This window comes from Microtetraspora niveoalba, from assembly GCF_001570405.1.
Taxonomy (GTDB): Bacteria; Actinomycetota; Actinomycetes; order Streptosporangiales; family Streptosporangiaceae; genus Microtetraspora; species Microtetraspora niveoalba.
In genome coordinates, this window is record NZ_BBYM01000007.1 from 168,855 (window position 1) to 258,317 (window position 89,463).

74 protein-coding genes and 1 rRNA gene (1 of these 75 cut by a window edge) are annotated in these 89,463 nt (G+C 71.8%); 61 read left to right on the forward strand and 14 right to left on the reverse strand.

Annotated elements, in window-relative coordinates:
- Positions 1 to 583, reverse strand: partial view of a response regulator gene (locus AWQ70_RS07565; RefSeq protein ID WP_067172091.1) — the 5' portion only. 59 nt of this gene lie to the left of the window's left edge; the window shows 583 of its 642 coding nt (coding positions 1–583); it begins with the start codon at positions 581 to 583; its stop codon lies off the left edge, out of view.
- Between the two features lie 182 nt (positions 584 to 765).
- Between AWQ70_RS07565 and AWQ70_RS07570 the strand changes: the two genes are divergently transcribed.
- From AWQ70_RS07570 to AWQ70_RS07585, 4 genes are all read left to right on the forward strand, one after another.
- Entirely contained in the window at positions 766 to 1,647 is an 882-nt protein-coding gene (locus tag AWQ70_RS07570; RefSeq protein WP_067172094.1) for a universal stress protein, read from the forward strand.
- Between the two features lie 55 nt (positions 1,648 to 1,702).
- Entirely contained in the window at positions 1,703 to 2,188 is a 486-nt protein-coding gene (locus AWQ70_RS07575) for a CBS domain-containing protein (protein WP_067172096.1), read from the forward strand.
- A gap of 166 nt (positions 2,189 to 2,354) precedes the next feature.
- Positions 2,355 to 3,329 carry a non-homologous end-joining DNA ligase gene (ligD, locus tag AWQ70_RS07580; RefSeq protein ID WP_067172098.1) on the forward strand — a complete coding sequence of 325 codons (975 nt, stop codon included), beginning with the start codon at positions 2,355 to 2,357 and terminating at the stop codon, positions 3,327 to 3,329.
- Between the two features lie 105 nt (positions 3,330 to 3,434).
- Positions 3,435 to 5,768 carry an ATP-binding protein gene (locus tag AWQ70_RS07585; protein ID WP_245646820.1) on the forward strand — a complete coding sequence of 778 codons (2,334 nt, stop codon included), beginning with the start codon at positions 3,435 to 3,437 and terminating at the stop codon, positions 5,766 to 5,768.
- A gap of 148 nt (positions 5,769 to 5,916) precedes the next feature.
- On the opposite strand, the gene AWQ70_RS07590 is transcribed toward AWQ70_RS07585, so the two are convergent.
- The 3 genes from AWQ70_RS07590 to AWQ70_RS38670 form a co-directional block, all read right to left on the reverse strand.
- Positions 5,917 to 6,588, reverse strand: a complete 672-nt coding sequence (locus AWQ70_RS07590) for a response regulator (protein WP_067172102.1) — start codon at positions 6,586 to 6,588, stop codon at positions 5,917 to 5,919.
- Positions 6,585 to 7,721: a sensor histidine kinase gene (locus AWQ70_RS07595; protein WP_067172104.1), complete on the reverse strand. Its 1,137-nt coding sequence runs from the start codon at positions 7,719 to 7,721 to the stop codon at positions 6,585 to 6,587. Before AWQ70_RS07595 ends, AWQ70_RS07590 begins: the two co-directional genes overlap by 4 nt.
- Before the next feature lie 189 nt (positions 7,722 to 7,910).
- Positions 7,911 to 8,438 (reverse strand): ATP-binding protein, encoded by a 528-nt coding sequence (locus AWQ70_RS38670; RefSeq protein WP_157529934.1) that lies wholly within the window; start codon positions 8,436 to 8,438, stop codon positions 7,911 to 7,913.
- Between the two features lie 42 nt (positions 8,439 to 8,480).
- Here AWQ70_RS38670 and AWQ70_RS38675 point away from each other — a divergent pair, with 42 nt between their 5' ends.
- The 5 genes from AWQ70_RS38675 to thrS all read left to right on the forward strand — a co-directional run bounded on the left by AWQ70_RS38675 (position 8,481) and on the right by thrS (position 13,780).
- Positions 8,481 to 8,687 (forward strand): hypothetical protein, encoded by a 207-nt coding sequence (locus AWQ70_RS38675; RefSeq protein ID WP_067172107.1) that lies wholly within the window; start codon positions 8,481 to 8,483, stop codon positions 8,685 to 8,687.
- Positions 8,688 to 8,921: 234 nt separating this feature from the next.
- Complete coding sequence (locus AWQ70_RS07610; protein WP_067172109.1) at positions 8,922 to 9,812, forward strand: sulfotransferase family protein; 891 nt, start codon at positions 8,922 to 8,924, stop codon at positions 9,810 to 9,812.
- Positions 9,809 to 10,381, forward strand: a complete 573-nt coding sequence (locus AWQ70_RS07615) for a hypothetical protein (protein ID WP_067172111.1) — start codon at positions 9,809 to 9,811, stop codon at positions 10,379 to 10,381. Before AWQ70_RS07610 ends, AWQ70_RS07615 begins: the two co-directional genes overlap by 4 nt.
- Positions 10,378 to 11,673, forward strand: a complete 1,296-nt coding sequence (locus tag AWQ70_RS07620; protein ID WP_084516648.1) for a glycosyltransferase family 4 protein — start codon at positions 10,378 to 10,380, stop codon at positions 11,671 to 11,673. The genes AWQ70_RS07615 and AWQ70_RS07620 overlap by 4 nt, the downstream gene beginning before the upstream one ends.
- A 136-nt stretch (positions 11,674 to 11,809) precedes the next feature.
- Entirely contained in the window at positions 11,810 to 13,780 is a 1,971-nt protein-coding gene (gene thrS, locus AWQ70_RS07625; protein ID WP_067172115.1) for a threonine--tRNA ligase, read from the forward strand.
- 88 nt (positions 13,781 to 13,868) lie between these two features.
- On the opposite strand, the gene AWQ70_RS07630 is transcribed toward thrS, so the two are convergent.
- Positions 13,869 to 14,441, reverse strand: coding sequence for an Asp23/Gls24 family envelope stress response protein (locus tag AWQ70_RS07630; protein WP_067172118.1), 573 nt, complete (start codon positions 14,439 to 14,441; stop codon positions 13,869 to 13,871).
- Between the two features lie 143 nt (positions 14,442 to 14,584).
- On the opposite strand from AWQ70_RS07630, the gene AWQ70_RS07635 reads away from it, so the two are divergent.
- The gene (locus AWQ70_RS07635; RefSeq protein WP_218004455.1) at positions 14,585 to 15,133 is read left to right on the forward strand and encodes an HIT family protein; all 549 of its coding nucleotides are present in this window, start codon (positions 14,585 to 14,587) and stop codon (positions 15,131 to 15,133) included.
- 106 nt (positions 15,134 to 15,239) lie between these two features.
- Here the strand turns inward: AWQ70_RS07635 and AWQ70_RS07640 are convergent, their stop codons facing one another.
- The gene (locus AWQ70_RS07640; RefSeq protein WP_245646822.1) at positions 15,240 to 16,892 is read right to left on the reverse strand and encodes a glycoside hydrolase family 10-like protein; all 1,653 of its coding nucleotides are present in this window, start codon (positions 16,890 to 16,892) and stop codon (positions 15,240 to 15,242) included.
- A 131-nt stretch (positions 16,893 to 17,023) separates the two neighbouring features.
- Entirely contained in the window at positions 17,024 to 19,156 is a 2,133-nt protein-coding gene (locus tag AWQ70_RS07645) for an elongation factor G-like protein EF-G2 (RefSeq protein WP_067172123.1), read from the reverse strand.
- Positions 19,157 to 19,419: 263 nt separating this feature from the next.
- On the opposite strand from AWQ70_RS07645, the gene pgsA reads away from it, so the two are divergent.
- The 19 genes from pgsA to AWQ70_RS07740 all read left to right on the forward strand — a co-directional run bounded on the left by pgsA (position 19,420) and on the right by AWQ70_RS07740 (position 38,602).
- On the forward strand, positions 19,420 to 20,028 hold the full coding sequence (gene pgsA, locus AWQ70_RS07650) for a phosphatidylinositol phosphate synthase (protein WP_067172125.1): 609 nt from the start codon (positions 19,420 to 19,422) through the stop codon (positions 20,026 to 20,028).
- Positions 20,025 to 20,969, forward strand: a complete 945-nt coding sequence (locus AWQ70_RS07655; RefSeq protein ID WP_084516625.1) for a phosphatidylinositol mannoside acyltransferase — start codon at positions 20,025 to 20,027, stop codon at positions 20,967 to 20,969. Before pgsA ends, AWQ70_RS07655 begins: the two co-directional genes overlap by 4 nt.
- Before the next feature lie 13 nt (positions 20,970 to 20,982).
- On the forward strand, positions 20,983 to 22,116 hold the full coding sequence (locus tag AWQ70_RS07660) for a glycosyltransferase family 4 protein (protein ID WP_067172127.1): 1,134 nt from the start codon (positions 20,983 to 20,985) through the stop codon (positions 22,114 to 22,116).
- Positions 22,113 to 22,655 carry a hypothetical protein gene (locus AWQ70_RS07665; protein ID WP_067172129.1) on the forward strand — a complete coding sequence of 181 codons (543 nt, stop codon included), beginning with the start codon at positions 22,113 to 22,115 and terminating at the stop codon, positions 22,653 to 22,655. The genes AWQ70_RS07660 and AWQ70_RS07665 overlap by 4 nt, the downstream gene beginning before the upstream one ends.
- A 131-nt stretch (positions 22,656 to 22,786) precedes the next feature.
- A complete protein-coding gene (locus AWQ70_RS07670) occupies positions 22,787 to 23,794 on the forward strand; it encodes a DUF3048 domain-containing protein (RefSeq protein WP_067172131.1) in 1,008 nt (335 codons plus the stop codon).
- Between the two features lie 142 nt (positions 23,795 to 23,936).
- Positions 23,937 to 24,848 carry a pyridoxal 5'-phosphate synthase lyase subunit PdxS gene (gene pdxS / locus AWQ70_RS07675; RefSeq protein WP_084516626.1) on the forward strand — a complete coding sequence of 304 codons (912 nt, stop codon included), beginning with the start codon at positions 23,937 to 23,939 and terminating at the stop codon, positions 24,846 to 24,848.
- Between the two features lie 278 nt (positions 24,849 to 25,126).
- Positions 25,127 to 25,552, forward strand: a complete 426-nt coding sequence (locus tag AWQ70_RS07680; RefSeq protein ID WP_067172133.1) for a MarR family winged helix-turn-helix transcriptional regulator — start codon at positions 25,127 to 25,129, stop codon at positions 25,550 to 25,552.
- 12 nt (positions 25,553 to 25,564) lie between these two features.
- A complete protein-coding gene (locus AWQ70_RS07685; RefSeq protein WP_084516627.1) occupies positions 25,565 to 26,773 on the forward strand; it encodes an MFS transporter in 1,209 nt (402 codons plus the stop codon).
- A gap of 68 nt (positions 26,774 to 26,841) precedes the next feature.
- Complete coding sequence (pdxT, locus tag AWQ70_RS07690; protein WP_067172136.1) at positions 26,842 to 27,432, forward strand: pyridoxal 5'-phosphate synthase glutaminase subunit PdxT; 591 nt, start codon at positions 26,842 to 26,844, stop codon at positions 27,430 to 27,432.
- A gap of 3 nt (positions 27,433 to 27,435) precedes the next feature.
- Positions 27,436 to 28,191, forward strand: a complete 756-nt coding sequence (locus AWQ70_RS07695; RefSeq protein WP_067172138.1) for a YebC/PmpR family DNA-binding transcriptional regulator — start codon at positions 27,436 to 27,438, stop codon at positions 28,189 to 28,191.
- Positions 28,192 to 28,292: 101 nt separating this feature from the next.
- Entirely contained in the window at positions 28,293 to 29,477 is a 1,185-nt protein-coding gene (locus tag AWQ70_RS07700; protein WP_067172140.1) for a GNAT family N-acetyltransferase, read from the forward strand.
- A gap of 107 nt (positions 29,478 to 29,584) precedes the next feature.
- Positions 29,585 to 30,154, forward strand: a complete 570-nt coding sequence (gene ruvC / locus AWQ70_RS07705; protein WP_067172298.1) for a crossover junction endodeoxyribonuclease RuvC — start codon at positions 29,585 to 29,587, stop codon at positions 30,152 to 30,154.
- A 94-nt stretch (positions 30,155 to 30,248) separates the two neighbouring features.
- Positions 30,249 to 30,869: a Holliday junction branch migration protein RuvA gene (ruvA, locus tag AWQ70_RS07710; RefSeq protein ID WP_067172142.1), complete on the forward strand. Its 621-nt coding sequence runs from the start codon at positions 30,249 to 30,251 to the stop codon at positions 30,867 to 30,869.
- A 52-nt stretch (positions 30,870 to 30,921) separates the two neighbouring features.
- Complete coding sequence (gene ruvB, locus AWQ70_RS07715; RefSeq protein ID WP_067172144.1) at positions 30,922 to 31,992, forward strand: Holliday junction branch migration DNA helicase RuvB; 1,071 nt, start codon at positions 30,922 to 30,924, stop codon at positions 31,990 to 31,992.
- A gap of 301 nt (positions 31,993 to 32,293) precedes the next feature.
- Positions 32,294 to 32,719, forward strand: a complete 426-nt coding sequence (gene yajC, locus AWQ70_RS07720) for a preprotein translocase subunit YajC (protein ID WP_084516628.1) — start codon at positions 32,294 to 32,296, stop codon at positions 32,717 to 32,719.
- A gap of 42 nt (positions 32,720 to 32,761) precedes the next feature.
- Complete coding sequence (secD, locus tag AWQ70_RS07725; RefSeq protein WP_306303394.1) at positions 32,762 to 34,492, forward strand: protein translocase subunit SecD; 1,731 nt, start codon at positions 32,762 to 32,764, stop codon at positions 34,490 to 34,492.
- On the forward strand, positions 34,492 to 35,553 hold the full coding sequence (gene secF / locus AWQ70_RS07730; RefSeq protein ID WP_067172146.1) for a protein translocase subunit SecF: 1,062 nt from the start codon (positions 34,492 to 34,494) through the stop codon (positions 35,551 to 35,553). Before secD ends, secF begins: the two co-directional genes overlap by 1 nt.
- 108 nt (positions 35,554 to 35,661) lie before the next feature.
- Positions 35,662 to 36,168, forward strand: a complete 507-nt coding sequence (locus AWQ70_RS07735; RefSeq protein ID WP_067172148.1) for an adenine phosphoribosyltransferase — start codon at positions 35,662 to 35,664, stop codon at positions 36,166 to 36,168.
- A gap of 244 nt (positions 36,169 to 36,412) precedes the next feature.
- A complete protein-coding gene (locus AWQ70_RS07740) occupies positions 36,413 to 38,602 on the forward strand; it encodes a RelA/SpoT family protein (protein ID WP_157529936.1) in 2,190 nt (729 codons plus the stop codon).
- A gap of 213 nt (positions 38,603 to 38,815) precedes the next feature.
- On the opposite strand, the gene AWQ70_RS07745 is transcribed toward AWQ70_RS07740, so the two are convergent.
- A complete protein-coding gene (locus AWQ70_RS07745; protein ID WP_067172304.1) occupies positions 38,816 to 40,045 on the reverse strand; it encodes a DUF349 domain-containing protein in 1,230 nt (409 codons plus the stop codon).
- Between the two features lie 60 nt (positions 40,046 to 40,105).
- Positions 40,106 to 40,963 carry a peptidylprolyl isomerase gene (locus AWQ70_RS07750; protein WP_245646824.1) on the reverse strand — a complete coding sequence of 286 codons (858 nt, stop codon included), beginning with the start codon at positions 40,961 to 40,963 and terminating at the stop codon, positions 40,106 to 40,108.
- A 136-nt stretch (positions 40,964 to 41,099) separates the two neighbouring features.
- Here AWQ70_RS07750 and AWQ70_RS07755 point away from each other — a divergent pair, with 136 nt between their 5' ends.
- The 3 genes from AWQ70_RS07755 to aspS are packed head-to-tail and all read left to right on the forward strand — an operon-like array spanning position 41,100 to position 44,817.
- Positions 41,100 to 41,804, forward strand: coding sequence for an MBL fold metallo-hydrolase (locus tag AWQ70_RS07755; protein WP_067172152.1), 705 nt, complete (start codon positions 41,100 to 41,102; stop codon positions 41,802 to 41,804).
- Positions 41,804 to 43,060: a histidine--tRNA ligase gene (gene hisS / locus AWQ70_RS07760; RefSeq protein ID WP_174552367.1), complete on the forward strand. Its 1,257-nt coding sequence runs from the start codon at positions 41,804 to 41,806 to the stop codon at positions 43,058 to 43,060. The genes AWQ70_RS07755 and hisS overlap by 1 nt, the downstream gene beginning before the upstream one ends.
- The gene (gene aspS, locus AWQ70_RS07765; RefSeq protein WP_067172156.1) at positions 43,057 to 44,817 is read left to right on the forward strand and encodes an aspartate--tRNA ligase; all 1,761 of its coding nucleotides are present in this window, start codon (positions 43,057 to 43,059) and stop codon (positions 44,815 to 44,817) included. Before hisS ends, aspS begins: the two co-directional genes overlap by 4 nt.
- Positions 44,818 to 44,912: 95 nt before the next feature.
- On the opposite strand, the gene AWQ70_RS07770 is transcribed toward aspS, so the two are convergent.
- A complete protein-coding gene (locus AWQ70_RS07770) occupies positions 44,913 to 45,773 on the reverse strand; it encodes a peptidylprolyl isomerase (RefSeq protein WP_084516630.1) in 861 nt (286 codons plus the stop codon).
- A gap of 152 nt (positions 45,774 to 45,925) precedes the next feature.
- Between AWQ70_RS07770 and AWQ70_RS07775 the strand changes: the two genes are divergently transcribed.
- From AWQ70_RS07775 to AWQ70_RS07860, 18 genes are all read left to right on the forward strand, one after another.
- Positions 45,926 to 49,141: a S41 family peptidase gene (locus AWQ70_RS07775; RefSeq protein ID WP_067172160.1), complete on the forward strand. Its 3,216-nt coding sequence runs from the start codon at positions 45,926 to 45,928 to the stop codon at positions 49,139 to 49,141.
- 236 nt (positions 49,142 to 49,377) lie between these two features.
- Entirely contained in the window at positions 49,378 to 49,824 is a 447-nt protein-coding gene (locus tag AWQ70_RS07780) for a DUF2231 domain-containing protein (protein ID WP_067172162.1), read from the forward strand.
- A gap of 360 nt (positions 49,825 to 50,184) precedes the next feature.
- On the forward strand, positions 50,185 to 51,501 hold the full coding sequence (locus AWQ70_RS07785; RefSeq protein WP_067172164.1) for a replication-associated recombination protein A: 1,317 nt from the start codon (positions 50,185 to 50,187) through the stop codon (positions 51,499 to 51,501).
- A 246-nt stretch (positions 51,502 to 51,747) separates the two neighbouring features.
- Positions 51,748 to 52,149 (forward strand): DUF948 domain-containing protein, encoded by a 402-nt coding sequence (locus tag AWQ70_RS07790; protein ID WP_067172166.1) that lies wholly within the window; start codon positions 51,748 to 51,750, stop codon positions 52,147 to 52,149.
- Positions 52,146 to 52,400: a hypothetical protein gene (locus tag AWQ70_RS07795; protein WP_067172168.1), complete on the forward strand. Its 255-nt coding sequence runs from the start codon at positions 52,146 to 52,148 to the stop codon at positions 52,398 to 52,400. Before AWQ70_RS07790 ends, AWQ70_RS07795 begins: the two co-directional genes overlap by 4 nt.
- Before the next feature lies 1 nt (position 52,401).
- Positions 52,402 to 55,074, forward strand: coding sequence for an alanine--tRNA ligase (gene alaS, locus AWQ70_RS07800; RefSeq protein ID WP_067172171.1), 2,673 nt, complete (start codon positions 52,402 to 52,404; stop codon positions 55,072 to 55,074).
- 29 nt (positions 55,075 to 55,103) lie between these two features.
- Entirely contained in the window at positions 55,104 to 55,598 is a 495-nt protein-coding gene (gene ruvX, locus AWQ70_RS07805) for a Holliday junction resolvase RuvX (RefSeq protein WP_084516631.1), read from the forward strand.
- 774 nt (positions 55,599 to 56,372) lie between these two features.
- Positions 56,373 to 57,512, forward strand: a complete 1,140-nt coding sequence (gene mltG / locus AWQ70_RS07810) for an endolytic transglycosylase MltG (RefSeq protein ID WP_245646826.1) — start codon at positions 56,373 to 56,375, stop codon at positions 57,510 to 57,512.
- Positions 57,509 to 58,354: a shikimate dehydrogenase gene (locus AWQ70_RS07815; protein WP_067172177.1), complete on the forward strand. Its 846-nt coding sequence runs from the start codon at positions 57,509 to 57,511 to the stop codon at positions 58,352 to 58,354. Before mltG ends, AWQ70_RS07815 begins: the two co-directional genes overlap by 4 nt.
- A 297-nt stretch (positions 58,355 to 58,651) precedes the next feature.
- A complete protein-coding gene (gene infC / locus AWQ70_RS07820; RefSeq protein WP_281196848.1) occupies positions 58,652 to 59,230 on the forward strand; it encodes a translation initiation factor IF-3 in 579 nt (192 codons plus the stop codon).
- Between the two features lie 131 nt (positions 59,231 to 59,361).
- Complete coding sequence (gene rpmI, locus AWQ70_RS07825; RefSeq protein WP_067172183.1) at positions 59,362 to 59,556, forward strand: 50S ribosomal protein L35; 195 nt, start codon at positions 59,362 to 59,364, stop codon at positions 59,554 to 59,556.
- A 24-nt stretch (positions 59,557 to 59,580) separates the two neighbouring features.
- Entirely contained in the window at positions 59,581 to 59,961 is a 381-nt protein-coding gene (rplT, locus tag AWQ70_RS07830) for a 50S ribosomal protein L20 (RefSeq protein ID WP_067172185.1), read from the forward strand.
- Positions 59,962 to 60,030: 69 nt separating this feature from the next.
- Positions 60,031 to 60,870: a TrmH family RNA methyltransferase gene (locus AWQ70_RS07835; protein ID WP_067172188.1), complete on the forward strand. Its 840-nt coding sequence runs from the start codon at positions 60,031 to 60,033 to the stop codon at positions 60,868 to 60,870.
- A gap of 97 nt (positions 60,871 to 60,967) precedes the next feature.
- Positions 60,968 to 62,062, forward strand: coding sequence for a sensor histidine kinase (locus AWQ70_RS07840; protein ID WP_067172190.1), 1,095 nt, complete (start codon positions 60,968 to 60,970; stop codon positions 62,060 to 62,062).
- Between the two features lie 185 nt (positions 62,063 to 62,247).
- Positions 62,248 to 63,348, forward strand: coding sequence for a phenylalanine--tRNA ligase subunit alpha (pheS, locus tag AWQ70_RS07845; protein ID WP_067172194.1), 1,101 nt, complete (start codon positions 62,248 to 62,250; stop codon positions 63,346 to 63,348).
- Positions 63,348 to 65,921, forward strand: a complete 2,574-nt coding sequence (locus AWQ70_RS07850) for a phenylalanine--tRNA ligase subunit beta (protein WP_067172195.1) — start codon at positions 63,348 to 63,350, stop codon at positions 65,919 to 65,921. The genes pheS and AWQ70_RS07850 overlap by 1 nt, the downstream gene beginning before the upstream one ends.
- A 201-nt stretch (positions 65,922 to 66,122) precedes the next feature.
- A complete protein-coding gene (locus AWQ70_RS07855) occupies positions 66,123 to 69,350 on the forward strand; it encodes a penicillin acylase family protein (protein ID WP_084516633.1) in 3,228 nt (1,075 codons plus the stop codon).
- A 304-nt stretch (positions 69,351 to 69,654) separates the two neighbouring features.
- Positions 69,655 to 71,169 carry a DUF2079 domain-containing protein gene (locus AWQ70_RS07860; RefSeq protein ID WP_084516634.1) on the forward strand — a complete coding sequence of 505 codons (1,515 nt, stop codon included), beginning with the start codon at positions 69,655 to 69,657 and terminating at the stop codon, positions 71,167 to 71,169.
- A gap of 48 nt (positions 71,170 to 71,217) precedes the next feature.
- Here the strand turns inward: AWQ70_RS07860 and AWQ70_RS07865 are convergent, their stop codons facing one another.
- The 3 genes from AWQ70_RS07865 to AWQ70_RS07875 all read right to left on the reverse strand — a co-directional run bounded on the left by AWQ70_RS07865 (position 71,218) and on the right by AWQ70_RS07875 (position 74,996).
- Positions 71,218 to 71,799, reverse strand: a complete 582-nt coding sequence (locus AWQ70_RS07865) for a Uma2 family endonuclease (RefSeq protein ID WP_067172200.1) — start codon at positions 71,797 to 71,799, stop codon at positions 71,218 to 71,220.
- A gap of 146 nt (positions 71,800 to 71,945) precedes the next feature.
- Positions 71,946 to 73,253 carry an MFS transporter gene (locus AWQ70_RS07870; RefSeq protein ID WP_245646827.1) on the reverse strand — a complete coding sequence of 436 codons (1,308 nt, stop codon included), beginning with the start codon at positions 73,251 to 73,253 and terminating at the stop codon, positions 71,946 to 71,948.
- 78 nt (positions 73,254 to 73,331) lie between these two features.
- Positions 73,332 to 74,996: a class I adenylate-forming enzyme family protein gene (locus AWQ70_RS07875; protein ID WP_067172204.1), complete on the reverse strand. Its 1,665-nt coding sequence runs from the start codon at positions 74,994 to 74,996 to the stop codon at positions 73,332 to 73,334.
- Between the two features lie 193 nt (positions 74,997 to 75,189).
- Between AWQ70_RS07875 and argC the strand changes: the two genes are divergently transcribed.
- The 9 genes from argC (at position 75,190) to AWQ70_RS41070 (ending at position 85,018) form a co-directional block, all read left to right on the forward strand.
- The gene (gene argC / locus AWQ70_RS07880; protein ID WP_067172206.1) at positions 75,190 to 76,212 is read left to right on the forward strand and encodes an N-acetyl-gamma-glutamyl-phosphate reductase; all 1,023 of its coding nucleotides are present in this window, start codon (positions 75,190 to 75,192) and stop codon (positions 76,210 to 76,212) included.
- A 94-nt stretch (positions 76,213 to 76,306) separates the two neighbouring features.
- Entirely contained in the window at positions 76,307 to 77,461 is a 1,155-nt protein-coding gene (argJ, locus tag AWQ70_RS07885; protein WP_067172208.1) for a bifunctional glutamate N-acetyltransferase/amino-acid acetyltransferase ArgJ, read from the forward strand.
- Positions 77,458 to 78,423 (forward strand): acetylglutamate kinase, encoded by a 966-nt coding sequence (gene argB / locus AWQ70_RS07890; RefSeq protein WP_067172210.1) that lies wholly within the window; start codon positions 77,458 to 77,460, stop codon positions 78,421 to 78,423. Before argJ ends, argB begins: the two co-directional genes overlap by 4 nt.
- Positions 78,424 to 78,491: 68 nt before the next feature.
- Positions 78,492 to 79,637: an acetylornithine transaminase gene (locus AWQ70_RS07895; protein ID WP_067172308.1), complete on the forward strand. Its 1,146-nt coding sequence runs from the start codon at positions 78,492 to 78,494 to the stop codon at positions 79,635 to 79,637.
- Positions 79,630 to 80,634: an ornithine carbamoyltransferase gene (argF, locus tag AWQ70_RS07900; protein WP_067172212.1), complete on the forward strand. Its 1,005-nt coding sequence runs from the start codon at positions 79,630 to 79,632 to the stop codon at positions 80,632 to 80,634. Before AWQ70_RS07895 ends, argF begins: the two co-directional genes overlap by 8 nt.
- Entirely contained in the window at positions 80,631 to 81,137 is a 507-nt protein-coding gene (locus AWQ70_RS07905; RefSeq protein ID WP_067172214.1) for an arginine repressor, read from the forward strand. Before argF ends, AWQ70_RS07905 begins: the two co-directional genes overlap by 4 nt.
- 190 nt (positions 81,138 to 81,327) lie before the next feature.
- The gene (locus tag AWQ70_RS07910; RefSeq protein ID WP_067172216.1) at positions 81,328 to 82,527 is read left to right on the forward strand and encodes an argininosuccinate synthase; all 1,200 of its coding nucleotides are present in this window, start codon (positions 81,328 to 81,330) and stop codon (positions 82,525 to 82,527) included.
- An 86-nt stretch (positions 82,528 to 82,613) separates the two neighbouring features.
- Positions 82,614 to 84,029: an argininosuccinate lyase gene (gene argH, locus AWQ70_RS07915; protein ID WP_245646829.1), complete on the forward strand. Its 1,416-nt coding sequence runs from the start codon at positions 82,614 to 82,616 to the stop codon at positions 84,027 to 84,029.
- Positions 84,011 to 85,018, forward strand: a complete 1,008-nt coding sequence (locus tag AWQ70_RS41070; protein ID WP_306303396.1) for a DNA-3-methyladenine glycosylase — start codon at positions 84,011 to 84,013, stop codon at positions 85,016 to 85,018. Before argH ends, AWQ70_RS41070 begins: the two co-directional genes overlap by 19 nt.
- 59 nt (positions 85,019 to 85,077) lie before the next feature.
- Here AWQ70_RS41070 and AWQ70_RS07925 read toward each other — a convergent pair whose 3' ends face one another.
- Positions 85,078 to 85,455 carry an arsenate reductase family protein gene (locus AWQ70_RS07925; RefSeq protein ID WP_067172220.1) on the reverse strand — a complete coding sequence of 126 codons (378 nt, stop codon included), beginning with the start codon at positions 85,453 to 85,455 and terminating at the stop codon, positions 85,078 to 85,080.
- A gap of 306 nt (positions 85,456 to 85,761) precedes the next feature.
- Here AWQ70_RS07925 and tyrS point away from each other — a divergent pair, with 306 nt between their 5' ends.
- Both tyrS and AWQ70_RS07935 read left to right on the forward strand, forming a co-directional pair.
- Entirely contained in the window at positions 85,762 to 87,027 is a 1,266-nt protein-coding gene (gene tyrS, locus AWQ70_RS07930) for a tyrosine--tRNA ligase (RefSeq protein WP_067172222.1), read from the forward strand.
- Positions 87,028 to 88,486: 1,459 nt separating this feature from the next.
- A 16S ribosomal RNA gene (locus AWQ70_RS07935) occupies positions 88,487 to 89,463 on the forward strand; the annotation flags it as partial.

The window sequence follows — 89,463 nt, forward strand, 5'->3', positions numbered from 1 at the left end:
GCATGTTGAGCTTGCTCAGCAGGTTGGACACGTAGTTCTTGACGGTCTTCTCGGCCAGGTAGAGCCGCTCGCCGATCTGCCGGTTGGTCAGCCCCTCGCCGATCAGCTCCAGGATGTGCCGCTCCTGCTCCGACAACGCGGCGAGCGGGTCGCGCCTTTCGGCCTGCTCGCGCAGGCGCTGCAGCATGGTCGCCGTGGTCTGCGGGTCGAGCAGCGACTGGCCCGAGGCCACCGTGCGCACCGCCCCGACGAGGTCGGATCCGTGGATCTGCTTGAGCACGTACCCGGCGGCACCGGCCATCACGGCGTCGAAGAGCGCCTCGTCGTCGGCGAAGGACGTCAGCATGAGGCAGGCCAGCTCGGGCATCCGGGAGCGCACCTCCCGGCAGACGTCGACGCCGCTGCCGTCCGGGAGCCGCACGTCGAGGACGGCGACGTCCGGCTTGAGCGCCGGGATGCGGGCGATCGCGGACTCGGCGGTGCCGGCCTCGCCGACGACCTCGATGTCGTCCTCGGCTTCGAGCAGGGCGGCCACGCCGCGCCGCACGACCTCGTGGTCGTCCAGGAGGAATACGCGAATCATGACATGCACGCTAGCGTCCCATCCGTCTGGATGGGTAGGCGGCCGGAACGGGGCCCCGCCCGCGCGACCGGTGGGAGACGGAGGTCCCCGAGCAGTGGGACGTTCGGCAGGTGCGCGCCCGCGCGCCTGACGGTGGAATGGTGGCATCGGCCCCCGAGTCGACCCCGAGAAGGAGACGCGCCATGACCGCACCGATCGTCGTCGGAGTCGACGGCTCCCCGCAGTCCACCGCGGCGGTGGACTGGGCAGCCGACGACGCGGCACGCCGCGGCGTCCCGCTGAAGATCGTGCACGTCCGCGAGCCGTGGGCGCACCAGTACCCCTTCCACGCGGTCGAGGGGTTCGACCAGTCGCTGTCCGAGTACTGCGAGGGCGTGATCAGCGCCGCCGCCGAGCGGGCGAGGGGACGCGTCCCCGGGCTCGCCGTCACCGCGGAGCTGTCCGCCGGAACGGTCCTCGAGAAGCTGAAGGCCGAGTCCCGCCACGCCGTCGCCATGGTGGTCGGCAGCAGGGGCCTCGGCGGCTTCGCGGGGCTCGTGCTCGGCTCGGTCGGGCTGGGCCTCGCCGGCCACGCCGCCTGCCCCGTCGTGATCGTACGCGGGCCCGCCAGGGACGCGCGCGGGCAGGGAGAGGACGGCCCTCGGGAGATCGTCGTCGGCTTCGACGGCTCCGAGCACTCCGAGGCCGCCGTGCGGTACGCGTTCGAGGAGGCCGGGCTGCGCGGCGCCGCCGTACGCGTCGTCCACGTGTGGCAGATGCCCGCGTTCACGCCGTTCGCGGTCGGCTACACCCGTGTGCTCGACGAGGTCTTCGAGCAGAGCGGGGAGACGGCGCGCCGGCAACTCGCGCCGTGGCGGGAGAAGTACCCGGACGTGCCGGTGGAGCAGTCCGTCGTCTGCGGGCACCCCATCGCCGTCCTGTCGGACTTCTCGCGCCGGGCCGACCTGCTCGTGGTGGGGTCGCGCGGGCTCGGCGGGTTCGGCTTGGCCGTGCTGGGATCGGTCAGCCACGGCGTCCTGCATCGGGCCCACTGCGCGGTCGCCGTCGTGGGCCGGGGAGAGTGAACAGGGGACGGTGAGCCCGGGAGTCCGGGCCGGTGAGCCGGGGAGAGGAGGAGCGATGAGCGTGGAAACGCTGACCGCGGAGCAGGTCATGACCCGCGTGCTCGTCACGGTCACCGCGGAGGAGTCGCCGCTGATGGCATGGGAGCTGATGCGCCGCGCCGACGTCCACCACCTGCCGGTCGTGGACGACTCCTGCCACGTGCTCGGCATCCTGACCAGGGAGGACGTCGCCGCCACCTGGTGCGGCGGCGGCCCGGACGAGCACTCCTGCCGCCGGGTGGGCAGCCTTCTGAGCCGGCGCAGGCTCCCGAAGGTGGGGCCGGGGCACACGCTGGCGCGGATCACCGCCGTCATGCTCGACGTCGGCTGCGACGCCGTGCCCGTCGTCTCGGGGCCCGGCGTCCTGGTCGGCCTGGTGACCGTCAGCGACGTCCTGCGGGCCGTGGCGGGGCGCGCCGGCCGGAGCGGCGAGGGCCGGGAGGGCTCCGCCGAGGTGCGGACCGGGCTGTTCCACCTCAGCCCCGTGCTCCCGCCCGACTGACCGGCCGCCCACCGGGCGCGGGGCCGACGCCACCCTTCCCGCGTCCTCGACGGCCAGGACGATGGCGGGGACTTCCGCGAGCGCGCCCCGGTCACGGCGTGGGCGAAGGCGGGTCGCGCGCGAGCCGGGGTGACGAAGCGGCCGCCCGCCGGGTAGGAGCCCCCGCATGGGGCACCTGCCGCCGTACGCGCCGATGACGGCCCGGCTCGGCCCGCTGCCGCCCCGGTCGCGGGACGAGCTGTACGGCTACGAGATGAAGTGGGACGGCGTGCGCGCGCTCGGCTACGTCGAGGGCGGGCGGCTGCGCCTGGTCTCGCGCAACGGGCTGGACGTCACGGTCGCCTACCCCGAGCTCGGCCCCCTCGCGGACGCCGTCGCGGGCGCGGCCGTGCTCGACGGGGAGATCGTGGCGTTCGGGCCGCGCGGCCACCCCAGCTTCGCCGCGCTGCAGCCCCGGATGCACCAGCGCGACCCGGCCAAGATCAGGATGCTGGCCCGGACCACCCCCGTCACGTACCTGATCTTCGACATCCTCCACCGAGGGGACGCCACCGCGATCCGCCTGCCGTACGTCGAGCGGCGCGACCTGCTCGACCGCACCATCTCGGCGGGGGAGCGCTGGGACGTGCCGCCGTACTCTCCCGGAGGCGGGGCGGCCGCCTTCCGGACCAGCCACGAGCTGCGTCTGGAGGGCGTGGTCGCCAAGCGGCTGACCTCGGCGTACCAGCCGGGACGGCGCAGCGGCGACTGGGTGAAGGTCAAGCACTTCCGCACCCAGGAGGTCGTCGTCGGCGGATGGAAGCCGGGCGAGGGCAGGCGCGCCCGGGGCATCGGCTCGCTGCTGCTCGGCGTGCGCGACCCGGCGGGCCGCCTGGTCTACGCCGGGCACGTGGGGACCGGGTTCACCGAGGCGGCGCTCGCCGACCTGGGGGCCCGGCTCGCGCCGCTCGCCCGCGCGACCAGCCCGTTCGCGGACGAGGTGCCGCGCGAGCACGCCCGGCACGCGCACTGGACCGAGCCCGTCCTCGTCGGCGAGGTGCGGTACGCCGAGTGGACCGGGGACGGCCGGCTCCGCCACCCGAGCTGGCGCGGCCTGCGGCCGGACCGGCGGGCGGAGGACGTGGTGAGGGAACCGGGCTGACCGGCGACCCGACCCGCGCGCGATCTTACGGCTGCGGCATAACCTGGATTCTGTCGAGTCCGGTTTCGTGCGGCGGTCCGCGAGCAGAGGCGTTTGATGGCGGCGATGACATCCCAGACCTCGAAGCGATCCCACAACAGGCTGCCCATCGAGGTGACGAGCTTCGTCGGCCGCCGGCACGAGGTGGCCGAGGCCAAGCGGATGCTGTCCCAGTCCCGCATCGTGACGTTCACCGGCCCCGGCGGCGTCGGCAAGACGCGGCTCGCCCTCCGGGTCGCCGCCGACGTGCACCGGGCCTTCCCCGACGGCGTCTGGCTGGTCGAGCTGGCCGCGCTGGACGACCCCACCATGTTGTGCCAGACCGTGGCCGAGGCGCTGGAGATCCGCAACCAGTCGCCGCGCCGGTGCGTCGACGTGCTCGCCGACCACCTCAGGGAACGGCAGGCGCTGCTGGTCCTGGACAACTGCGAGCACCTCCTGCAGGACTGCGCCGTACTCGCGGAGACCCTCGCGCGGGCCACCACCGACCTGCGGATCCTCGTCACCAGCCGGCAGGCCCTGGGCGTCGCGGGCGAGCAGACGCTGGCCGTGCCCGCGATGTCGCTGCCGGACGTGGACGGGGCGACCCTGCCGCTGGAGACGCTCACCCAGTTCGACGCCGTACGCCTGTTCAGCGAGCGGGCCTCCGCCGTGGTGCCCGGATTCGCCGTCACCGAGGCGAACCACGAGACGGTGGAGCGGATCTGCCGCCGGCTGGACGGGATCCCGCTCGCCCTCGAACTGGCCGCGGTGCGGCTGCGGGCGCTGTCCCTCGACCAGTTGCTCGACCGCCTGGACGACCGGTTCCGGCTGCTCACCGCGGGGTCGCGCGCCGTGCTGCCGCGCCACAGGACGCTGCGCGCCCTGATCGACTGGAGCTACGGCCTCTGCACGGAGCAGGAGCGGCTGCTGTGGGCGCGGGTGTCGGTCTTCGCCGGAAGCCTCGACCTGGAGGCGGCCGAGGAGGTCTGCTCCGGCGACGGGATCGCCAGGGATGACGTGCTCAACCTGGTGATCGGCCTGGTCGACAAGTCCATCCTGATCCCGGACGAGCAGTCTCCCGCGATGCGGTACCGGCTCCTCGACACGATCCGCCAGTATGGCAGGGAGCGGCTGGAGGAGGCCGGCCAGGACGCCGCGGTGCGGCGGCGGCACCGGGACTACTACCGGTGCCTGGCGTCCGACGCCGACCGGCTGCTGTTCGGCCCGGACCAGGTCGCCTGGTTCACCCGCCTCCAGCGGGAGAACGCCAACCTGCGCACGGCCCTGGAGTACTGCTTCGCGCAGGGGGAGACCCGCACCGGCCTGGAGATGGCGACCGACCTCGTCTACCACTGGACCACCGGCTACTACCTGGGCGAGGGCCGCGGCTGGTTCGACAAGGGCCTCGCCGCGGAGACCGAGCCGACCGCGACGCGGGCCAGGGCCCTGTGGTGCGCCTCCTGGCTGGCGATCATCCAGGCCGAGATCGCCTCGGCCGAGGAGATGCTGGCGGAGGCCCGGGGCCTCGGCGAGCGGTTCGGCCTGGAGCAGGTCCTCGCGTACGTCGCGATCTTCTCCGGCCAGATCGCGATCTACCGGGGGGCGGCCGACGAGTCGATCACGCTGTACGAGGAGGCGGTGCGCCGTGCCCGCGCCATCGGCGACCCGGTGGCGGAGGCGCTCGCCCACGTCCGGCTCATCCTCGTGCGCTCCGTCCTCGGCGACTCGGCGGAGGCGATGGCCGAGGGGGAGCGGTGTCTCGCGGTGTGCGACGCCTACGGCGAGCAGTGGCACCGCGCGTACTGCCTGGTGGCGATGGCGATCGACGTCTGGCGGCAGGGCGACTCCGCCCGCGCGGCCGACCTGGCGAAGGAGAGCCTGCGGTTCAACCGGTCGCTCGACGACATGCTGGGCGCCGGACTGGCCGTCGAGACGCTCTCCTGGATCGCCGCGAGCGAGCGGCGGTACGAGCGGGCCGCGCGGCTGCACGGCGAACTGGAGATCATCTGGAGGTCGATGGGCACCGTCCTGTCGAGCTACGCCTACCTGATGCCCTACCGGGAGGAGTGCGAGGCCCGGACCCGCCAGGCGCTCGGGGAGTCCGGGTTCCGCGCCGCGGCCCGGCGCGGAGCCAGGCTCCCGTACGACGACGCCGTCGCGTACGCCCTGGAGGAGGAGGCTTCCGAGGAGGAGCGGGCCGAACCCTCCGCCGAGCCCTCGCCGCTGACTCCCCGGGAGACGGAGATCGCCCGGCTCGTCGCCGAGGGCATGAGCAACAAGGAGATCGCCGCCACTCTGGTGATCGCGCAGCGCACGGCCGAGGGGCACATCGAGCACATCCTGAGCAAGCTCGGGTTCAGCTCGCGCGCCCAGATCGCGGTCTGGGTCCGCGAACGCGACCACGCGGCCGGGGAATGAGCGGCCGGGGAACGACACGAACGAGGGGGATGAGGGCGTGGGCGCGGCTCTTCCCCAGGGGCCCGGTCGATCAGCGGTGAGGTCGCGCTCGGCCGCCCACGTGGGCGGGGTGGACGCCCGGGCGTCCACCCCGTGTCTCCACCCCGTGTCATCTCCCGGGACGCCCGCCGTCCGGGCCGACCAGACCGGACTGGTAGGCGAAGACGACGAGCTGGGCGCGGTCGCGGGCGTGCAGCTTGGTCATGGCGCGGCTGACGTGGGTCTTGGCCGTGGCCGGGCTGATGACCAGGTGGGCGGCGATCTCGTCGTTGGACAGCCCCTGGGCGGCCAGGGCGGTCACCTCGCGCTCGCGTTCGGTGAGCCGGCCCACCCCGGCCGCCGCCGGTCGCGGACGGCGGGAGACGAACTCGGCGATGAGACGGCGGGTGACGGCCGGTGACAGCAGCGCCTCCCCGCGGGCGGCCACGTGGATCCCGTGCAGGAGGTCGTCCGGCTCCGTGTCCTTGATCAGGAACCCGGTGGCGCCCGCGCACAGCGCCTCGTAGACGTACTCGTCGAAGCCGTAGTTGGTCAGGATGACCACATGTACGCCCGACAGGCGGGGGTCGGCGGCGATCCGCCTGGTGGCCTCGATGCCGTCCATGCCCGGCATCTGCACGTCGAACAGGGCGACGTCGGGCAGCAGTTCGCGGGCCAGGGCGAGGCCTCCGGCGCCGTCGCCGGCCTCGCCGACCACCTCGAGATCGTCTTCGGCCTCCAGGAGCGCGCGGAAACCGGCGCGGATGAGGGGCTGGTCGTCGACGAGAAGGATGCGGATCACGTCAGGTCCTCGGTGGGGAGTTCGGCGCGTACGGTGAAGCCGCCCTGGGGGCGGGGCCGGGCGTGCAGGCGGCCGCCGAGCGCGGCGACGCGCTCGCGCATGCCGGACAGGCCGTTGCCGGGCGTGGGCCGGTGATCGGGGGAGGCGAGGCCGTCGTCGTCGATCCGGACCGTCAGATCACGCTCCCCGTAGTCGAGGGTCACCGTCGCGGCGGCGGGTCCGGCGTGGCGGGAGACGTTGGTGAGCGCCTCCTGCACGATGCGGTAGGCGGCACGGTCGACGGCCGCGGGAAGCGGCCGTGGGCGGCCGGTCACCGTGACGGTCGTCGGCAGTCCCGACGAGATGACCCGTCCGACCAGGTCGTCCAGCCGGTCCAGGCCGCTGCCGGACGGTTCACCGGTGTCGTGCAGCACGTCCAGGGTGGCCCGCAGCTCGCGCATGGCGTCGGCGCCCGCCTCCTGGATGGCCAGCAGCGCGGGGGGCACCTCTTCGCCGCGTTTGCGCGCCAGGTGGATGGCGACCCCGACCTGCACCTTGATGACCGAGATGCTGTGGGTGAGGGAGTCGTGCAGCTCGCGGGCGATGCGCAGCCGCTCCTCTCCGGCGCGGCGCCGGGCGGTCTCCTCGCGGGTGCGCTCGGCCTCGGCGGCTCGCCGCTCGGCCTGCTCCAGGTAGGCCTCCCGGTGCCGGCTCACGACTCCGCCGATCCAGGCCGCCAGGAACCAGCCCAGCAGCAGGATCGTCCGTTCGACGAGCGACCGGACGGGCCGGGTCCCGTCGGCGGTCAGCCAGGCGGTCAGCGATCCGGCGAGGAACACGGCGCCCGCGATCGCGGCGGGCAGGCGGCGACCGTCCTTGACGACGGTGTAGACGGCGACCAGGACGGGGAAGGCCGCCGGCTGGGTGGGGTCGGCTCCCGCCGCGTAGGCGAGCATGCATCCCGTGGTGAGGACGAGCACCGGGATCGGCGCACGGCGGCGGACGGCCAGCGCCAGACAGCCGGTGGCGATCGCCGCGTAGCCCAGCGGACCGATGCCGGGCTCGGTCGTGGCGCCGGCACTGAGCACGACCGCCAGCGCGACGGCGAGGACGGCGTCGGGCACACGCGCGTGCCCTCTCGGATCGAACCGCACCCCCGCACCCTACGAGCGAACCGGAATCTCCTCATCCCCGCCGTGTCGTATCTCCCGGATACTCCGCACGGCGTAGATCGGCGGGGAGCCGGTCCGCAGCCGGTCCCGGCGGATCACTTCGCCGGTGAATGGACCGGGAGCCGGAGGGCGGGCGTCGGGGCGCCGGATCCGGCGTCGCCCCGGCGGGGGTCAGACGTGTCTCATGTCGTGGACGCCGCGGCGGAGACCCGAGGGCGGGAGCTCGGCCCAGACGGTGTCGCCGGTGGCCGTACGGAAACGTCCCCAGCAGCAGGCGAGCCGGTCGAGCCGTTGCCGCCCGGCGCCGTCGCTCCCGGGAGCCGGGGCGGCGAGCCTGTCCCCGGCCCCCTCCTCACCCGAGCCGGGGCAGGTCCTCGCGACCGGATCCGGGTACACGTTCTCGACCTCGACCTCGCAGCGGAGCGTGCCGTCGATGAGATACAGGCTGAGCCGCATCGGGCCGCCCCACTGGCGCAGAGCTCCGGTGAGCAGCTCGGTCACCAGCGGTTCGGCGGCGCATCGCCGGTCGCGCAGCCCCCACGCGGCGAGCTGGGCGCGGACCAGCCGCCGTGCCAGGCGCGCGCAGGACGGATGCCCGGTGAGGGACCAGGACGCCACGTCCGGATCGCCCTCCCCGGCCCGGTGAGCGTCGGGCGGCAGGGAGAACAGCTTGTGGAGACAGTCGGACGCGGCCGACACGAAGGCGGGTCCGAAAGCGCGCTCGAGGATGTGCCGAGGCCCGTGCCCGTGCCCGTGCCCGTGCCCGTGCCCGTGCCCGTGCCCGTGATCGTGGCCCGTGTCGTCACCGGGCCCGCGAGCGGTGTCGTGACCGCGGCCGTGATCGACACCGGTGTCGTGCCGGCGACCGTGGCCGATGTCGTGACCGCCCCCGTGGCGGGCGCCCTGACCGCCTTCCCGGTCGAGAGTGTCCGCCGGCGCGGACGGTGACGCGTTCTCGCCCATGCTTCTCCCTACCCCCTGGTCCTCGTCCGCGTGGACCATCCCCGGAGTCACCTTCTCCCCGAGCCCACCCGTAGGGGACGGGATAAATCCCCATATAAGTACCTATCTCGTACTAAACCCGGGCGATCTGGTGGGTGTCGCAAGAACCACAGGAGATCCCGAGATGCGAGGCCCGCACACTGAGGAGGCTTTCAGGAAGCGCTGTTAGCTTCCGCTTACATGAGCTGGAAACGCAAGGTCAACGCCGCGGTCGGCGGGATCACCGGCTACCACCTCACCCCCGTGGACAGGCCTCCTGGAACGTCGAAGGAGCAGGCGAAGGGGCAGGACGCTCCGCGGAAGGAGCAGGAGGCGGCCGCCGCGCCGTCGTACCACCCGACGGCGGAGGACGACCGGCTGGTGCGCGCGCCGGTCTTCCTGCTCTCCCCGGTGAGATCCGGGTCCACGCTGCTGCGGTCGATGCTGAACAGCCACTCCATGATCCACGCCCCGCACGAGCTGCACGTACGACGCCTCACCGTGGGCTACGGGAACTCCCTGGTCGGCACGGCGATGGAGGCCCTCGGGCACAGCAGAGGCGACCTGGAGCACCTCCTGTGGGACCGGGTGCTCCACCGGGAGCTGGTTCGCAGCGGCAAGCGGATCATCGTCGAGAAGACCCCGGCCAACGCGTTCGCGGCGGAGCGGATCGCCGCCTGCTGGCCGGACGCGCGGTTCGTCTTCCTGCTGCGCCACCCCCTCTCCATCGCCCGCTCCTGGCACGAGGCCGGGGCAGGCAAGAGGGACATGGACGAGGCGGCCAGGGACGCCCTGCGCTACATGAAGGCGGTCGAGCGGGCGCGCCGCTCCCTGTCGGGCCTCACCGTCCGCTACGAGGACCTGACCGACGACCCCGTGGGGACGACCCGCCTCATCTGCGACTTCGTCGAGGTCCCGTGGGAGGAGGCCATGCTCACCTGGCAGGGCGAGGCGTCGTACCGCAAAGGGCTCGGAGACTGGAAGGAGAAGATCAGAACAGGGGCCGTGCAGCCGGGCCGGCCGCTCCCCACCGCCGACGAGATCCCCGCCGTGCTCCAGAAGCAGTGCCACACGTGGGGATACCTGCGGTGAAGGCGCACGCCGAGGTGGAGCAGATCTGGCCCAGGGACGGCCGGATCCGGATCATCGGCCGCGTTCACAACCTCACGCCGGACCCGGACCCCGGCCCGGACGCCTGCCGGCTCGTCCTGGTCCTCAGGCAACGCGAAGATCCCGTCCGTACGGGAGCGGGCCGCGCGGACCGGGCGAAGGGCCCGGCCGGCCCCCGGACCGGGCCGCACGCGGGAGCCCCCGAGGAGTCCCGCACGACGGACGGCCGCAAGGAGGAGGCCCGGGCCCAGGAGGTCCACGCCGGGGCGGCGCTCGACGGGCACGCCTTCGACGCGAGTGTCCCCATCGGCGACCTGGTGCCCGCTCACGGCTCCCTCACCGGCGTCTGGGACGCCTATCTGGTCGTACGCGCGGGCGGCCGGGAACGCCGGCTGCGGATGGGCCGGGTGCTCGACGACATCCCGGACAAGACCAAAGTCATGATATTTCCGGCGCAGGCGGTGCCGGCGGACGACCGCCTCCTGCTCGTACGGCCGCGCTACACCATCCGGAACAACCTCTCGGTCGACGTCGAATGGGGCGCGCGATGAGGATCCGGTACATGCTGCTGCACGCCTACGGCATGGGCGGCACCATCCGCACGGTGATCAACCAGGCGAACGCCATGGCCGCGCGGGGGCACGACGTGGAGCTCGTCAGCGCGGTGCGGCGCAGGGACGAGCCGCAGTTCCCGATCGACCCCCGGGTGCGGCTGGTGCCGCTGACCGACCAGCGCGAGCAGGCCTCCGGCTACCGCGCCCGGCTCGCCGCCCGCCGCGGCAGGGTCGTGCCCCCGGGGGAGTACAAGTCCGACTGGTTCACCAGGGGCGTCGAGCGCGCGGTGGCCGACTATCTGGCCGGCGTCTGGGACGGCGTCCTGGTCACCACCCGCCCCGGGCTCAACCTGCTCGCCGCGCGGTACGCGCCCGACGGCGCGATCCGGGTCGCCCAGGAGCACATGAACATGGCCAGCCACCGGCCGGACGTGCGCGCCGAGATCGTCCGCACCTACCGGACGTTCGACGCCGTCGTCGTCCTCACCCACGGCGACCGGCTCGAATACGAGCGGGCCGTCCCCGGCGCCCGCGTGCTGCGCATCCCCAACGCCGTCCACGAGCACGGCGGCGTACGGCCGGGCCCGCGCGGGAAGGTCGTCCTCGCCGCCGGGCGGCTGACCGAGCAGAAGGGCTTCGACCTGCTCGTCCCCGCGTTCGCCCGCGTGGTCGCCGAGCATCCGGACTGGCAGCTGCGGATCTTCGGGACCGGCCCCGGCGAGGCCGGGCTGCGGGCGCTCATCGAGGAGCTGCACCTCTACAACCACGTCTTCCTCATGGGACGTACGGACCGGCTCGACGACGAGCTGGCCAAGGCGTCGGCCTTCGTGCTCAGCTCGCGTTTCGAGGGGCTGCCCATGGTGATGATCGAGGCGATGTCGCACGGCACGCCGATCGTGAGCTTCGACTGCCCGACCGGCCCGGCCGACGTGCTGACCGACGGCGTGGACGGCCTGCTCGTGCCGCCCGGCGACGTGCCCGCCCTCGCGGACGCGCTCGCCCGGGTCATCGGCGACCGCGCGCTGCGCGAGCGGCTCGGTTCGGCCGCGCTCGCCGGCGCCGCGCCGTACACGAGAGAGGCCGTGACGCCGCAGTGGGAGGCGCTCTTCGAGGACCTCGCCCGGCGGCGGCGCGGCGCGGCGGGGGTGAGCCGGGCGGCGCGCCCCGGCGACCCGCCCGCGCCCGGGTTCCGCCGCCCACGACGCGTCGACCGTGCCGCAGCCGGCGGCGGCCGGGCCCCGGTTCCCGCCGCCCGGAGAGCGAATCGTGATCCACGGCATGGGGGATAAGCGCGCGAATTCGCCCCGACGGCACCGGTAGCATCGGTAGGTAACCATCGGAAGGTGGGGTGCCGCGAGCGCGTCGCACTCCGGCGCGGGCATCCATCGGCCGTCTCAGCCATCGGGAATCGAGCAAGGAGCTACCGTGTCTGCCGCCCTCGAAATACGCATCACCCTCGCCGGAGCCGAGCGCGTGGTGGCGGCGGGCACGACGGCCGGGGAGGCGCTCGACGCCGACGGCCGGTCGGTCATCGCCGCCAGGGTCAACGGCGAGTTGCGTGACCTGGCCGCCGAGGTGGCCGACGGCGACGTCGTCGAGCCGGTCGCCATCGACAGCGCCGACGGCCGGGCGATCCTGCGCCACTCCACCGCCCACGTGATGGCCCAGGCCGTCCAGGAGATCTTCCCCGAGGCGAAGCTCGGCATCGGCCCGCCCGTGGAGAACGGCTTCTACTACGACTTCGACGTCAAGGAGCCCTTCACCCCCGACGACCTCAAGCGCGTCGAGAAGCGCATGCGCGAGATCGTCAAGCAGGGCCAGACCTTCCAGCGGCGTCCCGTCAGCGACGAGGACGCCCGCGAGGAGCTCGCCGCCGAGCCGTACAAGCTGGAGCTGATCGGGCTCAAGGGCGGCGCCGCCGACGAGGAGAGCGTCGAGGTGGGCGCCGGGCAGCTCACCATCTACGACAACCTCGACCCGAAGTCCGGCGAGCTGTGCTGGAAGGACCTGTGCCGCGGCCCGCACCTGCCGACCACCCGGGTCATCCCGGCGTTCAAGCTGATGCGCAGCGGCGGGGCCTACTGGCGGGGCAGCGAGAAGAACCCGCAGCTCCAGCGCATCTACGGCACCGCCTGGGAGTCGCGCGAGAAGCAGGACGACTACCTGCGCATGCTCGAAGAGGCCGAGAAGCGCGACCACCGCAAGCTCGGCGCGGAGCTCGACCTGTTCAGCTTCCCGCCGGAGCTGGGCAGCGGCCTCCCGCTCTTCCATCCCAAGGGCGGGATCATCCGCAAGGAGATGGAAGACTACATGCGCCGGCGGCAGGCGGAGGCGGGGTACGAGTTCGTCAACACCCCGCACATCACCAAGTCGTCGCTCTTCGAGACCTCGGGCCACCTTCCCTGGTACGCCGACGACATGTTCCCGGCCTTCGAGCTGGAGGGCATCGAGTACCGCGTCAAGCCGATGAACTGCCCCATGCACAACCTGATCTTCCGGGCGCGGGGGCGTTCCTACCGTGAGCTGCCGCTGCGGCTGTGCGAGTTCGGCTCGGTCTACCGGTACGAGAAGTCGGGTGTGGTGCACGGGCTGACCCGGGTGCGCGGCATGACGCAGGACGACGCGCACATCTACACCACCAGGGAGCAGATGGCCGACGAGATCAAGTCGCTGCTGAGGTTCGTGCTCAGCGTGCTGCGCGATTTCGGGCTGTCGGACTTCTACCTGGAGCTGTCCACCCGCGACGACTCCGAGAAGTTCATCGGCGACCCCGCCGAGTGGGACGAGGCGACCGAGGCGCTGCGCCAGGTGGCCACCGAGTCGGGGCTGGAGCTGGTGGACGACCCGGGCGGCGCGGCCTTCTACGGGCCGAAGATCTCCGTTCAGGCCAAGGACGCGATCGGCCGCACCTGGCAGTTGTCCACCATCCAGCTCGACCTGAACCAGCCCAAGCGGTTCGGCCTGGAGTACCAGGCGGCGGACGGCAGCAGGCAGACCCCGGTCATGATCCACCGGGCGCTGTTCGGCTCCGTCGAGCGTTTCCTGGGCGTGCTCACCGAGCACTACGCGGGCGCGTTCCCTCCCTGGCTGGCCCCGGTCCAGGTCGTCGGCATCCCGATCGCCGACGCGCACGCCCCCTACCTGCAGGATGTCGCCAAGCGGCTGCGGGAGCAGGGTGTCCGGGTCGAGATCGACACGGCCGACGACCGGATGCAGAAGAAGATCCGCAACGCGCAGAAGGCCAAGGTGCCGTTCATGCTGCTCGCCGGTGACGACGACATCGCCGGCGGCGCCGTCTCCTTCCGCTACCGGAACGGCGAGCAGAAGAACGGCGTCCCGATCGACGAGGCGATCGCCGAGATCGTCGACGCGATCGACCGCCGGATCCAGGTCTGATCACGCCCGATCATCCGTCGCGAGCCCCCGCCGCCCATCACGGGCGGCGGGGGCTCCCGCGTCCCGGAGGGGACGCGCCCGGCGGCGCTCAGGCCCGGTCGTCGTCCTCGGCGGGGTGGCCGCCGCGCCCCTCGCCCGGCAGGCGCACGTCGTCCACGGTCACGTTGACCTCGACGACCCGCATCCCCAGCATCCGGCTCACCGACCTGGCCACGTTGACCTTGACCTCGGCGGCGACGTCCATGACCACGTGCCCGTACACGATGACGATGGTCACGTCCACCGCCACCTGCTGGTTCTCGATCTGGGCGCGCACCCCCTGGGTCGCCCGCTTGGAGCCGACGCCGATGCGGTCCCGGACCGCCTCGAAGGCGCGCTCGAAGTCGCCGCCCAGGTCGGCGACGCCGGGGATCTCCAGCGCGGCGAGCGCGGCGACCTTCTCGACCACCTCGTCGGCCACCTTGATGCGGCCCTTCACGACGGACGCGCCGAGCAGACCGGACCCGCCGTCGTCCGCCTCGCCGAGACCCGCGTGATCGCCCGGATCGCTCGGATCGGCCGGGCCGCCGGGCGGCTCCTCGATCCGCTCCTCGGTCCGCTCCTCGACCGGTGCCCCGGCCGACTCCTCGACCGGTCCCTCGACGGTGGCGACATCGGGCATGTGAACACTCCTCGGAGAATCGACGATCCGTGGGCTCGCTCAGGACGTGATTCTGCCGGAACATGGTGTGATTTATCCGGCATCTGAGGATGTCGATGGAGCCGTTCGCGACCGCCGCCATGGGCCGCAATATGCTGGCCCGCATGACGAACGAGCCGGAGCTGCAGCCGGGAGCGGGAGTGCCTGACGCGTTTGGGAGGCTCTGGACTCCGCACCGCATGGCCTACATCAAGGGCGAGAACAAGCCCAGCGGGTCGGGCCCCGGGGACGGCTGCCCCTTCTGCGAGATCCCCGCGATGAGCGACGAGGACGGCCTCATCGTGGCCCGGGGCTCCGCCGTGTTCGCCGTGCTCAACCTCTATCCGTACAACTCGGGCCACCTGATGGTGTGCCCGTACCGGCACGTCGCGGACTACGCCGACCTGGACGAGGCCGAGACCGCCGAGCTGGCCGACTTCACCAAGCGGTCGCTGCAGGCGCTCCGCAAGGCGAGCGGCGCCCAGGGGTTCAACGTCGGCATGAACCTGGGCCAGGTCGCGGGCGCGGGCATCGCCGCCCACCTGCACCAGCACGTGGTACCCCGATGGGGCGGCGACACGAACTTCATGCCGGTCGTCGGGCAGACCAAGGTGCTGCCGCAGCTCCTGCGCGACACGCGCGACCTGCTCGCCGACGCCTGGCCCGCCGCCTGAGAACCGCCGCGCCGCCGAGCATGCCGCGTCCCCGCGGCCCGCTCGCGGGCGCCCGGCCCCGCGCGTCCGAGAACCCCGCCCCCGGGACGTCGGGGGCGGGTCACGCTCAGGGGAGCGTGACCGCGAGGTGGGCGGCGGGACTCTCGTTGTTCAGCCGGTCGAGGGCGGTGACGTAGTAGTCGCCGCTCTCGCCGGCCGCGTACGCCGGGCTGCCGTCGGCGGGGACGACCGCCACCAGGTGCCGCGCGTCCACGGTCGCGCAGCCGGCGCTCCCGCCGCCCGCGTCCTTCTTGCCGCCCTTCCCGGCGCCGATCCGGTACACGGCGTACGCCCGGGCGCCGGGCGCCGCGGCCCAGGTCAGGGTCCCCGAGGAGGCCTTCAGGTTCGCCGGGGCGGCGGGGGGCCCGGACGGCAGCCCCTTGATCAGCGGAAGCAGCGCGGGCTGGGCGTAGTGGTTCTTGACGATCCGGTCCAGCACGCCCAGCGGGTTCGCGGCCAGCCCCGCCGCGCTGAAGTACACGTCGCCCTTCACCTCGGGGTACCGCCGGTTCACGGTCAGATGGGAGGGCATCTCCGCCGGCTTCGTCCAGGCGGGGGTGTCCTTCGTGCCGACGCGGTAGAGCGCCTGGCCGATGTAGAGGTCGACGTCGGTGCCGCGCACCGCCTCGGCCCACCAGGGCACCAGCGCGTCGTAGTCCGCCGCGGCGAACCCGCGCGGCCAGTAGAGCTGCGGGATCAGGTAGTCCACCGACCCGGCCTTGATCCACGCCTTCGCGTCGGCGTAGATCGCGTCGTAGGCCGACATGCCGTTCGTGGCCGAGCCCTTGGGATCGTCCGACTTGTTACGCCAGATGCCGAACGGGCTGATGCCGAACTTCACGTACGCCTTCGTCCCGTGCACCGCGCGGGACACCTGCGCGACGAGCTCGTTGACGTTGTCCCGGCGCCAGTCGGCCAGCTTGACGCCCTTGCCGTACTTCGCGTGGGTCGCGGCGTCGGCGAACCGCGTGCCGTTGCCCGGATACGGATAGAAGTAGTCGTCGAAGTGGACCCCGTCCACGTCGTAGCGGCGCACCACGTCGGTGACGACCTTGGTCACCCAGTCGCGCACCTGCGGCAGGCCCGGGTTGTAGTAGAGCCGCCCCTCGTGCTTGACCGTCCAGTCGGGGTGGACCCGCGCCGGGTGCCGGGCCGGCAGCGCCGACACGTCCGTCTCGTACGCCGCCCGGTACGGGTTGAACCAGGCGTGGAACTCCAGGCCGCGCTTGTGCGCCTCGGAGATCAGGAACGGCAGCGGGTCCCAGCCCGGATCCCTGCCCGCGCTGCCGGTGAGGTACTTCGACCACGGTTCGAGCGAGGAGCGGTAGAGCGCGTCGGACTCCGGGCGGACCTGGACGAACACCGCGTTGAGCCGGCGCTTCACCGCGTTGTCGAGGATCGTGACGTACTCGGCCCGCTGCCTGGCGGGGGTGAGGCCGGGCTTGGACGGCCAGTCGGAGTTGTGCACGGTCGCGATCCACACGCCGCGGAGCTGCCGCTTGGGGCGGGTGCCGCTCGCCGTGCAGGTCTCCGCGGCCGCGGCCGCCCGCACCGTCGTGGTCTTCTTGGGGGCGGGCTCGGGGCCGAAGGCGTAGGCCGCCCCGGCGCTCGCCGTGGCGACGACCAGGCTCGCCAGCAGCGGGCCACGTATCGAGCGCGGCCGTTCCGGCGCGCGTTCCTCACTGCTCGCCCGCATGCGGCGGCCCTCCCGATTCGCCATGGGACATCAGTGTGGCATCGACCGGAGGATGGTTCGGCCCGATGAGGAAACCCGATGGGGAAAACGCGGGGAATCGTCCCGTACCGGCGGCCGGGCGGCGGAGGACCGCCGCCCGGCCGCCGGGTGAGGGATCAGTGCTCGGCGGACGCGGCGACCTTGTCCGCGAGGTGGGCCGGGAGCGGCTCGTAGCGCAGGAAGTCCCGGTGGAACGTCCCCGTCCCGTGGGACATCGAGCGCAGGTCCACCGCGTACCGGGTGATCTCCAGCTCGGGGACCTCGGCCCTGACGAGGGTGCGTCCCGCTCCGGCCGGCTCGCTGCCGAGCACCCGGCCGCGACGCGCGGACAGGTCGGACATGACGGCGCCCACGAACTCGTCGGACACCAGGACGGAGACCTCGTCCACGGGTTCGAGCAGCAGCGTCGGCACCTTGCCCGCCGCCTCCTTCAGCGCGAGCTGCCCGGCGATCTGGAAGGCCATGTCCGAGGAGTCGACGGAGTGGGCCTTGCCGTCGTAGAGGGTGACCCGGATGTCCACCACCGGATATCCGGCCAGCACCCCCCGCTCCATCTGCGCCCGCACGCCCTTCTCCACGGACGGGATGAACTGGCGGGGCACGACGCCGCCGACGATCTTGTCGACGAACTCCAGCCCGCCGCCGGAGGGCAGCGGCTCGACCTCGATGTGGCAGATGGCGTACTGCCCGTGGCCGCCGGTCTGCTTGACGTTGCGTCCCATGCCCTGGGCCCGGCCGCCGAACGTCTCGCGGAGCGGCACCCGGAGCGGCACCCGCTCCACCTCGACACCGTACCGCCGGGACATCCGGTCGAGCAGGACGTCGGCGTGCGCCTCTCCCATGCACCAGAGCACGAGCTGGCGGGTCTCGGGGTTGTTCTCCAGCCGGAGCGTCGGGTCCTCGGCCACGAGCCGGGCCAGCGCCTGGCTGAGCTTGTCCTCGTCCGCCTTGGACCGGGCGCGGATCGCGACCGGCAGCAGCGGGTCGGGCATGTCCCAGGACCTCATCAGCAGCGGACGCTCCCGGTCCGAGAGGGTGTCGCCGGTCTCGGCCCTGGACAACTTCGCGATGGCGCAGATGTCGCCGGCCACGCACTTGGGCACCGGGCGCTGCGTCTTGCCCAGCGGCGAGCTGAGCCCGCCGATGCGCTCGTCCACGTCGTGGTCCTCGTGCCCGCGGTCGGCGAGGCCGTGCCCCGACACGTGGACGGCCATGTCCGGGCGCAGCGTCCCGGAGAACACCCGGACCAGGCTGATCCGGCCGACGTACGGGTCGCTCGTGGTCTTGACGACCTCGGCCACCAGCGGCCCGTCGGGGTCGCCGGTGACATCCGTCACGGCCTTGCCGTCGATCGTGGTGATCTCGGGCAGCGGGTGCTCGAGCGGTGAGGGGAAACCCTGCGTGATGATCTCGAGAAGCTCGATCATGCCCGTCCCCGGGGCGGTGGCCAGCACGGGATGGAAGCTGGCCCGCGCGACCGCCTTCTCGAGGTCGTCGATCAGGATCTTGGTGTCGATGGACTCGCCCGAGAGGTAGCGGTCCATCAGGGTCTCGTCCTCGCTCTCCTGGATGATCCCCTCGATCAGGTCGCCGCGGTACTGCTCGATCAGGGCGAGCTGCTCCTGGTCGGGCTCCCGCTCGGTGCGGGCGCCGCCGGAGTAGTCGAGGAACCGCTGGGACAGCAGCCCGAGCAGCCCCCTGCCGTCGACCGGCAGGTACAGCGGGGCGACGCCGTCGCCGAACGCGTCCTGACAGCTCGCGAGCACCTCGTCGAAGTCGGCGCGATGGTGGTCGATCTTGGTGATGACCACCGCGCGCGGCATCCCGACCAGGCCGCACTCCTCCCAGAGCATCCGCGTGAGCCCGTCCACGCCGTCGACGGCGGAGACGACGAAGAGCGCCGCGTCCGCCGCCCGGAGCCCGGCGCGCAGGTCGCCGACGAAGTCCGCGTACCCGGGCGTGTCCAGGAGATTGATCTTGATGCCGTTGTGGACGGCGGGGGCGAGGGAGAGGTTGACCGAGCGCTGCTGGCGCACCTCCACCTCGTCGAAGTCGCTGACCGTGGTGCCCTCCTCGACGCGGCCGGGGCGCGGGACGGTGCCCGTGGCCGCCAGCAGCGCCTCGACCAGCGTGGTCTTGCCGGCTCCGGAATGGCCGACCAGCACGACATTGCGCACCATGTCCGGCCGATCGGCCGAGGGTGCCCTGCCCGCGGCCCCTGCTGGGCCGACGTTCGCCTTCTCCGCCACTTCGCCTCCCGGATCTGCGAGCGGCCGGGGGCGCCGGCCGCTCTGCCGTCGCTGCGCGCGCCCCGGACGCCGGGGGCACTTCGCCCCGGGTCGTGCCCGGCGGCGGAACCACCGGGAGGGGCCGGACCGGCCGGCCGTCCTCCCGCCGGGAATCCCAGGCGCGTGTTCTCACCATTTACCCATGTGGCGCAGATCACAAGACCTTTCGGCGGAATGGCCTTGCTCGCCTCACCAGGCGTTCCATGGCCTACGATCGGAGCGCGATGCTGAACGTCCTGCGCCCCGCCGTCACCCGAGTGCTGACCCCCCTGGGGCGGGTGCTCGCCCGCCACGGGATATCCCCCGACGTCGTCACCGCGGTCGGCACGCTGGGCGTGGTGGCCGCGGCACTGACCCTTTTCCCCATGGGCCACCTCTTCTGGGGGGCGGCCGCGATCACCGTCTTCGTCCTCGCCGACCTGCTCGACGGCGTGCTCGCCCGGATGAGCGGCGGCACGGGCAGCAGGTGGGGCGCCTTCCTGGACTCGACGCTCGACCGGCTCGGCGACGCCGCCATCTTCTCCGGGCTCATCCTCCACTTCATCCTTGAGGACGAGCAGGAGATCGTCCTCGCGGGCCTGGCGCTCTTCTGCCTCGTCGCGGGAGCATTGGTGTCATACGCGAAGGCCCGCGCGGAAGGGCTCGGGATGACCGCCAACGTCGGCATCGCCGAGCGCGGCGAACGGCTCGTCGTCATCCTCGTCGCGACCGGACTCTCGGGCCTGGGCGTGCCGTACATCCTGGCGGCCGGGCTGTGGCTGCTCGCGGCGGCGAGCGCGGTCACGGTCGTCCAGCGCATGGTCCACGTCTACCGACAGGCGGTGGTCAGGTGAAGGCCCCCGGCGGGCGTCTCCCCGTAGCCGACCGGATCGTCGCGGCGAGCTACGCCGCGGGCTGGGCGGTGGTCCGGCGCCTCCCCGAGCGCCTGGCCGGATGGATCTTCCAGGTCATCGCCGACGTGATGTGGCGCAGGCGCGGCAAGGCCGTGCGCCGGCTGGAGTCCAACCTGTCCCGCGTCACCGGAGCCGACGCCTCGGCCGCCTCGGTGCGCGAGCTGAGCAGGGCGGGCCTGCGCTCCTACTTCCGTTACTGGGTCGAGGCGTTCCGCCTCCCCTCGATGAGCCGCGAGCGGATCCTCACCGGCACCCGCGCCACCGGCGAGCAGGCGATCTTCGACAACCTCGCCAGGGGCCGCGGCGTGGTGCTCGCCCTGCCGCACATGGGCAACTGGGACGTCGCCGGGGCCTGGCTGGTGCACAAGGGCCACCCCTTCACCACGGTGGCCGAGCGCCTCAAGCCCGAGTCCCTGTTCGAGCGCTTCCTCGCCTACCGCCAGAGCCTGGGCATGGAGGTGCTGCCGCTCACCGGCAAGGACGGCGGCAGCGGCATGGCGTTCGGCACGCTCGCCCAGCGGCTGCGGGCGGGCCGCGCGGTCTGCCTGCCCGCCGACCGCGACCTGACCGCCTCGGGCGTGGAGGTCGACTTCTTCGGCGCGCGCACCCGCATGGTCCCCGGGCCCGCGCTGCTCGCCGTCCAGACCGGTGCGGCCCTGCTGCCCGCCATCCTGTGGTTCGAGGAGTCGGGGTGGGGGCTGCGGGTCCACGAGGAGATCCCGGTCCCCGAGGAGGGCACGCGCCGGGACAAGGTCGCCGCCATGACCCAGAGCATGGCGTCCGTCTTCGAGAAGGGCATCGCCGAGCACCCGGAGGACTGGCACATGCTCCAGCGGTTGTGGCTCGACGACCTGGAGCCCCGACCCGCGGACGCGGCATGAGGGCCGGCGCGGCATGAGGATCGGCATCGTCTGCCCGTACACCTGGGAGGTCCCCGGCGGTGTGCAGGCCCATGTGCGCGACCTCGCCGAGGCGCTCATCGCCGACGGACACTTCGTCTCGGTGATCGCCCCGGCGGGGGACGACGCCCCGCTCGAACCGTACGTCGTCTCGGCCGGCCGGGCCGTGCCGGTGCCGTACAACGGGTCGGTGGCGCGGCTGGCGTTCGGCTTCCTGTCGGCCGGCCGGGTGCGCAAGTGGATCCGCGAGGGCCGGTTCGACGTGCTGCACGTCCACGAGCCCGCCGTGCCGTCCCTCGGCCTGCTCGCCTGCTGGGTGGCGCGCGGGCCGATCGTGGCGACGTTCCACGCCTCCTACGAGCGGTCCCGCGCCATGTCGGTGGCCGCGCCGATGCTGCAGAGCGCGCTCGAGAAGATCACCGGGAGGATCGCGGTCTCCGACGCGGCGCGCAAGACGCTGGTCGAGCACCTCGGCGGCGACGCCGTGCTGATCCCCAACGGCGTCACCGTCGGCCGGTACGCCGACGCCGAGCCGCTGCCCGGCTGGGGGCCGGACGGCGGCGTCATCGGCTTCCTCGGCCGGATGGACGAGCCGCGCAAGGGGCTGCCGGTCCTGCTGTCGGCCTTCGCGTCCCTCGCCGACGAGCGGCCGGGCGTCCGCCTGCTGATCGCGGGCCCCGGCGACGCGGACGACGTGCTCGGCCGCCTGCCCGAGCGGCTGCACGACCGGGTCGGGCTGCTCGGCATGGTCAGCGAGGCCGACAAGGTGCGCGCCTACCACTCGGTGGACGTCTTCTGCGCGCCCAACCTGGGCGGCGAGAGCTTCGGCATCGTGCTCACCGAGGCGATGTCGGCCGGGGCGCCCATCCTGGCCAGCGACATCCCGGCCTTCCGCCGCGTGCTCGGGGACGGCCAGGCCGGAGCCCTGTTCGCCACCGGCGACCCGGACGCCCTGGCGAAGGAGGCGGCCCGGCTCCTCGACGACCCCGGGCGGCGCGCCAAGCTGTCCGACGAGGCGCGGCAGGCGGTCCGCAAGTACGACTGGTCCACCGTCGCCCGCGACGTGTCCCGCGTCTACGAGACCGTGACCGACGCGGCCGCCGGAGTGGTGGAGGACGACGCGCAGTGACGACCACCGTCCTGATCCTCGTGGTGGGCGTGCTCGTCGTGCTCACCGCCGTGTACATCTCCTGGCGGGCCGGCCGGCTCGACCGGCTGCACATCCGGCTGGAGACCGCGCAGGCGGCGCTGGACGCGTCCCTCCTGATGCGGGCCGCCGTCTGCCTGGAGCTCGCCGGGTCGCGCATCCTCGACCCCGCGACCTCGCTCGTGCTCGCCGCCTCCGCCCATGAGGCCCGTACGGCGGGGCCGGACGAGCGCGAGCACGCCGAGAGCGACCTGTCCAGGGCGCTGCGCGCGGTCGTCGGCCAGGACCGGTTCCGGGAGAGGCTGGCCGAGCACCCGGCGGGGCCCGAGCTGCTCGACGAGCTGGACGCGGCGGTCGCGAAGGTCGTCTACTCCCGGCGCTTCTACAACAACGCGGTCGACGTCACCCGTACGGCGCAACGCCGATGGCTCGCGCGCACCCTCAGGCTGGCCGGTCACACGGAATATCCTCGGTTCTTCGAGATCGACGACGCGCCTCCGGCGGCACTTGCCGCGGAATAGTGGGTTTTGACCGTTCCAAGCGGGATCTACTATCCGACGCCGGTAAGCTCGTTGCCATTTCGGCGGCGTGAGCCGGTGCGGAGGCGGCGTTCCCCGTCGGTCCGGCCGGTTCTCCAAGTGAGGAGCTGAGGGTGCGGGCGCAACGGGTGATCGGTGTCACGCTTGGTCTTGGGGCGGTTCTCGCCGGCGCAGCGTGCTCCTCCGACAGCGACGCGCCGCCCGTCGCGGAGCCGCAGGCGGCGACCGCCTCCCCGTCGCCCACGCCGCCGCCCGAGCACCCCTTCACGGGCCGCCCGGTCGCCCAGCGCCGGCCCGTGCTCGCCGTGAAGATCGAGAACACCTCCGCCGGCAAGCCGCAGATGGGCGTGCGCAGCGCCGACATCGTCTACGTCGAGCAGGTCGAGGGCGGCCTCACCCGCCTCATGGCGATCTTCTCGTCGAAGCTGCCCGCCGAGGTGGGGCCGGTGCGCAGCGCCCGGATCTCCGACCTGCACATCCTGCCGCAGTTCGGCAAACCCGCGCTGTCCTACTCCGGCGTGCAGACCAAGATGATCCCGTACGTGCAGAAGGCGTCGCTGTTCGACGTGTCCGACAGCAGCGCGCCCGGCGCCTACTTCCGGGCGCAGGGCCGGTACGCGCCGTACAACCTGTTCGGGACGCCGAAGAAGCTGCTCGCGAAGGCGTCGCAGGCGAGCAAGGCGGGCGACATCGGCTTCGTGTTCTCCGACGAGCCGCCGGCCGGGGGAGTGGCGCAGAAGAAGGTGCGTGTCCGCTACCCCGCGGCGAACTTCGAGTTCGCCTGGTCCGAGGCGCAGAAGCGCTGGCTGGTCAGCCAGGACGGCAAGAAGGACATGGCGGCCGAGGGCGGCCAGCAGGGCGCGCCGACGATCGTGGTGCAGTGGGTCAAGACCGAGAGGTCGGAGTTCCACGACTTCACCGGCAGCTACACGCCCCTGGTCCACAGCGTGGGCAAGGGCACCGGAGTCGTGCTGCGGGACGGCATGGCGTACAAGGTCAGGTGGGAGCGCCCGTCCGAGGAGGAGGGCACCACCTACACCATGGCCGACGGGTCGCCGATGCCGTTCGCGCGCGGCCAGGTCTGGGTCGTGCTCGCCTCGCGCAAGCCCATCGCCCCCTGATGCCTCGCGGCCCGGTCCGGCGGGGGTGGGCAGAGCGTATAAAAAGCGGGATCAACCCGTACAGGATGGTGCGTCAAGCCAAGCTTCGGTCAGGACCTAACATGGAGGGGATTCCATTGGTCAGCCGTCGTGAGGTAGCAACGTGTCCAGCAGCACGCCCGAAGTCAACGAGACCGCCGTCGGCACGTCCCGCGTGAAGCGCGGCATGGCCGAGATGCTCAAGGGCGGCGTCATCATGGACGTCGTCACTCCCGAGCAGGCCAAGATCGCCGAGGACGCGGGAGCGGTCGCGGTCATGGCGCTGGAGCGGGTGCCCGCCGACATCCGCGCCCAGGGCGGGGTGTCCCGGATGAGTGACCCCGACATGATCGAGGGCATCGTCGCCGCGGTGTCGATCCCGGTCATGGCCAAGGCCCGCATCGGCCACTTCGTCGAGGCCCAGGTGCTGCAGGCGCTCGGCGTCGACTACATCGACGAGTCCGAGGTGCTCACCCCGGCCGACTACGCCAACCACATCGACAAGTGGCGTTTCACCGTTCCGTTCGTGTGCGGGGCCACCAACCTGGGCGAGGCGCTGCGCCGCATCACCGAGGGCGCCGCGATGATCCGGTCCAAGGGCGAGGCCGGCACCGGCGACGTCTCCAACGCCGTCACCCACATGCGCACCATCCGCGCCGAGATCCGGCGGCTCACCTCGCTGGCCGAGGACGAGCTGTACGTCGCGGCCAAGGAGCTGCAGGCGCCGTACGAGCTGGTCGCGGAGGTGGCCAAGACCGGCAAGCTGCCGGTCGTGCTGTTCACCGCGGGCGGCATCGCCACGCCGGCCGACGCCGCGATGATGATGCAGCTCGGCGCCGAGGGCGTCTTCGTCGGCTCCGGCATCTTCAAGTCGGGCGACCCGGCCAAGCGCGCCGCCGCCATCGTCAAGGCCACCACGTTCTACGACGACCCGGACGTGGTCGCGAAGGTGTCGCGCGGTCTGGGCGAGGCGATGGTCGGCATCAACGTCGACGAGATCCCGGTGCCGCACCGGCTGGCCGAGCGCGGCTGGTGACCGCTTCGGCCCCGCGGCCGAGCCTGGCGTGAAACGGCGGCCCCCGTCATGGGGGCCGCCGTTTCGGCTTTGCGCGCCCCGGATCCACGCGTCGGCGGACGACGCCGGCGATGACGGGCACGGCCGCCGGCTCTCCCGGCGAGCACCCGCGCCCGTGGGCGTGGAGGCCGGCGCGCGGGTCGCGCGGCGGCACGACCCGATTCCGCCACCTGATCCGGGGGACGTTCCGGTACCCCTGCCTCCAAATAGTTAGACAGACTAAGTTAGTATGACTAACTATGACGACGGATGACACGGGGGCGCTCGCCGAGCGCCTGTCCCGCGAGCTGCGCCACCTGGTGCTGCTGCTGCGCCGCACCACCGCGGGCCAGCCGATCACCACCCAGCAGTACTCCGTGCTCGGCTCCCTGGAGGGCGGCGGGCGGCGGATGACCGAGCTGGCCGAGGAGCACGCGGTGCAGCTCCCCACGATGACGGTGCAGATCAACCGGCTGGAGGACGCCGGGCTCGTGGCGCGCGCCGCCGACCCGTCCGACGCCCGCGTGCGCACCGTCGAGCTCACCGGCGAGGGCCGCGCCCGCCTGCACGCCGTACGGGAGGCCAGGATCGGCTATCTCAGCCGCCAGCTCGGCTCCCTCACCCCCGAGGAGCGCGCCGCGATCGACGTCGCCCTCCCCGCCCTCGCCAAGCTCGGCCGAAGCTGAAGGAGCACCACCTTGTCGCAGCAATCCGGCGGCATCCTCCGCCAGCCCCTCTCCGTATGGGCCACCGCGTTCGCCGCCGTGGTGGCCTTCATGGGGATCGGGCTCGTCGACCCCATCCTCCCGTCGATCGCGCAGGGCCTGCACGCCACGCCCAGCCAGGTGTCACTGCTGTTCACCAGCTACTTCCTGGTCACCGCGATCGCGATGCTGGTCACCGGCTGGTTCTCCAGCCGGATCGGCGGCAAGCGCACCCTGCTGCTCGGCCTCGCGCTCGTGGTCGTCTTCGCCGCGCTGGCCGGCACCTCCGGCACGGTCGAGCAGCTCGTCGGCTTCCGCGCCGGATGGGGCCTCGGCAACGCGCTGTTCGTGGCCACGGCGCTCGCGGTGATCGTGGGCGCGGCCACCGGAGGCGCGGAGAAGGCCATCATCCTCTACGAGGCCGCCCTCGGCCTCGGCATCTCCCTCGGCCCGCTGGTCGGGGCGCTGCTCGGCGACTGGAACTGGCGCGCGCCCTTCTTCGGCACCTCGACGCTGATGGCCGCCGGGTTCGTCCTGATCGTGACCATGCTCAAGGCGACGCCGAAGCCGGCCGTGCGCACCCGGCTGAGCGACCCGATCCGCGCGCTGGCCCACGGGGGCCTGTCCACCACCGCGTTCACCGCGCTCTTCTACAACTTCGCGTTCTTCACCGTGCTGGCGTTCACGCCGTTCATCCTCGGCATGTCGGCGTACGGCATCGGCGCGGTGTTCTTCGGGTGGGGCGTCTGCGTCGCGCTGGCGTCCGTCTTCGGCGCGCCGTGGCTGCAGCGCCGCCTCGGATCGGTCCGCGTGCTGCTGCTGTCCCTCGCGCTGCTGGCCGTCCTCCAGGTGGGCATCGCCCTCTCCGGGCAGGCCGGGACCGTGGTCTTCGTCATCCTGTGCGGCATCCCGATCGGGTTCAACAACACCATCTTCACCGAGGCCGCGATGGAGGTGTCGGACGCGCCCCGTCCGGTCGCCTCGGCCGGCTACAACTTCGTCCGCTGGATGGGCGGGGCGCTCGCGCCGTACATCGTGACGAAGCTGGGCGAGGAACTCGGCGAGGCGGTGCCGTACTACCTGGGAGCGGCCTGCTGCGTGGTCGGCATCGTGATCCTGTTCGCCCGGCGGCGTCACCTGGCCGCGCTCGACCACGTGGACATCGACCACACATTCCGCGACGCGTCGCCCGCCCAGGCATAAATCGTGCGGTTTGGGACGTTCTGCGCCTTGGTTCTACGCTTGAACCACCGCCGGACGAAAGGACGATCGTGACGACTGCGCCGCTGATCGGCGTGCTCGCCCTGCAGGGCGACGTACGCGAGCACGCCCGCGCCCTCGAGGACGCGGGCGCGAGGGCGATGGCCGTACGCCGCAGGAGCGAACTGGACGCGGTCGACGCGCTGGTCATCCCCGGCGGGGAGTCCACCGCGATGTGGAAGCTCGCGACCGCGTTCGACCTGCTCGAACCGCTCAAGCTGCGGATCAAGGAAGGTCTGCCCGCGTACGGCTCGTGCGCCGGGATGATCATGCTGGCCGACCGCATCGAGGGCGGCGTCGAGGGCCAGGAGACGCTGGGCGGCATCGACATGGTCGTGCGCCGCAACGCCTTCGGCCGCCAGGTCGACTCCTTCGAGGCCGACCTCGACTTCGCCGGTAGCGGCCCCGTCCGGGCGGTCTTCATCCGCGCGCCCTGGGTCGAGTCCGTCGGAGCCGACGTGGAGGTGCTGGGCAGGGCCGAGCCCGGGGGTAGGATCGTCGCGGTCCGACAGGGGCCTCTGCTCGCGACGTCCTTCCACCCGGAACTGACGGGTGACGCGCGGGTCCACTCGTATTTTGTCGAAATGGTGAGGGAGTTCTAGGCGATGTCCGGCCACTCCAAATGGGCGACGACGAAGCACAAGAAGGCCGCGCTCGACTCCAAGCGCGGCAAGCTGTTCGCCAAGCTCATCAAGAACATCGAGGTCGCGGCCCGGACCGGCGGCCCCGACCCGGACGGCAACCCGACTCTGTACGACGCCATCACGAAGGCGCGCAAGAACTCCGTCCCCATCGACAACATCGAGCGGGCGCGCAAGCGCGGCGGCGGCCTCGAGGCCGGCGGCGCCGACTGGCAGACCATCATGTACGAGGGCTACGCCCCGGGCGGCGTCGCCGTGCTGATCGAGTGCCTCACCGACAACCGCAACCGGGCGGCGTCCGAGGTCCGCGTCGCGCTGACCCGCAACGGCGGCTCGCTGGCCGACCCCGGCTCCGTGGCGTACATGTTCAACCGCAAGGGTGTCGTCCTCGTGCCGAAGGCCGGCGACCTCTCCGAGGACGACGTGCTGATGGCCGTCCTCGACGCGGGGGCCGAGGAGGTCAACGACCTCGGCGAGTCCTTCGAGGTGGTGTCCGAGGCCACGAACCTGGTCGAGGTCCGCTCCGCCCTCCAGGACGCCGGCATCGAGTACGAGTCGGCCGAGCAGAGCTTCCTGCCGAGCATGAACATCCCGCTCGACGAGGAGGGCGCGCGCAAGGTCTTCCGCCTCATCGACGCCCTCGAGGACAGCGACGACGTGCAGAACGTCTGGGCCAACTTCGACGTCTCCGACGAGATCATGGAGAAGCTGGAGGCGTAGGCCCTCCTTGCGACCCCGCGGCCCGGCGGCGTCCGGGACGCGCGGGGCCGGGTGGAAATACGGTTGGCGACGGACCGGCGAACCGCATAGTTTGTGCCATCGTGGACATCCGTGATCTCACCGCCGACGATCTCGACGCGGTGCTCGACAACCGTAAGCGGGCCTTCGGACCCCTGTCCGGCTCCGACGCCGAGACATGGCGTCAGGTGGTGCTGCCCGTGCTTCCGACCGGGCGGTACATCGGCGCCTTCGACGGTCCCCGTCTGGTCGCGACCGCCCGGATCAACGCGTTCACCCAGTGGTGGCACGGCCGCCCGATGCCGATGGGCGGCGTGGCGGGCGTCACCGTCGCGCCGGAGGACCGCGGCCGCGGCGTGGGGCGGGCGCTCATGCAGGCCGTCATCGAGCGCGCGGCCGATCTCGGCGACGCCGTCTCCGCGCTCTACCCGGCCACCACGCCGCTCTACCGCGGCATGGGCTGGGAGCACGTGGGCGGCCTGACCCGGGTCACCCTTCCCACCGAGGCGCTGCGCGCGCTCGGCGCGGGCGCCCCCGGCGTCAAGCTGCGCCGGATGGGCCCGGACGACGCGCCGGAGCTGATCGCGACCATCGGCCGGATCAACGCCGCGACCCGCGCCTCGGGCCCGGTCTGCTACGACGAGCGCCTCTGGCGGCTGTGGCTGGCCGAGGACGACGACTTCTGCTACATCGCCGACGACGGCTTCGTGATCTACCGGTGGAGCGGCGGCGACATCGAGGTCGACAGCTGCCTGGCCGAGTCGGAGACCACCGCGCGGGCCCTCTGGTCGCTGGTCGGCTCCGCCTCGTCGATCGCCAAGTCGGTCACGGCGGTCGTCGAGCCGGACGACCCGGTGCTCTGGCTGGTCCGCGAGCGGTCGAAGGACGAGATCCGCCAGACGCGCTGGATGTTCCGCGTGATCGACCTTCCCGCCGCCGTCGCCCGGCGCGGCTTCCCCTCCGGGGTCTCGCTGGACACGCCGATCCGCGTCGAGGATCCGCAGCGTCCGGCGAACAGCGGATCCTGGCGGCTGGAGGTCTCCTCGGGAGAGGGGGCCGTCACCCCCATCACCGGCACCCCCACCACGGGAACGCCGGCCGCGGAGGCCGGACCCGCCTTCGGCATCGGCGGCCTGTCCGCGCTGTTCGCGGGCGTCTCCATGGCGACGCTGCGGCGCACCGGCCTCGTGTCGGGCGGTACGGCGGAGGACGACGAGGCGCTCGACGCGGCGTTCCGATGCACCGCGTACATGCTCGACTACTTCTGATCCGCGCTTACCCGTGATCTCACGCCTCCGCCGGGAGTAGAGTTCTGCGCCGAACACGTGTTCGCGAAGAACCGACCCGGGGAGGCGTTCCGGTGCGATTGCCCGAGCTGAGGGTGATGGGGGTCGATCCGGGGCTGACCCGGTGCGGCCTCGGGGCGGTCGAGGGCCGTCCCGGGGCGCAACTGCGGATGCTGGCCGTCGGCGTCGTGCGCACGCCCGCCGAGGACGACATCGGCGCGCGGCTGGTCGCCATCGAAGCCGAGATCGAGCGCTGGCTGGACGAGATCCGGCCCGACGCGGTGGCCGTGGAGCGCGTCTTCGCCCAGCACAACGTGCGCACCGTCATGGGCACCGCGCAGGCGTCGGCGGTCGCCATCACCTGCGCCGCGCGCCGCGGCCTGCCGGTCGCCCTGCACACCCCGAGCGAGGTCAAGGCGGCCGTCACCGGGAACGGCAACGCCGACAAGAAGCAGGTCGGCGCGATGGTGACCCGGGTGCTCAGGCTCGACGCGATGCCCAAGCCGGCCGACGCCGCCGACGCCCTGGCCCTCGCCATCTGCCACGTCTGGCGCGGCGGCGTGCAGAACCGGCTGGCCCAGGCCCTCGCGGCCAAGGGGAGGCCCGGCGCCGCAGTCGCGCTCCCACCCGGCTACCGCCACCCCGGGGCCGGGCGGTGACCGCCGTACGGTCGCCGGACGGCGGGATGTCGGCCGCTTCTGGTAGGACTGTGGTCCGCGAGGCCGGGCGGGCCGTTGGGGGAGGGAGCGCGCAGTGATCGCATCCGTGGCGGGCCGGGTGACCGGGATCGGGCCTGAGGCCGCCGTGATCGAGGTCGGCGGCGTCGGCGTGCTGGTGCACTGCACGCCCGGCACGCTGGCCGGCCTGCGCGTGGGCGAGCCCGGCAGGCTCGCCACCTCGCTCGTCGTCCGCGAGGAGTCGCTCACGCTGTACGGCTTCGCCTCCGACGACGAGCGGGCCGTGTTCGAGATGGTGCAGACGGCGAGCGGCGTCGGGCCCCGCATCGCGCTCGCCATGCTGGCGGTGCACACGCCCGCCGCGCTGCGCACCGCCGTCGCGACCGCCGACATCAAGGCGCTCACCATGGTCCCCGGCATCGGGCAGAAGGGCGCCCAGCGCATCGTCCTGGAGCTCAAGGGCAAGCTGGGCACGCCGGACGAGGCGGTCAACGCCGCGCTGGGCGGCGCCGCCGCGGCCCCTCCCTGGCGGGACCAGGTCCACTCCGGCCTGGTCGGCCTCGGATACTCCGCCAGGGACGCCGACGAGGCCGTCGCCGCGGTGGCGCCCGAGGCCGACGCCGAGGTGGCCGCCGGGCGGTCCCCCCAGGTGGCCGTGCTGCTCAAGTCGGCCCTGCGCGCGCTGAGCGTACGGTGACCGGCCGGATGACCGTTCCAACGCGCCGCGGGCGCGCCCGGGGGAGGCAGTGGTGAGCATCGAGCGCGACCTGGTGTCGCCCGACGCCGAAGGGGACGAGCACGCCATCGAGGCGGCGCTGCGCCCCCGCAGGCTGGAGGAGTTCATCGGTCAGGGGCGGGTGCGGGAGCAGCTCTCGCTGGTGCTGGAGAGCGCCCTGCGCCGCAACCGGCCGCCGGACCACGTGCTGATGAGCGGCGGTCCCGGCCTGGGCAAGACCACCCTCGCCATGATCATCGCGGCCGAGCTGGGCGCGCCGCTGCGGATGACCTCGGGCCCGGCTCTGGAACGCGCCGGAGACCTGGCGGCGATCCTCTCGACGTTGTCGGAGGGCGAGGTCCTCTTCATCGACGAGATCCACCGCATGGCCCGCCCGGCCGAGGAGATGTTGTACCTCGCGATGGAGGATTTCCGGGTCGACATCGTCGTCGGCAAGGGGCCGGGGGCCACCTCCATCCCGCTCGACATCGCGCCGTTCACCCTGGTCGGGGCGACCACGCGGGCGGGACTGCTCCCCGCGCCGCTGCGCGACCGCTTCGGGTTCACCGCCCACATGGACTTCTACGACGTGGCCGAGCTGGAGCAGGTGCTGAGCAGGTCGGCGCGGCTGCTGTCCGTCGAGCTGCCCCCCGAGGGCGCGCACGAGATCGCGCGCCGGTCGCGCGGCACCCCCCGCATCGCGAACCGCCTGCTGCGCCGGGTCCGCGACTTCTCCGAGGTGCGCGCCGAGGGCGTGATCACCCGTGAGATCGCCGCCGCCGCGCTCAACCTGTACGAGGTGGACGGCGAGGGCCTGGACCGGCTCGACCGCGCCGTGCTGGGGGCGCTGCTGCGCAAGTTCGGCGGCGGGCCGGTGGGGCTGTCCACGCTCGCGGTGGCGGTGGGGGAGGAGCCGGAGACCGTGGAGGTGGTGGCCGAGCCGTTCCTCGTACGGCAGGGCCTGCTCGCCCGCACTCCCCGGGGCCGCGTGGCGACGGCGGCGGCCTGGACGCACCTCGGCCTGGTCCCGCCGCCCGACGCCTTCGGCGCCGCGCCGGTCCCTCCGGTCCCCCTGGATGACGAGCGGAACGCGCCGGAGCGGTGAATGGCCGGCGAGGAAAGCCGTATTTCTTGAATGAGCGAGAAATATCGGGGCGTCGGGAAGTCAGGCACGAAGGACGCATCACCCCCGCTTGGTCACAGATCGGTTGCAAAGACGCTGAAATGGGCACTTTCCCGCGTGCCATATCGTGGGTTCGTTGCCGCTCTTCGAGCGGCTCGCCTACACTGCGTGGCTTGACCGGCCGCTTACGCTGACACTTCTCGGCGACGCGGCCTCCGCGCTCAAAGGCGTAACTGGACCTCCGGCGTCAAGCCGGTTCATCACGTAATGGAAGGTGGCCCCCGTGGGCAACAACCCGCTTGGGACGTTTCTGCCACTGATCTTGCTGGTAGTGGTGTTCTACTTCCTGTTGATCCGCCCGCAGCGCAAGCGGCAGCAGGAGCAGCTGCAGATGCAGAACTCGCTCACGCCGGGCGCGCGTGTCATGACCACCACCGGTCTGTTCGGCACCGTGGTGGGCCTCCAGGACGAGGACGTCATCCTGGAGATCGCGCCGGGCGTGGAGACCCGCTGGGTCAAGGCGGCGATCGGCCGCGTTGTGACGCCCGTCGACGGTCCGGCCGACGACGAGGCGGATTCTTCCCAGTCCGTGGCGGAAGAGGGTGTTCGCGAGGACGCCCATGAGGACATTCAGAAGGACAAGGGCGAGCCGGTGGTCGAGACCCCCGAAAACGGGGGAGCCAAGGATTCGAGCACCAAGCAGTCCTGAGTACGCTCACTCAAGATCCCTTGACGAAAGAATCGACCACCAGTGGCCCCACCGACCAGTAGCCAGATCAAGCCGGGACGCACGCTCCTGGCACTTCTGGTGATCATCCTCGCCATGGGGGCGACGGTCGTCTTCCAGAAGGCGTTCGTCCCCAAGTTCGGTCTCGACCTCGCGGGCGGCACGACGGTGACGCTGTCGCCCGTGACGTCCGACGGCAAGGCGCCTCCGCAGGAGAGCCTCGACCGCGCCGTCAGCATCATCCGGGACCGCGTGAACGGCACCGGCATCTCGGACGCCGAGGTCGCCAGATCCGGTGACAACATCGTCATCTCGGTTCCCGGCGCCGGCCGTGACGAGGCGATCAAGCTGGTCGCCACCACCGCGGAGATGCGCTTCCGCCAGGTGCTCGCGGTGGCCGCGGCCTCGACGCCGCCGGCCACCCTGCCCACGACCGCCGCCACGCCGAACTCGCCGGCGGTCACCCCGTCCGCCGGCGCCTCGCCGGCGGGGCGCGCGGTCTCCAAGGCGCTCGCCGAGCCCACTCCGACGCCCACGGTGACGAGGCGGGCGAGGTCGCATACCGCGACCGGCGAGAAGTCGGAGGCGGGGACACGGGGCAAGGCGGCCCCGTCGCCGACACCGACGCCCTCGGCCCCCGCGGGTGAGGAGGACCCGCTCGCCGGGCAGGACCTCACCGGCATCGACCCGGCCACGCTGCAGCGGTTCCGCACCATCGACTGCTCGGCGAAGAACCGCGGCCAGGGCGCCCAGGACGACCCGAACAAGCAGATCGTCGCCTGCAGCCAGGACGGCACCGCGAGGTACATCCTCGACAAGGCCGCCGTGCAGGGCTCCCAGATCACCACCGCGTCCGCCGGCGTACGCCAGGACACGGGCGAGTGGGTGGTCAACCTCGACTTCAAGAGCCAGGGCGCGTCGCAGTGGAGCGACCTCACCGCCAAGGCCTTCGGCGCCCAGCCGCCGCGCAACCAGATCGGCGTCGTCCTCGACGGCCTCGTGATCACCGCCCCCGCCTCGAACGGCCGGATCCCCGGCGGCAAGACCGAGATCTCGGGCGGCTTCACCCAGCAGACCGCGACCGAGCTCGCCGACCAGCTCAAGTACGGCGCCCTGCCGCTCAAGTTCGTGCAGAGCTCCGTCGTCTCCGTCTCCTCGACCCTCGGCCAGGACCAGCTCCGCGGCGGCCTCATCTCCGGCGCGATCGGCCTGCTGATCGTCATGGTCTACCTGCTGCTCTACTACCGGGGCCTCGGCGCGATCGGCATCGCCAGCCTCGGGGTCGCGACGATCGTCACCTATCTGTCGGTGGCCGTCCTCAGCGCGAACGTCGGTTTCCGATGGTCGCTGCCGCACATCATCGGCCTCGTGGTCTCGATCGGCATCACCGCGGACTCGTTCATCGTCTACTTCGAACGCATCCGCGACGAGATCAAGGAAGGCAGGCGCACCCTCCGCGCCGCCGTCGAGGTCGCCTGGCGGAGGGCGAAGCGCACGATCCTGGTCGCGGACGCGGTCATGTTCATCGCCGCGGTGGTGCTCTACTTCCTCGCCGTCGGCGGCGTCGCCGGGTTCGCGTTCGCGATGGGCCTGACCACGCTCATCGACATCGTGGTGGTCTTCCTCTTCACCAAGCCGCTCATGTCGCTGGCCGCGCGGCTGAGGTTCTTCTCCAAGGGCCACAAGCTGTCCGGGCTCGACGCCGAGCGCATGGGCCGTACCAGCGGCACCGAGCAGACCCTGCAGGAGGCGTGATGCCGGGCATTATCAGCCGCCTGTACCGCGGCGACATCGACATCGACTTCGTCGGCAAGCGGAAGCTCTGGTACGGCCTGTCGGCCCTGCTGATGGCGGTCTCCATCCTGGGCATGGTCATCCACGGCCTGAACCTCGGCGTCGAGTTCCGGGGCGGCTCGGTCTTCGAGTTCCCGCGCGCGGCGAGCTCCAGCGTCGAGGAGGTCAGGGAGACCATCCACGAGGAGGGCGTGCACCAGGTCATCGTCCAGCAGGCCGGGCCGAACTGGCGTGTCACCACCGAGAGCCTGGACACCAACGAGGTCCCCAAGGTCCAGCAGGCGGTCGCGAAGAAGTACCACGTCGACGTGGACGAGGTCAGCACCCAGGTCATCGGCGCGACCTGGGGCGGCGAGGTCGCCAAGAAGGCGTGGATCGGCCTGGCGGTCTTCATGCTCGCGATCATGCTGTACCTCAGCCTCGCGTTCGAGTGGCGGATGGCGCTCGCCGCCATCGTGGCCCTCGTCCACGACCTCGTGATCACCGCGGGCATCTACGCCTGGTCCGGCTTCGAGGTCACCCCGGCCACCATGCTGGGCTTCCTCACGATCCTCGGCTACTCGCTGTACGACGCGGTCGTCGTCTTCGACATGATCAAGGAAGTGACGGGCAAGCTCGGCACAAGCGCGAAGATGACCTACACGCAGGCCGCGAACAACGCGCTCAGCCACACGCTGATCCGCTCGCTGAACACCTCGCTGGTCGCGATCCTGCCGGTCGCGGCGATCCTGTTCATCGGGACCACGCTGCTCGGCGCGGGCACGCTGAAGGACCTGTCCCTGGCGCTGTTCGTCGGCATGGTCGTCGGCACCTACTCCTCGCTGTGCGTGGCCACGCCGATCCTGGTCACGCTCAAGGAGCGCGAGCCGCAGTGGCAGGCCCTGGCCAAGCGGGTGGCCCAGCGCGAGGCCTCCGCCGCCAAGGCGGCCGCCGCCGACGCGCGCGGGTCCAAGCAGACGGTGGGCGCGAGCTCGCAGAACGGCGCCGCGGCGTCGGAGGACGACAAACGCAAGAAGCGCTGACCGGTACGGTTGACGCGTAAAGACGGCGACGGCGCTCCTGTGCCGCTCCCGCGATGCCCGGCATCGCGGGCGGACGCGGGGGCGCCGTCCTCATGAAGTGAGCGGAAAATGACTGAGTGGGTCTCCCTGATCAGGGACGTTCCGGACTACCCGAAGCCGGGCGTCGTGTTCAAGGACATCACCCCGCTGCTGGCCGACCACAGCGCGTTCACCCAGGTCGTGGACGAGCTGGGCGCCGGCCTGACGTTCGACAAGGTGGTCGGCATCGAGGCGCGCGGGTTCATCCTCGCGGCCCCGGTGGCGTACCGGGCGGGGGCCGGGTTCGTCCCCGTACGCAAGAAGGGCAAACTGCCTGCCCAGACGTTCGAGGCGAACTATGATCTGGAGTACGGCTCCGCGACGGTGGAGGTGCACTCCGACGCCTTCGTCCCGGGCGAGCGGGTGTTGATCGTGGACGACGTGCTCGCCACGGGCGGCACCGCGAACGCGACCGTGGAGCTGGTCAGGAGAGCGGGCGCCCAGGTGGTGGCGGTGTCCGTCCTGATGGAGCTGTCCTTCCTCTCCGGCCGCGACCGGCTGCCGGGCCTGGAGATCCGCTCTCTGGTGGTCGTCTGATCCGCCGAATCCAGGCGAAAAGCGGGCAGACGGCGCGGATACACTGGGGAGCCTGGACTCGACGTGAGGAGTCTGTGTGCCCCGTGATGTGGTCGTGCCCGACGGCGTGCGGGCCCGGAGTGAACCCCGGCCCGCCGAGGCCGTGGAGGCTGTGCCCGCGCGCGACGCATCGGAGGCAGGGGAAGAAAGACCCGCGCCTGCCCAGCGACGTCGGCGGGCGCGGTTCGGGGGGCAGTGGGGTGCTATGAATCCGGTGTTGGAACCGCTCTTCAAGACGGTTCGCGCGACCCATCCCAAGGCGGATCTGCGCCTGATCGAGCGCGCCTACGATGTCGCCGCCCACCATCACCGCGACCAGAAGCGCAAGAGCGGCGACCCGTACATCACGCACCCGCTGGCCGTGGCGACGATCCTGGCCGAGCTCGGCACCGACGACGAGACGCTCTGCGCCGCGCTCCTGCACGACACGGTCGAGGACACCGCCTACAGCCTGGAGGAGCTGCGCGCCGACTTCGGCGAGAACATCGCCCTGCTCGTCGACGGCGTCACCAAGCTGGACAAGGTCAAGTTCGGCGACGCGGCGCAGGCCGAGACCGTCAGGAAGATGGTCGTCGCCATGGCGCGCGACATCCGGGTGCTGGTCATCAAGCTGGCCGACCGGCTGCACAACATGCGCACGATGCGCTACCTCCCCGAGCACAAGCGGCAGCAGAAGTCGCGCGAGACGCTGGAGATCTTCGCGCCGCTCGCACACCGGCTCGGCATGAACACCATCAAGTGGGAGCTGGAGGACCTCGCGTTCGCCATGCTCTACCCCAAGCGGTACGACGAGATCGCGCGCATGGTGTCCGAGCGCGCGCCGCGCCGCGACCTGTTCCTCCAGGACGTGATCGAGAAGGTCTCCGCCGACCTGCGCGAGGCCAAGATCCGGGCGACCGTCAAGGGCCGTCCGAAGCACTACTACTCGATCTACCAGAAGATGATCGCCAAGGGCGTGGCGTTCGACGACATCTACGACCTGGTGGGCATCCGCGTGCTGGTGGACACGGTGCGTGACTGCTACGCCGCGCTCGGAACGATCCACGCGCAGTGGCGGCCGGTGCCCGGCCGGTTCAAGGACTACATCGCGATGCCCAAGTTCAACATGTACCAGTCGTTGCACACGACGGTCATGGGGCCCGAGGGCAAGACGATCGAGTTGCAGATCCGCACCCGCGCCATGCACCACCGCGCCGAGTACGGCGTGGCCGCGCACTGGAAGTACAAGGAGGAGATGAACGGCGCCCCCGGCACCGCGGCCAAGGGGAAGCAGGTCAACGACATGGCCTGGCTGCGCCAGCTCCTCGACTGGCAGAAGGAGACCTCCGACCCGGGCGAGTTCCTGGAGTCGCTGCGCTTCGACCTGTCGGTGTCGGAGGTGTTCGTCTTCACGCCGCGCGGCCAGGTGATCGCGCTGCCCGAGGGCGCCACCCCCGTCGACTTCGCGTACGCCGTGCACACCGAGGTGGGGCACCGGTGCATCGGCGCGCGGGTGAACGGCCGCCTGGTGCCGCTGGAGTCGCGGCTCGGCAACGGCGACACGGTGGAGATCTTCACCTCCAAGTCGCCGGACGCCGGCCCGTCGCGTGACTGGCTGAAGTTCGTCAAGAGCGGCCGGGCCCGCAACAAGATCCGGCAGTGGTTCTCCAAGGAGCGCAGGGAGACCGCGATCGAGGCCGGCAAGGAGGCCATCGGGCGGGCCATGCGCAAGCAGGGGCTGCCGCTGCAGCGCCTGATGTCCGGGGAGGCGCTCCTCGCGCTCGCGCGCGACCTCAGGTACCCCGACGTGTCCGCCCTCTACGCGGCGGTCGGCGAGGGCCACACCGGCGCCCAGGCGGTCGTCCAGAAGCTCGTACAGTCCCTCGGAGGCGTCGAGGGGGCGGAGGAGGACATCGCCGAGGCGGCGGTCCCCACGAAGCTCAGAGGGCGTCCCAGGGGCGGTTCTTCCAACGCGGGCGTCATCGTGGCGGGCGATCCGGACGTGTGGGTGCGGCTGTCGCGCTGCTGCACGCCGGTGCCCGGCGACGAGATCGTGGGGTTCGTCACACGCGGGCACGGGGTCTCGGTCCACCAGACCAACTGTCCCAACGTGGAGCAGCTCAACACGCAGCCCGACCGGCTGGTGCAGGTGTCGTGGTCGCCCGGCGGGGACTCCGTCTTCCTGGTGGCGATCCAGGTCGAGGCGCTGGACCGGCCGCGGCTGCTGTCGGACGTCACCCGTACGCTGTCCGACCAGCATGTGAACATCCTGTCCGCGACCGTGGCGACCAGCCGCGACCGGGTCGCGGTGAGCAGGTTCACCTTCGAGATGGGCGATCCCAAGCACCTCGGCCACGTGCTCAAGGCGGTGCGCAACATCCAGGGCGTCTACGACGTCTACCGCGTGACGAACTGACCCCGCCCGCCGGGCCGTCCATACGTGTCCTGGGCCGTCCATACGCGTTCCGGGCTGTCCATACGCGTCCTGCTATACGCGTCCTGGACCGCGTCCTGCGTTCTCTATACGCGTCCTGGACTGCGTCCTGGGTTGTCTAAACGCGTCGTCCCCCGTCGCGGGTCGCGACGGGGGACGACGTGGTCACGGGCGGGCCTCACCCGCCGGAGGGCGTCAGGAGAACTCGGCGAGCGTGCGCTCGGCCTCCTCCAGCCAGGAGCGCCGGGCGGTCAGCGACTCCTCGGTCTCCTTGACCTCCTTGTCCCGGCCCGCGGCCTGGGCCTTGGACAGCCGGGCCTCGAGCTGCTCGATGGACCTGCGGAGCTGGTTGACCGTGTCCTGGGCGCGCGCCCTGGCCTCGGGGTTCGAGCGGCGCCACTCGTTCTCCTCGGCCTTGCGGACGGCGTCGTCGATCTTGCGCAGGCCGCCCTCAAGCCGGTCGCGCTGGTCGCGCGGCACCGGACCTGCCGCCTCCCAGCGCTCCAGGATGCCGCGCAGTGCGGCGCGGGCGCTCCTGGCGTCCGTGACCGGCAGCAGCTTGCCGGCCTCCGCGAGCAGCGCCTCCTTGATCTCGGCATTCGCCGCGAAGGAGGCGTCCCGCTCGGCGAAGACGGCGGCCCGGGCGTGGAAGAACTGGTCCTGCGCGGCCTTGAACCGGCCCCACAGCTCGTCCTCGACGTCCCGCGAGGCGCGGCCGGCGGCCTTCCACTCGCGCATCAGCTCGCGGTAGGCCGCGGCGGTCGCGTTCCAGTCGGTGGACGCCGCGAGCGCCTCCGCCTCGGAGACGATCCGCTCCTTGGCGCCGCGCACCGCGTCGCGCTGCTCGTCCAGCGAGGAGAAGTACGCCTTGCGCCGCTTGGCGAACGCCGTGCGGGCGGCGGACAGCCGCTTCCACAGGCCCGCCTCGGTGGCGCGGTCGATGCGCTCGGCGGCCTTCCACTCCTCGACGAGCTGACGCAGGCGCTCGCCGCCGGACTTCCAGTGGGTGGCGTCCTCGGCGATCCGCTCCGCCTCGGAGACGATCCGCTCCTTGACCTCGCGCGCCTGGGTCCGGGCCTTGTCGCGCGCGGCCTTCACCTCTTCCCTGCGCCTGCCGACGATCTCGGTCAGGGCGCCGAGGCGGTCCTGGAGCGCGCCCAGGTCGCCCACGGCGTGCGCTTCGGCGACCGCCTCGCGGAGCTTGAGGATGCTCGCCTCCGCCTGCGCGGGCGGCAGGTCGGTGCCCCTCACACGCTGTTCGAGAAGCTGGACCTGGCCGGCCAGTTCCTCGTACTTGCGGTGGTAGTAGGCGAGAGCCTCCTCCGGCTCACCGGCCTGCCAGGACCCGACGGCTCGTTCGCCCTCGGCCGTACGCACGTAGACGGTGCCGTCGTCGTCTACCCGGCCCCACGGGTCGGTGGTCACGGTGTCCTCCCGCACTCGAATCAGCCTCCGGGGCCTCTGTGTGCCCTTGGTTGTATTACGTCAGCTCTTGCTGGTTATTGTCACGTCTTTGATTTCGACGGGACGCTTGGGTGCGCCCGTGCCGTCGTTAAGGGCCCCGGGGATCACACCCCGCTTGGCCACTTTGTCCAGGATTTCCAGCCCCTTCGTCACCGTACCGAAAGGCGTGTAGTCCGCGCTCAGGCCGGTGTCGCCGTAGACGATGAAGAACTGGCTGCCGTTGGTCGCGGGGCCGCTGTTGGCCATCGCGAGCACGCCGCGCGTGTACTTGGCGCCCGCGAGGTTCTCGTCGACGAACCGGTAGCCGGGGCCGCCCTGGCCGTCCGTGGCGTTCTTGCCGTCGGCCTTCGCGAGCGGGTCGCCGCACTGCAGGATCGGGAACGTCGTCCCCATGCGGTGGCACCTGCTGTTGTCGAAGTAGTCCTTCGACGCGAGGTACTTGAACGAGTTGACCGTGCAGGGGGCGTTGACCGAGTCGAGGTTCGCGACGATGTCCCCGTAGTTGGTCTTGATCGTCATGACCGCGGGGGCGGTGCTCACCTTCTCCGACGGCATGCCGACGTCCTTGACCGGCCCGCCGTCGGCGGCCTTCACGTACGAGCAGGTGCCGGTCGACGGGTCGTACCCCTTCGGCTCCTCGCCCGCGGCGACGCTCGGCTTTGCCGTCGCGGTGGCGTCGTCGTCGCCGCCCATGAAGACGACCGCCCCGACGATCGCCCCCACCGCCACAACGGCGACGGTGGTCGTCCCGATGACGGCGGTGCGCCGCGCCTTGCGCTCCCGCTCAAGTCTCGCCTGCGTCTGCCGCTGGTAATGCTCCCGGGCCAGCTGCTTCTGGCGGTCCTTGCCGGTGACCACTTCGTCCTCCCGACTGTCCAAGAATGACTATTGAGGTGGGCGAATCGTATCGGCACATGGGTATGCGTTCGCAGCCTGCCGACCCGCACCGGTACCCTTCGGTTACATTCGCTCGCGCATTCCTTGATACATCTTCTGAGACGAAGAGGCCGATTCCGTGCTCGTCGCCGGGTTTCCCGCAGGGTCGTTCCAGACCAACTGCTACGTCGTCGCTCCCGCCGCAGGCGAGGAGTGCGTCGTCATCGACCCAGGTCAGGACGCTGTCGAGGGCCTCGACGAGATCGTGCGCGAGTACGGGCTCAAGCCGGTCGCGGTGCTGCTGACCCACGGCCACATCGACCACATGTGGTCGGTCGTGCCCGTCTGCGGCGCGCGCGACGTCCCCGCGTGGATCCACCCCGAGGACCGCGAGCTGCTGTCGGATCCCGCCAAGGGATTGTCCCTGCAGACGAAGCAGATGTTGTTCGGCGGGCTGGAGTTCACCGAGCCCGACGACGTCCGCGAGCTGAGCGACGGCGCCGTGCTGAAGCTCGCGGGCATGGAGATCACGGTCGACCACGCGCCCGGCCATACCAGGGGGTCGGTGACGTTCCGGGTCCCTGAGATCATGTTCTCGGGCGACCTGCTGTTCGCCGGCTCCATCGGCCGTACCGACCTTCCGGGCGGGGACTACGAGACGATCCTGCGCAGCCTGGCCGGCGTGTGCCTGCCGCTGCCGGACGAGACGACGGTCCTGCCCGGCCATGGACCGCAGACGACCATTGGCCGCGAGCGCGCGACCAACCCCTACCTCCGCGGGCTGCTCGAACGGCAGGCCCCGGGCGGGGACGCGCCGCCCGCCGGCCCGACCAGGGGACTGTGATGAGCTTTCAAGCGCCGAAGGGCACCTTCGACTGGATGCCGCCGCGCTCGGAGTGGGCGCTCGCCGTGCGCGACGCGCTGTCCGCGCCGGCGCGCGCGGCCGGTTACGGGTACATCGAGACGCCGGCCTTCGAGGACACCCGGCTGTTCTCGCGCGGTGTCGGCGAGTCGACCGACATCGTGACCAAGGAGATGTACACGTTCGAGGACAAGGGCGGGCGGTCGATCACGTTGCGCCCCGAGGGCACCGCGTCCGTGGTGCGCGCGGTGATCGAGCACGGCCTGCCGGGCGGCCCGCTGCCGGTCAAGCTGTGGTACTCCGGCAGCTACTACCGCTACGAGCGGGCCCAGAAGGGCAGGTACCGGCACTTCTCCCAGGTGGGGGCCGAGGCCCTCGGCGCGGAGGACCCGGCGCTCGACGCCGAGCTGATCACGCTCGCGGTGGACGGCTACGCCCGGCTCGGCCTGCGGAACGTGCGGCTGCTGCTCAACTCGCTGGGCTGCCGCGAGTGCCGCCCCGCGTACCGGGCCGCGCTGCAGGAGTTCCTGCGCGCGCTCGACCTGGACGAGCCGACCCGCCAGCGCATCGAGATCAACCCGCTGCGGGTGCTCGACGACAAGCGGCCCGAGGTCCGCTCCCAGCTCGCGGACGCGCCGCTGGTGACCGACCACCTGTGCGGCGCCTGCAAGGCGTACCACGAGGAGGTGCGCGGCCTGCTCGGGGAGGTGGGCGTCTCCTTCACCGACGATCCCCGGCTGGTGCGCGGCCTCGACTACTACACCAGGACGACCTTCGAGTTCCTGCACGACGGCCTCGGCGCCCAGTCGGCCGTGGGCGGCGGAGGCCGCTACGACGGGCTGAGCGAGATGATCGGGGGCCCGGCGCTGCCCAGCGTCGGCTGGGCGCTCGGCGTCGACCGCACCGTCCTCGCGATGGAGGCCGAAGGACTGCTCACCGAGCGGCCGGGCACGATGGACGTGTTCGCCGTGCCCCTCGGCGAGGAGGCGCGGCGGCGGGTCTTCGCGCTGGTCGCCGAGCTGCGCCGGGCGGGCCTGTCGGTCGACATGGCCTTCGGCGGGCGCGGCGTCAAGGGCGCGATGAAGGCCGCCGACCGCAGCGGCGCCCGGTACGCCCTGATCCTCGGCGACCGGGATCTGGAGGCGGGCGCCGCCCAACTCAAGGACATGACCACAGCCGAGCAGACCGCGGTGCCGATCGCCGAGGTCGTCGACATCCTGAAGGGGAAATTCTCGTGATCCGCAGTCACGAAGCAGGGACGCTTCGTAGGGAGCATGCAGGCCAGCGGGTGACGCTGGCGGGCTGGGTGGCCCGCCGCCGGGACCACGGCGGTGTCGTCTTCATCGACCTGCGCGACGCCTCCGGCTCCGCCCAGGTGGTCTTCCGTGAGGAGGACCACGCCCACGACCTGCGCTCGGAGTACTGCGTCAAGGTGACGGGCGAGGTACGCGTGCGCCCGGAGGGCAACGAGAACCCCGACCTGCCGACCGGCGCCGTCGAGGTCGTCGCGTCCGAGGTGGAGGTGCTGAGCGAGGCCGCTCCGCTGCCGTTCCCGATCGAGGGCAGCACCGGGGTGTCGGAGGAGGCGCGGCTGAAGTACCGCTACCTCGACATCCGCCGGGCGCAGATCGCCGACGCGCTGCGCGTGCGCTCCCGGGCGACCTACCTCGCCAACGAGGTCATGAAGGAGCGCGGCTTCGTCTACGTCGAGACGCCGACCCTCACCCGCTCCACCCCCGAGGGCGCCCGCGACTTCCTGGTGCCGGTGCGGCTCCAGCCGGGCAACTGGTACGCGCTGCCGCAGTCGCCGCAGCTCTTCAAGCAGCTCCTCATGGTCTCCGGCCTGGAGCGCTACTACCAGCTCGCCCGCTGCTTCCGCGACGAGGACCTGCGCGCCGACCGGCAGCCGGAGTTCACCCAGATCGACATCGAGATGTCGTTCGTCGACCAGGACGACGTCATCGAGCTCGGCGAGGCCCTGATCGGCCGCATCTGGAAGGAGATCCTCGGCTACGAGCTGCCCACGCCGCTGCCGCGGATGCCGTACGCCGAGGCGATGGCCCGGTACGGCTCCGACAAGCCCGACCTGCGGTTCGGCGTCGAGCTGACCGACCTGACCGAATACTTCGCGAACACCTCCTTCCGGGTGTTCCAGGCGCCGTACGTCGGCGCCGTGGTCATGCCGGGCGGCGCCGGGCAGACCCGCAAGGAGCTGGACGGCTGGCAGGAGTGGGCCAAGTCGCGCGGCGCCCGCGGCCTCGCGTACGTGCTGGTCCAGGAGGACGGCCTCGGCGGCCCGGTCGCCAAGAACCTGTCCGAGACGGAGCTCGCCGGCCTGACCAAGGCCACGGGCGCGCAGCCCGGAGACGCGATCTTCTTCGCCGCGGGCCTGCCCGGCCCGTCCCGCGAGCTGCTCGGCGCGGCCCGGCTGGAGATCGGCCGCCGCTGCGACCTGATCGACGAGTCCCAGTGGTCGTTCCTGTGGGTCGTGGACGCCCCGATGTTCGAGCCGGTGGTCGACGAGGTCGGCCGGCAGACGGGCTGGACGGCCGTCCACCACCCGTTCACCGGGCCGAAGCCCGAGTACGCCGACACCTTCCAGGACAGCCCCGGCGAGGCCCTGGCGTACGCGTACGACATGGTCTGCAACGGCATGGAGATCGGCGGCGGCTCGATCCGTATCCACCGGGCCGAGATGCAGCAGCGGGTCTTCGACGTGCTCGGCATCTCCAAGGAGGAGGCGGAGAGCAAGTTCGGCTTCCTGCTCGAGGCGTTCAAGTACGGCCCGCCGCCGCACGGCGGCATCGCCTACGGCTGGGACCGCGTCTGCATGCTGCTCTCGGGCGGCGAGTCGATCCGCGACGTGATCGCGTTCCCGAAGACCGCCTCCGGGTTCGACCCGCTGACCGCCGCTCCCACGCCGATCACGACCGAGCAGCGCAAGGAGGCCGGTGTGGACGCCAAGCCCAAGGGCGAGGCGGCCCAGCGGTCCTGATCGGGCGCAGGCGCCCGGAGTGACGACGGCCCCCGGGCCCGGTGGTGAACCGGGCCCGGGGGCCGTCCGCCGTCTCCGCCCGCGCGGGCCGCGGGTCAGGAGATCGTGATCGTCTTGATCAGCACCTTCGTCTTCGGCGCGTTCGAGCCGCCCTCGTCGCTGGTGATGTCGACGCCGTCCTTGGCGGTGTTGACGCCGCCCTTGACGATCTTGTCGACGATCTCCATGCCGGACCGCACGATGCCGAACGGCGTGTACGCCTGGGGAAGCTGCGCGTTCTCGTCCGTGTACGAGATCACGAACTGGCTGCCGTTGGAGTTGGAGGCGTCGCCGGCCTGGGCCATGAAGACCACGCCGCGGGCGTACTGCGGGCCGAGGTTCTCGTCCGCGAACAGGTACCCGGGGCCGCCGGTGCCGTCGGTCGGGTTCTCGCCGTCGCCCTTGGCCTGCGGGTCGCCGCACTGCAGCAGGCCGAGGCCGTTGGTCTCGACCGTGGTGAGCCGGTGGCAGACCGTGTTGTCGAAGTACTTCTTGCTCGTCAGGAACGCGAACGAGTTGATCGTGCAGGGCGTGTCGCCGGGGGCGATGTCGAGCACGATGTTGCCGAGGTTGGTGCGGACCGTCATCGTCTTGGCGTTGATCACCGACCTGGGGAGCCGCTTCGGCGGGAAGCCGACGAACTTCGCGGGGCTGCCCGTGTCGTCCTTGCGGTACTCGCAGGTCACCTTCCGCAGGTCGGTGGGCCGCATGCTGGGCGTCGGTGCCGCGATCTCGGAGGGGATGGCGGAAGGCACCTCGGAGGGAGTGGGCGTCGGCTCGCCCTCGGCGGAGTTCTTCGCCTCGCTGCACGCCGCGAGGCTCCCTACGAGCGCGAGCACACCGAGGCCGACGCCGAGCGCGCGCCTGGCCTTGCTCCCGCGCCGAGCCGGGTGCTGTTGCCGATCCGTGTCGGTCACCGTTATGCCTTCCCTTTTACCTGTTTTGGCCATTTCGATGCGTCACTTTATCGGCGTTCTTGTCGGCTACGCGTAAGCAGGAGACTCACAGGTATCTCAAGTAGCAAAAATCACGATCTTGCGGTAAAGGGGGATCCCGTTACGATTACGTGGTGACGAGTGGGTCTTACCTCCGATTTCCCCACGTTCACCGGCGATCCCTGACGTTCGTCGCGGAGGACGACGTCTGGATCGCTCCACTCGACGGAGGCAGGGCCTGGCGGCTCACCGTCGACCACGCCGGAGCCGGCCACCCGAGGTTCTCCCCGGACGGCGCCAGGATCGCCTGGACCGCCCACCGCGACGGCGACCCCGAGATCCATCTGGCCGAGATCGGCGGCGGCCCGGCCACCCGGCTCACCTGCTGGGGCGACCCGCGCACCGAGGCCAGGGGCTGGCTCGACGACCGCACCGTCGCCGCCGTCAGCGCACGGGAGCAGCCCTTCACGTTCTGGACCTGGGCGTACGCGGTCCCCGACGACGGGCGGCCGGCCACGCGGCAGCCGTACGGGCCGGTGGCGGACCTGCACGTGTCGGGCGGGGACACGCTGCTGCTCACCGGGACGGCCGGGCACGACCCGGCGCACTGGAAGCGCTATCGGGGAGGCGGGACGGGCCGGCTCTGGTTCAACGGGCGGCGGCTGCTCGACGGGCACGAGGGCCAGATCGCCTCGCCCATGATCGTCGAAGGCCGGATCGCCTTCCTGTCCGACCACGAGGGCGTCGGCAACGTCTACTCGTGCGCCCCCGACGGCTCCGACCTGAGGCGGCACACCTGGTACGAGGACTTCTACGCCCGCCAGGCGAGCACCGACGGGCGGCGGATCGTCTACAGCCGCGCGGGGGAGCTGTGGCTCCTGCCCGGCCTGGACGCCCGCCCGGAACGCCTGGAGGTGACGCTGGGCGGCGCGGGAACGGGACGGCGGCCCTACCCCGCGCCGCCGTCCGTCGACGGCCTCGCCTGTGACGCCACCGGGCGGGCCAGCGCCGTCGAGGTCGCGGGAGCGGTGTTGTGGCTCACCCACGAGGACGGCCCGGCGCGCTGCCTGGACGCCCGCCCCGGGGTCCGGGCCCGGCTCCCCATCGTGCTCGGCGCCGTATACGCCGCGGAGGGCGAGGAGGCGGCGCGGCGCGGCAACGGGCCGGTCGCGTGGGTGAGCGACGCGGGCGGCGAGGACGGCATCGAGCTCGCGGAGCCGGGAGACGCCGTGCGCGGCCTCGCCCGCGGCCTCCTCGGACGCGTGCTGGAGTTGTCCGGCTCCCCGGACGGCACCGCGATCGCGGTCGTCACCCACGACGGCAGGCTCCTCCTCGTCGACGTGACGCGCGGCGCGGCGGCCGGCGGCGCGGGGGCCGCGGTCACGGAGCTGGCGCGGTCGGAGAGCGGCCCGCCCAGCGGGCCCAGGTTCTCGCCCGACTCGGCCTGGCTGGCGTGGTCGCACCCCGGCGTGGGCTCGCTGCGGGCGATCCGCATGGCCCGGATGCCCTCCCGTACGCCCCATCCGGATGCGGCGGCCCCCGCGGAACGCCCGGAACCGCTCGTCGTCGAGGTCACCGACGGCAGGTTCACCGACACCGAGCCGGTCTTCACCCCCGACGGGAGATATCTGGCGTTCCTGTCCAGGCGGGGATTCGACCCGATCTTCGACGTGCACAGCTTCGACCTGGCCTTCCCCGCCGGCTCGCGCCCCTTCCTGCTGCCGCTCGCGCGCAGCACGCCCTCGCCGTTCGCGCCCTCGGTTGACGGCCGCCCGGCGGAGCCGGAGGAGGCCGGCGGCGGGGACGTCGTGGTGGACACCGAGGGGATGGCGGGCCGGGTGATCGGCCTCCCGGTGCCCGAAGGGCGGTACACGAGCCTCCAGGCGGTCAAGGACGGGCTCGCCTGGCTCCGCCACCCGCTGCGCGGCTCCCTGGGCGGGGGAGAGGCCGCGCCGCCTCCCCCGCCGGTCCTGGAGCGGTTCGACCTCGGCAAGCGCTCCTGCGAGGAGGTCGCGGCCGCCGACGCGTTCTCCGCGAGCGGCGACGGCACCCGCATCGCGTACGTCGAGGGGCGGACGATGAGGGTCACCGGCGGGAGCGGCGACCCGGTCGAGGTGGACCTGCGCAGGATCCGGGTCGAGGTCGACCCGCCGCGCCGCTGGCGCCAGGCGTACGCGGAGGCCGGGCGGCTGGTGCGCGACCACTTCTGGGTGGCCGACCTCGCCGGGGTCGACTGGCCGTCCGCGCTCGCCGCGTACCGTCCGTGGCTGGACCGGATCTCGGGCGCCGACGACTTCGCCGACGTGCTCGGCGAGGTCCTGGGCGAGCTGGCGTCCTCCCACGCGTACGTGCGGCCCGGCGCCGGCCCGTCCGGGAGGTCGTACCGGTTCGTCGGGATGCTGGGCGCCGACCTCGCGCCCGACACCGACGGGCTGTGGCGGGTCCGGCGCGTCCTGCCGGCCGAGTCCTCCGACCCGCACGCCAGGTCCCCGCTCGCCGGGTCCGGCGTACGGCCCGGCGACGCCGTACTGGCCGTGGACGGCAGGCCGGTGGACCCGCGCACCGGGCCCGCGCCGCTGCTCGTGGACACGGCCGGGCGGCCGGTGGAGCTCACCGTCGAGTCCGGCGACCGGGTGTTCCGGGTGGCGGTGGTGCCGCTGTGGGACGACCGCACGTTGCGCTACCACGCCTGGGTCGCGGAACGCAGGCAGCGGGTGCGGCGGCTGAGCGGCGGCCGGGCGGGCTACCTGCACGTCCCCGACATGGACGCCTCCGGCTGGGCGCAGCTCCACCGGGACCTCGGCCGGGAGCTGGCGCGGGAGGCGCTCGTCGTGGACGTCAGGGGCAACCGCGGCGGGTTCACCTCGCAGCTCGTCCTGGAGAAGTTGTCGCGGCGGATCGTCGGCTGGGACGTGAGCCGCCACCACGAGCCGGCGAGCTATCCCGCGCAGGCCCCCCGCGGGCCGGTCGTCGTGGTGTGCGACGAGGCCACGTGCTCCGACGGGGACGTGATCACCGGTGCGGCGCAGGCCCTCGGCCTGGGCCCGGTGGTGGGCGCCAGGACGTGGGGCGGGGTCATCGGGTACGACGAGTGGCACCGGCTCGGCGACGGCACGTCCCTGACCGTCCCCGGGTACGCCTACTGGCTCCGCGGCTACGGCTGGGACCTGGAGAACCGGGGGGCCGTCCCCGACGTGGAGGTGCTGATCACGCCCGCCGACTGGGCGGTGGGCGCCGACCCGCAGCTCGACACGGCGGTGCGGCTGGCGATGGAGCGGCTCGCGGCCGCTCCGGCCGCCGCACCGCCCGACCCCGCCACCCGCCCCACCCGGGGCAGGACCGCTCCCTGATCGCCCGGGGGTCCGGTATTGGTAACGAGGCCCGGCGGGGCACGGCGGACCGGGAGCCGGCCTGGGGGGTGAGCAGTGGCGAGGAGGCCGGGCGGGGCACGGCGGGTCGTTTACGCGGGGCGGACGCCCGGTGCGCTCATATTGTTCTCACATCTCTCTGAAAGCCTCGCCGTGATCACGTCCGCATCAGGGTGAGGGAACACCCTGCCACGATCACGAAGCCAGGAGCGACGCCCATGTTCGACGAGATCCTCGGCCTGCCCGTCCACCCCCTGCTCGTCCACGCGGCCGTGGTGCTCACGCCGTTGCTCGCCCTCCTCTCCGTCGGCTACGCCGTGCTGCCGAGGTTCCGCGCGAAGCTCGACTGGATCCTGGTCCTGGCGGCCGTCGGCGCCCCCGTCGCCGTGTACGTGGCGAAGGAGAGCGGCGAGTCCTTCGAACGGAACCTCTTCGCCGGGCACCCGTCGCCCGCCGTCTCCGCGCACGAGGGCTTCGCGAACCCGCTGCTGTTCAGCACCGCCGCGCTCGGCGTGGTCGCCCTGCTGCTCGTCTTCGCCGCGAGGAGGTGGCCGAAGGCCGCCGGGGCCGCCCTGTCCGCCGCCTCCGTCGTCCTCGCCGTGGTGGCGTGCTACTACGTCGTACGCGCCGGGCACAGCGGCGCGACCGCGGTCTGGGGCGGCTGACTGCGTTTGATTGCCTCGCTCCGCTCGGCGGGCTCGGGGCGCCCGAAGTCGGCTCGTGCCCTCCTCGCTCGGAGTCGCTCGTTCCTCGCTCCCCGCTCGCTCGTTCCTCGCTCCCCGCTCGCTCGTTCCTCGCTCCCCGCTCGCTCGTCGGTTACTTCACCGCCGCGCCCCTCTGTGTTTGATTGCCTCGCTGCGCTCGGCGGGCTCGGGGCGCTTTCAGGCGATGTCTTCCCTCGTCACTCGGGACTCGTTCCTCGCCCGCTCGTTCCTCAGTCCAGACACCGCCGCGCCCCTCTCGTTTGTTTGCCTCGCTTCGCTCGGCGGCGGGACGCATCGGCCGGAACGGCTAGAGTCGGGCTTGTGGACAGTCTGTTCGATTCGGTGGCCGAGGAGGCCCACAGGAGCCACGAGCCGCTGGCCGTCCGGATGCGCCCGCGCGGGCTGGACGAGGTGATCGGACAGCGCCACCTGCTCGGCGCCGGCACGCCGCTGCGCCGGCTGGTCGAGAGCGAGGCCCCCATGTCCCTGTTCCTGTGGGGGCCGCCGGGCACCGGGAAGACCACGCTGGCCTACGTCGTCGCGGGCGCGACCAAGCGCAGGTTCGTGGAGATCTCCGCCGTCTCCGCCGGCGTCAAGGACGTGCGCGCGGCTATCGACCAGGCCCGCCGCGAGCTGGGCATGAGCGGCAGGCAGACGGTGCTGTTCGTGGACGAGGTGCACCGGTTCAACAAGGCCCAGCAGGACGCGCTGCTCCCCGCGGTCGAGAACCGCTGGGTCACCTTCATCGGCGCCACCACCGAGAACCCGTTCTTCTCCGTCATCTCGCCGCTGCTTTCGCGGTCGCTGCTGCTCACCCTGGAGTCGCTGGCGGAGGACGACGTGCGCTCCGTCCTGGAGCGGGCGGTCCGCGACCCGCGCGGCCTCGACGGGCGCGCCACGCTGCACCCCGACGCGCTCGACCAGCTCGTACGGCTCGCCGGCGGCGACGCGCGCCGGTCGCTGACCTACCTGGAGGCGGCGGCGCTGCTGTCCGACGAGATCACGATCGAGGTGGTGGAGCGCGCGGTCGACAAGGCGGCGGTCCGCTACGACCGGCAGGGCGACCAGCACTACGACGTGGTCAGCGCGTTCATCAAGAGCATGCGCGGCTCCGACGCGGACGCCGCGCTGCACTACCTGGCCCGAATGGTCGAGGCGGGGGAGGACCCCCGCTTCATCGCCCGCCGGATTGTGATCTTCGCCTCAGAGGACGTGGGCATGGCGGATCCCACCTGCCTCCAGGTGGCCGTGGCCGCCGCGCAGGCGGTCGAGTTCATCGGGTTGCCCGAGGGGCGCATCAACCTCGCCCAGGCGGTGATCCACTGTGCGCTCGCGCCCAAGTCCAACGCGGTGGTGTCGGCCATCGGCTCCGCCTCCGACGACGTACGGCGCGGCATGGTCGGGCAGATCCCCTCGCACCTGCGCGACGCCCACTATCCGGGGGCGAGCAAGCTCGGCCACGGCAAGGGCTACCAGTACCCCCACGACTTCGAGCACGGCCTGGTCCGGCAGGACTATGCCCCGGAGGAGCTCAGGGACCGCCGCTACTATCGGCCGACCAAGCACGGCGCGGAGGCCAGGTTCGCCGAGCGCTGGGCGCGGATCCGCGGCTTCCTGCGGGGCGAGGGCGGCGCCTGACCGGGCGCGGCGAGCGGCCGGGAGACGTACGGGAGGAGCCCGGGCGGGAGAAGCGCCTCGCGGGACGGCCGGAGAGCGCCCGCCGGGGGGCGGGGAGAGCCCGGTGAAGGCGTGGTTGGCCTCGGCGTGTCCGGCGTTCGCGGTAGGGTCTTGCCATTCCAGCCGAATCCGCCGCGCCTCCAGGCGAGTGGCGCGGGTTCGAGCGAAGCCACGCGCCTGCCACCTACCGAGGGGACGGATTCGCAAATGCTTGCCGCGGGAGAGGTCACCGGTCTGACCGCGGGAGAGGTCGCCGGTCTGATCGTCGCCATGTTCTGGGCGATCCTGGTGTGCTTCATGGCCGTCGTGCTCGTCAGGCTGGCCCGCCTGCTCACCGAGACCACCAAGACGGTGTCCGAGCTGAGCGACCGGGTGGTGCCGCTCCTGGAGGACGTCGGCCACACGGTCAACGAGACGAACCGCCAGCTCGTCGCGGTCGAGGCGATCACGGAGAACGTCAGGGACGTCAGCGGCAACATGGTGAAGATCACCGGTGTCGCCGCCATGCTGTTCGCCGGGCCGATGATCAAGCTGTCCGCCCTGAGCTACGGCGTACGCGAGGCGCTGGCCCGGCGGGACCGGCGCGCGATCGGAGGGCGCCGCCCGTGATCCGCCGGTTCTTCTACATCTCCGTCGGCGCGTTCCTCGCCGTCTGGGCGATGCGTAAGCTTCAGGCGATGCGGCCGGAGAGCGTCGCCAGACGCGCGGCCGGCCGGGCCGCCGGGCTCGCCGGCGAGCTCGTGGAGTTCGCCGGGGACGTCCGCGCCATCGCACGGGAGCGGGAAACCGAGTTGCGCTCCCGCATGGGACTCGAAAGTGTTGACAGAAACCACGACCACGACGTAAAGGATGGCCGCTGAAATGGAGTCGGCAGAGATCGCCCGCCGCTTCCTGCGCTTCTTCGAAGAGCGCGGGCACACCGTCGTGCCCTCGGCCAGCCTCGTCGCCGAGGACCCGACGCTGCTCCTCGTCCCCGCCGGAATGGTGCCCTTCAAGCCCTACTTCCTGGGCCAGCGCACCCCGCCCGCGTCGAGGCTGGTGAGCGTCCAGAAGTGCATCCGCACGCCGGACATCGACGAGGTCGGCAAGACGACCCGGCACGCCACGTTCTTCCAGATGCTGGGCAACTTCTCCTTCGGCGACTACTTCAAGGAGAACGCGATCCCGTTCGCCTGGGAGTTGCTGACCAGGTCCGAGTCCGACGGCGGCTTCGGCTTCCCCGAGGAGCGGCTCTGGGTCACCGTCTACGAGGACGACGACGAGGCGGCCGACATCTGGCACAACAGGGTCGGCGTCCCGCTCGACCGCATCCAGCGCCGCGGCCTCGCCGACAACTACTGGCACATGGGCGTGCCGGGCCCCGGCGGCCCCTGCTCGGAGATCTACTACGACCGCGGCCCCGAGTACGGCCGCGAGGGCGGTCCGGTCGCCGACGAGAACCGGTACCTCGAAGTCTGGAACAACGTCTTCATGCAGTTCCAGCTCAGCGCGGTCCGCAGCAAGGTCGACTTCGACGTCGCGGGCGAGCTGCCGAGCAAGAACATCGACACCGGCATGGGCCTGGAGCGCATGGCGGCGATCCTGCAGGGCGTCGACAACATCTACGAGATCGACACCACGTACAAGATCCTCGACCGGGCGGCCGACCTCACCCGCACGAAGTACGGCCGGGACGCCCGTGCGGACGTGTCGCTGCGCGTCGTGGCCGACCACATGCGCGCCGGCGTGATGCTGGTCGCCGACGGCGTCCTGCCCTCCAACGAGGGCCGCGGGTACGTCCTGCGCCGCATCCTGCGCCGCAGCATCCGCAACCTCCGCCTGCTCGGCGCGGGCGAGGAGCGGTACATGCACGAGCTGACCGCGACGACCATCGCGGTGATGGCGGACCTCTACCCCGAGCTGAAGAACGACGCGGCCAACATCCACACGGTCATCGACGCGGAGGAGACGTCCTTCCTCGGCACGCTCCGCACCGGCACCGCGATCTTCGACGCGGCCGTCGAGGAGTCCAAGCGCAAGGGCGCGCCGAGCCTGAGCGGCGACCAGGCGTTCCAGCTCCACGACACCTACGGCTTCCCGATCGACCTGACGCTGGAGATGGCGGCCGAGCAGGGGCTCAAGGTCGACGAGGAGGGCTTCCGCCGCCTCATGAAGGAGCAGCGCGACCGCGCCAAGGCGGACGCGGCGGCCAAGAAGACCGGCAACGCCGACATCTCCGTCTTCAGCGGGATGCTGGAGAAGGCCGGCCGGGTCGACTTCCTCGGGTACGACAACACGACCGCCGAGGCGAACGTCATCGGCCTGATCGTCGACGGCGGCGCCGTCGCGGCGGCGGGGGAGGGCACGACCCTCGAGATCGTCCTCGACCGGACGCCGTTCTACGCCGAGGGCGGCGGCCAGCTCGCCGACCAGGGCGTCATCCGCACCGGGGGCGCCGAGGTCGAGATCGTCGACGTGCAGTCGCCGATCGGCGGCCTCATCGTGCACCGCGGCAAGGTCCGCACCGGCGAGATCCGGGTCGGCGAGCAGGCGCAGGCCGAGATCGACCTGGAGCGGCGTCGCGCGATCTCCCGCAGCCACACCGCGACCCACCTCGTGCACCGCGGCTTCCGCAACGCGCTCGGCGAGTCGGCGGCCCAGGCGGGCTCGGAGAACTCTCCCGGCCGCTTCCGCTTCGACTTCACCGCGGCCGGCGCGGTCGCCCCGAGCGTCCTGCGCGACGTCGAGGACGAGGTCAACGCCGTCCTGATCAACGACCTCGCGGTCAACGCGTTCTACACCTCGCAGTCGGAGGCCCGCGCCATGGGCGCGCTCGCCCTCTTCGGCGAGAAGTACGGCGACGAGGTGCGCGTGGTCGAGGTCGGCGACTACTCCCGTGAGCTGTGCGGCGGCACGCACGTGGCGAGCTCCGGCCAGCTCGGCCTGGTCAAGGTGCTCGGCGAGGCGTCGATCGGCGCGGGCGTGCGCCGGGTCGAGGCGCTCGTCGGCCTGGACGCCTTCCGCTTCCTGGCCCGCGAGAGCGTCCTGGTGGCCCAGCTCAGCGAGCAGCTCAAGACCCGCCGCGAGGAGCTTCCCGAGCGGGTCGAGGGCATCGTCGGCCGGCTGCGCGCCGCCGAGAAGGAGCTGGAGAAGCTGCGCTCGGCCCAGGTGCTCGCGGTCGCGGGCGAGCTGGCCGCCGGCGCCGCCGACGTGCGCGGCGTCTCGGTCGTCACGCACCGCGCGCCCGCTGGCACCTCCCCCGACGACCTGCGTAAGCTCGCCCTCGACGTGCGCGGCCGATTCCCGAGCGACCGCGCCGCGGTGGTCGTCGTCGCCGGTGTCCCCACCGATCGGCCGGTCGTGGTCGCCGCGGTGAACGAGGCGGGACGCGACCGCGGCCTGAAGGCCGGGCGACTGGTCGGCGTCGCCGCCAAGGCGCTTGGGGGTGGCGGTGGCGGCAAGGACGATGTCGCGCAGGGCGGCGGGACCCGCGCCGAGGCGATCGGCGACGCGCTGCGCGCGGTGGAGGAGACCATCTCCTCGTCCCTCACCTGATCCGCCGGCTCTTTCGGGGAGAACCGGCCATGAGGCAAGGTGTACGACTCGGCGTGGACGCCGGATCCGTACGCGTCGGCGTGGCGCGCAGCGACCCTTCGGGGTTGCTCGCCACGCCGGTCGAGACCGTACGGCGCGGCCGGGGCGACGTGGAGCGGATCGCCGCGATCGTGGCCGAGCACGAGGCGATCGAGGTGGTGGTGGGCCTGCCCACCTCGCTCTCGGGGCGGGAGAGTCATGCGGCCGGGGCGGCGCGCGAGTTCGCCGCCCTTCTCGCCGAGCGGCTCGCGCCGATCCCGATCCGGCTTTTCGACGAGCGGCTGACGACGGTCACCGCGCAGCAGCGCCTGCGCTCCAGTGGTGTGAAGGCGAAGAACCAGCGCTCGGTCATCGACCAGGCGGCGGCCGTGGTGCTGCTCCAGGCGGCGCTCGACTCCGAGCGGGCCACCGGGCGGCCGCCGGGCCGACCCCTCAGGCCGCCGGGCGACGCCGGCGACGGGAAGGCGAGCGGCGGAGGCGGCTGATGCCCTTCGCGGCGGCCCCGGCCGCCCGCTCCCACCCTCCGGCGGCCTCGCCGGCCCGCTCGCGTCGCGCGGCGGCCGCGGCCGCCGGCTTTCACGTCGCGGAGGTTCCGCCCCGCGCGTCCGGGTGCGGCCGTCCGGACCCCGGCCCCCACTCCGACGTTCTCGGCCGAGGATCCCCACGTCGTGGCGGCGCCGTCCGCGGTTTCCCGAGGCGGGACGCCTCCCGCGTGGCCCTGTGCCGCCGCGTTCCCCGTCCTCGTTCCGGCGTTCTCGGCCGCGTGATCCCACCGCGGCGCGCCTCGGGACGGGTGATCCCATGTGACGGCGGTTACGGCCGCGCGGGCCGATCCGCGGGCGGTCCCGTTCTTCGGCCGACTGAGTCGACTAATCCGGCACTAATGCCATACTTAGTGAACTTCGCCCCCAAAACGGGCGATTGGTACCGGTTTGTCAGAACCGATCTTCACCATAGGATCATCAAATTCACTGACAAAGAGGGCGAGTTCGTGAAATACCGGGAACAGTTGAACGCGTACCTAGGGACCGTCTAGGACATGACCATCCCAGCCCGGAAGGACCGTCCTGGCCCGCCGGAGGCCCGGGCCGCCGTACCCTCCCTGGAGGGAAGGCCCGCCCGGAACCGGGGGCCCACGCCCGCCTCTCAAGGAGGCGGGCGCGTAATCGAACGCCGGAACCCCCTCGGTTCCGCACACTCGCTTGACGCGTGGCGCGCCGTACCGAGAGATTGGCCAGCGCACTATGAATGATCTCGATATGGACTTCCTGCTGGGCTCCGACGATGACGGGCCCTCCCGGCGCCGTGCCCGCGGTCCGAACCGCAGTCAGCGGCGCCGCAGCCGCCGCCGGCGCACCCGGCAGCGCCGCAAGGGATTCGCGGCCTCCTTCTTCGCCATCCTCATCGTCGCCGGGGTGCTCGGCGGCGCGGGATACCTCGGCTTCAACTGGTTCCGCGACCTTCTCGTGCCCAAGGACTTCACCGGCAAGGGCACCGGAGAGGTAGTGGTCGAGATCAAGGAGGGGGCCACCGCCTCCGACGTCGCCCAGGAACTCGAGCGGCAGGGCGTGGTGGCCAGCGCGCGGGCGTTCGTCAACGCCATCGGCGCGGCCGGCAAGAGCTCCTCGCTCCAGCCCGGCGAGTACACCCTGCGCAAGGGCATGTCGGCGGAGTCGGCGGTGACCATGCTCGACCCCAAGAACCGGGTGCTCAATCACCTGACGATCCGCGAGGGCCTGCGGCTCGGCGAGATCTACACCAAGCTGTCCACCGCCACCGGCAGGCCGGTCGAGGAGTTCAAGAAGGCCGCCAAGAAGGACATCGGCCTCCCCCGGTACGCCAATGGACGGCTGGAGGGCTACGCCTTCCCCGCCACCTACGAGGTCTCGCCCAAGCTCACCGCGCCCCAGATCCTGATCAAGATGGTCGACCGCTTCAACCAGACCGCCCAGCGGCTCGACCTGGAGCGCCAGGCCAAGCAACTCGGCTACTCGGCCCACGACATCATGACCATCGCGAGCATCGTCCAGGCCGAGTCGGGCAGCCAGGCGGACATGCCCAAGGTCGCCCGCGTCATCTACAACCGCCTCGGGCTGAACCCGCCGATGAAGCTCCAGATGGACAGCACCGTCATGTACGGCCTGAACAAGTACGGCATCGCCGCGACGGACGCCGATCTCAGGAGCACGTCGCCGTACAACACGTACATGCACACCGGCCTGCCGCCCGGCCCCATCACCAACCCCGGCGACCACGCGATCGAGGCCGCGCTCAAGCCCGCGGACGGCAACTGGCTCTACTTCGTGACCGTCGATCCCAAGAAGGGGATCACGAAGTTCACCGACAAGGAGTCGGAGTTCTGGAAGCTCCGCGAAGAGTTCAACCGGAACCACGGATGACCGGAACTGCCGGAGGGGGGCCGCGCCGCGCGGCGGTGCTCGGCCTCCCGATCCGCCACTCGCTCTCGCCGATCCTGCACCGCGCCGCGTACGCCGGCCTCGGCCTTTCGGCCTGGCGGTACGACGCGATCGAGTGCGGCGAGGACGGCCTGGCGGAGCTGGTCGCCGGGCTCGGCCCCGAGTGGGCCGGGCTGTCGCTGACGATGCCGCTCAAGCGTGCGGTGTTCCCGCTGCTCGACACGGTCTCCGACCTCGCGGTCGAGGTGAACGCGGTCAACACGGTCGTCTTCCGCGACGGTCGCCGCCACGGCGAGAACACCGACGTGTACGGCATCGTCCGGGCACTGGCCGAGGCCGGGGTGACCGCGCCGTCCAGCGCCTCGATCCTGGGCGGGGGCGCGACGGCGGCCTCCGCGATCGCCGCGCTGCGCGAGACGGGCCTGCGCGAGGTGACGCTGGTCGTGCGCGAGCCGTCCCGGGCCGCCGAGACGCTGGAGGTGGCCGAGCGGCTCGGCGTCGCGGTCGCCGTACGGACCTTCGAGGACGTCGACGCCGACGTGGACCTGGTCGTCTCCACGCTCCCCGCCGGGGCCGCGGACGACGTGGCGGACAGGGCCGCGGGGGCGAAGGCGGTCTTCGACGTGGTCTACGCGCCCTGGCCGACCACGCTCGCGGAGGTCGCGCGGGAGCGGGGCGCCGTCGTCGTCGGCGGGTTCCCGATGCTCCTGCACCAGGCGGTCCGGCAGGTCGAGCTGATGACCGGCCGGACGGACGTCCCGGTCGAGGAGATGCGCGCGGCCGGCGAGGCGGAGATCCGCAGGCGCGCCGCGGCGGCGAAGTAGCCGCCCCGAGCCGCGCGAGCGAAGCGAGCGCCATGAACACGGAATAGCCGGGGCGGCCGCCGGGTTGTGGTAATGTTGTCAATCGATCGGTCCGGCATGCCGGCTGGACGCGCAAGCGGAGGTCCTCCTCCCACCTGATCGGCCGAAAGGCGGACGGGTCAAGGATCACAACCAGGGTTCTCTCCATGAGAGAGCTCAGTGACCCCGCATGCGTGACGTGCGGGGTTTTGTGTTTTTCCCGCACGGTCGAGCATCAAGCGGAAGTCCTTTGGAGGTCCCATCAGCACCGAGCCCCGCATCAACGATCGTATCCGCGTGCCGGAGGTTCGCCTCGTCGGCCCGAACGGCGAGCAGGTCGGCATCGTCTCGATCGGCGATGCACTGAAGCTGGCCCAGGAGAGCGATCTCGACCTGGTCGAGGTCGCGGCGACGGCCAGGCCGCCCGTGTGCAAGCTCATGGACTACGGCAAGTTCAAGTACGAGTCGGCCATGAAGGCGCGCGAGGCCCGTCGCAACCAGGCACACACGATCATCAAGGAGATCAAGCTCCGGCCGAAGATCGACCCGCACGACTACGAGACCAAGAAGGGTCACGTCGTGCGCTTCCTCAAGGCGGGGGACAAGGTCAAGGTCACGATCATGTTCCGGGGTCGCGAGCAGTCCCGGCCGGAGTTGGGCTTCCGGCTGTTGCAGCGGCTCGCCGAGGACGTCACCGAGCTGGGCTTCGTGGAGTCACAGCCCAAGCAGGACGGGCGAAACATGATCATGGTCATCGGCCCGCACAAGAAGAAGGCCGAGGCCAAGGCGGAGAAGGCCGCGGCCAAGGCGCAGCGCGAGCCGGAGTCCGCGGAGCCGGAATCCACGGCCGCGGAGTGACGCGCCCGTCTGAGCGGATCAGACACGCATGGAGAAGCCGAGACCGGGAGGTCTCGCAGAGCCAGGCATGCCATCGGCTCGGGTCACCGGCCCGGGCCGTCGGCACGACCAACGAGGGAGAGACGGCTGAGATGCCGAAGATGAAGACGCACAGCGGTGCGAAGAAGCGGTTCCGGCTGACCGGCTCCGGCAAGATCGTTCGCCGGCGGGCCAACCGGAAGCACCTTTTCGAGCACAAGCCGTCCACCCGTACGCGCCGGCTCGAGGGCGACGTCATCGTTTCCGACGCCGACGCCAAGAAGATCAAGAAGCTGCTCGCGAAGTAACCGACCCCGGGGAGACTGAACAAAATGGCACGCGTGAAGCGGGCGCTCAACGCCAAGAAGAAGCGCAGGGTCGTCCTCGAGCGGGCGAGCGGCTATCGGGGGCAGCGGTCCAGGCTGTACCGCAAGGCCAAGGAGCAGATGCTCCACTCGATGACGTACGCCTACCGGGACCGCAAGGACAAGAAGGGCACCTTCCGGCGCCTTTGGATCCAGCGCATCAACGCCGCGGCCCGCGCGAACGGCATCACGTACAACCGGTTCATCCAGGGCCTGCGTCTCGCCGGCATCGAGGTGGACCGCAAGATCCTCGCCGACCTCGCCGTGAACGACGCCCAGACGTTCGCCACGCTGGCCGAGGCGGCGAAGAAGGCCCTGCCGGCCGACGTGAACGCGCCGGTCGCCTGAGCCGTACGCGGATTCAGCATTCATAGGGGCTCACCGGCATCCGGTGGGCCCCTTTTGACGAGGGAAGGCATGGCCGGAACCGAGCTCACCAACATCAGGTCCCCGCGGGTGAAGGCCGCACGGCGGCTCGCCAAGCGCGCCTTCCGGGACCGCGACCGGGCCTTCCTGGCCGAGGGGCCGCAGGCCGTACGCGAGGCCCTCACGCTCGACGGCGTGACGGTCGAGCTGTTCGCCACGGCCGAGGCCGAGATCCGGCACGCCGACATCGTCGGCGTGGCGGCCGCCGCCGGGGTCCCCGTGTTCCGGGTCAGCGGCGAGGTCATGGCCGAGCTGGCCCAGACCGTCACCCCGCAGGGGTTGATGGGCGTCTGCCGGTTCGTCCACGTCCCGCTCGCCGAGGCGGTGCCGTCCGGCACGCGGCTGGTCGCCCTCCTGGCCCACGTCCGCGACCCCGGCAACGCCGGCACCGTCCTGCGCACCGCCGACGCCGCCGGCGCCGACGCCGTCGTCTTCACCGACGCCTCCGTCGATCCGTACAACGGCAAGTGCGTCCGGGCCAGCGCGGGCAGCCTGTTCCACCTTCCCGTCGCCACCGGCTCACCGGTGGCCGAGGCGGTGCGGCACGTGCGCGCCGCCGGGCTGCGCGTCCTCGCGGCGGACGGCTCGGGCGAGGCGACCCTCGACGACGTCGATCTCGGCGTCCCGACCGCGTGGCTGTTCGGCAACGAGGCGTGGGGGCTGCCCCCGGCGCTGCTCGAACTCGCCGACGAGGTGGTGCGGGTGCCGATCTACGGGCGGGCGGAGAGCCTCAACCTGGCCACCGCCGCCGCGGTCTGCCTGTACGCCTCGGCGCGGGCGCAGCGGCAGACCTTACATCGCGTGGAAGATCCGTCCACCCCCGCGGTCTGAGAAGGCCGACCGGAGCGGGAAACCCGCTATTGTCGGCCTTGAAGCGCGTGCGGGCCCCCATCCGGCGCGCTTTCACCGGATCGAGGGAGGCGGTCTCGTGCGAGGTGAGGGCACTCCCCGGGGCGCCCGAAGACCGGTCGCGGACGGGAGCGCGGACGTCTGTGCCGACGATCTCCCCGACGGCCTGGTCGTGGCCGACCCCGAAGGCGTCGTCCTGCTCGTCAACCGAGCCGCCGAGCGGCTGACCGGAGTGGCCCGCGGGGCGGCGATCGGCCGGCACATCACCGACGCGCTGCCGTTCCGCGACCCCGAGGGCCGCGACTGGTGGAAGTGCCTCGACCCGCACGGAGGCCTGCCCACCCGGACCCGGCAGCCCGAGCGGCCGGTGCACCTGCCGGGGCGGCCGGAGGTGCTCCTCGCCGCCCGCCTGGTCCGCCGCCCCGAGCGCGGCGGGCCCGTGGTCCGCGTCGTCGTCACGCTGCGGGACGCCTCGGCCCGGGCCCGGCTGGAGCGCAGCAGGGCCGACCTCGTCTCCACCGTCGCGCACGAGCTCAGGTCGCCGCTGACCAGCGTGAAGGGCTTCACCGCCACGCTGCTGGCCAAATGGGAGCGCTTCACGGACGCGCAGAAGCTCGTGATGCTCCAGACCGTCAACGCCGACGCCGACCGCGTCACCCGGCTGATCACCGACCTGCTCGACGTGTCCAGGATCGAGTCCGGCCGCCTGGAGGTCCACCGCCAGGTCGTGGACATCCCCGCCCGCGCCCGCCGGCTCATCGAGGGCCGGGTCGCGGCGGGGGAGCCGGCCGACCGGTTCCACCTGGAGGTGCGCGGCGAGCTGCCCGAGACCTGGCTCGACCAGGACAAGATCGATCAGATCCTCGGCAACCTGCTGGAGAACGGGGTACGCCACGGGCGCGGTACCGTGACGACAGTGGTCGAAGCCGTCGATCTGGGAGTGACCGTGTCCGTGCGCGATCAGGGTGAGGGCGTCGCGCCCGAACTGGTCACGCGCGTCTTCCGGCAGTTCTGGCGCGGCAACGGTCGCCGGCGGGGCGGCACCGGCCTCGGCCTGTTCATCGTCAAGGGCCTGGTCGAGGCCCACGGCGGCACGATCAGCGTGCAGCGCGCGCCCGGCGGCGGCGCCGAGTTCCGATTTACCGTGCCCACCGGGGCCCCTGACTTCGCCTGACCTCACCGGCCGATCCCACCGCCGGCGTCGGAGCCGATCTCAGCCCGGTGGGCGCCCCGGAGCCGGTCGGCCCCACGGCCGGCGGGCCGGTGCCGGAGGCCCTTCGCCGATCTTGGCGGGGGCGTATCTTGACCCATCCGGCACTAGACTCGTGCACGCTTAAGCCCTGGATACGGAGCTCTCTCTTGTCGAACACCTATGACCCGGTCGAGGTGACGCCACTGCACGCCGACGAGGTCGCGCGGGCACAGGCCGACGCCCTCGCCGCGATCGCGGCGGCGCGCGACCTCGACGAACTGAAGCAGGTACGGCTCGCGCACGTCGGCGACCGCTCGCCGATCGCGCTGGCCAACCGCGAGATCGGCGCGCTGCCGCCCCAGGCGCGATCCGAGGCGGGCAAGCGCATCGGCGGCGCGCGCAAGGCGATCGGGCAGGCGCTCGCCGCGCGCCAGGCCGAGCTGGAGGCCGAGCGTGACGCGCGGGTCCTCGTGGAGGAGACCGTCGACGTCACCCTGCCCTGGGACCGGCGGCCCCGCGGCGCCCGCCACCCGCTGACCACGCTCCAGGAGCGCGTCGCCGACGCGTTCGTCGCGATGGGGTACGAGGTGGCCGAGGGGCCCGAGCTCGAAGGCGAGTGGTTCAACTTCGACGCGCTGAACATCGCGACGGACCACCCCGCGCGCTCCGAGCACGACACGTTCTTCGTCGAGAGCGCCGCGTCCGGCAAGGTGCTGCGCACCCAGACGTCGCCGGTGCAGATCCGCGCGCTGCTCTCGCGCGACCTGCCGGTGTACGTCGTCTCCCCGGGCAAGGTCTTCCGCACCGACGAGCTGGACGCCACCCACACGCCGGTCTTCCACCAGGTCGAGGGGCTCGCGGTCGACAAGGGCCTGACCATGGCCCATCTGAAGGGCACGCTCGACCGGTTCGCCGAGGTGATGTTCGGCGAGGGCATCAGCACCCGGTTCCGGCCCAACTACTTCCCGTTCACCGAGCCGTCCGCCGAGATGGACCTGCGCTGCTTCGTCTGCCGCGGCGCGTCGGCCTCCCCGGGCAACCCGCCGTGCCGTACGTGCAAGTCGGAGGGCTGGATCGAGTGGGGCGGCTGCGGCATGGTCAACCCGCGCGTGCTGATCGCGTGCGGCGTCGACCCGTCGGTCTACTCCGGCTTCGCGTTCGGCATGGGCATCGAGCGCACCCTGATGTTCCGAAACAACGTCGAGGACATGCGCGACATGGTCGAGGGCGACATCCGCTTCACCCTGCCGTTCGGAATGGAGGTCTGATGAAGGTCCCGCTCTCCTGGCTGCGGGAGTACGTCGATCTCCCGGCCGTCACGGCCCAGGAGGTGGCCGACAAGCTCACCTCCGCCGGTCTCAAGCTCGAGGCGATCACCTCCCACGGCCACGAGATCAAGAACGTGGTCGTCGGCCAGGTCGTCGTCATCGAGGAGCTCGCCGGCTTCAAGAAGCCGATCAGGCACTGCCTCGTCGAGGTGGGGGAGGCCGCGCCGCGCGAGATCGTGTGCGGCGCCACCAACTTCACCGAGGGCGCGATCGTACCGGTCGCGCTGCCCGGCGCCGTCCTGCCCGGCGGGTTCGAGATCGGGTCCCGCAAGACGTACGGGCGGCAGTCCGACGGCATGATCTGCTCCGAGGCCGAGCTCGGCATCGCCGAGTCCTCCCCGGGCATCCTGCTGCTCCCGGAGGACACGCCCATCGGGGCGGACGTCGTCGAGCTTCTCGGCCTGCGCGACGACGTGCTGGAGCTGGAGATCACGCCCGACTGCGGCTACGCGCTGTCGATCCGGGGCGTCGCCCGCGAGGCGGCGACCGCGTTCGGCGTGGCGTTCCACGACCCGGCGGCGATCGAGCTCCCGGCCGCGTCCGGCCCGTCCCACCCGGCGTCGATCGCCGACCCGACCGCCTGCGACCGGTTCGTGCTGCGTTCGGTGTCCGGGTTCGACCCGGCCGCCGAGAGCCCGCTGTGGATGCGGGTGCGGCTGATCCGCGCCGGGGTGCGGCCGGTCTCGCTCGCGGTGGACGTCACGAACTACGTCATGCTGGAGCTCGGCCAGCCGCTGCACGCGTTCGACCGGTCCCGCCTGTCCGGCGAGATCGTCGTACGGCGGGCCGGCGCGGGGGAGACCCTGGAGACGCTCGACCACGTGACGAGGAAGCTCCACGAGGAGGACATCCTCATCACCGACGCCTCGGGGCCGATCTCGATCGCCGGCACCATGGGCGGCCTGCACACGGAGATCTCCGACTCCTCGACCGACATCGTGATCGAGGCGGCGCACTTCTCCGCCACCGGCATCGCCCGGGCGTCGCGCCGCCACGGCCTGGTCAGCGAGGCGTCCAAGCGGTTCGAGCGCGGCGTGGACCGCGAGCTGCCGCTGGCCGCCTCCTGGCGCGCCGTGCGGCTCCTGGTCGAGCTGGGCTCCGGCACCGCCGACCCGGGCGTCACGCACGCCCAGGTGGACGTCGCTCCGGTCCGGGTCGTCATCCCGTCCGATTACCCGGGCCGCGTCGCGGGCCTGCCGTACACGCGGGAGACCGTGATCCGCCGCCTGGAGCAGGTGGGCTGCGCGGTCGTCGAAGGCGTCGCCGCCGACGAGACCGCCGTGTCCGGCGGCGGGGGCGTGGCCGCGACCGGCGTCGTCTCCGGCGCGGGGTCGGCGGGCGACCTGCGCGAGAAGCTCGCCGTTCGCGGCGACGACCCGCTCACCGTCACCCCGCCGTCGTGGAGGCCGGACCTGACCGACCCGAACGACCTGGCGGAGGAGGTCATCCGGCTGGAGGGGTACGAGCACCTGCCCTCGGTGCTGCCCGCCGCCCCCGCCGGGGCCGGGCTGACCGAGGAGCAGCGGCTGCGCCGCAGGGTCGGCCGCGCGCTGGCCTACTCCGGCTACGTCGAGGTGCTCTGCTACCCGTTCATCGGCGTACGCGACCTGGACAACCTGCAGCTTTCCAAGGACGACCCGCGCCGCCGGGCGACCCGGCTGCTCAACCCGCTCAGCGAGGACGAGCCGCTCATGCGGACCACCCTCCTGCCGGGCCTGCTGAAGACGCTGGTACGCAACGTGGGCCGCGGCTTCGGCGACGTGGCGCTGTTCGAGACCGGCCTGGTCTACCGGCCGGAGCCGGACGCCCCGGCGGCCGCGCCGGTGCTCACGGTCGAGCGCAGGCCGACCGACGGAGAGCTCGCGGAGATCGAGAGCGCGCTGCCGCGGCAGCCGCAGCGGGTCGCCGCGGTGCTGGCCGGTGAGTTCGACCGGTCCGGCTGGTGGGGCCAGGGCCGTCAGGCGACCTGGGCGGACGCGATCGAGGCCGCTCGGACCGTCGCCCGCGAGGCGGGCGTCGAGCTGGAGGTCCGCGCCGACCGGCACGAGCCGTGGCACCCGGGCCGCTGCGCCGCGCTGTACGCGGGCGACGTCCTGATCGGGCACGCCGGCGAGCTGCACCCGCGCGTCGTCGAGGCGTGCGGCCTGCCGCCGCGCACCGCCGCGATGGAGCTGGAGCTGTCGCTCCTCACCCCGCCGGGGCCGGTGCAGGCGCCGGCCGTCTCGGCGTACCCGGTGGCGACCCAGGACGTGGCGCTGGTCGTCCGGTCCGAGGTGACCGTCGCGGAGGTCGAGGCCGCGCTGCGCGAGGGGGCGGGCGAGCTGCTGGAGTCCGTCCGGCTGTTCGACGTGTACACGGGCGAGCAGGTGGAGGAGGGCCACGCGTCCCTGGCGTACACGCTGCGGTTCCGCGCGCCGGACCGCACGCTCACGGTCGAGGAGACCACGGCGGCCCGTGACGCGGCCGTGGCGCTCGCCCACGAGCGGACCGGGGCCCGGCTGCGCGGCGTCTGACCCGCGCCGATCGTCTGAAGGGGATGCCCGTCCGGCCGTGTGCCGGGCGGGCATCGCCGTGTCCGGGGCTCGCCGCCGCGGTCGAAATCACCCATTGATCCATCGGTTACCAACGAGTATCGTCCGGAGGCGAGCAGCCCTCATATTCGCGCGCGAATCGAACCCCCCTCTACCCCCGGCTTCTCGCGAAGGGAAGTTCGTATGCACGCGCGCCTTCGAGGGGCGCTCACGGTCTCCGCCGTGCTCGCCCTCGTGATCACCGGCTTACCCGCGGCCTCGGCCGCGTCGTCCCCGGCGTTGTCCTCAGCGTTGTCCTCGGCGTCGTCATCCGCCGCGGCGTCCGCCGCGGTCTCCGACGACTACTGCGTCGGCCAGTGCGCCGACATCCTCCCCCCGGGCCAGAACGGCAACGCCACGCTGGTCGACATCCTCGGGAACCAGTCCGTCGGCACCCGCCCGGCGCACAGCTCCGACCAGCTCGGCCGGTACGCCGGGCTCATCTCCGGCTACACCGGCCTGACGGAGGACCAGATCTCGTCGTTCTTCAACGACGCCTCGTTCGGCGTGCCGCCCGGCCAGGTCGAGAGCACGGTCAGCCCCCGCTCGGACGTCACGATCGTCCGCGACAAGGCCACCGGGGTGCCGCACATCACCGGCACCACCCGCGAGGGCACCATGTTCGGCGCCGGCTACGCGGGCGCGCAGGACCGCCTCTGGGTCATGGACCTGATGCGGCACGTCGGCCGGGGCGACCTCACCCCGTTCGCCGGCGGCGCGAAGGGCAACCGGGAGCTCGAGCAGAGCGTCTGGCGCAACTCCCCGTACACCGAGGCCGATCTGCAGGCCCAGATCGACCGGCTGCGCGACTCCGGTCCCAGGGGCGCCCAGCTTTACGCCGACGTGCGCAACTACATCGACGGCATCAACGCGTACATCGACGTCTGCATGGCCAAGCGCAACTGCCCCGGCGAGTACGTGCTGACCGGGCACCTGGACGCGATCACCAACAAGGGCGGCCCGGTCGACTTCACCATGACCGACCTGGTCGCGATCTCCGGGGTGATCGGCGGCCTGTTCGGCGGCGGAGGCGGAAACGAGACGCAGTCCGCCCTCGTCCGGGTGGCCGCGCGGGCCAAGTACGGCGCCGCCGAGGGCGACCGGGTCTGGGCGGCGTTCCGCGGCCAGAACGACCCGGAGACCGTGCTCACCCTCCACGACGGACAGAGTTTCCCCTCCGGCGCCGCACCGGCCGGGGCGACCGGCGTCGTGCTCCCCGACCCCTCGACCGCGCCGGTGGACATCACCGAGAACGAGACGGGAACCGCCACCACGGCCACCACCGAGGCGCGGAGCCCGCTCGACGGCCTCGTCGTCGACAACGCCAAGCCCGGCATGTCGAACGCGATCGTGGTGTCGGCCGCCAAGTCGGGCACCGGCCACCCCATCGCCGTCTTCGGCCCGCAGACCGGCTACTTCGCCCCGCAGCTGCTCATGCTGGAGGAGCTGAACGGCCCCGGCATCTGGGCGCGCGGCGCGGCTTTCGCCGGGATCAACCTGTACGTGCTGCTCGGCAGGGGCGCGGACTACGCCTGGAGCGCCACGTCGAGCACGCAGGACATCACCGACACGTACGCGATCACGCTGTGCGACCCGAACGGTGGCACGCCGACCACGGCCTCCGACCACTACCTGTACCGCGGCGCCTGCACCGCCATGGAGACGCTGCGCAAGAAGAACTCGTGGAAGCCGAGCACGGCCGACTCCACCAAGGCCGGGTCGTACGAGCTGGTGATCAAGCGCACGAAGTACGGCCTGGTGACGTGGCGCGGCACGGTGGACGGGGTCCCGACCGCCTTCACCACGCTCCGCTCGACCTACCGGCACGAGCCCGACTCGGCGATCGGCTTCCAGATGTTCAACGACCCCGCCGAGATGGGGTCGGCCGCCGCGTTCCAGAACTCCGCCGCCAACATCGGCTTCGCGTTCAACTGGTTCTATGTGAACTCGGCCGACTCGGCGTACTTCATGTCCGGGAGCACCCCGGTGCGCTCGGCCGTCTCCGACCCGAACCTGCCCATGGCCGCGGACGCCGCGCACGAGTGGGCCGGGTACGACCCCGCCGCCAACACCGCGACGTACACGGCGGCGAGCACCCACCCGCAGGCGGTCAACCAGGACTACTTCGTGAGCTGGAACAACAAGCAGGCCAAGGACTACGCCGCGGCCGACGGCAACTTCAGCTTCGGCTCCGTCCACCGGGCGGACCTGCTGGACGCGCCGGTGAAGGCCGCCCTCGCCTCGGGCACCCTGGACCGGGCCGGCACCACGAAGATCATGGCAGAAGCCGCGATCACGGACCTGCGCGGCTGGAAGGTCCTGCCCAACCTGCTCCGCGTGATCAACAGCGCCGAGGTGACCGACCCCGCGCTCGCTTCGGCCGTGACCAAGCTGTCCGCCTGGTCCTCCGCCGGAGCCCGCCGCGCCGAGACCTCCCCGGGCAGCAAGACGTACGCGCACGCCGACGCGATCCGCGCCTTCGACGCCTGGTGGCCCAAGCTGGTGCGGGCGCAGTTCCGGCCCGGTCTCGGTGACGGGCTCTACCGGTCGCTGGTCGACGCCCTGCAGATCAACGAGTCGCCGTCCGGGCGGCAGCAGGGCGACACCTCCGGCGGCGCGACGTCGGCGAACGGGGCCCAGACGCACAAGGGCTCCGCGTTCCAGTACGGCTGGTGGGGCTACGTCGACAAGGACATCAGGAACGTGCTGGGCGACACCGTCCAGGGGGCGCTCCCGGCCCGGTACTGCGGGGCCACCGTGCAGGCGTGCCGTACCGTCCTGCTGGACAGCCTGTCCGCCGCGCTCGCCGAGACGGCGGCGGTCACCTACCCGGCCGACGACGTCTGCTCGGCCGGCGACCAGTGGTGCGCGGACGCGGTGCGCCAGTCGCCGCTCGGCGGGATCAAGCAGGACCTGATCTCCTGGCAGAACCGGCCGACGTACCAGCAGGTGGTCTCCTTCCCGGCCCGGCGCGGCGACAACGTCGCCAACCTGGCCGCCGGGGCCGCGGCGAGCGCGTCGAGCAGGGAGAACTTCCTCTACCCGCCCGCCAAGGCGAACGACGGCGACCGCTCGACCCGCTGGTCCAGCGCGTCCAGCGACAACCAGTGGTTTCAGGTGGACCTCGGGTCGGCGACGTCCGTGGCCCGCGTGATCCTGCGTTGGGAGGCGGCGTACGGCAAGGCGTACCGGATCCAGACGTCGACCGACGGGAGCGCCTGGACCACGGTCCACTCGACGACCGCGGGCGACGGCGGCGTGGACAACGTCTCCTTCACGCCGGTGAACGCGCGCTACGTCCGGATGCAGGGCGTCACGCGCGCCACGTCCTACGGCTACTCGCTGTACGAGTTCGAGGTCTATGGCCGATAGACCGAGCGTCTGAAGGGTCCGGGTCTATCGGCCGGTAGACCGAGTCTGTGAAAGGGGGCGGAGTCTACGGCCGGTAGACCGAGCGCTGCCCCGGGCCCCCCAGGTCCGGGGCGGCGTCGCGGACGTCCCTGAACGTTTCAGCCGTCCGGCCCGGTGCGGGCGGTGCGGGCAGGCGCGGGGTCACCGGTTCCGGCAGGCAGGCGCGGGAGGCGTCCGGGTGACGGGGGCGCCGGCGCCGGGCTCCCCGCGCCGTCCCACGAAACGGGTCTGGTCGTGGAACGCGACATGCCCGTAATCTCCGGCCATGGCCTGGAGGACCCGCGTCCCTGACCGTCCCGTGGACTCCGGCGCCCCGGAGCGGCCGGCGCCGCGTGTGCCGGCGGCGCTGCGCCGTGTGCTCTCGGCCGTCCCGCCGCCGCACCGGTGGCCGCGCGATCCCGTCGCGCTGGCGGCCGCGTGCGCCCTGTCCGCCGGGGTGTACACGCTCCACGGGCTGACCAAGCTGCGCACCTTCCGCACCGGCACCTACGACCTGACGATCTTCGATCAGACCGTGCGCGCGTACGCCCACTTCCGGCCGCCCGTCGTCCCGCTCCTGGGCGTCACCACGGACCGGGGGATGGACTACCTCCAGCTCGCCGACCACTTCTCGCCGATCCTGGCCGTGCTCGCCCCGCTGTACTGGCTGCACGACGGCCCCGCGACGCTCATCGTGGCCCAGGCCGTGCTGTTCGCGCTGGCCATCCCGTTCCTGTGGGCGTTCACCCGCCGCCGGCTCGGAACGGCTGCCGCCTATCTGGTCGCGTTCGCGTACGCGCTGTCCTGGCCGATCGCGCAGACCGTCAGCGTGGAGTTCCACGAGGTGGCCTTCGTCCCCGTGCTGACCGCCGCCGCGATCGAGCGCCTGGACGCGGGGAAGCGGCTCCCCGGCCTGCTCGCGCTGGCCGGGCTGCTGCTGACCAAGGAGGACGCCGGGCTGATCGTCGCGGGCGTCGGCGCCTGGCTGTTCGTCACCCGGCGGCGGCGCCTCGGGGCGGCGGTCGCCGTCGGCGGCCTGGCGGCCATGGAGTTCACCCGCAAGGTGCTCATCCCGCTCGCGGGCGGCCGGTCCGACGAGCGCTGGTACTTCTCGCACCTGGGCGCGGACCTCCCCGACGTCCTGCGCACCGCGGTCACCGACCCGCTGCGCGTCCTCGGCGTCCTGGTGGAGGATCAGGCCAAGATCGACACGACGGCATTGCTGCTGTGGCCGACGCTGTTCCTCTGCCTGCTGTCGCCGATCGCGCTCGCGGCCCTGCCGCACGTCGCCGAGCGGATGTTGTCCGACGCGTCCAACTGGTGGTCCACCGCCTGGCACTACGACGCGTTCACGGTCGCCATCCTGTTCCTCGCCGGCGTGGACGGCGCGGCGCGCCTGATCCGGTGGGTGCGGAGGACCGGACGGGCCGAGGAGCCGGAACGGCTCGGCCTCGTGTGGGCGGCGGCGATCTGCGCCGTCGCGCTCACCCTGGTGCCGCACCGGCCGTTCGGCGAGCTCCTGCGTCCGGACTTCTACGCGGCGGACGCGCGGGCGGCGGCGCGGCATGAGGCGCTCGCCCTGATCCCCGACGGGGTGCTCGTGGAGGCGAGCAACGACTTCGGCCCCCATCTGTCGGGCCGCGACACCGTGCTGTGGTGGGACTACCGCCACCGCGGGACCCCGTGGATCATCGCGTCGGCGGGCCCGGACCTGCGCGGGGTGATCGACGACTACGTGCGGGACGGCTACCGGCTGCTCTTCGACCGGGAGGACATCGTCGTCCTGCGGCGCGCCGGATGACGCGGGATCACGCCGCCCGCCCCCGGCGAGCCGTACGGGGGCGGATCGTCAGAAGCGGTCGATCTCGGAGAGGTCGATGTCGATCTCGAAGGGCAGCGAGACCTTGAGCCGGTCGTGATGGATGCCGGTGAGGAAGTACGCCGAGGTCGCGGGGTCGAGCTCGTAGACGTAGACGGCGGGCCGGCCCTTCTGGTTCTCCACCCGCCAGAAGTGTGGGATGCCCGCCTCGGCGTACAACACCGGCTTGCGCTTGCGGTCGCGGATCTCCGACTCCGGCGAGACGACCTCGACCACCAGGACCGCGTCGGCCGCCTGGTACGCGGTCTGCTCGTCCCCCTGCTCCGCCTCGGCGCGGATGACGCTCACGTCGGGCTCCGGCCGCTGGCGTGACTCGAGAATCAGGCTCATCTCGCGCCGGACCCGCAGCTCGCGCGGCACGACGCCGCGGAGGGCGTTCTCCAGAAGGGACACGGCCCGTGAATGGAAGGAGGACTGGGGGCTCACGAAGACCAAGCTTCCGTCAATCAACTCCGTGTGCGCAGGCAAATCCGGAATGTGATCGAGGTCGGCGGCCGTGTAGCCCTCGCGGGGAGGGAAAACCCAGCCGGGCAGGTCCGATGGCTCGCTCATGACGTCGCTCCGTGCCTCTGTCTCCGCTGTCTTCGCGGGCTCCGTCTCCGCCGTGGTCTCCGCAGTCCTTTTCTCCGCTACCGCTGCCGTCATGCGCACATCGTAACCAGCCGGTCTCGCTGAGGGGCGGGTTCGTCCGGGTTGGGTCAGGTGGCCGCGGTCTGCTCGGCGCGGCGGGCCCGCTCGGCGAGGGCGTGCTCGTCGGTGCGGGCGTCGTACCGGCGGAACCGGGGCAGCGCGGTCGCCATCAGGGCCACCGCGCCCACGCACAGCAGGCCGCCGATCCCCAGTGAGAACCGGCTGCCGCCCAGCCCCGCCATGCCCCCCGCGCGCACGTCCCCGAGCATCGGGCCGGTGGAGTACGAGAGCAGCTCGATCCCGGCGAGGCGGCCGCGGTACTCGTCCGGGATGGTCTGGTTCCAGATCGTGCCGCGGAAGAGGCCGCTGACCATGTCGGCGCCGCCGGCGACGGCGAGGCAGACGACGACCAGCCAGACGTTCGGCATGACCGCGGCGACCGCCACCGAGACACCCCACAGGGTGGCCGACACGATGACGGCGAGGCCGTGCCGGTGCACGTGGGCGGTCCAGCCGGAGGTCAGCGAGGCGAGCACCGAGCCGACGCCCCCGGCGGCGTACAGGAGGCCGAGCGCCTGCGGCGTCCCGAGGTCGTCGGCGAGGAACGGGAACAGCGCGTTCGAGCTGGCGAACGCCATGGCGGCGATGTCCACCAGATAGGTGCCCATCAGGTCGGGACGCCGGACGGCGTAGCGGACGCCCTCGGCCAGGGACCGGAGCGAGGCGGGGGCCGCGGCCTCCGGCCTCGGCACCGGACGCACCCTCACCAGCAGCGCCAGCGAGACCAGGAACGAGGCGACGTCGACGCCGTACGACGTGGCGGGGCCGAGCCCGCTGACGACCAGGCCGCCGACGGCGGGGCCGACGATGACGGCGCTGTTGCGCATGAGCCCCTGCAGCGCGAACGCGGCGGTCATCTGGTCGAGCTTGAGCACCCGGTTGACCATCGCCTGCTCGCTCGGGCCGCGTACGCTGCCGAACCCGGCGGAGAGGGCGCCCGCCACGTAGAGCACCCAGAGCTGCGGCTCGGGCAGCAGGGCGTTGACCAGCAGGAGGCCGGTCGTGACGCAGAGGCCGACCTCGGAGTAGATCACGATCTTGCGCCGGTCGAGCGCGTCGGCGATCGCGCCGCCCCACAACCCGCAGACCACCATCGGCGTGAACTCGGCGAGGCTGACCAGGCCGACCGCGACGGGCGACCCGGTGAGCTGCTTCACCTGGTACGGCACGGCCACCATGGTGAACAGCGTGCCGAGCATGGTGATCATGCCGGAGCCGAGCAGGAGGCGGAAGTCGCGCGACTCGCGCAGCGGGGTGACATCGACGCGCATCCGGCGGGCCAGCGCCCTCAGCGAGCGATCCGAACGTTCAGACACGAACGGCCATCCTCGCCTGGCGCCGGGCCGCCGGACAATCGGTTTTCGGCGGTCGGGACGGGACCGGTCGCGACGCCGTCAGGGGCCGAGCACGCGCCGGCGCAGCACCGTCTTGAGGATCTTGCCGCCCGGATTGCGGGGCAGCTCCTCCTCCAGGAACCAGATCGTCGCCGGCACCTTGAATCCGGCGAGGCGCTCGCGCGCGAAGTCCCTGAGCTCGTCGGCCGAGACGTCGGAGCCCGGCGCGCGCCGCACCACGGCCCCGACCTCCTCGCCCAGCTCGTCGTGGGGGACGCCGATCACCGCCGCGTCCTCGACCCCGGGATGCTCGAACAGCGCGGCCTCGACCTCGGCGCAGTACACGTTCTCGCCTCCCCTGATGACCATGTCCTTGGCCCGGTCGACGATGTAGACGAACCCCTCCTCGTCCACGCGGGCGAGGTCGCCGGTGTGCAACCAGCCGTCCACGAACGTCTCCGCGGTGGCCTCCGGCCGGTTCCAGTAGCCGCTGATGACGATCGGCCCCCGGACGCACAGCTCGCCGACCTCGCCGGGAGGCAGCTCCGCCCCGGCCGGGTCGCAGATCCTGACGTCGACCACGGCGAGCGGGAGGCCGATGCTGTCCGGCCGCGTCGCGTAGTCCTTGCCCGCGTTGTAGACGGCGAGCGCCGTCGTCTCGGTCATGCCGTACCCGTTGGAGGGCGCGCGGTCGGGCAGCAGCTCGGTGATCCGCTCCAGCAGCTTCGGCGGGGCCGGCGCGCCGCCGTAGGAGATGCCGGTCAGCGAGGAGATGTCGTAGCGATCGAGCGCGGGGTGGGAGAGGAGCTGCCAGGCGTTGGTCGGCACGCCGGTGAGTCCGGTGACTTTCTCGCGCTCGATCGTCCGGAGGGCGTGTTCCGGGTCCCACTTGTACATCAGGGCCAGCCCGGCCCCGCTGAAGATCGAGGTGATCAGCACGGCGAAGCAGCCGGTCACATGGAACAGCGGCACCGCGAGCAGCGTGACGCGCCGCTCCCCGGTCACCTCCGACGGGTCCCGCCCGGCGAGCAGGGTCGAGCGCGTCATCGCGTACGCCACGGTCATCGGGGCCTGGCCGAGGTTGCGGTGGGTGCCGAGCGCGCCCTTCGGCCGGCCGGTGGTGCCCGAGGTGTAGAAGATCGTCGCGGGGTCGTCGGGGCCGAGATCGACGGCGGGCAGGGTCACGTCGGCCCGCACCTCTCCCATGACCTCGGCGAGGTTCGCCCCGGGCCCGCGCGCGACGATCACCGGCAGCTCGGCCACGCCCGCGTCCCTGACCCGTTCGGCGCGCTCGGCGTCGGCGATCAGCAGCGTCGCCCCCGAGTCGGCCAGGCCGTACGCCAGCTCCTGCCCGCTCCACCACGCGTTCAGCGGGACGGCGACCGCCCCGGCGGCGAGGATCGCGGAGAAGGAGACCACCCATTCGGGATAGTTGCGCATGGCGAGGGCGACCCGGTCTCCCTTGCGTACACCGTGGTCCTCCACGAGGCGGCGGGCCAGGGTGGCCGCACGGCGGAAGTGCTCCTCGAAGGTGACGTGCTCGTCCTCGTAGATGAGGAAGATCTTGTCGCCGTGGAAGCGGCTGTTCTCCAGGAGCTCCCGGAAGGTGCGGGGAGCGTGCTTCCACGCGCGGATCGTCGTTCCCCCGACCTCCACCTCTTCCATCTCGAAGAGCTGGCCGGGCGCGGTGAGCTGGGCCTGTACCTGGTCATGCGTCATAGCCATGGAGTGCGCTCCAAGCCGCGATGGTAACCGGAGAAGTTACGATACCGACCGGTAGGTACGTAGGCCAGGGGCCGGTGCGGGAAGGTGTGCCCCGGCCTGGCGGAGGTAGGCTCGCTTGCATGGTCATGCCGCATATCGCATACTCTTCAGAGTAAGAAGATGTGCTCGTTCGCATGAACATGCAGGGGGAACGATGAGGGCGGCGATCGCGGGAGCGACGGGTTACGTGGGGGGCGAGCTGCTCCGGCTGCTGCTCGCGCACCCGTCCTTCGAGATCGGCGCGCTGACCGCCGGCTCCAGCGCCGGCACGCGGCTCGGCGCGCACCAGCCGCACCTCCCCGCGCTCGCCGACCGGGTCGTCGAGGAGACCGGCGCCGAGACCCTCGCCGGTCACGACGTCGTCTTCCTCGCGCTGCCGCACGGGCAGTCCGGCGCCGTCGCCGCCGAGCTGGGCGAGGACACCGTCGTGGTGGACTGCGGCGCCGACTTCCGGCTCGAACGCGCCGAGGACTGGGCCCACTTCTACGGCGGCGACCACGCGGGCACCTGGCCGTACGGGCTGCCCGAGCTTCCCGGGCAGCGCGAGGCGCTGCGCGGGGCCCGCCGGATCGCGGTCCCCGGCTGCTACCCGACCTCCGCGACGCTCGCGCTGTTCCCGGCCTTCGCCGCCGGCCTGGTCGAGCCCGACGTGGTCGTGGTCGCCGCCAGCGGCACCTCCGGCGCCGGCCGCGCCCCCAAGACCCACCTCCTCGGCAGCGAGGTCATGGGCTCGGTCAGCGCGTACGGCGTGGGCGGCGTCCACCGGCACACCCCGGAGATGGAGCAGAACCTGGCGAAGGTGGCGGGAGGGCCGGTCCGGGTCTCCTTCACCCCGACGCTCGCGCCGATGAGCCGGGGCATCCTCGCCACCTGCACGGCCCCGGCCGTGCCCGGCCTCACCGCCGCGGCGCTCCGGGAGGCGTACGAGACGGCGGTGAAGGACGAGCCCTTCCTCCGCCTGCTCCCCGAGGGGACGTGGCCGGCGACCGCGATGACGGCCGGGGCCAACACCGCCGTCCTGCAGGTCGCCCTCGACGAGCGCTCCGGCAGGGTCGTCGCCGTCGCCGCCATCGACAACCTCACCAAGGGCACGGCGGGCGGAGCGATCCAGAGCGTCAACCTGGCGCTCGGCCTCCCCGAGGAGCTCGGCCTCCCCCTGAACGGGCTCGCCCCGTGATCGGGATGGCGCGCCGGGCGGCGCGCGGCGGGCGAACGGAAGAACGGCACGCGACAGGCGAATGCGGCCTCCGGCCGCGAGGCGAGGAGGTTGTATGAGCGTCACGGCTCCACTCGGATTCCGGGCGGCGGGCGTCGTAGCGGGCATCAAGGCGAGCGGCGCGCGCGACCTCGCGCTCGTCGTCAACGACGGACCGTCCCGCGCGGCGGCGGGCGTCTTCACCGCCAACCGGGTCAAGGCCGCGCCGGTGTTGTGGTCGGCGCAGGTCCTCGCCGGCGGCCGGGTCAAGGCGGTGATCCTCAACTCCGGCGGCGCCAACGCCTGCACCGGGCCGCTCGGCTTCCAGGACACCCACGCCACGGCGGAGAGGGTCGCCGCGGAGATCGGCGACTCGGCGGGTGAGATCGCGGTCTGCTCCACCGGCCTGATCGGCGAGCGGCTGCCGATGGACGCCCTGCTCGGCGGGGTCGAGACGGCCGTGTCCCAGCTTTCGCGGGACGGCGGCCTGGCCGCCGCCGACGCGATCAGGACCACCGACACGGTCAGCAAGATCGCCTTCCGCAGGGGCGAGGGCGGTTACATGGTCGGCGGCATGGCCAAGGGCGCGGGCATGCTCGCCCCGTCGCTGGCCACCATGCTGTGCGTCATCACCACCGACGCCGACCTCTCCTCCGAGGAGCTGGACGCGGTGCTGCGCAAGGCGACGAGCGTCACCTTCGACCGCCTCGACGCCGACGGCTGCATGTCCACCAACGACACCGTGCTGCTGCTGGCGAGCGGCGCCTCCGGGGTGCGGCCCGACCTCGCCGAGTTCGAGAAGGTCGTCACCGCCGTCTGCGCCGACCTCACCCGCCAGCTCCTGGTCGACGCCGAGGGCGCCTCCAAGGCGATCGCGATCGAGGTCGTCGGCGCGGCCAGCGTCGAGGACGCCGTCACCGTGGGCCGGGCCGTGGCCAGGAACAACCTGCTCAAGTGCGCGATCCACGGCGAGGACCCCAACTGGGGCCGGGTGTTGTCCGCGGTCGGCACGACGGACGCCGTCTTCGAGGCCGACCGGCTCAACGTGGCCATCAACGGCGTCTGGATCTGCCGCGGCGGCGCCGTCGGCGACGACCGCTCCAAGGTCGACCTGCGCCCCCGGGACGTGACGATCACGATCGACCTGTCCGCCGGCCCGCACTCCGCGACCGTCCACACCACGGACCTCACGGCGGCGTACGTCCACGAGAACTCGGCGTACTCGTCATGACGGCCCGGCTGAACGGCGCGCTGGACAAGACGCACACGCTGATCGAGGCGCTGCCCTGGATGGCCCGCTTCCACGGCGCGACCGTCGTCATCAAGTACGGCGGCAACGCGATGACCGAGGAGCACCTGCGCGAGAAGTTCGCCGACGACGTGGTCTTCCTCAGGTACGCGGGGCTCCGGCCGGTGATCGTGCACGGCGGCGGCCCGCAGATCCAGCGGCAGCTCGACCTGCAGGGCATCGAGAGCCACTTCGTCGCCGGCCTGCGGGTGACCACCCCCGAGGCGATGCAGGTGGTGCGGATGGTCCTGGTCGGCCAGGTCAACCGCGACGTGGTCGGCCTGATCAACCGGCACGGCCCGTTCGCGGTCGGCATGTCCGGCGAGGACGCCCACCTGTTCACCGCCGAGCGCAAGCACGCCGTCGTCGACGGCGTCACCGTCGACATCGGTCAGGTCGGCGAGATCGTCGACGTGGAGGCGGGAGCCGTACAGGCCCTGCTGGACGACGGGCGGATCCCGGTCGTGGCGCCGATCGCGCGCGGCGAGGACGGCGCGATCTACAACGTGAACGCCGACACCGCCGCCGCCGCGCTGGCGGTCGCGCTCGGCGCGTCCAAGCTCGTCGTGCTCACCGACGTCGAGGGACTCTACGCCGACTGGCCACCTCGTGCCGGAGGCGCGGAACCGGACTCGGGCGATGAGGTCGTCAGCAGGATCACCGCGACGGAGCTGGCCGAGTTGCTGCCGACGCTGTCCAGCGGCATGGTCCCCAAGATGGAGGCGTGCCTGACCGCGGTGCGCGGCGGCGTCCCGCAGGCGCACGTGCTCGACGGCCGGGTGCCGCACGCGCTGCTGCTGGAGATCTTCACGGACGAGGGCATCGGCACGATGGTCCTGCCCGACTCCGCATCCGCCCCGGCCGAGCCCGCGCCGGTCGCCGTTCCGACCAAGGAGGACGCGTGAGCGAGGAGACGAAGCCGGACCGGAACCCGGCGGCAGAGGCGCTCAGGAAGCGCTTCGAGGCGGCGTTCATGCCCAACTACGGCGTGCCGCCGGTCGCGCTCGCGCGCGGCGAGGGCACCGCCGTCTGGGACGTGGACGGCCGGCGCTATCTCGACTTCATCGGAGGCATCGCGGTCAGCTCCCTCGGCCACGCCCACCCGGCGCTGGTCGAGGCGGTGTCCCGGCAGGTCGCGACGCTGGCGCACACCTCGAACCTGTACCTCCACGAGCCCGAGGTGCTGCTCGCCGAGCGGCTCGGCGGCCTGATCGGCGCGCCCGCCCGGGTCTTCCTGGCCAACTCCGGCACCGAGGCCAACGAGGCCGCCCTCAAGCTCGCCATCAAGTACGGCAAGGCCAACGGCAGAACCTACTTCGTCGCCGCCGAGATGGGCTTCCACGGCCGCACGCTCGGCGCCCTGTCGCTGACCGGCAAGCCGGCGATCCGCGATCAGTTCGGCCCGTTCCCGATCGACGTCAGGTTCGTCCCGTACGGCGACGCCGACGCGCTCAAGAACGCGGTGACCGAGGACTGCGCCGCGGTCTTCCTGGAGCCGACCCAGGGCGAGGCCGGCGTCGTGCCGCCGCCGGAGGGCTACCTCCGGGCGGCCAGGGAGATCTGCTCCGCGACCGGCGCGCTCCTGGTGGCCGACGAGATCCAGTCCGCGATCGGCCGCACCGGCCACTGGTTCGCCCACCAGGCGGACGGCGTGCTCCCCGACGTGCTGACCCTGGCCAAGGGCCTCGGCGGCGGCATGCCCATCGGCGCCTGCGTGGGCCTCGGCCCGGCCGGCACGGTCTTCGACAAGGGCGACCACGGCTCGACGTTCGGCGGCAACCCGGTCTCGTGCGCGGCGGCCCTCGCCGTGCTGGACACGATCGAGCGCGACGACCTGCTCACACACGTCGGGGCCGTCGCCCGGGAGCTGCGGGACGGGATCGAGGCGATCCGCCACCCGCTGCTCAAGGGCGTGCGCGGCCGGGGCCTCTGGCTGGCCCTCGTGCTCACCGCCGACAGGTCGGCGCGGGTGCAGGAGGCGGCCCAGGAGGCGGGTTTCCTGGTCAACGCCCTCCAGCCCGACGCCGTACGGCTCGCGCCCCCGCTCGTCGTCACGTCCCCCGAGGTGCGGTCCTTCGTGGACGCGCTTCCCGGCATCCTGGAGGCCGCGAATGACTAGTCAGGGACCCGCCACGGATCCGAAGCGGGTCAGGCACTTCCTGCGGGACGACGACCTGACGCCGGAGGAGCAGGCGCAGGTGCTCGACCTCGCCGACGCGATGAAGAAGGACCGCTTCGGCTACCGGCCCTTCGCCGGCCCGCGCACGGTGGCGGTGCTGTTCGACAAGCCGTCCACGCGCACCCGCGTCTCGTTCGCGGTCGGCGTCGGCGAGCTCGGCGGCCTGCCGCTCGTCATCGATGGCGGCTCCTCCCAGATGGGGCGGGGCGAGCCGATCGAGGACACCGCCCGGGTCCTGGAGCGCCAGGTGGCGGCCATCGTGTGGCGGACGTCCGGGCAGGAGCGCGTCGAGGCCATGGCGTCGGTGTCGTCCGTACCCGTGGTGAACGCGCTGACCGACGAGTTCCACCCGTGCCAGATCCTGGCCGACCTGCAGACGATCCGCGAGCACAGGGGCATGCTCAAGGGCCTCACCCTGGCGTACCTGGGCGACGGCGCCAACAACATGGCCCACTCCTATCTGCTCGGCGGCGCGACCGCCGGGATGCACGTGCGGATCGGGGCCCCGGCCGGATACCTGCCGGACGCGGTGATCCTCGACCGGGCGGCCGAGATCGCCGCCGCCACCGGCGGATCCGTCACGGCGCTCACCGACCCGGCGGCCGCCGCGGCCGGAGCCCACGTGCTCGCCACGGACACGTGGGTGTCCATGGGGCAGGACGGCAAGGAGGAGCGCGTGGCGGCGTTCACGCCGTACCGGCTCGACGCGGGCCTGCTCGCCCAGGCCGCGCCGGACGCGATCGTGCTGCACTGCCTCCCGGCGTACCGGGGGCTGGAGATCAGCGGCGAGGTGCTCGACGGTCCGCACAGCGTGGTCTGGGACCAGGCGGAGAACCGGCTGCACGCCCAGAAGGCGCTCCTGCACTGGCTGGTGACGTACGGCGGGCAGGCGCCCGGAGCGGGCGCCGAGGGGCCGGCGGGACGGGAGGCGCCGTGACCATCCCGCTCACCAAGGCGGCGCGGCACGCCAGGATCGTCGACCTGCTCACCCGGCACAAGATCCGGTCGCAGCCCGAGCTGGCCCGTCTGCTGGCCGAGAGCGGCGTCGAGGTGACCCAGGGGACGCTCTCCCGCGACCTGGACGAGCTGGGCGCGCTCAAGCTGCGCGCCGACGACGGGACGCTGGTGTACGCGGTGCCCGGAGAGGGAGGCGGCCGGATCCCGCTTTACCGGACGGGCACCGGGGAGAACCCCTACGCCAGGCTCCGCGGCATCGCCGAGGAGCTCCTGGTGTCCGCGGAGGCGTCGGCGAACCTGGTCATCCTGCGCACCCCGCCGGGGGCGGCGCAGTTCCTGGCCTCGGCCATCGACCACGCCGACTGGGAGACGATCCTCGGCACGGTCGCGGGCGACGACACGATCCTCGTGATCAGCCGCGACCCGCTGGGGGGAGAGGCCCTGGCGGCCGCCCTGCTCAAACTGGCGGACCGCCGAGGCTGAGGACGTCGCGGCGGCGATCACGGGACGAAGAGCGCGAGGGCCCGCGAGGCGGGCGAGCGGCGATCACGGTCGGCGATGGGACGGTGGCGGAGCGGGACGGCCGCCGCGCCGCCGATCCGGAAGAGAAGCACCCGGAACGCGTTCTGACCTGTGAAAACATGAAACGTGACCATGCAATTGGAGCAAGATCATGAGTGACAGGGTCGTACTCGCCTATTCAGGCGGTCTCGACACCTCCGTGGCCATTCCGTTCCTCGCCGAGAAGACCGGCGCCGAGGTCGTCGCCGTCGCGGTGGACGTCGGCCAGGGCGGCGAGGACATGGAGATCATCCGGAAGCGCGCGATCGAGTGCGGCGCGGTCGAGGCCGTCGTCGTCGACGCCCGCGAGGAGTTCGCCCGGGACTTCTGCGTCCCCGCGCTCCAGGCCAACGCGCTCTACATGGACCGCTACCCGCTGGTCAGCGCCCTCTCCCGGCCGCTGATCGTCAAGCACCTCGCGGAGGCGGCGGAGCGGTTCGGCGGCACCCACGTCTCGCACGGCTGCACCGGCAAGGGCAACGACCAGGTCCGTTTCGAGGCCGGCCTCGCCGCGCTGAACCCGGACCTGAAGGTCATCGCCCCGGCCCGCGACTACGCCTGGACCCGCGACAGGGCCATCGCCTTCGCCGAGGAGAAGGGCCTGCCGATCGACGTCACCAAGAAGTCGCCGTACTCGATCGACCAGAACCTGTGGGGCCGCGCCGTCGAGACCGGCTTCCTCGAGGACATCTGGAACGCGCCGATCGAGGACGTGTACGACTACACCTCCGACCCGACCGTGCCGCGCGAGGCCGACGAGGTCGTCATCACCTTCGCCGAAGGCGTCCCGGTGGCCCTCGACGGCCGCGCCCTGTCGCCGTTCCAGATCATCGCCGAGCTGAACAGGCGGGCGGGCGCGCAGGGCGTCGGCCGACTGGACATGGTCGAGGACCGGCTCGTCGGCATCAAGTCCCGCGAGGTCTACGAGGCCCCCGGCGCGATCGTGCTGATCACCGCCCACATGGAGCTGGAGAACGTCACCGTCGAGCGCGACCTCGCCCGGTTCAAGCGCTCCGTCGACCAGCGCTGGGGCGAGCTCGTCTACGACGGCCTCTGGTTCTCGCCGCTCAAGCAGGCGCTCGACGCGTTCATCGCCGACGCCCAGCGGCACGTGTCCGGCGACATCCGGCTCGTCATGCACGGCGGCCGCGCCGTCGTCACCGGCCGGCGTTCGGACGCCTCGCTGTACGACTTCTCGCTGGCGACCTACGACACCGGCGACGCGTTCGACCAGTCGCTGGCCAAGGGCTTCGTCCAGCTCTGGTCGCTGCCCAGCAAGATCGCAGCGGCCCGGGACGCCCGCCAGGGCTGACGGGGTTCGCGTGCGTCCCGGCTCCGGTCCGGACCCGGGGCGCACGTCGGTTAAGGTCGCGGATGAAACTCGGAGGGAGAACGACGGTGGCGGACAACAAGCCGATGCGGCTGTGGGGCGGCAGGTTCGAAGGAGGACCGGCGGACGCGCTCACCCGTCTGTCGGTGAGCGTGCAGTTCGACTGGCGGCTCGCGCCGTACGATCTGCTGGCCTCGCGCGCGCACGCCCGCGTGCTGCACCGCGCCGGTTTGCTGACGGAGGACGAGCTCGGGCGCATGCTCGGCGCGCTCGACGACCTGGAGCGGGCCTGCAAGGCCGGCGAGTTCCGGCCGACGGTCGCCGACGAGGACGTGCACACCGCCCTTGAGCGCGGCCTGCTCGAACGGCTCGGCACGCTCGGCGGCAAGCTGCGGGCCGGCCGCAGCCGCAACGACCAGGTGGCCACCGACCTGCGTCTCTATCTGCGCGACCACGTCCGCACGATCGTCTCGCGCCTGGTCGAGCTGGAGACCGCGCTGATGAGCCAGGCCGAGGCGCACGCCTCGACGGCGGCCCCCGGCATGACCCACCTGCAGCACGCCCAGCCGGTGTCGTTCGGCCACCAGTTGCTCGCCCACGTCCACCCGCTGACCCGCGACGTCGACCGGCTGCGGGACTGGGACCGGCGCGCCGCCGTCTCCCCGCTCGGCTCCGGCGCCCTCGCCGGGTCGTCCCTGCCGCTCGACCCGGCGGCGGTCGCGGCCGAGCTCGGGTTCGACTCCGCCGCGCCCAACTCGATGGACGCGGTCGCCGACCGCGACTTCGCCGCCGAGTTCCTGTTCTGCGCCGCGATGATCGGCGTCCACCTGTCGCGGCTGGGCGAGGAGATCGTCCTGTGGGCCTCGCAGGAGTTCCGCTGGATCGAGATGGACGACGCCTACTCCACCGGCTCGTCGATCATGCCGCAGAAGAAGAACCCGGACGTCGCCGAGCTGGCCAGGGGCAAGAGCGGCCGCCTCATCGGGGGCCTCATGTCCATGCTGACGACGCTCAAGGGCCTGCCGCTCACCTACAACCGGGACCTGCAGGAGGACAAGGAGCCGGTGTTCGACGCCGTCGACACGCTGCTCCTCGTGCTGCCCGCCGTGTCCGGCCTGGTGTCCACCATGCGGGTCAACACGGCCAAGCTCGAAGCGAGCGCCCCCGACGGCTTCGCCCTGGCGACGGACCTGGCGGAGCTGCTCGTCCGCAAGGGCGTCCCGTTCCGCGAGGCGCACGAGGCGGTTGGCCACCTGGTCGTCTGGTGCCAGGTCAACGACAAGGACCTCGGCGACCTCACCGACGACGAGCTGGCCAAGGTCTCGCCGCACTTCACCCCGGACGTCAGGGACGTGCTCAACGTGGCCGGCGCCCTCGCCGCCCGCAAGGCCCACGGCGGCACCGCCCCCGACCGCGTGCTGGACCAGCTCGCCGCCCTGCGCGAGACCGTCGACGTCCAGGCGGCGTGGGCGAGCGGAAGCTGAGCATGGGCTCAGGTCCGGCTTTCCACGGGCGGCGCCCCGCGGCCGACGGTCCGTACGGGCACGTCGATCCGGCCGATCTCCGAGGTTCCGCCGCCCTCGCGCCGGGCGCGGGTGCGCCGTTGCCCCGGGAGTTCTTCGACCGGCCCTCCCCGGAGGTCGCGGCCGACCTGCTCGGGCGCTTGATCGCGCACGGCCCCGTGGCCGTGCGCCTCACCGAGGTCGAGGCGTACGGCGGGCCGGGCCAGGACCCGGCCTCGCACACCTATCGCGGCCGGACGCCGCGCAATGAGGTCATGTTCGGTGAGCCCGGCCACCTGTACGTGTACTTCACGTACGGGATGCACTTCTGCGCCAACCTCGTCTGCCTGCCGGAGGGGCGCGGCTCGGCGGTGCTCATGCGGGCGGGCGAGGTGATCGCGGGAGCCGAACTCGTCCGGGCCCGCCGCCTGTCCTCCGGAGGCCGCTCCGCTTCCGCGTCCCAGCCGGGCGCGGCCGGCCCCGGTTCTGCCGGTCAGCCGGGCGCGACCGGTTCCGGCTCCGCCGGCCTGCCCGGCGCGACGGGTTCCGGCTCCGCCGGCCTGCCCGGCGCGACGGGTTCCGGCTCCGACGGTTCGCCCGGCGCGACCGCTCCCGGCTCCGCCGGTCCGCCGGGCGGCGCCGCTGCGGGCGAGAGCCGTACCCGGCCGGGGGGACGCCGGAGCATCCCCGACCGGGACCTGGCCCGGGGGCCGGCCCGGCTGGCCGTCGCCCTCGGCTTCGAACGGCGGCACAACGGCCTCGACTGCTGCGCGGACGGACCGGTCCGCGTCTTCGCGGGCACGCCCGCCGACCCCGGTCTCATCCGGACCGGTCCCCGCACGGGCGTCTCCTCGGGGGCCGAGACGCCGTGGCGGTTCTGGATCGACGCGGACCCCACGGTCTCGCCGTACCGTCCGCACGTGCCGCGCCGGCGGGGCCGGACCGAGGGGCCTCAGCCCGACGTGCGCTGAGCCGGAACGTCGCGGGGACCTCAGCCCGACGTGCGCTGAGCCGGAATGTCGCCGGCACCTCAGCCCGTCGCGTGACCATCGGGAGGAAGGGCCGACCGGACCGACTCCGGCGACCGGCCCACGACCGCGCTCCCGTCGTCCGCCGTGATGATCGGACGCTGGATCAGGATCGGATGGGCGGCCATGGCCTCGATCCACCGGCCGCGGTTCTCCGCGTCGCACGGCCACGACGCCATGCCGAGTTCGGCCGCCACCGGCTCGCCGACGCGGGCGATGTCCCAGGGCTCCAGGCCGAGCCGCCGGAGCACGTCTTCGAGTTCCGCGGCGGTCGGCGGGTCCTCCAGATAGTGGCGAATCGTGTACTGGGCGCCCTCCTCGTCCAGGAGGGACAGCGCGGAACGGCACTTGGAGCAGGCCGGGTTGATCCAGATTTCCATGGCGCAATTCTTCCGCCGGAGCCGTGGCGGTGTGTGGGAACCCACACGGACAGCCCGCCACCGGATCTCGACGGGACACCGGTCTCACCCCGAGTCGGCGTCCGGCGAGGCGACGTGGTCCTTGTCGCAAGGCCCGGGTCGGCCGCGAAACCCTTGCCCCGCCGACCTCACCGGCACGTTCCGGCCCGCCGTACGGCCCGGCCACGTATCGAGTGGCGATAGGGTTTTGTGATCAGGCAGGCTGGTACGGGGGCGAAAGCCGTACATCCATCGATACACATCCATCGACACTGAAGGCCAAGGATCGTGACCGACATCCTCGATGAGCTCGAATGGCGCGATGTCATCGCGCAGACCACCGATGCCGACGCGCTGCGCAAGGCACTGGCCGAGGGTCCGATCACGGTCTATGCCGGCTTCGACCCCACCGCGCCGTCCATCCACGTCGGAAACCTCGCCACCCTGCTGATCCTCACCCGGTTCCAGCGGGCGGGCCACCGGCCGATCGCGCTTGTCGGCGGTGCCACCGGTCTCATCGGCGACCCCAGCGGCCGCAGCACCGAGCGCTCGCTGAACTCCTCGGATGTCGTCGCCGACTGGGTCAGCCGGATCCGAGGCCAGGTGGAGAGGTTCCTCTCGTTCGACGACGGGCCGATCTCCGCGACGATGGTCAGCAACCTCGACTGGACCGGGAAGCTGTCCGCCATCGACTTCCTGCGCGACGTCGGCAAGCACTTCCCGGTGAACCGCATGCTGGCCCGGGAGTCGGTGGCCGCGCGGCTCGGCGGTGAGGGGCTCAGCTACACCGAGTTCAGCTACCAGATCCTCCAGGCCAACGACTACCTGGAGCTGTACCGCCGGCACGGCTGCACGCTGCAGCTCGGCGGCAGCGACCAGTGGGGCAACATCACGGCCGGAGTGGACCTGATCCGCCGCGTCGAGAGTGCCCACGTGCACGCGCTCACCGGCAAGCTGATCACCAAGGCCGACGGCACGAAGTTCGGCAAGACCGCCGGGGGAGCGGTCTGGCTCGATCCGGCGCTCACCTCGCCGTACGCGTTCTACCAGTACTGGCTGAACGCCGACGACCGGGACGTGGTGCGCTTCCTGAAGGTCTTCACGTTCCGGACTCAGGATGAGATCGCCGAGCTGGAGAAGGCCGTCGCCGAGCGGCCCGCCGCCCGCGCCGCGCAGCGGACGCTGGCGGAGGATCTGACCGCCATGGTCCACGGCGAGGCCGAGCTGGCCAGGGTGATCGCCGCTTCGCGGGCCCTCTTCGGACAGGGGGCGCTGGAGGAGCTCGACGCGAGGACTCTGGAGTCGGCGCTGGCCGAGGTGCCCAAGGCGGTCGTTCCGGCGCTCGGGATGCCCTACGTCGATCTGCTCGCCGAGAGCGGCCTGGTCGACTCCAAGTCGGCTGCGAGACGTGCCGTCAAGGAGGGCGGGGCGTACCTCAACAACGTGAAGATCACCGACGAGGAGTACGTGCCGGGCCAGGACGACCTGCTCCATGGCCGCTTCCTCGTACTCCGCCGGGGCAAGCGCTCCATCGGGGGTGTCGAGGTCGGTTGACGATGAGGCGTGGATGAGCGCCTCACGAGGGGCCGTCCCCCGATAGGACACCGTTCCATCGGGTGGGCGGCCCCGCCTTCTCCGAGCGTTGTCGGCGGTGCCGGGGCACCGGGCGACCCTGAGGCACAAGTGAGCGCCTCGAATGGTGCCGTCCCCTGGTGGGGCGATGTCTCATCGGGTCGGCGGCTCGGCCGTCTTCGCCGGCGCCATCGATGGTGTGGTGATCGGGCGATGATGGGGCGTAAGTGAGCGCCTCGCCAAGGCGTCGTTCCCTGATGGGACGCTGCTCCATCGGGTGGGCGGCTGGGCCACTTCGGACTCCCGCTCAACTGTTGTACGACCGTGTCCATGGTCGACGATCTCCTCGTACGACTCGCCTTCGGGTCCGCCCGTCAGGAGCGCGGCGTATAGGTGGGCGAACAAAACTGCCGGCCTCGATGCTTTCGGCGCGGCGCAGGTGGCGGGCCTGTATCTCGCCGGCCTCGCTGCCCCCACCACCGGCAGGGAATCTCCACGAGGGAGGTCTCGCAGATGGCCAAGCTCCTGGATGGCAACGGACGTGATCCGCGCCCGCGCCTTGGAACGGCGGCCCGCCGCACTCCTCGCGTGAGAGGCCGGCCCGGGTTTTCAGCCGATCAACCTGCCAAGGGCCCGACGGCCGCCGACGAGGTAGCGCGGCCGGATGACCTCCACGCGTCAGGCGCTCCCGAGCACTCTCGCTGTCGGCGGGAGCTGGGCGTCCGAGCCCGCATCGCCTCAGTACGGCACGGTCCCACGGTCTCCCCACGGGGCTGTGCCGCATCGTGCGGCTGACGTCGAAACGGCCGCCTCACCTGCATGAACGCAAGTCGGCGAAGATCGCGAAACACGAGTCAAAAGTGTCTGTGACGGCGGTAACAGTCTTGTGGCGAAGTAGCCCAGCGTGTCGCGATCAGTGGGCTGACCTGGGCTTTTGCGGGAGTGGTGCGGATTTGACGATGTGCCCGGTCTTGCCTAATGTTCTCTTCGCCCCGAGAGACAGGGACGCCGCGAGGCGGACGGTCTTCCAGGGGCCAGCCACTTCCGACAAGCCAGATGGACTCGGCCACGTGCCGGCTCCGGTCGGTTCGCGATGTGTCCAGATCTCAGCCCGCCAGGCTGGTTGGACAGAGAGCGGGCGGTGAGGTAGTCTGGAGGGGTTGCCCTGGAGACAGGGATCGGATTCTACGGTGAGGTTCGGCCGGTGATCGGCAAGACCTCTCGGGATCAGCAAAAAACGAGATCACGCCCCTGAGGGGTCGGTCGTCATGGCCGGTCGCGATGGTGGACGCGTCCGTTTCTTGAGAACTCAACAGTGTGCTAAAAGCCAGTGCATGATGCACAACCCCGTCCTTACCTGCACTCATTGTGTGGTGTGGGGGGATGGATTCCTTTGGTTGACATTCATGTGAATGTTGGCCAGGAAACAACTCGAAGACATTGTTTGGAGAGTTTGATCCTGGCTCAGGACGAACGCTGGCGGCGTGCTTAACACATGCAAGTCGAGCGGAAAGGCCCTTCGGGGTACTCGAGCGGCGAACGGGTGAGTAACACGTGAGTAACCTGCCCCTGACTCTGGGATAAGCCTGGGAAACCGGGTCTAATACCGGATACGACCATTTCGGGCATCCGATGGTGGTGGAAAGTTTTTTCGGTTGGGGATGGACTCGCGGCCTATCAGCTTGTTGGTGGGGTAGTGGCCTACCAAGGCGACGACGGGTAGCCGGCCTGAGAGGGCGACCGGCCACACTGGGACTGAGACACGGCCCAGACTCCTACGGGAGGCAGCAGTGGGGAATATTGCGCAATGGGCGAAAGCCTGACGCAGCGACGCCGCGTGGGGGATGACGGCCTTCGGGTTGTAAACCTCTTTCAGCAGGGACGAAGTTGACGTGTACCTGTAGAAGAAGCGCCGGCTAACTACGTGCCAGCAGCCGCGGTAATACGTAGGGCGCAAGCGTTGTCCGGAATTATTGGGCGTAAAGAGCTCGTAGGTGGCTTGTCGCGTCTGCCGTGAAAGCTTAGGGCTTAACCCTAGGTCTGCGGTGGATACGGGCAGGCTAGAGGCTGGTAGGGGCAAGCGGAATTCCTGGTGTAGCGGTGAAATGCGCAGATATCAGGAGGAACACCGGTGGCGAAGGCGGCTTGCTGGGCCAGTTCTGACGCTGAGGAGCGAAAGCGTGGGGAGCGAACAGGATTAGATACCCTGGTAGTCCACGCTGTAAACGTTGGGCGCTAGGTGTGGGGTGCTTCCACGTGTCCCGTGCCGTAGCTAACGCATTAAGCGCCCCGCCTGGGGAGTACGGCCGCAAGGCTAAAACTCAAAGGAATTGACGGGGGCCCGCACAAGCGGCGGAGCATGTTGCTTAATTCGACGCAACGCGAAGAACCTTACCAAGGTTTGACATACACCGGAAA

What these genes read in the sequence shown, in the direction of transcription:
- argJ (WP_067172208.1), top strand. Translation starts at nt 76,307, where the DNA reads ATGAGCGTCACGGCTCCACTCGGATTCCGGGCGGCGGGCGTCGTAGCG.
- alaS (WP_067172171.1), top strand. Translation starts at nt 52,402, where the DNA reads ATGGAGTCGGCAGAGATCGCCCGCCGCTTCCTGCGCTTCTTCGAAGAG.
- mltG (WP_245646826.1), top strand. Translation starts at nt 56,373, where the DNA reads ATGGACTTCCTGCTGGGCTCCGACGATGACGGGCCCTCCCGGCGCCGT.
- secF (WP_067172146.1), top strand. Translation starts at nt 34,492, where the DNA reads ATGCCGGGCATTATCAGCCGCCTGTACCGCGGCGACATCGACATCGAC.
- AWQ70_RS07740 (WP_157529936.1), top strand. Translation starts at nt 36,413, where the DNA reads ATGAATCCGGTGTTGGAACCGCTCTTCAAGACGGTTCGCGCGACCCAT.
- argC (WP_067172206.1), top strand. Translation starts at nt 75,190, where the DNA reads ATGAGGGCGGCGATCGCGGGAGCGACGGGTTACGTGGGGGGCGAGCTG.
- AWQ70_RS07620 (WP_084516648.1), top strand. Translation starts at nt 10,378, where the DNA reads ATGAGGATCCGGTACATGCTGCTGCACGCCTACGGCATGGGCGGCACC.
- pgsA (WP_067172125.1), top strand. Translation starts at nt 19,420, where the DNA reads ATGCTGAACGTCCTGCGCCCCGCCGTCACCCGAGTGCTGACCCCCCTG.
- AWQ70_RS07735 (WP_067172148.1), top strand. Translation starts at nt 35,662, where the DNA reads ATGACTGAGTGGGTCTCCCTGATCAGGGACGTTCCGGACTACCCGAAG.
- AWQ70_RS07660 (WP_067172127.1), top strand. Translation starts at nt 20,983, where the DNA reads ATGAGGATCGGCATCGTCTGCCCGTACACCTGGGAGGTCCCCGGCGGT.
- AWQ70_RS07815 (WP_067172177.1), top strand. Translation starts at nt 57,509, where the DNA reads ATGACCGGAACTGCCGGAGGGGGGCCGCGCCGCGCGGCGGTGCTCGGC.
- AWQ70_RS07570 (WP_067172094.1), top strand. Translation starts at nt 766, where the DNA reads ATGACCGCACCGATCGTCGTCGGAGTCGACGGCTCCCCGCAGTCCACC.
- AWQ70_RS07855 (WP_084516633.1), top strand. Translation starts at nt 66,123, where the DNA reads ATGCACGCGCGCCTTCGAGGGGCGCTCACGGTCTCCGCCGTGCTCGCC.
- AWQ70_RS07835 (WP_067172188.1), top strand. Translation starts at nt 60,031, where the DNA reads ATGGCCGGAACCGAGCTCACCAACATCAGGTCCCCGCGGGTGAAGGCC.
- AWQ70_RS07865 (WP_067172200.1), bottom strand. Translation starts at nt 71,799, where the DNA reads ATGAGCGAGCCATCGGACCTGCCCGGCTGGGTTTTCCCTCCCCGCGAG.
- AWQ70_RS07780 (WP_067172162.1), top strand. Translation starts at nt 49,378, where the DNA reads ATGTTCGACGAGATCCTCGGCCTGCCCGTCCACCCCCTGCTCGTCCAC.
- ligD (WP_067172098.1), top strand. Translation starts at nt 2,355, where the DNA reads ATGGGGCACCTGCCGCCGTACGCGCCGATGACGGCCCGGCTCGGCCCG.
- AWQ70_RS07610 (WP_067172109.1), top strand. Translation starts at nt 8,922, where the DNA reads ATGAGCTGGAAACGCAAGGTCAACGCCGCGGTCGGCGGGATCACCGGC.
- AWQ70_RS07680 (WP_067172133.1), top strand. Translation starts at nt 25,127, where the DNA reads ATGACGACGGATGACACGGGGGCGCTCGCCGAGCGCCTGTCCCGCGAG.
- rpmI (WP_067172183.1), top strand. Translation starts at nt 59,362, where the DNA reads ATGCCGAAGATGAAGACGCACAGCGGTGCGAAGAAGCGGTTCCGGCTG.
- AWQ70_RS07635 (WP_218004455.1), top strand. Translation starts at nt 14,585, where the DNA reads ATGACGAACGAGCCGGAGCTGCAGCCGGGAGCGGGAGTGCCTGACGCG.
- hisS (WP_174552367.1), top strand. Translation starts at nt 41,804, where the DNA reads ATGAGCTTTCAAGCGCCGAAGGGCACCTTCGACTGGATGCCGCCGCGC.
- rplT (WP_067172185.1), top strand. Translation starts at nt 59,581, where the DNA reads ATGGCACGCGTGAAGCGGGCGCTCAACGCCAAGAAGAAGCGCAGGGTC.
- ruvX (WP_084516631.1), top strand. Translation starts at nt 55,104, where the DNA reads ATGAGGCAAGGTGTACGACTCGGCGTGGACGCCGGATCCGTACGCGTC.
- AWQ70_RS07850 (WP_067172195.1), top strand. Translation starts at nt 63,348, where the DNA reads ATGAAGGTCCCGCTCTCCTGGCTGCGGGAGTACGTCGATCTCCCGGCC.
- AWQ70_RS07695 (WP_067172138.1), top strand. Translation starts at nt 27,436, where the DNA reads ATGTCCGGCCACTCCAAATGGGCGACGACGAAGCACAAGAAGGCCGCG.
- argB (WP_067172210.1), top strand. Translation starts at nt 77,458, where the DNA reads ATGACGGCCCGGCTGAACGGCGCGCTGGACAAGACGCACACGCTGATC.
- AWQ70_RS07585 (WP_245646820.1), top strand. Translation starts at nt 3,435, where the DNA reads ATGACATCCCAGACCTCGAAGCGATCCCACAACAGGCTGCCCATCGAG.
- AWQ70_RS07925 (WP_067172220.1), bottom strand. Translation starts at nt 85,455, where the DNA reads ATGGAAATCTGGATCAACCCGGCCTGCTCCAAGTGCCGTTCCGCGCTG.
- AWQ70_RS07640 (WP_245646822.1), bottom strand. Translation starts at nt 16,892, where the DNA reads ATGGCGAATCGGGAGGGCCGCCGCATGCGGGCGAGCAGTGAGGAACGC.
- argF (WP_067172212.1), top strand. Translation starts at nt 79,630, where the DNA reads ATGACTAGTCAGGGACCCGCCACGGATCCGAAGCGGGTCAGGCACTTC.
- AWQ70_RS07575 (WP_067172096.1), top strand. Translation starts at nt 1,703, where the DNA reads ATGAGCGTGGAAACGCTGACCGCGGAGCAGGTCATGACCCGCGTGCTC.
- AWQ70_RS07910 (WP_067172216.1), top strand. Translation starts at nt 81,328, where the DNA reads ATGAGTGACAGGGTCGTACTCGCCTATTCAGGCGGTCTCGACACCTCC.
- AWQ70_RS07630 (WP_067172118.1), bottom strand. Translation starts at nt 14,441, where the DNA reads ATGCCCGATGTCGCCACCGTCGAGGGACCGGTCGAGGAGTCGGCCGGG.
- AWQ70_RS07790 (WP_067172166.1), top strand. Translation starts at nt 51,748, where the DNA reads ATGCTTGCCGCGGGAGAGGTCACCGGTCTGACCGCGGGAGAGGTCGCC.
- AWQ70_RS07875 (WP_067172204.1), bottom strand. Translation starts at nt 74,996, where the DNA reads ATGGCTATGACGCATGACCAGGTACAGGCCCAGCTCACCGCGCCCGGC.
- AWQ70_RS07895 (WP_067172308.1), top strand. Translation starts at nt 78,492, where the DNA reads ATGCCCAACTACGGCGTGCCGCCGGTCGCGCTCGCGCGCGGCGAGGGC.
- AWQ70_RS07860 (WP_084516634.1), top strand. Translation starts at nt 69,655, where the DNA reads ATGGCCTGGAGGACCCGCGTCCCTGACCGTCCCGTGGACTCCGGCGCC.